Annotated in this window: 91 protein-coding genes, 3 tRNA genes and 1 other annotated feature (1 of these 95 running past the window's edge); of the genes, 39 read left to right on the top strand and 55 right to left on the bottom strand. The window is 41.1% G+C overall.

The genetic code is table 11. The features are described from left to right. Positions 1-110: 110 nt before the first annotated feature. The 3 genes from H6G75_RS14220 to H6G75_RS14230 form a co-directional block, all read right to left on the bottom strand. Complete coding sequence (locus H6G75_RS14220) at positions 111-449, bottom strand: Uma2 family endonuclease (protein WP_242051535.1); 339 nt, start codon at positions 447-449, stop codon at positions 111-113. A 137-nt stretch (positions 450-586) separates the two neighbouring features. Beyond that, on the bottom strand, positions 587-1,318 hold the full coding sequence (locus tag H6G75_RS14225; RefSeq protein WP_190980703.1) for a hypothetical protein: 732 nt from the start codon (positions 1,316-1,318) through the stop codon (positions 587-589). 153 nt (positions 1,319-1,471) lie between these two features. After that, complete coding sequence (locus H6G75_RS14230) at positions 1,472-2,245, bottom strand: ABC transporter permease (RefSeq protein ID WP_190980704.1); 774 nt, start codon at positions 2,243-2,245, stop codon at positions 1,472-1,474. Positions 2,246-2,923: 678 nt separating this feature from the next. Here H6G75_RS14230 and H6G75_RS14235 point away from each other — a divergent pair. Together H6G75_RS14235 and H6G75_RS14240 are read left to right on the top strand one after the other, a co-directional pair. Continuing rightward, on the top strand, positions 2,924-4,639 hold the full coding sequence (locus tag H6G75_RS14235) for a fasciclin domain-containing protein (protein ID WP_190980705.1): 1,716 nt from the start codon (positions 2,924-2,926) through the stop codon (positions 4,637-4,639). Between the two features lie 30 nt (positions 4,640-4,669). Then, entirely contained in the window at positions 4,670-4,822 is a 153-nt protein-coding gene (locus H6G75_RS14240; protein ID WP_190980706.1) for a hypothetical protein, read from the top strand. 334 nt (positions 4,823-5,156) lie between these two features. On the opposite strand, the gene H6G75_RS14245 is transcribed toward H6G75_RS14240, so the two are convergent. The 8 genes from H6G75_RS14245 to H6G75_RS14280 form a co-directional block, all read right to left on the bottom strand. Continuing rightward, positions 5,157-6,548, bottom strand: coding sequence for a UDP-glucose/GDP-mannose dehydrogenase family protein (locus H6G75_RS14245; protein WP_190980707.1), 1,392 nt, complete (start codon positions 6,546-6,548; stop codon positions 5,157-5,159). 166 nt (positions 6,549-6,714) lie between these two features. Further along, on the bottom strand, positions 6,715-7,650 hold the full coding sequence (locus tag H6G75_RS14250) for a UDP-glucuronic acid decarboxylase family protein (RefSeq protein WP_190966230.1): 936 nt from the start codon (positions 7,648-7,650) through the stop codon (positions 6,715-6,717). A gap of 348 nt (positions 7,651-7,998) precedes the next feature. Then, complete coding sequence (locus tag H6G75_RS14255; protein ID WP_190980708.1) at positions 7,999-10,131, bottom strand: cation:proton antiporter; 2,133 nt, start codon at positions 10,129-10,131, stop codon at positions 7,999-8,001. Between the two features lie 146 nt (positions 10,132-10,277). Beyond that, complete coding sequence (locus H6G75_RS14260) at positions 10,278-10,934, bottom strand: HAS-barrel domain-containing protein (RefSeq protein WP_190591932.1); 657 nt, start codon at positions 10,932-10,934, stop codon at positions 10,278-10,280. 89 nt (positions 10,935-11,023) lie between these two features. Beyond that, entirely contained in the window at positions 11,024-11,221 is a 198-nt protein-coding gene (locus tag H6G75_RS14265; RefSeq protein WP_190980709.1) for an NAD(P)H dehydrogenase subunit NdhS, read from the bottom strand. 101 nt (positions 11,222-11,322) lie between these two features. Continuing rightward, positions 11,323-12,639, bottom strand: a complete 1,317-nt coding sequence (gene rodA, locus H6G75_RS14270; protein WP_190980710.1) for a rod shape-determining protein RodA — start codon at positions 12,637-12,639, stop codon at positions 11,323-11,325. Positions 12,640-12,885: 246 nt separating this feature from the next. Further along, entirely contained in the window at positions 12,886-13,959 is a 1,074-nt protein-coding gene (locus H6G75_RS14275; RefSeq protein WP_190591929.1) for an Mrp/NBP35 family ATP-binding protein, read from the bottom strand. A gap of 303 nt (positions 13,960-14,262) precedes the next feature. After that, positions 14,263-14,787 (bottom strand): SRPBCC family protein, encoded by a 525-nt coding sequence (locus H6G75_RS14280; RefSeq protein WP_190980711.1) that lies wholly within the window; start codon positions 14,785-14,787, stop codon positions 14,263-14,265. A gap of 444 nt (positions 14,788-15,231) precedes the next feature. On the opposite strand from H6G75_RS14280, the gene hemF reads away from it, so the two are divergent. Both hemF and H6G75_RS14290 read left to right on the top strand, forming a co-directional pair. Further along, complete coding sequence (gene hemF, locus H6G75_RS14285; RefSeq protein WP_190980712.1) at positions 15,232-16,275, top strand: oxygen-dependent coproporphyrinogen oxidase; 1,044 nt, start codon at positions 15,232-15,234, stop codon at positions 16,273-16,275. 399 nt (positions 16,276-16,674) lie between these two features. Beyond that, entirely contained in the window at positions 16,675-17,043 is a 369-nt protein-coding gene (locus tag H6G75_RS14290; RefSeq protein WP_190980713.1) for an STAS domain-containing protein, read from the top strand. 121 nt (positions 17,044-17,164) lie between these two features. Here H6G75_RS14290 and H6G75_RS14295 read toward each other — a convergent pair whose 3' ends face one another. Continuing rightward, positions 17,165-17,782 carry a chromophore lyase CpcT/CpeT gene (locus tag H6G75_RS14295; RefSeq protein ID WP_190980714.1) on the bottom strand — a complete coding sequence of 206 codons (618 nt, stop codon included), beginning with the start codon at positions 17,780-17,782 and terminating at the stop codon, positions 17,165-17,167. 306 nt (positions 17,783-18,088) lie between these two features. Between H6G75_RS14295 and psb29 the strand changes: the two genes are divergently transcribed. Next, positions 18,089-18,793 carry a photosystem II biogenesis protein Psp29 gene (gene psb29, locus H6G75_RS14300; RefSeq protein ID WP_190980715.1) on the top strand — a complete coding sequence of 235 codons (705 nt, stop codon included), beginning with the start codon at positions 18,089-18,091 and terminating at the stop codon, positions 18,791-18,793. 95 nt (positions 18,794-18,888) lie between these two features. Here the strand turns inward: psb29 and H6G75_RS14305 are convergent, their stop codons facing one another. Further along, positions 18,889-19,674 (bottom strand): hypothetical protein, encoded by a 786-nt coding sequence (locus tag H6G75_RS14305; RefSeq protein ID WP_190980716.1) that lies wholly within the window; start codon positions 19,672-19,674, stop codon positions 18,889-18,891. Between the two features lie 320 nt (positions 19,675-19,994). Further along, the gene (locus tag H6G75_RS14310; RefSeq protein WP_015113334.1) at positions 19,995-20,294 is read right to left on the bottom strand and encodes a 30S ribosomal protein PSRP-3; all 300 of its coding nucleotides are present in this window, start codon (positions 20,292-20,294) and stop codon (positions 19,995-19,997) included. A gap of 189 nt (positions 20,295-20,483) precedes the next feature. On the opposite strand from H6G75_RS14310, the gene H6G75_RS14315 reads away from it, so the two are divergent. Further along, the gene (locus H6G75_RS14315) at positions 20,484-21,275 is read left to right on the top strand and encodes a TIGR01548 family HAD-type hydrolase (RefSeq protein ID WP_190980717.1); all 792 of its coding nucleotides are present in this window, start codon (positions 20,484-20,486) and stop codon (positions 21,273-21,275) included. Positions 21,276-21,378: 103 nt separating this feature from the next. Then, complete coding sequence (locus H6G75_RS14320) at positions 21,379-22,683, top strand: phthiocerol/phthiodiolone dimycocerosyl transferase family protein (protein ID WP_190980718.1); 1,305 nt, start codon at positions 21,379-21,381, stop codon at positions 22,681-22,683. 10 nt (positions 22,684-22,693) lie between these two features. Here the strand turns inward: H6G75_RS14320 and H6G75_RS14325 are convergent, their stop codons facing one another. The 3 genes from H6G75_RS14325 to ruvB all read right to left on the bottom strand — a co-directional run bounded on the left by H6G75_RS14325 (position 22,694) and on the right by ruvB (position 25,918). Further along, positions 22,694-23,500 carry a tetratricopeptide repeat protein gene (locus H6G75_RS14325; protein WP_190980719.1) on the bottom strand — a complete coding sequence of 269 codons (807 nt, stop codon included), beginning with the start codon at positions 23,498-23,500 and terminating at the stop codon, positions 22,694-22,696. A gap of 389 nt (positions 23,501-23,889) precedes the next feature. After that, positions 23,890-24,732, bottom strand: a complete 843-nt coding sequence (locus H6G75_RS14330; protein ID WP_190980720.1) for an Rpn family recombination-promoting nuclease/putative transposase — start codon at positions 24,730-24,732, stop codon at positions 23,890-23,892. A gap of 82 nt (positions 24,733-24,814) precedes the next feature. Beyond that, positions 24,815-25,918 carry a Holliday junction branch migration DNA helicase RuvB gene (gene ruvB / locus H6G75_RS14335; protein WP_190980721.1) on the bottom strand — a complete coding sequence of 368 codons (1,104 nt, stop codon included), beginning with the start codon at positions 25,916-25,918 and terminating at the stop codon, positions 24,815-24,817. Positions 25,919-26,075: 157 nt separating this feature from the next. On the opposite strand from ruvB, the gene hisF reads away from it, so the two are divergent. From hisF to H6G75_RS14350, 3 genes are all read left to right on the top strand, one after another. After that, positions 26,076-26,849 (top strand): imidazole glycerol phosphate synthase subunit HisF, encoded by a 774-nt coding sequence (gene hisF / locus H6G75_RS14340; RefSeq protein WP_190980722.1) that lies wholly within the window; start codon positions 26,076-26,078, stop codon positions 26,847-26,849. A gap of 105 nt (positions 26,850-26,954) precedes the next feature. Then, positions 26,955-27,146: a hypothetical protein gene (locus tag H6G75_RS14345; protein ID WP_190966221.1), complete on the top strand. Its 192-nt coding sequence runs from the start codon at positions 26,955-26,957 to the stop codon at positions 27,144-27,146. Between the two features lie 105 nt (positions 27,147-27,251). Next, a tRNA-Ala gene (locus tag H6G75_RS14350) sits at positions 27,252-27,324 on the top strand. A gap of 191 nt (positions 27,325-27,515) precedes the next feature. On the opposite strand, the gene H6G75_RS14355 is transcribed toward H6G75_RS14350, so the two are convergent. After that, positions 27,516-28,121 (bottom strand): DUF4360 domain-containing protein, encoded by a 606-nt coding sequence (locus H6G75_RS14355; protein WP_190980723.1) that lies wholly within the window; start codon positions 28,119-28,121, stop codon positions 27,516-27,518. Between the two features lie 745 nt (positions 28,122-28,866). Beyond that, on the bottom strand, positions 28,867-30,543 hold the full coding sequence (locus tag H6G75_RS14360) for a DUF1565 domain-containing protein (protein WP_190980724.1): 1,677 nt from the start codon (positions 30,541-30,543) through the stop codon (positions 28,867-28,869). 1,275 nt (positions 30,544-31,818) lie between these two features. Between H6G75_RS14360 and H6G75_RS14365 the strand changes: the two genes are divergently transcribed. Further along, positions 31,819-33,024 (top strand): histidine kinase, encoded by a 1,206-nt coding sequence (locus H6G75_RS14365; protein WP_190980725.1) that lies wholly within the window; start codon positions 31,819-31,821, stop codon positions 33,022-33,024. 126 nt (positions 33,025-33,150) lie between these two features. Here the strand turns inward: H6G75_RS14365 and H6G75_RS14370 are convergent, their stop codons facing one another. Further along, positions 33,151-34,959 carry a serine/threonine-protein kinase gene (locus H6G75_RS14370; RefSeq protein WP_190980726.1) on the bottom strand — a complete coding sequence of 603 codons (1,809 nt, stop codon included), beginning with the start codon at positions 34,957-34,959 and terminating at the stop codon, positions 33,151-33,153. An 863-nt stretch (positions 34,960-35,822) separates the two neighbouring features. On the opposite strand from H6G75_RS14370, the gene H6G75_RS14375 reads away from it, so the two are divergent. Next, entirely contained in the window at positions 35,823-39,296 is a 3,474-nt protein-coding gene (locus H6G75_RS14375) for a CHAT domain-containing tetratricopeptide repeat protein (protein WP_190980727.1), read from the top strand. Between the two features lie 302 nt (positions 39,297-39,598). Here H6G75_RS14375 and H6G75_RS14380 read toward each other — a convergent pair whose 3' ends face one another. The 6 genes from H6G75_RS14380 to rpsT form a co-directional block, all read right to left on the bottom strand. Next, positions 39,599-40,147: a GIY-YIG nuclease family protein gene (locus H6G75_RS14380; RefSeq protein WP_190980728.1), complete on the bottom strand. Its 549-nt coding sequence runs from the start codon at positions 40,145-40,147 to the stop codon at positions 39,599-39,601. A gap of 225 nt (positions 40,148-40,372) precedes the next feature. Then, the gene (locus H6G75_RS33530; protein WP_190980729.1) at positions 40,373-44,434 is read right to left on the bottom strand and encodes a DNA-directed RNA polymerase subunit beta''; all 4,062 of its coding nucleotides are present in this window, start codon (positions 44,432-44,434) and stop codon (positions 40,373-40,375) included. Positions 44,435-44,522: 88 nt separating this feature from the next. Next, positions 44,523-46,400 (bottom strand): DNA-directed RNA polymerase subunit gamma, encoded by a 1,878-nt coding sequence (locus H6G75_RS33535; RefSeq protein ID WP_190968152.1) that lies wholly within the window; start codon positions 46,398-46,400, stop codon positions 44,523-44,525. Positions 46,401-46,514: 114 nt separating this feature from the next. Continuing rightward, the gene (gene rpoB / locus H6G75_RS14395) at positions 46,515-49,814 is read right to left on the bottom strand and encodes a DNA-directed RNA polymerase subunit beta (protein ID WP_190980730.1); all 3,300 of its coding nucleotides are present in this window, start codon (positions 49,812-49,814) and stop codon (positions 46,515-46,517) included. A 737-nt stretch (positions 49,815-50,551) separates the two neighbouring features. Continuing rightward, entirely contained in the window at positions 50,552-51,337 is a 786-nt protein-coding gene (locus H6G75_RS14400; RefSeq protein WP_190980731.1) for a TatD family hydrolase, read from the bottom strand. A gap of 75 nt (positions 51,338-51,412) precedes the next feature. After that, positions 51,413-51,706: a 30S ribosomal protein S20 gene (rpsT, locus tag H6G75_RS14405; RefSeq protein ID WP_190980732.1), complete on the bottom strand. Its 294-nt coding sequence runs from the start codon at positions 51,704-51,706 to the stop codon at positions 51,413-51,415. A 638-nt stretch (positions 51,707-52,344) separates the two neighbouring features. Here rpsT and hisD point away from each other — a divergent pair. The 4 genes from hisD (at position 52,345) to H6G75_RS14425 (ending at position 56,215) form a co-directional block, all read left to right on the top strand. Then, positions 52,345-53,646, top strand: a complete 1,302-nt coding sequence (hisD, locus tag H6G75_RS14410) for a histidinol dehydrogenase (RefSeq protein WP_190980733.1) — start codon at positions 52,345-52,347, stop codon at positions 53,644-53,646. Positions 53,647-53,845: 199 nt separating this feature from the next. Further along, positions 53,846-54,277: a universal stress protein gene (locus tag H6G75_RS14415; RefSeq protein ID WP_190980734.1), complete on the top strand. Its 432-nt coding sequence runs from the start codon at positions 53,846-53,848 to the stop codon at positions 54,275-54,277. Between the two features lie 163 nt (positions 54,278-54,440). Beyond that, complete coding sequence (locus H6G75_RS14420; RefSeq protein WP_190980735.1) at positions 54,441-55,103, top strand: Uma2 family endonuclease; 663 nt, start codon at positions 54,441-54,443, stop codon at positions 55,101-55,103. A 197-nt stretch (positions 55,104-55,300) separates the two neighbouring features. Continuing rightward, positions 55,301-56,215 carry an ankyrin repeat domain-containing protein gene (locus tag H6G75_RS14425; RefSeq protein ID WP_190980736.1) on the top strand — a complete coding sequence of 305 codons (915 nt, stop codon included), beginning with the start codon at positions 55,301-55,303 and terminating at the stop codon, positions 56,213-56,215. 25 nt (positions 56,216-56,240) lie between these two features. Here H6G75_RS14425 and H6G75_RS14430 read toward each other — a convergent pair whose 3' ends face one another. After that, positions 56,241-56,630 carry a hypothetical protein gene (locus H6G75_RS14430; protein WP_190980737.1) on the bottom strand — a complete coding sequence of 130 codons (390 nt, stop codon included), beginning with the start codon at positions 56,628-56,630 and terminating at the stop codon, positions 56,241-56,243. 212 nt (positions 56,631-56,842) lie between these two features. Here H6G75_RS14430 and hslO point away from each other — a divergent pair, with 212 nt between their 5' ends. Beyond that, positions 56,843-57,742 carry an Hsp33 family molecular chaperone HslO gene (gene hslO / locus H6G75_RS14435; RefSeq protein ID WP_190980738.1) on the top strand — a complete coding sequence of 300 codons (900 nt, stop codon included), beginning with the start codon at positions 56,843-56,845 and terminating at the stop codon, positions 57,740-57,742. Positions 57,743-58,054: 312 nt separating this feature from the next. Next, positions 58,055-60,112 (top strand): chromosome segregation ATPase, encoded by a 2,058-nt coding sequence (locus H6G75_RS14440; RefSeq protein WP_190980739.1) that lies wholly within the window; start codon positions 58,055-58,057, stop codon positions 60,110-60,112. 73 nt (positions 60,113-60,185) lie between these two features. Here the strand turns inward: H6G75_RS14440 and H6G75_RS14445 are convergent, their stop codons facing one another. The 3 genes from H6G75_RS14445 to H6G75_RS14455 all read right to left on the bottom strand — a co-directional run bounded on the left by H6G75_RS14445 (position 60,186) and on the right by H6G75_RS14455 (position 63,356). Further along, positions 60,186-61,124, bottom strand: a complete 939-nt coding sequence (locus H6G75_RS14445; protein ID WP_190980740.1) for a hypothetical protein — start codon at positions 61,122-61,124, stop codon at positions 60,186-60,188. A gap of 142 nt (positions 61,125-61,266) precedes the next feature. Next, on the bottom strand, positions 61,267-61,746 hold the full coding sequence (locus H6G75_RS14450) for a DUF2267 domain-containing protein (protein ID WP_190980741.1): 480 nt from the start codon (positions 61,744-61,746) through the stop codon (positions 61,267-61,269). A 197-nt stretch (positions 61,747-61,943) separates the two neighbouring features. Continuing rightward, positions 61,944-63,356 (bottom strand): cell wall metabolism sensor histidine kinase WalK, encoded by a 1,413-nt coding sequence (locus H6G75_RS14455; protein WP_190980742.1) that lies wholly within the window; start codon positions 63,354-63,356, stop codon positions 61,944-61,946. A 505-nt stretch (positions 63,357-63,861) separates the two neighbouring features. Between H6G75_RS14455 and H6G75_RS14460 the strand changes: the two genes are divergently transcribed. The 6 genes from H6G75_RS14460 to H6G75_RS14485 all read left to right on the top strand — a co-directional run bounded on the left by H6G75_RS14460 (position 63,862) and on the right by H6G75_RS14485 (position 73,558). After that, positions 63,862-64,464 (top strand): hypothetical protein, encoded by a 603-nt coding sequence (locus H6G75_RS14460; RefSeq protein ID WP_190980743.1) that lies wholly within the window; start codon positions 63,862-63,864, stop codon positions 64,462-64,464. A 151-nt stretch (positions 64,465-64,615) separates the two neighbouring features. After that, positions 64,616-65,128, top strand: a complete 513-nt coding sequence (locus H6G75_RS14465; RefSeq protein WP_190980744.1) for a hypothetical protein — start codon at positions 64,616-64,618, stop codon at positions 65,126-65,128. 19 nt (positions 65,129-65,147) lie between these two features. Then, a complete protein-coding gene (locus tag H6G75_RS14470) occupies positions 65,148-66,038 on the top strand; it encodes a molecular chaperone (RefSeq protein WP_190980745.1) in 891 nt (296 codons plus the stop codon). 186 nt (positions 66,039-66,224) lie between these two features. After that, the gene (locus H6G75_RS14475; RefSeq protein ID WP_190980746.1) at positions 66,225-70,613 is read left to right on the top strand and encodes a carboxypeptidase regulatory-like domain-containing protein; all 4,389 of its coding nucleotides are present in this window, start codon (positions 66,225-66,227) and stop codon (positions 70,611-70,613) included. A 162-nt stretch (positions 70,614-70,775) separates the two neighbouring features. Then, a complete protein-coding gene (ppk1, locus tag H6G75_RS14480; RefSeq protein ID WP_190980747.1) occupies positions 70,776-72,986 on the top strand; it encodes a polyphosphate kinase 1 in 2,211 nt (736 codons plus the stop codon). Positions 72,987-73,141: 155 nt separating this feature from the next. After that, positions 73,142-73,558, top strand: a complete 417-nt coding sequence (locus H6G75_RS14485) for a response regulator transcription factor (RefSeq protein WP_190980748.1) — start codon at positions 73,142-73,144, stop codon at positions 73,556-73,558. Positions 73,559-73,692: 134 nt separating this feature from the next. On the opposite strand, the gene H6G75_RS14490 is transcribed toward H6G75_RS14485, so the two are convergent. Continuing rightward, positions 73,693-73,875, bottom strand: coding sequence for a hypothetical protein (locus H6G75_RS14490; RefSeq protein ID WP_190589107.1), 183 nt, complete (start codon positions 73,873-73,875; stop codon positions 73,693-73,695). Between the two features lie 157 nt (positions 73,876-74,032). Here H6G75_RS14490 and H6G75_RS14495 point away from each other — a divergent pair, with 157 nt between their 5' ends. Continuing rightward, the gene (locus tag H6G75_RS14495) at positions 74,033-74,578 is read left to right on the top strand and encodes a DUF2854 domain-containing protein (RefSeq protein WP_190980749.1); all 546 of its coding nucleotides are present in this window, start codon (positions 74,033-74,035) and stop codon (positions 74,576-74,578) included. Between the two features lie 50 nt (positions 74,579-74,628). Then, on the top strand, positions 74,629-75,156 hold the full coding sequence (locus H6G75_RS14500; protein ID WP_206757375.1) for an ankyrin repeat domain-containing protein: 528 nt from the start codon (positions 74,629-74,631) through the stop codon (positions 75,154-75,156). 14 nt (positions 75,157-75,170) lie between these two features. Here the strand turns inward: H6G75_RS14500 and H6G75_RS14505 are convergent, their stop codons facing one another. After that, positions 75,171-75,431, bottom strand: a complete 261-nt coding sequence (locus tag H6G75_RS14505) for a chlororespiratory reduction protein 7 (RefSeq protein ID WP_190980751.1) — start codon at positions 75,429-75,431, stop codon at positions 75,171-75,173. Between the two features lie 924 nt (positions 75,432-76,355). On the opposite strand from H6G75_RS14505, the gene H6G75_RS14510 reads away from it, so the two are divergent. Then, complete coding sequence (locus H6G75_RS14510) at positions 76,356-77,378, top strand: PleD family two-component system response regulator (protein ID WP_190980752.1); 1,023 nt, start codon at positions 76,356-76,358, stop codon at positions 77,376-77,378. Positions 77,379-77,578: 200 nt separating this feature from the next. Here H6G75_RS14510 and rplL read toward each other — a convergent pair whose 3' ends face one another. The 8 genes from rplL to rplS all read right to left on the bottom strand — a co-directional run bounded on the left by rplL (position 77,579) and on the right by rplS (position 81,901). Continuing rightward, a complete protein-coding gene (rplL, locus tag H6G75_RS14515; RefSeq protein WP_190980753.1) occupies positions 77,579-77,968 on the bottom strand; it encodes a 50S ribosomal protein L7/L12 in 390 nt (129 codons plus the stop codon). A 179-nt stretch (positions 77,969-78,147) separates the two neighbouring features. Further along, the gene (rplJ, locus tag H6G75_RS14520) at positions 78,148-78,687 is read right to left on the bottom strand and encodes a 50S ribosomal protein L10 (protein WP_190980754.1); all 540 of its coding nucleotides are present in this window, start codon (positions 78,685-78,687) and stop codon (positions 78,148-78,150) included. A 62-nt stretch (positions 78,688-78,749) separates the two neighbouring features. Beyond that, positions 78,750-78,915 (bottom strand) — a sequence feature (ribosomal protein L10 leader region). Positions 78,916-78,978: 63 nt separating this feature from the next. Continuing rightward, entirely contained in the window at positions 78,979-79,695 is a 717-nt protein-coding gene (gene rplA, locus H6G75_RS14525) for a 50S ribosomal protein L1 (protein ID WP_190980755.1), read from the bottom strand. Between the two features lie 141 nt (positions 79,696-79,836). Then, positions 79,837-80,262 (bottom strand): 50S ribosomal protein L11, encoded by a 426-nt coding sequence (gene rplK / locus H6G75_RS14530; RefSeq protein ID WP_062290316.1) that lies wholly within the window; start codon positions 80,260-80,262, stop codon positions 79,837-79,839. Between the two features lie 6 nt (positions 80,263-80,268). Beyond that, positions 80,269-80,901: a transcription termination/antitermination protein NusG gene (gene nusG / locus H6G75_RS14535; RefSeq protein WP_062290313.1), complete on the bottom strand. Its 633-nt coding sequence runs from the start codon at positions 80,899-80,901 to the stop codon at positions 80,269-80,271. Beyond that, on the bottom strand, positions 80,901-81,122 hold the full coding sequence (secE, locus tag H6G75_RS14540; protein ID WP_062290310.1) for a preprotein translocase subunit SecE: 222 nt from the start codon (positions 81,120-81,122) through the stop codon (positions 80,901-80,903). Before secE ends, nusG begins: the two co-directional genes overlap by 1 nt. A 193-nt stretch (positions 81,123-81,315) precedes the next feature. After that, positions 81,316-81,388: transfer RNA gene (locus H6G75_RS14545), tRNA-Trp, on the bottom strand. A 150-nt stretch (positions 81,389-81,538) separates the two neighbouring features. After that, positions 81,539-81,901 (bottom strand): 50S ribosomal protein L19, encoded by a 363-nt coding sequence (gene rplS / locus H6G75_RS14550; RefSeq protein ID WP_190980756.1) that lies wholly within the window; start codon positions 81,899-81,901, stop codon positions 81,539-81,541. Between the two features lie 151 nt (positions 81,902-82,052). Here rplS and H6G75_RS14555 point away from each other — a divergent pair, with 151 nt between their 5' ends. Beyond that, a complete protein-coding gene (locus H6G75_RS14555) occupies positions 82,053-82,991 on the top strand; it encodes a glycosyltransferase family 2 protein (RefSeq protein WP_190980757.1) in 939 nt (312 codons plus the stop codon). Positions 82,992-83,138: 147 nt separating this feature from the next. On the opposite strand, the gene H6G75_RS14560 is transcribed toward H6G75_RS14555, so the two are convergent. Together H6G75_RS14560 and H6G75_RS14565 are read right to left on the bottom strand one after the other, a co-directional pair. Next, complete coding sequence (locus tag H6G75_RS14560) at positions 83,139-86,372, bottom strand: efflux RND transporter permease subunit (RefSeq protein WP_190980758.1); 3,234 nt, start codon at positions 86,370-86,372, stop codon at positions 83,139-83,141. 29 nt (positions 86,373-86,401) lie between these two features. Then, positions 86,402-87,832 carry an efflux RND transporter periplasmic adaptor subunit gene (locus tag H6G75_RS14565; protein WP_190980759.1) on the bottom strand — a complete coding sequence of 477 codons (1,431 nt, stop codon included), beginning with the start codon at positions 87,830-87,832 and terminating at the stop codon, positions 86,402-86,404. A gap of 536 nt (positions 87,833-88,368) precedes the next feature. On the opposite strand from H6G75_RS14565, the gene H6G75_RS14570 reads away from it, so the two are divergent. Continuing rightward, positions 88,369-88,908 carry a phycobiliprotein lyase gene (locus tag H6G75_RS14570; RefSeq protein WP_190980760.1) on the top strand — a complete coding sequence of 180 codons (540 nt, stop codon included), beginning with the start codon at positions 88,369-88,371 and terminating at the stop codon, positions 88,906-88,908. 146 nt (positions 88,909-89,054) lie between these two features. Here the strand turns inward: H6G75_RS14570 and H6G75_RS14575 are convergent, their stop codons facing one another. Continuing rightward, complete coding sequence (locus tag H6G75_RS14575; protein ID WP_062290293.1) at positions 89,055-89,270, bottom strand: DUF2839 domain-containing protein; 216 nt, start codon at positions 89,268-89,270, stop codon at positions 89,055-89,057. Positions 89,271-89,390: 120 nt separating this feature from the next. Then, entirely contained in the window at positions 89,391-90,947 is a 1,557-nt protein-coding gene (locus tag H6G75_RS14580) for a helicase C-terminal domain-containing protein (RefSeq protein WP_190980761.1), read from the bottom strand. A 124-nt stretch (positions 90,948-91,071) separates the two neighbouring features. On the opposite strand from H6G75_RS14580, the gene H6G75_RS14585 reads away from it, so the two are divergent. From H6G75_RS14585 to lysS, 4 genes are all read left to right on the top strand, one after another. Beyond that, on the top strand, positions 91,072-92,034 hold the full coding sequence (locus H6G75_RS14585; RefSeq protein ID WP_190980762.1) for a M48 family metallopeptidase: 963 nt from the start codon (positions 91,072-91,074) through the stop codon (positions 92,032-92,034). Positions 92,035-92,575: 541 nt separating this feature from the next. After that, on the top strand, positions 92,576-93,001 hold the full coding sequence (locus tag H6G75_RS14590; RefSeq protein ID WP_190980763.1) for a hypothetical protein: 426 nt from the start codon (positions 92,576-92,578) through the stop codon (positions 92,999-93,001). A 6-nt stretch (positions 93,002-93,007) separates the two neighbouring features. Then, positions 93,008-93,184, top strand: a complete 177-nt coding sequence (locus tag H6G75_RS14595; protein ID WP_190980764.1) for a hypothetical protein — start codon at positions 93,008-93,010, stop codon at positions 93,182-93,184. Between the two features lie 285 nt (positions 93,185-93,469). Next, positions 93,470-94,996 (top strand): lysine--tRNA ligase, encoded by a 1,527-nt coding sequence (gene lysS / locus H6G75_RS14600; protein WP_190980765.1) that lies wholly within the window; start codon positions 93,470-93,472, stop codon positions 94,994-94,996. Positions 94,997-95,155: 159 nt separating this feature from the next. Here lysS and H6G75_RS14605 read toward each other — a convergent pair whose 3' ends face one another. The 4 genes from H6G75_RS14605 to H6G75_RS14620 form a co-directional block, all read right to left on the bottom strand. After that, on the bottom strand, positions 95,156-95,890 hold the full coding sequence (locus H6G75_RS14605) for a peptidylprolyl isomerase (protein ID WP_190980766.1): 735 nt from the start codon (positions 95,888-95,890) through the stop codon (positions 95,156-95,158). 28 nt (positions 95,891-95,918) lie between these two features. Then, positions 95,919-96,524 (bottom strand): helix-turn-helix domain-containing protein, encoded by a 606-nt coding sequence (locus H6G75_RS14610; protein ID WP_190980767.1) that lies wholly within the window; start codon positions 96,522-96,524, stop codon positions 95,919-95,921. A 619-nt stretch (positions 96,525-97,143) separates the two neighbouring features. Then, a complete protein-coding gene (locus H6G75_RS14615) occupies positions 97,144-97,440 on the bottom strand; it encodes a hypothetical protein (RefSeq protein ID WP_199337879.1) in 297 nt (98 codons plus the stop codon). A gap of 783 nt (positions 97,441-98,223) precedes the next feature. Further along, positions 98,224-98,940: a response regulator transcription factor gene (locus tag H6G75_RS14620; protein ID WP_190980768.1), complete on the bottom strand. Its 717-nt coding sequence runs from the start codon at positions 98,938-98,940 to the stop codon at positions 98,224-98,226. Between the two features lie 523 nt (positions 98,941-99,463). Between H6G75_RS14620 and H6G75_RS14625 the strand changes: the two genes are divergently transcribed. Beyond that, positions 99,464-101,833, top strand: a complete 2,370-nt coding sequence (locus H6G75_RS14625; protein ID WP_190980769.1) for an NACHT domain-containing NTPase — start codon at positions 99,464-99,466, stop codon at positions 101,831-101,833. Between the two features lie 137 nt (positions 101,834-101,970). Continuing rightward, positions 101,971-102,423, top strand: a complete 453-nt coding sequence (locus tag H6G75_RS14630) for a rhodanese-like domain-containing protein (protein WP_190980770.1) — start codon at positions 101,971-101,973, stop codon at positions 102,421-102,423. A gap of 61 nt (positions 102,424-102,484) precedes the next feature. Here the strand turns inward: H6G75_RS14630 and H6G75_RS14635 are convergent, their stop codons facing one another. The 3 genes from H6G75_RS14635 to H6G75_RS14645 all read right to left on the bottom strand — a co-directional run bounded on the left by H6G75_RS14635 (position 102,485) and on the right by H6G75_RS14645 (position 106,232). Next, positions 102,485-103,114 carry a ribonuclease H-like domain-containing protein gene (locus tag H6G75_RS14635; protein ID WP_190980771.1) on the bottom strand — a complete coding sequence of 210 codons (630 nt, stop codon included), beginning with the start codon at positions 103,112-103,114 and terminating at the stop codon, positions 102,485-102,487. A 207-nt stretch (positions 103,115-103,321) separates the two neighbouring features. Then, a complete protein-coding gene (locus H6G75_RS14640) occupies positions 103,322-103,756 on the bottom strand; it encodes a cyclic nucleotide-binding domain-containing protein (protein ID WP_062286916.1) in 435 nt (144 codons plus the stop codon). Positions 103,757-104,042: 286 nt separating this feature from the next. Continuing rightward, positions 104,043-106,232, bottom strand: a complete 2,190-nt coding sequence (locus H6G75_RS14645) for a hypothetical protein (protein WP_190980772.1) — start codon at positions 106,230-106,232, stop codon at positions 104,043-104,045. Positions 106,233-106,662: 430 nt separating this feature from the next. Between H6G75_RS14645 and H6G75_RS14650 the strand changes: the two genes are divergently transcribed. Further along, positions 106,663-107,070 (top strand): peptidoglycan-binding protein, encoded by a 408-nt coding sequence (locus H6G75_RS14650; protein WP_190980773.1) that lies wholly within the window; start codon positions 106,663-106,665, stop codon positions 107,068-107,070. 277 nt (positions 107,071-107,347) lie between these two features. On the opposite strand, the gene H6G75_RS14655 is transcribed toward H6G75_RS14650, so the two are convergent. Then, positions 107,348-109,627 carry an FUSC family protein gene (locus tag H6G75_RS14655; RefSeq protein ID WP_190980774.1) on the bottom strand — a complete coding sequence of 760 codons (2,280 nt, stop codon included), beginning with the start codon at positions 109,625-109,627 and terminating at the stop codon, positions 107,348-107,350. 172 nt (positions 109,628-109,799) lie between these two features. Then, a complete protein-coding gene (locus H6G75_RS14660; protein ID WP_190980775.1) occupies positions 109,800-110,351 on the bottom strand; it encodes a hypothetical protein in 552 nt (183 codons plus the stop codon). Positions 110,352-110,622: 271 nt separating this feature from the next. Here H6G75_RS14660 and H6G75_RS14665 point away from each other — a divergent pair, with 271 nt between their 5' ends. The 3 genes from H6G75_RS14665 to H6G75_RS14675 are packed head-to-tail and all read left to right on the top strand — an operon-like array spanning position 110,623 to position 114,856. After that, on the top strand, positions 110,623-111,633 hold the full coding sequence (locus H6G75_RS14665; protein ID WP_190980776.1) for an AAA family ATPase: 1,011 nt from the start codon (positions 110,623-110,625) through the stop codon (positions 111,631-111,633). After that, the gene (locus tag H6G75_RS14670; RefSeq protein ID WP_190980777.1) at positions 111,630-112,073 is read left to right on the top strand and encodes a hypothetical protein; all 444 of its coding nucleotides are present in this window, start codon (positions 111,630-111,632) and stop codon (positions 112,071-112,073) included. Before H6G75_RS14665 ends, H6G75_RS14670 begins: the two co-directional genes overlap by 4 nt. Continuing rightward, positions 112,070-114,856, top strand: a complete 2,787-nt coding sequence (locus H6G75_RS14675) for an ATP-binding protein (RefSeq protein ID WP_190980778.1) — start codon at positions 112,070-112,072, stop codon at positions 114,854-114,856. Before H6G75_RS14670 ends, H6G75_RS14675 begins: the two co-directional genes overlap by 4 nt. Here H6G75_RS14675 and H6G75_RS14680 read toward each other — a convergent pair. Both H6G75_RS14680 and H6G75_RS14685 read right to left on the bottom strand, forming a co-directional pair. Next, positions 114,830-114,902, bottom strand: a tRNA-Ala gene (locus tag H6G75_RS14680). The genes H6G75_RS14675 and H6G75_RS14680 overlap by 27 nt on opposite strands. Before the next feature lie 86 nt (positions 114,903-114,988). Beyond that, positions 114,989-115,343: the end of an HAD family phosphatase gene (locus tag H6G75_RS14685; protein WP_190980779.1), read on the bottom strand. The gene runs 374 nt beyond the window's last position; the window shows 355 of its 729 coding nt (coding positions 375-729); its start codon lies beyond the right edge, outside the window; the stop codon is at positions 114,989-114,991.

The following is a 115,343-nucleotide window of genomic DNA, read 5'->3' on the forward strand; positions in this document are numbered from 1 at the left end:
TGAAAACTGGTATGAAGTACAAAGAAATTTATCTCTTCAAGTAGCTCGTGACTTTATTTTAGAACACCTAACACAGAATTTGAACTTGGCTGCATAGGATCAATTTTCTGTCAATGCGTAAGTCCTGGTTCAATCACAGCTTCTCGATTCAACATTGCCTCCCACTGCGCGGTTAATAACACCACTACATCTGGAATGCGTGAAGTATCCCAACGTCCCCCGCGTGGCGATCGCACTCCCACAGAGAACTTTTGTGCTGTCCAATTCTTACCCATCTTGGCACTTTCATCATCAAAAGTTCTTTCTAAAAACTTGGAAATACTGCCATGTTTGCCAGTACCAAGACTCATGGGGATAAGTTCTCCATCTACTAATTCATATTGAGTATCTGTACCATCACTATACTTGAGATACTCTGCAAAAGTTAGTTTCTTAGTAGTTGCAGTCATAGCGATGTTTTTAGCTCCTGCCTCCAACTATAGCAGTCATAGTAGAAGTTCCTAAAAATCTAGTATTTACTATCTTTCTTGTCCCGCTTGTCTCCCTTGTCTCCCTTCTCACCCTCACTAAAATTGTCGTCTCACATTCATCCTTGACTTTGTAACTTTTTCATTTCATACTGCACATCTAAAGCAATCTGCAATGCTTCATTTAATAACTTGCCATGTTCAGTAGCTTTTTCTGTGACTTGCATTGTTGCCAAAGCTGCTAAATTATTGGCAAATAACTCCGCATTATGAATAATAAAATTCTTATTTTCGCGCAAAATCCTTTCTGTTTTCAAAGCTCGTACTAAATCGGCTCTGGTAAATTGCAATGCAGCAATGACTTTCTCTCTTTCTTGAATACTAACTTCAGGATTTCCCGCTGCTTCTATTTGGTCATTAATATCTATTGCTTTAATAACTGCGTTATATCTGTCTACATCATTTAAAAGAATTTGCAGAGAACTAGTCATATTCTCTTTTAATATTTTCCGAATATTGCGCCAAAGCAAGTAGAAAATCAATTGTATGCCAGCACTACCAAAAAAACACATCAATAGTAATAATATCCAAGATGGAATGGTTAGCCAATTAGCAAATAACTTAATAATAATATCCAGGATTAAATAAGTAAAAACAAATATAGAAAAGCTAATAAAAACTACTGTAGCGCCTTCAGAGCCTTTCATTTTATATATCAATTGTTTACTAAATTCTTTTAGAGGATTAGTAATTAAAACTAGTTGATATTTGACAGGCAAATTAGTTAGTTGTTGTAATTCTTTTTGACTAATTTCTAAGCCCTGTAAATCATCACGCACAGCTTTCCCCATAATTAGCTACATAGTCATTTAATACAATATAACAATCAAATTTCTAGATTGCTAAATCAAATGGCATTTTGGCAAGAATTTTTTACTTCAAAAAAGCTAGTATAAAAACACTCATTTTACTTACGCGAAAGTACTTAAAACGATAATAAATTACTAAAAATTAGGCTGTCCAGAGAGCAATACAGTTATTATAAAATCCATAATAAAAATTGATACCCAAGTAGTAACAACTGCCGTTGTAGCGGATTCTCCAACTTCCTTGGCACCACCTTTTGTAGTTAGTCCCCAACTACAACCATTAACAGCCACCAGAATTCCAAAAATGAATCCTTTTAACAAAATAATCATTAAATCTGAGGGTTCTAAAAAATTTCTGACTGATTCTAAAAATGCTTCTGGAACAATCTGATAAAACTGAGATGCAGCAAATATACCGCCTAAGAGGCCAATCATCAAAGCAAAAATCATCATTAAAGGCATCATTAAACAGCAGGCGATTACCCTAGGCAGCACTAAATAATCTATCGGATCAGTTCTGAGCATGTAAAGTGCATCAATTTGTTCTGTAACACGCATTGCACCTAACTCAGCAGCAAAAGCAGAACCAACTTGTCCTGCAAGAATACTAGCTGTCAAAATAGGTGCTAATTCTCGGCAAAAAGCCAAAGCAAACGCACCCCCCACAGCACTAACAGCACCAAATTGAACTAATTCTCTGGCGGTTTGAATCGTAAAAATCATCCCCGCAAAACCACTCACCAGTATCACTGGCGCGATAGAACCAGGCCCAGCTGTCACCATGTGTTCTAGAATTTTGCGATAGTATGCCTTTCCCTGAAGCAAATGAAGTGTGACTTGACCAAACAGCAAGAAAGCAGCGCCACAGCGTACAATCCATAATTGTTCGAGATTTTGTTTTGGGGGCAATTTTCCCCTCCTTCAGACTGGGTTTTTGGGAATAAAGTATATTGCAGTCCTGTTTAATATATGAACAAAAGAGACAAGGGAGAAAAAGAAGACAAGGGGGAGCCACTGCGTTGGGCTGCTCTGCCGACTTCCTCAGTGGCGTGACAAGGTAGAGAAATGCACTTTGTTGGTAGAGAAGTGCTTGTCCACACTTTTGCAGTTATACCCTAGTCAAATAGATTTTTTATTTGTTTTAAAATTCAATAAAACAAATAAAAAAATAATTTTGCCTACTGCACTAAATTCTGAAAAGCTGGCAGTTTGATGGTAGTTATATTCTAGTTATAGCAGCGCAATTGCTGTTTTAGGCTGATTTTTTAGCAAAATATCATAAATATGCCAACTATCTAAGGTAAGAGAATTTATTGAAAAAATGTAACCTTTTAGCTAGTTGTTGAAATTTAGTAATTTTTGGAAATATTAACTATAGAGATAGTAGCGATTTGCTACTTCTAATATTACTAAATATCATGCAGCAGGAAGATTACTAAATTACTGAAAAGAAGTATTGTTTTAGCTCATGAACTGAAATGAGCTTCCTAGTATGAGAAAACTGTGTTTTTTCATATTGGGTGAAATTGTCATGTCTGGGAATATTTGAATTCTTCATATTTCTACTTTGTTCTGGAGGAAATTTTCATGCGTAGCTTACTTGGTTGGTCATTAGCACAGACAACTTTGGTGGTTTTAGGAGTAGCAACAGCGGCATTTAACCCCATAGTAGTTTCGGCACAAACAACAGATCCATCGACAACACCTGCACCATCTGTAACACCTTCGCCAACTTCGCCAACAGCTGCTAGTAATTTTTCTGATGTGAGTACAGATTACTGGGCAGCGCCTTTTATTCAAGCGTTAGCAGCCAGAAATGTGATTTCGGGATTTCCTGATGGTTCATTTAGGCCTAACCAAGCTGTAACTCGTGCCGAATTTGCCACGATGATTCAAAAGGCTTTTAATCAAAATCCCGTTCGGCAAATTAGTACGGGTGGATTTACAGATGTACCTGCTGGCTATTGGGCGGCTCCTGCTATTCAAGAAGCTTACGAAACTGGGTTTATGACGGGATATCCTGGTAATGAGTTTCGCCCTAATTTGCAAATTCCGAAAGTTCAGGCGATCGCAGCTTTGTCCAGTGGTTTAAATTTAAATACTAGCGGCAACGCTGCCGATATTCTCAGCACTTACTACACAGATGCTTCGACAGTTCCTAACTATGCAGTTAATACTGTAGCTGCGGCAACTCAAGCTAACATTGTTGTCAACTATCCTGATGTTAAACAACTCAATCCTCAAGTTCCTTTAACTCGTGCTGAAGCTGCAAGTTTGTTATATCAAGCTCTAGTCAGACAAGGACAAGCCCAACCTCTAGCTAGTAATGTGACGGCAGCTAATTATATAGTGGCAGGCAATACTGGTAATTCTCCAACTGGCAGTAATCCAACTGGTAACGATATTGTTTCCATCGCTGCATCTAATAATTCTTTTACTACCTTAACGACTTTATTACGGACAGCAGGTTTAGCTGATACCTTGCAACAACCAGGCCCTTATACAGTGTTTGCGCCTACAGATCAGGCGTTTGCTGCTTTGCCAGCCGGTACTGTTGAACAGCTACAACGGCCAGAAAATAGAGAAGTGTTAGTAAAAATTCTCAGATATCATGTGGTTCCTGGCTCATTAACTTCTAGTCAACTCACACCTGGCGAATTGAGAACGGCTGAGGATCAGTCTGTAAATATCAAGGTGGACAGTGCTAATAATCAAATCGCTGTTAACGATGCGCGAGTCATTCAACCGAATGTTCAAGCTAGTAATGGTGTGATTCACGTTATTAATGAAGTTTTAATTCCACCTAACTTGAATGTGAGTCAACAACCAACAGACAATAATCAAACTACTCCTGGAACTACAACTACTGATATTAATGCTGGTAGGGCTACCCGTGGTGGTTCTAGTTATATTGGTGTTGCTGGTAACATCGGTATACTAGGCGGGGACTCCGCTTTGGGAGCAGGAAACATAGCGGTAATTAGTAAAGTTGGACTGACTAACTATATTTCTGTACGTCCTTCTGCTGTATTTGGTGACAACACCGTAGTTTTAGTACCTGTAACCTTTGACTTTTTACCTCGTTCTGTTAATCCCACAGGTGAGCAACGTTTCCCTGTTTCTCCTTTTGTTGGTGCTGGTGTCGCTATTAATACTGGCAATGATGCTGATGTTGGACTGTTGTTGACTGGTGGTGTGGATATACCTTTAGGCGATCGCTTTACACTGAATGGTACTGCCAATGCTGCTTTTCTAGATCAGACTGATCTTGGTTTGCTGTTCGGTGTTGGTTATAATTTTTAATTCAATACAGTGTATTGAGTTTTAAAACTGATGGCGATCGCGTTTCTTGGCGGAGATGCGATCGCTTTTGCTGTTTTTATGCTTGAGATACTCTACCCATTCCCACAACCTAGAAGTATTGAACTAGGTGCGATCGCCTTATTCCATTTTAAATCAAATATTCTGTATCTCAACCGAGCCTAACAATCCGCAAGAAGACCCTGACAAGAAAACGACACCTTGGGATTGGCGAAAGCTGCTTGAATTTATGAAGGATTTAGGTTCTGTTGTGTCTGTTGTGATCTCCCTACTCAAAATCCTTCAGGATATAGGTCTACTTTAATTTTGGATTGCTTACAACAACTCTTGCTTTTAATCTTCCTCAAAAAAGCTGCCGTGTACACCAATCATTTGATCCCCCTAAATCCCCCTTAAAAAGGGGGACTTTGATTCTAGTTCCCCCCTTTTTAAGGGGGGCTAGGGGGGATCGAAACACCATTATGATTAAGACTTGTGTGTAAATCGTTGACTTGTAGAATTATCTACCGATACCAACGTATTGGAAACCTGCTCTCACCATTGTTTCAGGGTCAAGGAAGTTACGACCATCAATCACGACGGGGTTGTTCATCAGTTGTGCCATTTTGGCATAATCTAACTGGCTGAACTGTTGCCATTCGGTTACGAGAACCAAAGCATCACAACCATCGGCAAGTCTTTCGGCATCAGTTTCAACTAAAACGCCAGACAGACCATGACGCATCCCAGTTTGAGAAATAATTGGGTCGTAAGCTTTAACTTTCGCTCCTAAGCGGTTGAGTTGCTCAATTAAGTTGAGGGCGGGTGCATCGCGCAAGTCATCGGTATCGGGTTTGAAGGTTAAACCGAGTAAGCCGACTGTTTTACCTTTGAGGATTTTCAGGACTTGCTGAAGTTTTTCCAAAGCAATCAAACGCTGGCGTTCGTTAACGCTGACGGCTGATTTGAGTAGTTGAGCTTCGTAACCATAGTCATCAGCAGTGTGAATCAAAGCGGAAACGTCTTTGGGGAAGCAGGAACCACCCCAGCCAATGCCGGCTTGTAAGAATTTGTTACCGATGCGGGAGTCTAAACCGATGCCTTTAGCTACTTGAGTCACGTCAGCACCAACGCGATCGCAAATGTTAGCAACTTCGTTAATAAAACTAATCTTGGTAGCCAAGAAAGCATTAGCAGCGTATTTGATCATCTCTGCTGAACTGAGGTCTGTCACTAGTACAGGTACAGGTGGTAAAGATTGGTCAGCAGCAAATTTGCGCTCCACAATGGGGGCATACAGTTCTTGCATCATAGCAACCGCTTTCGAGCTATTGCCGCCTAAAACAATGCGATCGGGGTTAAAGGTATCATATACAGCTGAACCTTCACGCAAAAACTCTGGGTTGCTGACTACATCAAAATGTGCAGCCAGTTCTGGCAATTTGTCATCACTAGGTACACCACCTGCTGGTACGAGTGATTTTTGGCGTTCTGCAATGCCATCTAAAACAATCATTCTTACCCAGTCACCAGAACCGATGGGTACTGTAGATTTGTTGACAATGACTTTATAACCACCATTAAGATTTGAACCAATTCCACGGGCTACGGCTTCAACATAACGGGTATCACTTTCACCAGTGGGTAGAGGTGGTGTACCCACAGCAATAAACAGAATTTCACCGTGGGCAACTCCAGCCGCAAGATCAGTGGAAAACTGAATATTGCCAGTTTGAATTGCAGATTGCATAATTTCTGAGAGTCCTGGCTCAAAAATTGGTGACTGCCCAGACTTCATCAGTTTGACTTTTTCTTCGTTGTTATCGATGCAAACTACATCATGGCCAATGTGAGCCAAGCAAGCACCTGTAACTAAACCAACGTACCCAGTACCAATTACGCAAACACGCATCTTATTTAACTCCTCGCTTTCTTGGGGTGATTCTTCAAAAATGAAGTTGCCAATACGACATTTACACGCCGTTGATGAACTAATAATTCAAATACAAGCTATGAAGGCAACTCAGCTTGTACTCTGAATTCAGAGCAGTTTGATCCACTGCGGGGAAGCTTAAATCCTAAGTATCGCTTTTTATGCGATCGCGGAAATCCTCTACTGTCAGTTTTAACCCCTCTTGCAGAGGAATGGTAGGTTCCCAATTTAACCAAGTTTTTGCTCTTGTAATATCAGGGCGACGACGGCGAGGATCATCCGAGGGTAGTGGTTCAAATTTAATCTCGGCATCGGGATTCACCAAATTCTGCACAGCCTGGGCTAATTCCAAGATTGTATATTCATCAGGATTACCTAAATTGATGGGGCCAGTAAATTCACAATTCATCAACCGCATCAGTCCTTCTACTAGGTCGGATACGTAACAAAAACTACGAGTTTGTGTACCTTCACCATACACAGTTAAGGGAATACCCCGTAATGCTTGAACTACCAAGTTGCTGACTACCCGACCGTCATTTTCTAACATCCGTGGGCCGTAGGTGTTAAATATCCGGGCTACGCGAATTTCAACTTTATTTTGTCTGTAGTAGTCAAATGCTAAAGTTTCCGCAATTCTTTTACCTTCGTCGTAACAAGAACGCAATCCAATGGGATTAACATTACCTCTATAGTCTTCGGTTTGGGGATGAACTTCTGGATCACCGTAAACTTCACTAGTCGAAGCTAACAAAAATCTAGCTTTTACACGTTTAGCTAACCCCAACATATTCAGCGTTCCCATAACGTTAGTCTTAACGGTTTTCACTGGGTTGTACTGATAATGTACTGGCGAAGCTGGACAAGCTAAATGATAGATTTGGTCAACTTCTAAACGAATTGGCTCAGTAATATCGTGGCGGATCAACTCAAAGTTTGGGTGTCCCATCCATTTGAAGATATTACGTTTAGTACCTGTATAAAAATTATCTAAACAAATTACTTCATGCCCTTGGGGTATTAATCGATCAATGAGATGGGAGCCAATGAACCCAGCGCCGCCCGTCACCAAAATTCTCATAGTTTTCCTGATATTTACAGATACTAGTAGTGGCTGTTTAGCTTGTTTTTAGAGTACCCAGCAGAGATACAAAAATGCAGGGCGAACAGAGCTAAATTTTAGTAATGTATTTTATGAGTGACTAATTTGTTATGTATGCAATTTTGTTACATGAACACTTGGTTGCTGGACGATTCTTCTAGCAAAATAGCAAACATCGCTGAAGGCTTGAGCATTTTTACCGGAGAATTCATGAAATCTTCAACAAAATTCAGCGGCTTGTAAAACCCAAATTATAATCAGCAATAGCTTTTCATCTACCTGAAGTTACAAAATTGCCTACTGTAAGTGCTGGGTTGGGGAAATGGCTTAAATCATATAACTAGTGTTAGCAATAGTTTTAGATATTTTTATAACTTGCGTATTTTCGGCTGCTTTCAGGATGACAATCGAGCAAGTCAGGTGCTTGGCAATTTGAGTTGTTAGATCACTCATCACTAAGCCACCAGGAATCTGATAATTGCGGATAAAAGGTAATACTACCAAATCATATAATCTGGCTGCCTGCAAAATTGCCTGGGCGATATTTTCATGAGCAATCATTTGAATTTCTGGGGGATTTGGCAGGGCTAATTGGGAGACTAAAACTGTCAGTTGCGATCGCCTAGCGGCAATTTTACTGGAACTAACGCGGCGATCGCACACATTTAAAACTGTGACTTGGGCTTGATTAGCCTCTGCTAACATTTGGGCAAACTTGACCGCAGGCAATACAGGCGAAGTTAAATTTTCTAAGGGGACAAGAATGCGCTGAATTTTTTGGGGTGATTCTACCAGACGTGTTACTGCTACAGAACAATGGGATGCCCATAATACACTGTCTGTCACATTACCAAATAAACGCGATCGCAGACCATTCCGTTTACCCCAACCCATAACAATCAAACTGGCTTTCTGCTCCCGTGCGGCTCGGCTAATTCCTGTTCCATAAGCATTATCAATCCGCAGTAGTGGTACTGTTTCAATTTTCCAGCCCAGACTCTGATCAGTTGCTTTAGCTAATAACCGTTCACTTTTTTCCAGAGACACTTCTAGTTGTGCTGCATCCATCCGCGCCGCAGCCGGAGCAATATTTAACGGGATAATTTTGCTTTTTTCAAACCGGGCTAATAATGCCGCCATTTCCATTAAGTAATGCTGCGTATGAGGATTATATATTGGTAAAACTATAGTGAAAATACTAGGTTTTTCTGGACTTTTGGCTTCAGGTAAATTTACTGTGAGTGTTTCTGGCTGGGGTGTAGGCGTTAAAGCCACAGCTAGGCGATCTGTAAGTACAACCCCTAAAGTTGAAGTCATCAGCACTAAGGCCACTATGCTGAAAAATACTTCTGTAGAGAGCCAGCCAGCACGATACCCTAAAAAAGTCCCCACTAAGGTAATACTGACTTGGGGTAAGGATATCGACCACATAGTAAACATTTCTTGCCAGTTATAGCCATAGCAAAGTTTTGCTAACAACGCCGCGACAAATTTACTAACAATTACGCTAACAAAACCTAACAAGATTAACTCTAAAACTGTAATTCGGCTGCTCTCAGTAGGAAAATTAATCAAAATACCAAGGTTAACAAAAAATACCGGAATAAATAAAACACTGCCTACAAATGTAATTTTTTCTTTGGTCGGACTTTCACCAACTACTGTATTCACAACCAAGCCTGCTAAAAATGCTCCGACAATTTTGGCGATTCCCAGTAATTGACAACTCATAAGGGCAATAAATACTGATAGCAAGACAAATAAAAATTTATTGCCTTCATCATCTCCAGAACGACGGAAAAATTCCTGTCCAGCCCAATCAAAACCCACCCAAATAATTGTTGTATAAATAATTAGCCGACCTAAATCTGTGAGGATGTAAGATAAACTGAATGCCTCTGTGGGTTGGCTAGATAAAAAAATCGCTAATATCAAAACAGCACCGATATCAGTTAATACCGTTGCTTTAATCGAAATGCTAATGGCTTGATTATTAATGACTCCCAAACTGCTGAGAAGAGGATATGCCAAAAGGGTATAGGAACTAAATAAGCAGCCGATGAATAGAGATGTATTCGTTCCCCAACCGCAAATCTTCCCGATGAAGATTCCCGTTAGTAGAGGGATCATAAAGCTGAACCCGGCAAACCCCCAAGCTTGTTTTCGACTCTGGTGTAATTGGCGAAAGTCTTGTTCTAAACCTACTAAAAACATCAAATAAATTAAGCCAATATCAGATAGTAGGTTAATGATTGAGAAATCAGTATGAAATAAATTCCAACCGGATGGGCCAAGTACAACTCCAGAACCAACTAAACCAACTAACCCTGGTATTCTGAGGCGCTCAAACAAAATAGGTACAACTAAAATCACCAAAAGTAAAATTGCCAAAGGAACGATTGGTTCCTGACCCAGATGGAAAGTAGGTTCTAGCGCAAGAACTGGTAAGACTGGTTCCATAGGTAGGACTTCAAAAAGCGACGTTAAAATAGCAATCGCCTAACAAGCGATCGCACAATCAAAATAAATCATTATAAAAGCCACCCTGATAAATGACAAAACAGCTTATTTGAGATTACTTAGGTAATTTTTACGAAAAAAACTACCTATGGATGGATTTGACTCAAAATAAACCGTAAGCGGTCATAATCATCTTTCAACAGTACACTCAGCATTCGTCCTGCTTTCACCAGCCATTCTCTGTCAGCTTTGCGTAACTGATAAACATCCCGAATAGCTGCTGCGGTTAAAGACTCAACTGGCGCACCATTTACAGACAATAATGTCCGTAAAAAATCTAATTCTTCTGTAAATTTAATAATTGCTTCCGCTTCGCAGCGATAAACCGCTTGGTGAATTTGCGGTGGGCGGGGTGGTAAATACTGATATATTCGGGGAGTTGCTGCGGAATTTTGGGTAGGCGGTGAAAAACCAACAATCGCCGCCCGAAATTCCGTTTTGAGCATAGCAAATATCTGGGGTTGTTCTTCTCGTAATTCCTGCAATGACAAACCCATCGCCACAGCCCGATGCACAGAATCTATCGGCATAGTTGTGGCATAAGACACCACAGCATAAACTTGATTTCCAGACTCTTCATCTACAGCACAAACCCAACTACCAAAAGGTGGCATAGCCGGAAAGCTCAAATCCTCTGGTTCCAAGCATTGTGCCAGAAATTCAGTAGTATTAGTCTCAATCACCTCCGCAATGTGGCTGGGGTGGCGATCGCTTGTCGCAAATTGTGGTAGAGGAAGACGCATGGTAGTTAATAGTCATTGGTCATTAGTCATTAGTTAATAGTCCTTGCCAAATGACAAATGACAAATGACAAAGGACTATTGACTAAAACCTATTTTCCTTTTTTACGTCCTGCTGTGGTGTCTACAGGTTCCAACTCTGACAGGCGAAAGGTAATTAGTTTATCCCAATTGCCACCTTCAAACAATACAGCTACCTTGCCATCACTTACTCGTTGTACGAGTCCTTCATAGCGATAGTAGGTATCTGCGGGATTTTTAACACGAACAGTTGCTCCAGGCAGAATCATGATGTTTACCCTCGCTGGTTTACTGTTAATAGCTTAATACTTGTCCTTTGTCATTGGTCATTTGTCCTTTGCATTCAAACTATTGACTCATGACCAATGACTCATAAATAATACTTCTGCTTTTGTCGGAAGTTTGCCACCGATTCTACTATTCCTAAAGCGATGAAATTAGTCAGCATTGCAGAACGTCCATAACTCATCCACGGTAGGGGAATCCCGGCGACAGGTGCTAAACCAACGGTCATCCCCACATTCACAATCAGCTGAAACACAATCATCGACAAAACACCAATCGCCAATAAGGAACCAAAGTTATCTTTGGCGGTTTGGGCTACGTGCAGCAACCGGAAGCAAATTAAGCAAAAGACAAACAAAACCACTAAACAACCCACAAACCCAAATTCTTCACCGACGGCAGAGAAAATAAAGTCTGTATGCTGTTCCGGAACGAAATTAAGTTGAGTCATCGGCCCTTTAAACAAGCCCCATCCCCAAATTTCGCCTGCACCAATGGCAATCCGGGATTGAATCAAGTGATAGCCAGCACCGAGAGGATCATGATCGGGGTTAATAAATACGGTGAGGCGGTCTTTTTGATACTCTTTTAAAACATGGTTCCAGGCAAAAACACCGAGTTCACCACCGCAAATATTCAAAATCCAAGAGCCAAGCGCACCCAGACCAAATCTTCGCCAAGGGAGTGTTTGCCAGCCGACAATTGCCATTGCAAATGACCAAACTACCCCTAAAGGCCCTAAAGCTAATTCTTTAAATAAGATGATTGGCTCTGATAACGGCCAATAAATACTAAATAAAATCGCGGAAATAACTGGAGAAATCAACAAGATGAGCCAGCCAGGATTAGCATTAGCCCAGTACAACATCCCCAAAACGATCGCTCCAAATACCAAGGATGTTGCCAAATCTGGTTGTAAAAATATTAATGCCCAAGGAACGGCAGTAATCGCCAAGGCGCGAAAGACGTTATCTAGGGAAGAAGCGGTACGTTTGTGTAATAAGGCGGCGAGGGTAATAATAATACCGATTTTGGCAAATTCTGATGGTTGAACATTAAAACCCGCGACGCTAATCCAGCGTTGTGCGCCTTTCGCACTCGTACCAGCCACCATCACCGCCATTAAACTCAAGTTAGTCAGACCATAAGTAATCCAATGCCACTGGAGTAGATTTTCGTAACGGATACGAGCTAAAAATAACGCGATAAAAGTGCCAATTCCCGCTACTAACCAGTGCCACCACCAATCTGTCACCGGCTGTTTGAGTTCTGTGCTGAGAATCATCAGACCGCCAAACATACTGGCTGCAACAGGCAAACAAAATAATAACCAATCTACTTGTTGCCAAGGTTTAACCCAAGATTTCCAGCGAACTTTGGGAAGCGAACGTTTTAATAACATTGTGCGATTTTAGAATTTAATTTGGAGAGTTAAATTTACTGAGTAAAAGAATTTAGGAAACAGTAAGTAAAATTCAGTATGAGTTTACAAACCTGTGAATTTATGTCTCAAACCAAAATACTTTTTTAGTATATTCCTCATACTTAAACTATGAGAAATACTGACTTTTGAATTTTAACTTCTAAATTCTCAATTCATAATCTGTATTCCTAGGCAATTGCCCAGGAATCAGACAAAATTCAAAATTTATGCTGTCAATGCAGCAACTGATACTTTACCGGCGATAGTGAGGGCGATCGCTTTTAGGGCTTTAGCCGAAGCCGAATCTGGTTGAGACACCACAATCGGCACACCACTGTCACCACCAACTCTCGTGGAAATTTCTAAGGGGACGCAGCCCAATAAAGGCACTCCCAATTCTGTAGCAGTTTTTTCACCACCACCAGAACCGAAAATATCGTACTGTTTATCTGGCATATCCGGGGGAATAAAGTAACTCATGTTTTCTACTATTCCCAAAACAGGGACGTTCATTTGCTGAAACATCCGCAATCCTTTCCGAGCATCTAATAAAGCGACGGTTTGTGGTGTAGTCACAATTACAGATCCCGCCATTGGTACAGCTTGGGCTAAAGTTAACTGAGCATCACCCGTTCCCGGCGGCATATCCACAATTAAATAATCTAGTTCGCCCCATTCCACTTGATAAAGAAATTGGCGAATCACACCATTCAGCATCGGCCCCCGCCAAATCACCGGCTGGTCTTTGTCAATCAAAAAGCCCATTGAGACTAATTTGACTCCATGATTAAAGGCAGGTTCTAACACTTCACCTTTGTCTGTGGAACGGACGGTAATTTGAGCATCACCTAGCCCCAACATGGTGGGATCGTTAGGGCCATAGATATCAGCATCTAGCAAACCAACTTTCGCACCTGTTTGGGCAAGGGCGACGGCGACATTCACCGCCACTGTGCTTTTACCTACACCACCTTTGCCACTGGAAACTGCCAAAATATTTTTGATCCCAGGAACCCCATTGCGATCAGGGACATTTTTTTGCTGTGGTGTTTCGGCTGTGACTTCTACCTTGACTTCCGTCACGCCTGGGAGTTTTTTAACAGCTTTTTCACAATCTTCGACAATAAATTCACGCAAAGGACAGGCTGGTGTGGTCAAAACCAAAGTAAAGCTCACCTTGCCACCGTCAATGTTAACGTTGCGAATCATATTCAGTTCTACCAGACTCTTACGGAGTTCTGGGTCTTGCACAGGCCGCAATACTTCTAAGACAGAACGGGAATCAAGGACATCGTACATAGTGTTTTCAGCATTACCGCCGTAAAAAATTTAAGAAATTTTTATTCTCACCTAATAGAATCTTAACTTTGTTGGGAGTAGCACACTAGAGGCTAGAGGCTAGGGGCTAGGAATTAGAAAGTAGGGATTAAAAAATAATTTAGTCAGGACTTACGCAGAATCATGAAAAAACTAACCGCAAAGGGCGCATAGACGCGGTAGCGGCTTCCCGCAGGGTAGGACACGAAGTTAAGAGGATTCGAGAGGTTTTTGCGTAAGTCCTATTAGTATTTAATTTTGCTTTGAGCCTCTAGCCTCTAGCTTCTAAAAATCAAAACAACCATCCTTCAAAGGTTTTTTCTTACTAGATACCGCTTGCACTGCGGCATTTTCTACGGCTTCAACTAAAGAACGTGCCACCCGATCAGCATAGGGACGAGAAAATGACCAAATCAGGGGAGATAGCCAGCCTTTGAGGGTGACAGAATAAGACAAACAAGTTCCACACACCGTAGATTCCACTTGATAAGTAATTCTTTCTTCCACGCCAGGAATTGCCAGCACTCTCACACTCAAAAGTTCTCTGGGATTAACCCGTTCTACAAAGATGCGGATCGGAAAGGGCGAAAACCGGGTGACGGCTTGGTAAATTAATCCGGGTTTGGGGACTAATCCGTAGGGGACATTCGTACTTTTGAGTAGGGGATGCCAGGATACATCGGTTAAGTCAACTACTTTTTGCCACAGTTCATCTACAGAAGCGTCACTGATCTCTCGATACGTCCTGACTAAAGACGCACAAAAGCGTCGACGTTTGCGGTGGATGAATTTTGATAACCAACCTCGCATTTGCCTTATCCTCCTCGCTACAGACTTGCTGGTAACTCTGGTATGGTGAGCAATCATGTTTGCCCTGACTTAACATTTCTCAATATTGGTTGCGGCATAGCAAGTACCGATTAGTCACAGATGATAACAAGGTTGCTAGGGCTGGAAACCAAGGCTTGCAGGGCATCACCATCATCAGTACGGCATATACTAACTTGCCTGAAGTTGATCTAACACCAGAATGTTCCCATCAAGAAGTACAAAAAAAACTGAGTCAATATACAAGCCTATACGCATTTGAGGGAAAATAACTCTAGTCATACACATCAATCGTTTAAAAGTGTGACAACTAAGACAAAAGTAGTTTGAGTAAGTCGAGCTAAAAAAACAGTTCTTATTGTCTACCAATTTTTAACGGAAATTTTCTGGGTTTTTGGCAATTGTAATTAAGGTTCGGGAATCTCTATGTTGACTAATTCGCACACCCCAACAGTAAAACCAGCCTCATCCAAGTTCTTGCCGCCAACGGATGCGAAGGCGAGGGTGAGTCAGTTTATGAAACAGCTGCAAGACGAAATTACCCAAGCGTTAACCGAGTTAGATGGTGTGGGTAAGTTTCAAGAAGATGCTTGGGAACGTCCAGAGGGTGGTGGTGGGCGATCGCGTGTGCTGCGTGAGGGTAGAATTTTTGAACAAGCAGGTGTAAATTTTTCTGAAGTTTGGGGTTCTCACCTGCCGCCCTCGATTTTAGCCCAACGTCCAGAAGCGGAAGGACACCAATTTTATGCTACAGGTACTTCTTTGGTGTTACATCCACGCAACCCTTATGTCCCAACAGTTCACTTAAACTACCGTTATTTTGAAGCTGGCCCCGTTTGGTGGTTTGGTGGTGGTGCTGACTTAACACCTTATTACCCCTTCGCCGAAGATGCAGCCCATTTCCACAAAACTTTGAAACAGGCTTGTGACGAACACCACGCCGAATATTATCCAGTGTTTAAGCTGTGGTGCGATGAATATTTCTACCTCAAACATCGCAATGAGACACGCGGTGTCGGCGGTTTGTTCTTTGATTATCAAGATGGTCAAGGTACTTTATATCGCGGCCCTAATCCCAAAGGCCCAGCAGCTAATTACAGCGACGAAGTAGGAGTAGTAGGGCAACGGACTTGGGAAGATTTGTTTGCTTTTATCAATAGCAGTGGCAGAGCTTTTTTACCAGCTTACGTGCCAATTGTAGAACGGCGACATGAAATAGAATATGGCGATCGCGAGCGCAACTTCCAACTCTACCGACGCGGCCGCTACGTGGAATTTAACTTGGTTTACGACCGTGGCACCATTTTTGGACTCCAAACCAACGGCCGCACCGAATCGATTCTCATGTCCTTACCGCCCTTAGTACGCTGGGAATATGGTTATCAGCCAGAACCCAATTCCCCCGAAGCCGAATTGTATAATACTTTCCTCAAGCCTCAAGATTGGATCAATTGGAATACAACCCACTAAGATCACATAAAATTTAATCCTCTCAAGTGCAATTTATCTGCCAAGAAAGTTCAGTATTGAGTGCGTTGTATAGGAATATAAAATTTTGCATATTCGTTACTAGGCACTCAGAGCTTTCAACTCAGCACTTTCATTAGTACTCAGCACTTTTTTAGTGAGTTACACTACTAAAGGTAAGCACCTAGTAAATAGGTGACTATTTTAGCTATAACTTGTTTATCTCAAGTGTCAGCACTGGATAGTCCTCTTAAGCGGTGAGTCAACTAATTTACCAAGTTTCTGTAAAGCTTTCGTGCCTACGAAAGTCAGAATTACCAAAAAAGTAAGTTGTTTGACTCACCAATCTCAGGCTCAATCCAGCAATAGTCAATTTGAAAATGAGTGCCACGGGGATTTTTAGTGATACAAATACAACAAACAACCTATACAACCCAGGACGGTAATACCGTCATAGTTTTAACACCAGCTGGTCGTCTGGACATCACCACAGCTTGGCAGTTTCGCTTAAAGTTGCAGGAATGTATTTCTAAGCTCAGTCGCCATGTAGTGGTGAATCTTGGGCAAGTAAATTTTATTGATAGTTCTGGTCTCACATCTTTGGTGGCTGGAATGCGTGATGCGGATAAAGTCAAAGGCAGTTTCCGCATTTGCAACGTACACCCAGAAGCCAAACTCGTGTTTGAAGTAACGATGATGGATACAGTATTTGAAATTTTTGAAACAGAAGAGGAAGCTTTAGAAGGTGTTCCTCGGAGTATCGCCAGCTAAGAGCTAGAGGTTAGAGACTAGAAGTGCTTAGGCTAGTTTTTTTACCCAGCACTTAGCGAGAAGTTGCGTGCGGAGAGAACTTGCGTGCGCGGTTTCCCCGCGTTGAGCAAACTTCGGAGACTCAGCACTTAGCAACATCAAGAGAATACTGTTCCCGTTTGGTGTAGTGATAAGGCCCTAAAATTGCGCCCCAAGTTGCTTTGCCAGTTTCCGAGTCAATACCTTTGTCATAGCTGTAAAATTCTGCTGCTGTGGCGACAAACCCCAAGGAAACTTGTACATTGTTGCCTTGATAATTAAAGCTGCAACGAGTATCGGTTGCTTGAGTAGCGATAAACTTATAGTTTTTGGGAGCCAATTCTTGCTGGGTCAGTGTCAATACACACCCTGGTAATAAATCTAATTGTTCGACTGTGAGTGTCTTGAGTAAAGCAGGATTACGGCCTGCGCCACTTAAGGCACTTGGATCTTTAAGCATATAGTACTGGACTTGCAAAGGTGCATCCCAATTTTTTCCTGCCATTAACCGCATAATTCGCTGGCGATAAGGGCGGTCTAAGTTGACAATATTCGCTTGTTCAGCAAACAACGTAATGCTGTCTTGGGTGAATAAGTTCACAGGCCTTTGCCACATCTGCAAATGGACATACCAAGCAGGTTCGGCTAAAGCTTGTTCTCGATTGTCAAATTCCCCAGCTATATAATTACCTAGAGTAATGAGAAGCGGTGAAAGGCTCATAAGTTGAGATGCACAATTTAAAATATTGGATCAAAAATAATTCGGGAAGCAGAATAAATTCAGTAGGAAACTCAAAGACACCACTGAGTGTATACCGCGAAATAGGCAATTCTGCCCCTGGCTGAAACTGAGTTATTGAGTCGCCAATCTGAAAGAATTTAGTGTGAATTCTGCGTTGATCACGTTGATCCCCACTTATGCTACCAAATTAACCAAACATTCTGATGAGAAAGCCGAACTTGGCAAAGTAGCCTTTAAGGGAGACAATAAAGTAACTTCGCCCTTAACATTCTTAATATTTTTTTTGTGAATAACGTCCGTACTGTCTCTGATACAAAGAGAACTTTCTACTCCTTACATACCCGCCCCATCAACACAATCTATCGTCGGGTAGTAGAAGAGTTGATGGTGGAAATGCACCTGCTATCAGTAAATGTTGATTTTAGTTACAATCCAATTTATGCCTTGGGCGTTGTCACAACCTTTGACCGCTTTATGCAAGGCTATCAACCAGAAAGAGACAAAGAATCAATTTTTCAGGCTATCTGTCAGGCTGTAGAACAAGATCCACAGCGATATAGACAAGATGCTGAAAGGTTGCAAGCTCTGGCAAAAAGTTTAGCAGCCAGTGATTTAATTGGTTGGTTGAGTCAAACTAATCATTTAGACCGTGATCCTGATTTACAATCACAATTGCAAGCGATCGCCAACAATTCTCAGTTTAAGTACAATCGCTTGTTTGCCATTGGTCTATTTTCCTTACTAGAACAGTCAGAACCAGACTTGGTGAAAGATGAAAAGCAACGCACTGACGCAATCAAAACTATTGCGGCTGGGTTGCATTTATCTGAAGACAAACTCAACAAAGATTTGGAGTTATATCGCTCTAATCTAGAGAAAATGTCGCAAGCACTAGCAGTAATGGCAGATATGCTCTTAGCTGACCGCAAAAAACGCGAACAGCGTCAACAATCTACTACACCAGCTACTCCCCCTAGTGCTAACGAATAGCTAACAGTCTATATGCCAGAATTGACTAGGAATTCTGTAAAACTGGACTAGTAAACTTTTCTGAATCTTGAATTCTTGATTCAGACATTTTTTCTTTAATCTTTTGGAGGAAAAGTAATTTTGTTGCCTTCTGGAGTGCTAATTACCTTTCCTCCCAAAGCCTCAATTTCTTTTATTACTCTTTTCCGAGTTTTTTCATCTGTTCCATTACTTAATATCATTGCCCAAGTAGCAATCCTAGCGTACCGACTATCAGGATTATGGCTCAAAAATAAAGCAGTTTGATAAGAATTTTGCGCTATATACTTGCTCTCTGGATCAGAATAGTTATTTGCCCATTGTGCTGCCATACCGAAAGAATGTTGTGCAGCTTGATCATTGCCTAGAAATAATAATTCATCAATACCTTTATAACGCCATATATGATAAGATTTTTCCGGAACTTGAGGAGTTATACTACGTAACCCCTCTTCCATTAATTTAATTGAGCGTTCTGGCATCGCAGCATAAAGAGAAGTGCTAGTAGAAAGCCCGACATAAGCTCCTAAAAATCTTGGGTCATGTTTGATAATAATATCAAAATATTCTGGGCTAAGACTGTAACCTGTTTTCTGTCGCACTTCATCATCACCGAAGTACTGCAAGAAATTGAGATAAACCCAATTAGCCATCAAATTTTTATAACCAAAACTGGGTATCTCTTGCAATAAATTTAACCGGAGATGTTCTGCTTTGATATCTTGTTCTAAAACTGCTAATGAAACACCTTGTTGGTTAGTTAATAGTGATTGTAACCGAGGGAATTGCAGGGCGCTAACTCCTAATACGCTCAAACAGGCTAATAAAGGTGTAATTAAAGCTTGATACGATAAACGCAACATAGATAACTATTTTTTGGGCTTTAGTTACACCATTCTATGCAATCTTCTACGAGAAGGCAGGAGGCAAAAGAATTTTAGATTTTGGATTTTGAATTAGTGGATAGCAAATCTAAAATTTAGAAGATGATGAATTCTGTAACCTGTAAATTAAGTAAAAATGACAAAACCGCCCACACCTTACCTGAAAGAATAGCTAACAAGGCATGGTTGTGGCGGTTTTAAAAATTGCTGTTGGGTAACTGGTAGCGATGCTAAACTATGAAAATTTTGGAAGATTAACACTGTTTAGGTAAAACAGCTAAAGAGTTAAATGTGCAGTATCAAGCACTACCTGTGAAAGCAACTTCTGGAAACTTCAACTGAGCTTCTGCCATTGGACGGTTTCTGCCTTCCTCTTGCCAGTAGTTAATCACTTCTGTTGCTTTGTTAAGCAATTCTACGCGATCTAGCTCAGTAATCCAGTGTTTGGATTCGAGTTCCTTTTTTAACTCTTCCCAAGCATCATTTCTGGGCCAGAAAAAGTACTTTGTTAAAGGACTGGTACCTTTACCTACAACTTGGTCAACTGCTAGGGCAACGTTATCTTCCAACCAAAGAATTTTGAGAATGAACTTGGTCAATCACACCTCCGGGATACATCCGGGCATAGCTTACTAAGTTTGCGATTGCTTATTGTAACTTAATATCTTGCTCAATGACCAAACTTTTCAGGGAGTAGGGAATAGAGAGTGGGGAATAGGGAAGAAGTATTCATTATGGATGCTGATCAATTTAAAATCTGAAAAGTTTAAATTGTGATCCATGCAACCATGACTGCACAAGCTTCAGCACAAGTAATTGTCATTTTTGATATTGATGGCGTTGTGCGCGATGTCGGCGGTTCTTATCGCCGCGCACTTGCCGATACTGTAGAGTATTTTACTAACGCTGCATATCGCCCCACACCGTTAGATATTGACCAACTCAAGTCTGAAGGGGTTTGGAATAACGATTGGGAAGCATCGCAAGAATTAATTTACCGTTATTTTGAGTCTCAAGGTCAGACAAGAGAACAATTAAAGCTAGACTACAACTCTATTGTTGCTTTTTTTCAAGCCCGTTATCGTGGCCCAGACCCGAATAATTTCACGGGATATATTTGTGATGAACCTTTATTGTTAAGCTCAGAATATTTACAGCAGTTGACTCAAGCTAACATTGCTTGGGGATTTTTTAGTGGTGCGACGCGCGGTTCTGCTAATTTCATTTTAGAAAAACGCTTGGGTTTGCGATCGCCAGTTTTGATTGCGATGGAAGATGCACCCGGTAAACCAGATCCGACAGGGTTGTTTACTACTGTTGAGAAGTTGGAAAATCCACAAAGCAACACCACCGTTATTTATGTTGGTGATACTGTGGCTGATATGTACACAGTCACGAAAGCACGAGAATTACAACCGCATCGCCCTTGGGTTGGTGTTGGGGTGTTACCGCCACACGTCCAAGAAACAGCAGCACGCGCTCAAACATACAGCGAAACGCTGCAAAAAGCTGGAGCCGCGATAGTTGTGAGTAATGTTGAAGAGTTAAATCCAGCCAAGATAGCAGAACTATTGGCGTGATGAAATACTAACTAGTTGGTATTGGGAATACTTAAGCTGAGAAAGCGATCGCTTTTTTGCTTTATGCTGCGTTTATTCCCAATAGTTCAAAATCTACTAATTTATGACAGTCAATCGTCAACTTTCTCCTATTGAGGAGGGTTTGGAAATAGTTAATCAGACTGGTGGTTCATTCAATGTAGTGACAATTAGTCGAATTATTGGGTGTTTAGATGAAGAAATTCTCAGACAAGCTCTTGATATTGTTCAGTTGCGTCATCCTCTGTTGAATGCTCGAATTGTTAATTCCCTAAATTCTCTGTGCTTTGAAACAGGAGCAATTCAAATTCCTCTGCGTATTATTAATAGCCTCACGAGTCAGTCTTGGCAAGAGGTTGTGATTGCAGAAATGAACGAAAAAATAGCGAGTGATGCAGGTTTAGCACGATGTGTATTAGTTAAATCACAGAGTGATAATAATATAAATTATTTAATTACAATCTTGCACCACGCTATCTCAGATGGTTTATCTAGCGTCCAACTGCACTCAGAGATATTAACTTATTGTCAAAAAATTATAGATGGGGAATTAATCAATTACGTTGAAAGTTTACCTGTATTACCACCGATTCCAGAACTGCTACCAAAATCAATGCAAGGATGGAGTGGTATCTTCAAAGGCATTTTCTCGTTATTGAATTTGCAATTTAAGCATTTGTGGTATCGACCAAAAGCTTTGAAGTTTGAGCAATGTGTACCGATAGAATTGCGTCGTTGTGGATTGGTTCATCGACAACTAGATCAGGAATTAACTGAAAAATTAGTGGATTTTTGCAGACAGGAAAAGACAACCGTACAAGGCGCATTGTGTTCAGCGTTGATGTTTGCAGCAGCTAATCAAATTTCTGGTTACGAAAGAAAGGATATTTGTTTAAGTTGTTGGTCTTATGTTAACTTGCGTCAAAGGTTGCGATCGCTGGTGAGCGAAAATAATCTGTGTGTGTTGATTTCTTCTATCACTTCATTTCATATTCTCAAAAGCAAAACAACCTTCTGGGATTTAGCGCGGGAAGTCAGACAAAATCTAATCGTAGGGTTGAATTCTGATAATCTCTTCAGCATTATTATGATGTACAAACAGGTGATCAAATTCTTACTGACACAACCTAATCATGCACCTGCAAGTGTGTCTGTAACTAATATTGGCAAGGTCAAAATTCCTAAATTTTACGGTCAATTTGAATTAGAGCAAATCAGCTTTTTGCCAGCACAGGGAGTTTTTGGTGGTGTTGTAAGTTTGGCTGTATCAACTTTTGACAGTAAAATGAATTTAAATTTTACATTTTCTCTGCCAGCAATTAGCCAAAATTCGATGGAAGAATTGGCAGACAATTTAGTTGTCTGCCTGAAAAATGCTTGTGAGTTTTAGACTTCCCTGATTATTCCAGTTTCAAGAACTTATCTAAAGCAGCCACCATACTAGGCGGCCAGCGACGGATATTTTTCACCCAGTTGATATCTTTGTAACGCTGATCCAAGCCATAAGCGGCTACCCAGTTGCTTTCGGCTTCACCTTTTTGTCCGTTTACCCAGTAAGCGGCGGTTAAAGCTGCACGCACATCAGCAAATTTGGGATATTTCCGGGCAATATTTCGCATTTCGCGGATTGCTGGCTCTATTTGACCAGTTTCATATAAAGCGATCGCATAGTTAGCACGGGCAAAGGCAAAATTTGGGGCAACTTCGGTAGATTTTTTATAATCTGCGATCGCATCGTCCCATTTTCCTAAACCTGCTTTGGCATTGCCGCGATTGTTATAGGCCATTGCATCGTTCGGATCTAATTCTAAGACGTGGTTGTAATCTGCGATCGCCTGATCCCATTTTCCCAAACCTTCTAAAGCTGTACCCCGATTTAAATAGGGATCTGTCACATTCGGAGCCAATTCTACAGCTTTGTTGTAGTCTGCTAATGCCTCTTGCAGCTTATTTTGGCTCACCCGCGAATTTCCGCGATTACTCCACGCACCCGCATTGGTGGGAAATTTCTCAATAATCTTTGTCCAGTATTTTTCAGCCGTGGCAAAGTCACCCTTATTTGTCGCTGCAAATGCTTGATTTGCCCACTCATCCCCTTGTTGTATTTCTTCTGGTGTGAAGTTGGGTTGTTGGGATTGTGCCATGACTGGTTGACCCCAGCCAAACACAAGTAACAGACAAAGAACAAAACTAATTAACTTAATCATCTGGGTTTACCTGTGTCTATCTGCGGTGGAGATTCCACAATTTATCATGGCGAAAACTGTCTCAGACAGCAAGTTAGTAAAACAAGGCAAAAGTAAAAGGTCAAAAGGCAAAAGAAAGAATAGTTATACCACGAGCTTTTTAGCAATTACAGATGGTCACTGAGTTTCGGCTTCGCGGTAATCGAGCGAAGCGATGCACTGAGCTTGTCGAAGTGTCGAGATTCAACTACCGCGTAGTCGAAGTGTGGTCTTTTTATTTACATCGACTTGTAAGCATAAAAACAAAAAATTAAGGGTGTACACAAGGGTTTGATGTATCCAACACCCTTACACCCTCACACCCCTAAACCCAATTTCTACAGACAATCTTAGTGCGTCAGTCCTTTAGTTTATTTTCCCACCGCTTCTAACCAAACCTGCACATCCGCGAGGCTGCCAAAGTCTAACAGTGCTTCGCTCAAATCTTCCAGAACAGGTAAAGGTAAACCAGAAATTGACAAACGCATTTCCTCTGATAACTCGCCAAATCGCTTAGTTAAAATTCGGATAATTAAGCTCACAGCTTCTTCTGTTCGTCCTTCTTCCTTAATTTCACGGTAAACTCTTGTTTCTTGGAGCGTTATTCCTAACATCGACTCTACCTCGGCTCTACTTAAGATTTCAAATTTGTACACCATGATCGTCGTAATCATCTCTATTATGGCGCGGCTCGCCTTTTGGGATGTTTCTTGACTGGCTCTGGTTAATAAATACCTAGCTTCTGCTGGTGCTTGTTCTGGCTCTACGGTGGTTAGTACCATCAATGCTACCCATAAAGGTAATTGACGAATATCGCCTAACTCGTCTAAATACACCCGATGGACTTGTTCTCCATTTAGCAGGGTGCGATGAGGATAAATATCACTCTGTTCGATACTGCGTGATGGATAAATAATTACAGCCTGCCAATCACGGAATCTGAGACGATTGCGGTAGAAATATAACGATGATTCCGCAAATACTCTTTCATAAAGCTGTTCATCTCTTTGGAATTGTACCTCGCAGAAATACACAACCCCAACACCTTCATTGTCTGGCGGGAGAAATACGCCATCAATTTCAAATTTCGGTTCTTTAACAGCTACCGAATCAAATCGATAAGATTTCGCATTGTTTGGGACATTTGTCAATAGTTCAAATAATAAACTAGGGGATTGTTGAAATAGTTTGTAAAAAATCGAATCTCGGCGCATGAAGCATTCTATCTGTTTGTTTTAGTCTGCGATCGCATCATCCCACATCCCCTGAAGTATGCTGCGATCGCACTCTCTCCTTTCACAAAAGAGACAACTGCTCATTCGGTGGCGTAAAATTCATGTGCTTATATGCAGCTTTAGTCGCAATCCGACCCCGTGGTGTACGGCTCAAATAACCAATCTGCATCAGATAAGGTTCGTAAACTTCTTCAATGGTTTGCGGATCTTCACCTGTGGCGGCAGCGATAGTTTCTAAACCCACCGGGCCGCCATTAAACTGCTCAATAATCACACTGAGCATTTTCCTATCTGTCCAATCTAAACCGCAGGGGTCAACTTGAAATAGTTCTAGTGCTTCTGCGGCAACACTTTCGGTAACTTCTGCCAGTTTTTTTACTTCCGCAAAATCACGTACTCGTTTGAGTAATCTATTCGCAATACGCGGTGTACCTCGTGAACGACGGGCAATTTCTGTTGCGCCATCGGGTGTAACGTTGGTTTGTAGTAGCTGAGAACTGCGGAGAACGATTTGGCTTAGTTCTTCTACTTCATAAAAGCGTAACTTCTGCACCAAGCCAAAGCGATCGCGTAATGGTGAAGTTAAAGCACCGACGCGGGTTGTTGCTCCTACTAAGGTAAATTTCGCCAAAGGCAAACTTCTAATCCGGGCGCTGGTACCCTTGCCAATGGTAATATCTAAGCGATAATCCTCCATAGCAGGATAGAGAATTTCCTCGGTCATCCGCGAAAGACGGTGAATTTCGTCGATGAAGATGATATCTCCGGGTTTTAGGTTAACCAATAACCCAACAATATCTCTAGGACGTTCTAACGCTGGCGCACTCGTAATCTTATAGTTGACACCCATTTCTGATGCTAAAATCATTGCCATTGTCGTTTTACCCAAACCTGGTGGGCCGTATAACAACAAGTGATCCAGCACTTCCCCCCTTGATTTTGCGGCTTTGATGGCAATTTCTAGCACATCCTTTAAGTCTTTCTGCCCAATATAATCGGCAAATCGCTGCGGTCTGATACTCTCTTCTTGCTTACCTTGCTCGTCAAACGCCGCTTCGGGTTGCAAAATTTTGTCTTGGTCAGATGATGCTTTGACTGATTCTTGTTGCTCCTTGGGTTTTTTATTGGGTTCTGGAGGCTGTTTTTTTGAGGAGATTATCGCCATAATTCAGCTATTAATTTTGACTTGAGGAATGATTGAGTGCCATCAATATCGCAATCCTGGAGAATAAACCTCAGATGCGAAAATTTTGGTTTGGGAATACACGTACCAATTTAAAATTTAAATTCCGGGCAATGAAGGAAGGAGTTGAGAATTTATTATGTTGTCTAAAAGAATCTTACCTTGCTTGGATGTGAAGGCGGGACGGGTTGTAAAAGGAGTTAACTTTGTTGATCTCAAAGATGCCGGTGATCCTGTGGAGTTGGCGAAGGTTTACAACGATGCTGGGGCAGATGAGTTAGTGTTTCTGGATATTACAGCGACTCATGAAGACCGAGATATAATTCTGGATGTTGTTTACCGGACTGCTGAACAGGTCTTTATTCCACTCACTGTAGGCGGTGGCATTCAAACCTTAGAAAATGTTAAAGCTTTGTTACGAGCTGGAGCAGACAAGGTTAGTATTAACTCTGCGGCAGTACGTGACCCAGACTTGATCAATCGGGCAAGCGATCGCTTTGGTAATCAGTGCATAGTTGTTGCCATTGATGCCAGACGCAGAGTAGACCCCCAAAATCCCGGCTGGGATGTGTATGTGCGTGGCGGTAGGGAAAACACGGGTTTAGATGCCCTCAAATGGGCTGTTGAAGTTGAACAACGTGGTGCAGGAGAACTGTTAGTTACAAGTATGGACGCAGATGGAACTCAAGCCGGCTACGACTTAGAGTTAACCAAAGCGATCGCTCAATTAGTACAAATTCCAGTCATTGCCTCCGGTGGAGCAGGCAATTGTGAACATATCTATCAAGCTGTAACAGAAGGTAAAGCCGAAGCTGCATTGTTAGCTTCGTTACTGCACTATGGGCAATTAAGCGTTTCAGAAATTAAACATTATTTGCGCGATCGCTCCATATCAGTACGTTTGTACTCTTAACGCCAAAGATAACATTAAAATCCCGCTGCCTGCCACCGAAATTAACTACACTTCTGAAAATCGATGTTAATATTGATTTATAAGTATTAATAAATATTAAGAAATATGTTGATTCCTATTTTATTATTTGATGTAGCACTGGTGGCATGGTCATTGCATTTAATGGAAAAAGCCTATGAAAACAAAGAATTCTCCCTGATGCTGGCTGGTACATTAGTAGCTCTAGCTGCGGCGGCAATGTTAGTTGTGTACTTTCTGATGGGTCACTGTATGACCTATTTATTAAAAGTCTCGTAAAAATTACGAAATAGTTAGATTAGATTTTTACAACTATTTAATCTAGATAATTAATGAGACTTGACAAAAGGTAAATTTATCAGGCAAAATCAATAATGGCTTTGCGGGGTTATAGCTCAGTTGGTAGAGCGCTGCAATGGCATTGCAGAGGTCAGCGGTTCGAACCCGCTTAGCTCCATGTGTACATTAATTCTATTAATTTCTTGTGAAATGAGGGTGATTTAAAGGCTATGGCACTTATACAGTAAGCTCTTTAACCTCTTATTTGCCCTGGGAATCTTTGATATTGCTTGAGAAGTTTGAATTGCAAATAGAGCAGGGAAACAATGCGATCGCACTGTTACCCTGCTCTATGTTTTCAAACATCCTCTAACGACACTGACGATATTTGATGTGATATACCAATCCGCGGTGAGCTAGGTCGAAGGAGTCAACAGTCGCCATACCTGCTCCATTAGCAGTCATAGCTGCATTGACACGCATATTTACACTATCGCCACAGCGTGACCAAACGTCAGCAACAGTCACTAGCTGATCTCGAACGCTGTAGTCAGTTTCGCCACGAAATGTCCGAGAAAAAACAGGGCCACGCTGACCAGCAAAAAAGTATTCGGCTCTAAGTCTCCCAGTAGTACTAGGAGCTACATAGCCACGATAATCAGCATCGTAGAGAGAAATTTGGAATCCTTGAGGCACTTTAATTGGAATGCTCAAATTACAACTTTTACGCCTTTCTGATGATTTATTTCCTAAAGCAATAAACTGATCGAAGAGAATACTTAACTCTTGACCATCAGGACTTACGTTTACACTAGCAGAACCTTCAGGACAACCATTACCACCATATTCTGCACCTAGAATCTCAACTTTGTCAGCCGCAAAAGCAGGGCCAACAGAAGCTGTAATTAATACTGCACCTGCTAAAAAAGCTTTCACACAGTTGATAGATGTTTTCCTGATATTTTGATTATTCATAACTCACCTAAATTGAGTATTAAATGTTTTCTAGATCCAATTAAGCAATTGCATATTTCTGAAAAGTGTTCTAATAAAATCTATAGTTTTTGTATTGTTTTTTCAGAAATATACGGATGCCAAATTTATGGCAAATTCTCAAAAAATGCCACCTAAAATTGCTAAAAGTATTTACAAAAATACTTTTGCAAGTATTCACAAACTACTATTTATGAGCGGCGTGAATGCCTGTATTGCTTGAATTGCAATACTTATTAGACATTATCTTCACATCTAAAAGCAGTAATTAAAGACTATGAGTTTTACTCTAGTCTCATATCTGCTCTCTCCGCAGAAGACTGTCAATTTAATTTCAGAGTTCCATTTATATGTGGTGATACCAACAACCTAATATTTTTGAATTGGTATCATATTTGGCTTGTCTACATCGACTATATTTTTTTCCTATGAGTTCCCAACAATTTTCATCGCCAGATGACAATTTTCATTACTTAATAATTTGGGATATACTCTACTTATAGAAACAAATGATACGACGTAATTTAGTTTACAAGTTAGACGCTGTGTGTTGTATAATTAACTTAATTAAAATAATACTTTAGAAACAATTACTGATAATAATTGAGTAGCAAAAATTGCATTTTTGCTTGTCCGATTGGTCTTTATTAGTTATAGAATTTACACAATAAAAGGATGTAAGGGTGTACTTATCCAAAACCCTTACACCCAGTTTCAACAAAGAATCTTACTGAGCTGTCACTAAATAAGGTGAGGTTATTGGTTGAGCGCGTCCAGCATTAACGAGGGCTTGGTAGACAAAAGCTGCTACTTCGGCTCTGGTTGCTTGCCGATTAGGATCAAGCTGTTTTACGGTAGGATAGTTAATTACTAATTGGCGGACAGTGGCTGCTGCAACTGGGCCAGTTGCATAATTAGGAATTTGCGCCGCATCATTGTAGAAATTCAGCACGTTTTGATTATTGGCGGTTAAGCCTAAACCATTGGCTAAGGCTACTAGTGCTTGTACTCTGGGAATTTGTTGCTGTGGTTTAAATGTACCATCAGGGTAGCCTGAAACAAATTGGCTTTGATAAGCGGATCTAATTGCAGCGAAAGCCCAGAAATTACTGGGAACATCTTGAAAAGTGATGGCGCTACGTTTAGCGGTAGGATTTAAAGCTTTAGTAATAATTGTGGCAAACTGGGCGCGAGTTACAGGGTCATTTGGTTTAAATGTGCCATCTGGGAACCCAGCAATAATATTTTGTGCGGCTAAAGCTTCAATGTAGCTTTTTGCCCAAAAATTGCTCGGTACATCTTTAAAAGCGACAGCACCGCCTGCTGGTGGTTCGACTGTAGCTGCTACAAAGTCTACTTGACCAAAGATTTTTTTCTGATCAACATCATTACCAACAGCCACAATGGTGTTAGTTTTTGTGGCGTTGTTTACGTCATAACGAGTATTACCACGAATCAAATTACCACCAGGGTTTTCGTTGGTACCTAAGTCTGGTTGAGCCGTGGTAATGGCAACTACACCATCTCGCTTATTATTTTGAATGACATTCTTACGGAGTACAGGTTTAGCGGAGTCGGAAATAAATAGACCGTCTTGGTTTTGAATGATTTGGTTTCCTTCTACTAAAGTTGTGGAAGTTCCACCGATCGCCAAACCAAAACCTGTATCCTGAAATAAGTTATTTCTGACTACGCCCTGAGCTGCTCTGGCAATAGAAACGCCATTACCTTTGTTCTGCACAAAGATATTGCCTTCTATTTTGGGATTTCCTGTACCAGTGACAAACACACCTTCTCTACCATTAGCGGTAAAAGTGCTGTTTTGAATAGTGGGGCTAGTAGATTCTACCCAAATACCTGTACCGCGTTGAGTCGGGTTAGTAACAGTGACACCTGCAATGGTGCTACTGTTGTCAGCTAAGATGGTAATTTCTTGTCTAGCAAATGTGCGGCTGGTGTAATAACCTGCACCAGTAATAATTACTCCTTGACCTTTGGTGGCTTCGTCACCTTGTAACGTCACCCCTGATTTAATTAACAGTGGAAAGGTTTCTCCAGTTTCTTGGTTATAATTTCCTGGCGCAAGTCGAATAATTGTCCCTGGTTGAGCTTGAGTGAGTGCAAAGCTGATAGTTTTGTAAGGTGCTGTTTCTGTTGCACCTGCACTTGCATTGTCTTGACCTGTTGCTGGGTTGACATAAATGACCTTCGCTGTTGCTGGTGCTTGCGCTATCACACTTGACAAAACACCGCCATTTGCTGTCCCCACTAATAATGTAGAACCAGTTGCAGCTAATAATAAGGCTGTCAGTCCAGCTTTTAAGGATAAATTCAATTTCAGGTTTCTTCCAGAAATCAAGTGAATATTTTTTATGGAAGAAAAATGAAAACCTTGATATTTCATTTTTGTGTCTGTAATGTGCTGAATTATAGTTGGCTAAGAAGGGTCAGATGTGACAGCTAGATAACTGTCCATCCCAAGCAAAACTATAACGGATGACTAGCAAATAATCTCCTATGTTTCGCAATCAGACACGTAAATAAACAATTTACAGATTTTAATGTTATCCCATATTCGCCAAAGAAAGTTCGTTCTCTTCGCGGCACAGTGCTAAACTAAGAAATACATCCCGGCTTGGGATCAATGAAAAACAAGAATGTTCAGTCAGGTAGGCATTTCTTCCAGTTCTATCAATAAAAGAGCAAAAAGAAGTACCTTGGCACTACTATCAACAAACTCCTCGCATTTGTGCAAGTAAAAACAACTACCTGTGGGAGTGCGATCGCATAGGGCTATGCTGGTTTTAGCATTTCAGAGAATAACTTGGTAGTAGAAGCAAAGCAAATGCTGTTGTTACAAGTTATGTTGTTTTCTGGTGCTGACTCACTAAATCAAAAGTTTCCAACTCTACATCACTGTTGCAGTTGTGTGGAAAAGAGCAACTTTATATAAGGGTTAAGAACAGCATAAAAATCGCATTGACATTCACAGCAACAATTAGTAGTTTGCCAAAACACTCTCCATTAGGACTTTTGAGAGTGCAATTAGCTTAGTGTTCAGGAATTTTGCCTAAATCCTTACTAAAAGTTGACAAAAAGCAGTAAATTGGTTTCTGTAGCTTAGTAAATTGCTTAAGTGTAAGAGGAAGCTGTTCTGAAAAATTCGGCTTGAGTGCTGCTAGTTAAGCAAAACCTCTAGAGGTTAGCCGAGAGATTTCATTATTCCCAGACAAATAGCTAGTTACTGAGATATGGATTAGTTCATGGAGCGCCGACTGAGTGCAACCCGCCAAATCAATCTATTGCCACATCAGCTAACTTGTTGTGTATAAAAGTTTTCACCAATTAACTCTGATGCTACATTGTGGTAATACTTATATACGCACTTATACTTATACAAAATTGCAAAATGCTTGTGACAGATAGATTGGTGAATAGCTTACCCACCAAACTCTTCTTCCATCCAAAATCCAAAATGGTATAACAAGTAAGTTGTGTATTGAGCAGCAAGTTAGTTAAAAAGAAAGCAAAAATTGAAAAAAGGCGTATCTGACATCAAAAACTTAGGGCGGGTAGGAGTATGAAAAATCTAAAATAGATATTAAATTGAGAAAAACAACGACCATCGACAACCGTTAGTCCATTTTATCTTCTGCAAAGCGTCGCCAGGTTGTTACCAGTGCTGAAACACGATTACATGCAAGTTTCCCAGGATCAGCCTCATTATTTTGAGGCTCCTCTACAGTTATTGCTGTTTGTCGATGGCAGACCCCAGTCCCGACAACAGGTACAGCGGATACGCTCTTACTTAAAAGAGTTGCAGGCAGAGTATCACTTTGAAGTGCAAATTATTGATGTCGGTCAACAACCGTATCTAGCAGAACATTTTAAGTTAGTAGCTACGCCAGCGTTGATTAAAATTCATCCAGAACCCAGACAAGTGCTGGCTGGAAGTAATATTATTGCTCAATTAAAAAACTGGTGGCCGCGTTGGCAAACTGCTGTAGACGCTTATTTAAAATTGCAAGAAGATTTTCAAGAACGTATAGATGAAAATAGTCGGGTGTCACAACCCAAATCGACAATTAATTCTGTTGCTGTTTCCGCAGAACTGATTAGGCTTTCTGATGAAATCTTTCATTTGAAACAAGAAAAGGAAAAACTTCAAGAGCAATTACAGTTCAAAGACCGAGTAATAGCAATGTTGGCTCATGACCTGCGGAATCCTTTAACGGCGGCAGCGATCGCAATTGAAACACTGCAATCTAATTACAATATAGAATCAGGTGCATTTCAACGCTTAAAGCCAGCAATGGCTGCCCATTTGTTAAAACAAGCTCGGACTCAAACCAAGCTAATTGACCGCTTAATTGCTGATTTGTTGCAGGTAGGCAGAGGCAGTGATAAAGAGTTTCCGATTATACCGCAGAAAATTGAACTTGGACAATTGTGTTTAGAAGTATTAGAGGAATTGCGCGATCGCTACACCGCCAAATCCCAAACCTTAGAAACAGACATTCCCTCAGATTTGCCTTGTGTCTATGCAGATCCAGAACGCATTCGCCAAGTCATTGTAAACCTATTAGATAACGCAATTAAATATACACCTGTAAGCGGTAAAATTACTGTTGCTGGCTTGCACCGCACCACCCAAAAAGTACAGTTTAGTGTGGGTGATACTGGCCCAGGTATCCCCGCCGAAAGTCGTGAATTAATTTTTGAGAACCACTTCCGCCTGCAAAGAGATGAAGGTACAGATGGATATGGTATTGGTTTATGTTTGTGCCAGCGAATTATTCGGGCGCACTATGGTCAAATTTGGGTAGATTCCACTCCCCACGGTGGGGCATGGTTCCACTTCACATTGCCAGTTTATCCGTTTTAGGGCTGAGTGTTGAGTGGTATTAGACAAGGTAGAAGGAGTAGACAAAGTAGAGGGGGTAGACAAGGTAGAAAGATTGCTTCCTTGTCTCCCTTGTCCGCCTTGTCTCCCTCGTCCCTTTCCCGAATTTTACGAACATTGTTTAGCATCCCTTGGGTTGCTGATGGGATGTAAGTCGGCTTCCCAGATGCTGATATAAATAAAATCACAATTCTGGCGGACAACTTGTCCTTTCACAGAGCCTAAATTAAAACTGAAATCATCTTTTTGACGCTGCTGGAGTTGTGTGAGTTTTTGCTGAATCTCTGGAGTGACTCGACCGTTGAGCATTCCACTTAAAGTATTTTGCATCACCTCTGGGTCTACTGATTGAGCAAATGCGGCTTCAGTTTGCACCAATCTTCCCGAATTACGGTCGAATAAATAGCCCAAGTCGATTTGATTTGGGACTACTTTGTAAGTGACAGCGCGAGTATCACCCCACAAACCTCTGGAATCCCTTTTTGCCCTTCCGAGAGTTGCTTCTACGGTGCTTCTGTCTGTACCTGTGGGAAATGCGGGAACGCTTTGACGACTGGTTGTACTAACTCTGTTTCGGTTATTTCGTTTTGGTTTTTCTGGTTCTACCGCAGGTGCTTCTGGTGTGGAATTAACTGTAGGTTGAGAATCAGTTGTGGTTGGGGAATTATCTGGTTCTGAATTTACAGGCTGCTTATCGGTGATGACTGGAGATTCTGGAGATTCATTTGGAGAATTGGAGTCTGTTGTACCGTTGTTGGCCGATAAAGTATCTGAATTAATTGGCTGCTGTGGGGGCGTGATAGGTGTCGGAGAAGATGGTAGTGATGGTGACTCGTTGGGTTCTAAAGATGAAATTGGAGATGATGGTGGCTCGGAATTGTTGGCGATGGGGGCTTCTGACTGTTGAGGACGGGTTAAGCGAGCTAGTCCTATCCCAGCCATTAAACCAAAGGTAATTAAGCCACCAAATATCCAAATTGGTTTTTGGGAATTGCGGGGTGGAATTTTTGGCGGAGGAGAAACAGCTTGGGTTTGCTGAGTTGATGCAGGTTCGGTTGGACGAACATTGATAGTAGGGGATGGAGGCAGATTAGCTGTAGAGTTTAAAGCATAAAGCATTTTACTAGCAGTACTGTAGCGATCGCTTGCTTGGGGTTTAATTGCTTGATTCAGCACCATTGCTAGTTGGGGTGACACTGGCGGCGCGTAATTTTGCCAGAGAATTTCCCCAGTTTGTTGATGTGTGGGTAATTCTGAAGGCTGTTTTCCAGTCAAGAGATAAATTGCGGTTAAGCCTAAACTATAAATATCTGTAGCGTAAACAGGCCGCCCAATTGCTTGTTCACTCGGCATATATCCTGGTGTACCAATCACCATTGATTGTGTCGGATATCCGGGTTTAACTGCTACTGTGCGGATGGTTTCTTTAACGGCACCAAAATCAATCAAAACTGGCTTGCTATCAACAGAGCGCAGAATAATATTATCTGGTTTGATATCACGGTGAATAATGCCCTTACTATGCACATAATCCAATATCGATAGCAGACTCAAGAGAATTTCTCTGACTATGATTTCACTTTGGCATCCTTTCGTTTCGACAATATGAGTTAAGGTTTGACCGTGAATCCATTCTTGTACCAGATAAAACAGTCCATTTTCCGAAAAATAAGCATGGAGTCGAGGAATTTGGTCACTACTTTCGCCGAGATACTCTAAAGTAGCGGCTTCCCTTTCAAAACGTTGCTGAATCAAGGCGTAGGTTTGAGGATCATTCGCAATCGGTTTTAATTGCTTAATCACACAGCGACGGCGAGAAGGCATGTGGGTATCTTCTGCCAAAAAGGTTTCCCCAAATCCACCAGCACCGAGTACCTGGATAACTTGATAGCGATTATTCAGCAGAATAGATGTCATGAACAGTTCAATATGTCCGCCATATTTAACTGTACATCACGATGCCAAAGCCGATAATGTTCCCTTGTGAGATTGTGTATTATATGGCGTTCTCTAAGACGTGTCATCATTAGGTAAACTGAGGGTTGAATTGTGGAAGGTGAGATATTTTTTTAACTGGAATTCCCTAAGCGATCGCCCTAATTCTTATCGCGTTAGTATAGCCGCGAGCGAATTCTCTGAGTTGGGTTAAATGTTTCAAAACTCTAACTATCCGCGCCTCCGCGTCTCTGCGTAAGAGAGAAAACTTTGATTAAAAACACAAATCATCAGCTATAAATTACCTAAAAACGCAGACATCGAAATTCTGGTTAAGCAGTTTAACTATCTGTATTAGTAGTTCTTAGTGCTTGTAAAGTTGGCTTAAGCAAAAAATTAAAGGTGAAGAATTAATTTGCTTGACAATAGGCTTCATTTATGCACTTAAGCCTAGAGTCTTAGTAAGTTTGTGAAGTGTAAATGATGAAGCGACAGCAGAATTAATGCAGAAATTTTATACCAAAATCTTAAAACAAAAATTCACTCTTGCGGCAGCCTGGGAGAAGCTCAATTGACATTGTGGCAAGAAGATTATTCTACATCTTATTATGGGGCAGCTTTTATTTTACAAGGTGAGTGGAAGTAATACATAATACAAAGATTTTTGGGAAATAGGTGATAGTATATTCCAGTTTTTGAATTCAAAGCAATTATTCCCTACTTAGAATTACGAGAAATAGTAATGTCATCTATCTATAGTCGGGTTTTTTTATTAAAAATTCTCAGCTTACCAATGCCTAAAAGTATAGTGAAGCAGACACAAATTCTTGTGAACAAATGCTGTTATGACTAAGAGAATCAAACGTCACCAGAAACCAAGAAGATTTTTAGTAGCGTTTACCAGCCACCTTTCCCTTCTCTTAGTCAGCATCACAATGTTTGCTGAACCAGGTGTAGCTGCTAGAGATTATGCCCTCAAAATTACCCAACAAGCACAAATAGATTCGTCAGAGATATACTCTTCTAACGCCGAACAAATATTTAAAGAAGGAGAAGAGTTACTCAAACTAGGAACAGCACAATCTTTCCGGCAAGCGATCGCTAAATTTGAAACTGCTTTAAAACTCTGGCAACAAACTGCAAACATCAAACAACAATCCACCACACTCAACGAGCTTGGGTTTATTTACAATGCTTTAGGTGATAAAGAGCAAGCTTTAATATTTTTTAACCAATCTTTATCTCTTCGAGAGCAATTAAAAGATGTAGCTGGTCAAGCAGTAACTCTCAATAACATCGGTGGAGTCTATGATGCTTTGGGAGAAAAACAAAAAGCATTAAATTACTACAACCAGTCTCTAAGTCTATCACAAGAACTAGGAGATCAACTTTGGCAAGCCATAACTCTCAATAACATTGGTAGTGTCTACAACGCCTTGGGAGAGAAACAGCAAGCACTCAAATACTATAATCAGTCCCTACCCATCTCACGCAAAATGGGCGATAAAGCTCAAGAAGCAATCACTCTCAACAATATCGGCGGTGTTTACGATGCTTTGGGAGAAAAACAGCAAGCTTTGACATACTACAGCAAATCTCTACCTTTATCACAACAAGTCGGAGATAAAGCCGGACAAGCAGCCACTCTTAACAACATTGGTGGAATCTACGATGCGTTAGGAGATAAACAGCAGGCATTAATTTACTATAACCAATCTATGTCGTTAAGACGGCAAGTCGGAGATTCCACCGGCGAGGCCATCACTCTCAACAATATCGCTGGGATCTACGATGCGTTAGGGGATAAACAGCAAGCACTCAACTATTACAACCAGTCCTTAAACTTATCCAGAAAAGTCGGAGATAAAACTGGACAAGCCGTTACTCTCAATAATATTGGCCGTGTCTATGATTCTCTAGCGGACAAACAGCAGGCACTCAAATACTACAATCAATCTTTGCCTTTAAGACGAAAAGTCGGAGATAGAACAGGCGAAGCTACTACTCTCAACAACATTGGTGGAGTCTACGATGGGTTAGGAGACAAACAGCAAGCTCTAGAATTTTATAACCAATCCCTAGCTCTTTCACGAGAAGTAGGGGATAAAGCTGGAGAAGCTACAACTCTCAATAACCTTGGTGGTATTTACTCTGCCTTGGGCGATAAACAGCAAGCTTTAAAATACTACAACCAATCTCTACCCTTGAGGCGGCAAATAGGAGATAAAACAGGCGAAGCTGTTACCCTCAATAACATCGGCCGTGTCTATGACTTATTGGGAGACAAACAGCAAGCACTTAAATACTACAATCAGTCTATGCCCTTGAGGCGGCAAGTCAGAGATAGAACAGGCGAAGCTGTTACCCTCAACAACATCGGCCGTGTTTATGACTCATTAGGCGAAAAACAAGAGGCACTCAAATACTACAACCAATCTTTATTTTTATCACGGCAAGTCAGCGACAAAGCCGGGGAAGCAACAACCTTGAATAACATTGGTGGTATCTACACTGTTCTTGGAAATACACAGCAAGCCTTGGCATACTACAACCAGTCACTGCCTCTCAGACAGCAAATGAAAGATAAAGCTGGGGAAGCCATCACCCTCTACAATATTGCTTATTTAGAACGTAATAGGGGCAACCTCAAAGAATCGCTAGTTCAAGTTGAAGCAGCTATCAAAATTATCGAAAACCTACGGACTAAAATTACCAACGAACAACTACGTACATCTTATTTCGCCTCCCAACAAACTATTTACGAGTTTGCCAATGACTTATTAATGCAGTTGCACAAAAAATATCCCCGCCAAGGCTATGATGCTTTAGCATTACAAAGTAGTGAAAAATATCGTTCTCGCAGTTTGTTGGAACTACTCATAGAAGCTAACGCGGATATTCGCCAAGGTGTCGAACCTAAATTACTAGAAGCAGAACAAAACTTGCAACAACGGCTGAATGCAACAGAGAAACTGCGTTTAGAACTCTATAACAGTGGTCAATACACCCCAGAACAAGCCCAAGCCCTGGAAAACGAATTAACATCGCTTCTCAAAGAATATCAAGAAGTCCAAGCCAAAATCAGATTTACTAGTCCCAAATATGCTGCCCTTACTCAACCCCAACCTCTTTCTCTCAAAGAAATTCAACAGCAAGTACTAGATGACGAAACGCTGTTATTAGAATACGCTTTGGGTGAAGAACGCAGCTATTTATGGGCAGTTAGCAAAACCAGTATTAGTAGTTATGAGTTACCTAAACGTGCTGATATTGAAAAGGTCGTTAAACAATTTAACTATTTATTGAAAATACGTTATTACAGTCTGACAGCCAACATCAAAATAGATGCAAGTTCTGGTTTAGGCACTTTTAGTAGTTACGAAGTACTCGCAAAACTCAATCAAATGCTGTTAGAACCAGTCGCCGAAAAAATCAAAAACAAGCGGCTGGTAATTGTCGGTGATGGTGCTTTACAATATCTGCCATTTTCTGCCTTAGCGCAACCCGGAACATCAGGTAAAAACTTTAAACCTCTGCTAGAAAGCAACGAAATTCTTTATATACCATCAGCTTCTACTCTAGCCGTCATCAGGCGCGAACACAAAGAACGCAAAACACCCCCCAAAACCTTAGCTGTGATTGCAGATGCTGTATTTAGCTATGATGACGATCGCCTGAATAAAATTATCCATCAACCCATACCCAAGCAAAACATTCCTCTGATCAATCCCAATTTCTCTTTTGAGCGTTTACTTTTCACTCGTCAAGAAGCCGAGGGAATTTTAGCTTTAGTCCCAAAATCTCTAACTCTGCAAGCATTAGACTTTGCTGCTAACCGGGCTTTTGTCACTAGTTCTCAACTTAGTGAATACCGGATCATTCATTTTGCTACCCACGGTATTTTAGATACCAAAAATCCGGCTTTATCTGGTGTAGTGCTGTCACTATTTGACGAAAAAGGAATGTTGCAAAATGGCTTTTTGCGTCTGCAAGATATTTTTAATCTCAAACTACCAGCCGAATTAATTGTCCTCAGTGCTTGCGAGACTGGCTTGAGTCAACAAATCAAAGGCGAAGGATTAGTAGGATTAGCCAGAGGATTTATGTATGCTGGTAGTCCGCGTGTGTTAGTCAGTTTATGGAATGTTGATGATGAAGCGACATCCCAATTAATGAAGACATTTTATACCAAAATTCTCAAACAGGGATTAACTCCAGCAGCGGCACTGCGAGAAGCAAGGTTAGAACTGTGGCGAGATGAAAACTATTCTGCACCTTATTACTGGGCTGGTTTTACCTTACAAGGAGAATGGAAATAATCACGTTAGGACTTACGCAAAATCATGAAAAAACGAACCGCAAAGGGCGCAAAGGACACGAAGTTAAGAGGATTTGAGAGGATTTTTGCATAAGTCCTAATAACGTCTCTATAGCAGTCCTAAATCATTTGTAAAATTTCTATATCTTTTTCTTCTTTCTTACCTTTGCGTCCTTGGCGTTCTTGGTGAAGCAGTCCGGTCTTGGGGGTTTCCCCCATGAGGAACTGCTGAACCCGGAGGGCGGTTCGTTTCCATATCTATGTTTATTCACGACTCATTTAGGATTGCTATACAACTTGGTATTAAGACTTCAAATCAAGTAATCCTTCTTCCTTCAATTTAGGATTAAAACGCAGTTGTAATTGCAAACCACGAGATTCTAAAACTTTGAAAATTTCCGCTTCTACCCTTCGCGCCACATTTTTGACAACTTTGATTTGTGCCAACTCATCATTAGCAGGATTGTCATAACTCGCTTGTTCTTCTGCTGTCATTAAATTTTTGACGTTAATGGGTTGTGTCCATTTCTCTTTATTGTCACCATTGCCCGCAGGTATTGTGCCATTTTCAGCAATCCAAGCATTTTCAATATTTTCTAAAACTGTCCGACTAGGACGTTCAATAGTTTGCACCTTCACCCAATAACATTGTTCTGGTTGACGCACTAAATGTTGTTGCAAACTCAAATAAACATCACGAGAATACCCGACAAATTGTAGCAATTGATCATGATTAAAAATTGCATACACACCGATTTTTCCTTGAAATATTTCCGGGAGTTTTCCCTCAGCATCAATGCAAGGAAAATATTCTAAATTTGCTAAAGACGGATTATTTATTTCGTTATTCATATATAAAATATTGTTAATTTAAATTGTCTACAAAAAATTCATCGGCGTTTATCGGCGGTTAATTATTTTCTTTTGTAATTCATGACCATGAAAATTACTATATAACAGTCGAAGCATAGTTTAAGACTATGTTTGTGGATAAAACATAATTTTCTCAAAATCGTCAAAAGAAAAAGGCAAAAGAAACTTTTCTCTTGCCTTTTCTACTAATTATTCACTGAGGATTTACATATCGAAATCATCATCTTCGTCAACTTCCTCATATTCATCCTCTTCGTCATCAGGTATGAGGTCGTGGACTTCATGAACTCCGTCGATAATCAAATCATCTTCATCCAAAATTGATCCTGTGCGTCGGCTACCATAAGTACCTTCAGTCAGGGAAGGCGCATCTAAATTGTAGGCGCGGGCGGTGCGATCGTCTAACACCATATCCAGAGGATCATCAACTTCATCCAAGACACTGGTAGTATCCAAAGTTGAGTAATCATCGATCGCACCAGGTTCGTCATAAGTATTGTACCCAGTACCCGCCGGAATCAAGCGTCCGATAATTACGTTCTCTTTCAGACCCCGCAGCCAGTCAGATTTACCTTCAATTGCTGCTTCCGTCAAAACTCTGGTTGTTTCTTGGAAGGACGCAGCCGAGATAAAGCTGTCTGTATTCAAAGATGCTTTGGTGATCCCTAACAACACTGGTGTGTATTGCGCTCTTGCACCACCAGTAATGGCCATTGCTTCGTTAACTTGTTCAACTTGGCGCAGTTCCACCAACTCACCAGGAAGCATGGTAGTATCACCACCATCATCAATCCGCACTTTGTTGGTCATCTGGCGGACAATTACTTCAATGTGTTTGTCGGCAATATCAATCCCTTGGGACTGATAAACTAACTGCACTTCGTTCACCAAGAAGGTTTGCACTTTCTGTAGCGCATGGCTGGCGCAGGCGTAGACTCCATCCTCAGAACCCAAGCTGAAGAAGATTTCCAGAATTTCGTGGGGGTTGGAGGGGCCATCTGTGATTGGTTGTCCGGCGGCGACATGAGAACCGTCGGGAACAATCAGGTTTTGTCCAGGGCCAAGGGGATAGTCACTGACTACACCATTAGACTCGACAATCTTCACAGCGATCGCTTCATCGCCATCACCATAAACCACCTTGACTTCTCCACCACGGCGTACCAAAATACATGCTTCTTTTGGTTTCCGCGCTTCTAGAAGTTCTTCAATCCGTGGCAAACCTTGAATGATGTCTCCGGTTTTGGCGCGTTCAAAGACCAACAGCACTAAGTTATCGCCGCGCTGTACCAAATCGCCATCTTCTATTTGCAACACCGCGCCAGGACTGACTCGGTAAGGACGGCCAGCACGAATTGTCACCCGATAATTCTGGGTACTGAGGGCTGATTCATCACCAGCAGCTGCGGGAGGCGCACTCTTCACCTCTACAACTTCCCCAGATTCTTCGGCAAATACACCGGGGGCGATTTCTGCACCTTCTACCAGCAAATTGCCGACTTTCACCTTGGGTTGTGCAGCCGTTGTCACGGTGTTCATATCGCTGTGGCGCAATACTAAGCAACGGCGTACCGCTTCTGTGCCTTTTTGGACACCGCGCACAATCCCACCTTCTTTACACAAGATTTGGGTACGTGCAACTACAGCCCCAGGGGCAATTGTGTCGCCATCTTTGACTTCCAAACTAGTTTGGGTACTACCTTGGGTAGCATCTGCTACAATGTCACGGCGAATTACTAATGATTCCAAAATCACTAGCTGCAAGCGTTGGATTTCTGAATCTTCTGCGTCAGGAATCAATTCAATATCGGCAGCTAACGGCGAAGCATTGTGGTCTTGTTCGCCTTCTTGCTCAATTTCCAAAACTAACTGAGTCCGCAGCAGTTCCACACCTTCCACCGATTTGACCCGCTCAGAATCTTTGTAAGGTAGGCGCTGTACGGCACGTAATTGAATTGAACGTCCGGTTTGCTGACTTACAGATGTAGTTGAAGGTACATCTGGGGTATTAGGTACAGCAAATTCCACTACAGGACGGCTTAACAATGCTGGGCCTTCGGGAGATTCTACATACTGGATGTAGCGCAACTCGGTAAAGGTTTGTCCCAACAGTTCTTCTCCTGGTTGGACAAAGGTATTATCTCGGCCAATCACCGCTTCTGGATCATCCACCATCAGCAGTTCGCCGGGTTTAACCACTACTTCCCGCAAAATGTCGTTTTTCTGGGTGACTTCGACGACACCACTGTTTTGACAGAAGATATCTTTGACGACCTCAGAACCAGCTTCGACAAACTGACCATCTTCTACCAACAGCAGCGAGATATCTTTGTTAACTTCGTGGGTTTCTTCGGGAATCCACAGGATGGTACCGCCTTGTACCACTTCATAACCTTGTTTGGCTTTGCCTTTCTTCTGGACTTCTAACCCAGCGAATTTCAAAAAGCCACCAGTGGTTGTGCGATAGCGGTCATCAATTAATTCTGCAACCACTTGACCATTCTGCACTTTTGTGCCTGGGGTGGCTCGGAGGTTAAATTCCTGGTTGTTCCCAGTGGTAATTAAGTAGTTGTTGCGTCCTTGAGAACTGTTAACTGTAACGGCGGCTTGGTCTAGAACCACCGAAGCGGTAATGATTTCAATTTCTCTGGTACTCTTGCCGGGGGTAGCTTCGGGTAAACGCACTACACCACCATGCTGGCTGGTGAGTTTGGTTTCCGCTAACACACCGTTGCTATCGATGCGATCGCCATTATTCACGACCAATTCTGCACCAGGGGGTAAGTTATAAACTTCCCCAGATAAAATCCAAATCAAACCACCTCTAGCGGCTGTGGTTGTGGTGTTACCTTGACGGTCGGTTTTTTGTTCTGCGACCACATCGGCAAATTTCACTTCCCCAGCCAAATCCGAGGCCACATCTTTCACCGCTTTTTCAGTGTTGGTGCGAGTTGTCCGTCCCCCAATGGCGACTTCTGCCAATAACTGACCTTGTTTTACCTGTTGACCATCAGTGATGTATAGTGTGGAACCTTGGGTAACTTGAATTTCTTGGTTAACGGGAGTTTCGCCACCTTCTTTTTTAGGTTCTAAAATTAAGATGCCGTTAGCTTCCACATACAAAGCATCTTCACCGTGGCGGGTACGGTAGGGTCTTGTCCGCAACTTGCGAGGAATCTTGACTGTCCCAGCCATTTTGGAGCGTACTTGTTGAGCAACTTCCCCAGTGAATACCCCACCTGTGTGGAATGTCCGCATGGTCAGCTGCGTGCCGGGTTCACCGATACTTTGCGCCGCAATGATGCCCACAGCTTCGCCCAAGTCTACCATCTTGGCATGTGCCAAACTCCAGCCGTAGCAATGTTGACATACAGAACGGGCGGCTTCGCAGGTAAGAGGCGATCGCACTACCACTTGTGTTACCCCAGCTTTTTGAATGTCTTTCGCCAAGTCATCAGAAACTGGAGTATTGCGGGGTGCGATAATTTCGCCCGTAGTAGGGTGAACTACATCTTCCCCAATTACCCGTCCCATCAAGCGAGTCGCCAGAGGAATCAAGGTTTTGCTACCTTCAGTCATGGCTTTGATCGGAATACCTCTGGTAGTACCGCAATCAAATTCCCGAATAATCACATCTTGAGATACGTCCACAAGACGGCGAGTCAAATACCCAGAGTCAGCCGTCCGCAGCGCCGTATCTACCAAGCCTTTCCGCGCACCGTAAGAAGAAATAATATATTCTGTAACAGTTAAACCTTCCCGGAAGTTAGTTTTAATTGGTAAGTCAATAATTTCCCCTTGGGGATCTGCCATCAACCCCCGCATCCCTACCAACTGACGGACTTGGGAAATATTACCCCGCGCTCCCGAAAACGCCATCATGTACACAGAGTTGAGGGGATTGGTTTTCTTGAAGTGAACCACTACCTCATCTTTGAGAGCTTCACTCGTACCGTTCCAAGTGTCAATTACTTTTTGGAAACGTTCTACTTCTGTGATTTCGCCCCGTTGATAACGAGCTTCTGTCGCCCGAATTTCTTCTTCGGCGGCTTCCAAAAGACTGCGCTTGCTTGGTGGTACCATCAAATCATCCACACTGATGGAAACCCCAGCCCTAGTAGCGTAGCGGAACCCTAAATCTTTGAGTTTGTCCGCCATCACTGCGGTTCGCGCCGTACCGTAGTTGGTAAACGCCCAAGAAATCAAATTTCTCAGTTGACCTTTATCAACTACGCGATTGCGAAAAACTTTTTTTTCGTTAGTCATTAGTCATTCGTCCTTAGTCAATAGAAGTCAAAAGGCAAAAGTAAAAAGGTAAAATTACTTTTTTCTTTTGCTTTTTGCCTTTTTACTTTTAACTTACTAGTGCTTCCTGAATTGCCTTGTTGTAAATAACGCGGCCAGGTGTTGTGCGTATGTACTGAGAAATCAAATTTCCTTGGGAGTCTTCTCGAACTCGGCGGAACTTATACAGTAATGTCCGGGTACCGTCATCGTTATTGGTTACTTCCAAGGGTTCTGTATCAGGTTGATCTGATTCAACCTCACCATCAAACCGCACGTAGATATAGGCGTGTAAGTCTACTTGCTGTTGCTCAAAGGCCATAATCACATCCTCAAGCGAAGCAAAGTATTTACCAGCACCTTTTGTCGCGTGGGGATTTTCTGCGGTCAGGTAGTAAGCACCTAGTACCATATCTTGGCTAGGTGTAATGATCGGTTTACCTGTAGCTGGCGACAGAATATTATTAGAAGCCAACATCAACAACCTTGCTTCCGCCTGACTTTCTAAAGACAGTGGTACGTGTACCGCCATTTGGTCGCCGTCAAAGTCAGCGTTAAACGCCGGACAAACCAAAGGATGTAATTGAATGGCTCGCCCTTCCACCAAAATTGGTTCAAAAGCTTGAATCCCCAGACGGTGTAGTGTGGGTGCGCGGTTGAGCATCACAGGGTGTCCTTCGATCACCTCTTCCAACACATCCCAAACACTTGGATCAGAACGAGAAATCAGCTTTTTCGCTGCTTTAATGTTATTCACCATCCCGCTACGAATTAAGCGGTTAATCACAAACGGTTGAAATAACTCGATCGCCATTTCTCTGGGTAAGCCGCACTGGTGAATATTCAGTTTCGGCCCCACCACAATTACCGAACGTCCAGAGTAGTCGACCCGTTTACCTAACAAGTTTTGCCGGAAACGTCCTTGCTTACCCTCAATAATGTCAGACAAAGATTTTAGTGGTCGGTTATTAGCACCAACTACCGTCCGACCCCGACGACCGTTATCAATCAGTGCGTCTACTGCTTCTTGCAGCATCCGCTTTTCGTTCCGCACAATAATTTCTGGTGCCAAAATCTCTTGTAGGCGTGCCAGACGGTTGTTGCGGTTGATTACACGTCTGTATAAATCATTCAAGTCGCTGGTTGCAAACCGTCCACCATCAAGTTGCACCATTGGGCGCAAGTCCGGCGGAATCACGGGGATGACGGTCATCACCATCCACTCTGGTTTAGAACCAGTCGCAATGAAGTTATCAATTACCCGCAACCGTTTAATTAATTTGGCGCGTTTTTGACCTTTGGCTGTGCTAATCTCTTCCCGCAGGCTTTCTGCTTCTTGTTCTAAATTAATATCAGCTAACAAGCGCAGCAGTGCTTCTGCACCAATGCCCACCTCTACCCCTTGTAAGGTAGAATCTTCGCTGTAAATTTGGTCTTCAATTTCCAACCACTGGTCTTCGCTCAGTAGTTGCTTATAAGTTAAAGTTTCGGCATTACCCGGGCTGAGAACAACATAAGAGTTGAAATACACTATTTGTTCTACATCCCGCAAAGGCATATCCAACAGGATGGCAATATAACTGGGGATGCCTTTGAGATACCAAACGTGAGCTACAGGCGCAGCCAGTTTGATATACCCCATCCGGTGGCGGCGCACTCTAGACTCGGTGACTTCTACCCCACAACGTTCACAAACAATGCCTCTGTGGCGGACTCTCTTGTACTTACCACAGTGACATTCCCAATCTTTTGCGGGGCCAAAGATGCGCTCACAAAATAAGCCATCCATCTCTGGCTTTAAAGTCCGGTAGTTAATCGTTTCTGGTTTGGTGACTTCACCTACTAATTGACCATTGGGTAGGGTGCGTTCGCCCCATTGCCGAATGCGTTCTGGTGATGCCAAACCGATTTTTACGTAGTCAAACTGATTAGTTTGGGCTGCTCTCATACTTAAGTGTTGAGTTATAAGTAAAGTATTCAGTTAAAAGTAATCAAGAAATTTCCTGTTTTGAGTGCCAAATACTGAGATGTGCAATACTCAGCACTCAAAACTCAGCACTCTCTACTCGTCGTCGTCTAACGATTCACGGGAGAGAGATTCGTAAGTTGGACGTGGTGGTGTGCGTCTGGCTGACTGGTCTGCCATTAAATCGACTTCCACATCTAAAGAACTACCATCAGCTTGGGTTTCTACTTTATGAACCGCAATATCTAACCCCAAGGATTGCAATTCTCGCATCAACACCTTAAAGGATTCTGGTGTACCTGGTCGGGGAATTGCCTTACCTTTAACGATCGCATTTAAGGCTTCATTTCGTCCCTGCATATCGTCGGATTTCACTGTCAGCAATTCCTGTAAGGTGTAAGCTGCGCCAAAGGCTTCCAACGCCCACACTTCCATTTCCCCAAACCTCTGACCACCTTGTTGAGCTTTTCCACCCAAGGGTTGCTGTGTAACCAAGGAGTACGGGCCTGTGGAACGAGCGTGAATCTTGTCATCCACCAAATGCACCAGTTTCAGCATATAAGCTACACCAACGGTCACAGGTCGATCAAAGGGTTCGCCGGTACGGCCATCAAACACCATGATTTTGCCGGGGTCATCGGGGTTATATACCCAGTCTTTACCTGTTTCGTCCCTTGCTTCTTGCAATTTGCCATGCACAATGCGGCGCGATGATTCTTCCCCATACATTTCATCAAAGGGAACTATCTTAAAGCGCACACCCAAGGTATGACCAGCCCAACCCAGCAGACACTCAAATACTTGTCCGACGTTCATCCGGCTGGGTACGCCCAAGGGGTTGAGTACGATGTCTACTGGGGAACCATCTGGTAAGTAAGGCATGTCTTCCAGTGGCAAAATCCGCGAAATAATCCCTTTATTACCGTGGCGACCCGCCATTTTATCCCCGACTTGGATTTTCCGCTTCTGAGCGACATATACCCGCACTACCATGTTGGCTCCCGGTGGTAGCTCATCCCCTTGTTCACGAGTGAACAAGCGCACGTCAACTACCCGCCCTTTTTCACCGTTTGGTACGCGCAAGGAATTATCCCGCACATCCCGCGCTTTTTCCCCGAAGATGGCACGTAAGAGTTTTTCTTCTGGTGGTTGGTCAGATTCACCTTTGGGTGTAACTTTACCGACTAAGATATCGCCTGATTCTACCCAAGCCCCAATGCGGATAATGCCTTGTTCATCTAACTGGCGTAAAGCATCTTCCCCGACGTTGGGAATTTCTCTGGTGATTTCTTCTGGGCCTAGTTTGGTTTGGCGAGCCTCAATTTCATATTTTTCAATGTGAATTGAGGTGTAAACGTCATCTTGTACCAACCGTTCCGAAATCAAAATTGCGTCTTCGTAGTTATAGCCTTCCCAAGGCATATAAGCGACGACAATGTTTTGTCCCAGCGCCAATTCACCGCCTTCGGTGGAGGAACCATCTGCTAGTACTTGTCCAGCTACTACCCGTTCCCCAATCCGTACCAAGGGTTTTTGGTTCAAACAGGTATCTTGGTTAGAACGTTGGTATTTAGAAACGGTGTATCTAATTTCCGGTGCGTTTGGTTTGGGACGTACACGAATTTCTGTCGCGTCTACGTAGGTAACATCTCCGTCTGTCCGGGAAACAATCACCATCCCGGAGTCTCTCGCGCCTTGAGCTTCCAAACCAGTTCCCACTAAGGGGCGTTCTGGTTTTAGCAAAGGTACTGCTTGACGTTGCATGTTAGAACCCATCAGCGCCCGGTTCGCGTCGTCATGTTCCAAGAAGGGAATCATACTGGTCGCCACCGAGACAATCTGTACTGGGGAAACCGCTACGTAGTCTACCTGTTCTGGTGTGGTGGTGGAGAATTCTTGGCGGTAACGAACTGGTACTTGTGGCCCAATGATGTAGCCATTTTCATCAACGGGGATGTCTCCTGGTGCGACCCGCAGATCATCTTCTTCATCGGCAGTCATATACACGGGTGCTAGATCAAATCTGACTCGTGCATTTTCTACAGGACGGAATGGTGTTTCTAAAAAGCCGTACTGGTTAACACGGGCATGGGTAGCCAAGGAACCAATCAAACCCGCGTTGGGACCTTCAGGAGTTTCGATGGGACAAATCCGTCCGTAGTGGGAGGGGTGAATATCCCGCACCGCAAACCCTGCCCGTTCTCTGGTCAGACCGCCAGGGCCTAAAGCTGAAAGTCGGCGTTTGTGGGTCAGTTCCGCCAAGGGATTGGTTTGATCCATGAACTGGCTTAATTGGCTGGAACCAAAGAATTCTTTAATGGCTGCTACCAGAGGTTTGGGGTTGACCAGAGATGCTGGTGTCAAAACTTCGGCATCAGATACGGTCATCCGTTCCCGAATAATCCGTTCTAAACGGTTTAAACCTACTCTGACTTGGTTTTGCAGCAATTCGCCCACACTTCTGACGCGGCGATTGCCTAAGTGGTCAATGTCGTCTATACTACCGATGTCGTATTCCAGGTTGATCAGGTAATCGACGGCTGACAAAATATCACCAGGGGTCAGGACACGCATGGTATCGGGAACTGACAACCGGAGTTTTTTGTTGAGTTTATAGCGACCGACTCGACCCAAGTCATAACGTTTGGGGTCGAAGAAGCGAGAATCTAGGAGTTGTTGTCCACCTAAGACGGTGGGTGGTTCACCGGGACGGAGTTTACGATACAACTCCATCAGGGCTTCTTCTTCTGAGAATTGCCCTTCTTTTTCGATGGTTTTTTGGAAATATTCTGGGTGACGTAGGGCATCAAAAATTTCGTTATCTGATAAACCCAAGGCTTTTAGAAGTACTTGCGCTGAGAGTTTCCGGGTTTTATCAATCCGTACCCATACCAAATCGTTTCGGTCAGTTTCAAATTTCAGCCATGCACCCCGGTTAGGAATGAGGCTGGCAGAATATGTCCGCCGACCGTTTTTATCGATTTCCGATTTGTAGTAAACTCCAGGCGATCGCACTATTTGGTTGACAATTACGCGCTCGGCTCCGTTAATAATGAACGTGCCGCGATCGGTCATTAACGGCAAATCACCAATAAATACTTCTTGTTCTTTAATGTCCCCTGTTTCTTTGTTCAACAGGCGTGTGGGAACATACATTTGCACTGCGTAGGTGCTATCCCGCCGTTTTGCTTCTTCTACGCTGTACTTCGGCTCCTTAAGTTTATAATTCTGTCCTAAAAAGTGCAGTTCTAATTTGCCTGTATAGTCTGTAATAGGACTAAATGAGTTTAGTTCTTCTATTAACCCTTCTTCTAAAAACCAGCGAAAGCTTGCTCGCTGAATTTCAATCAAGTCGGGCAACAAAAAGGCGGGTTCCATATATTTGTCTTTATTCATGCCTCTACCTTTGTCAACCTGGTTAAACTTTTAGAGGACACTGCTAGGGGATGGTGCTTGATCCGCGTCAGTGTCCGTAGCTATTGGGGAATTACTCCTTGTGCCACCTGTTATTAATTCATACTGATAACCGCAGCATTTTTTTAATCTGGACAGGGTAACTTTGACAAGGGGGGTAAACGCCCTTGCAAGCTATTAATAGAGGTTATAAACCAGCTATTAACTTGATTTCTCAACGACAGGTTGAGATATTTCTGCCTTTGATTTACTTTCCTCACTTCCCCTCCAAAGCTCGTAAGTAGCTTACGCAGCTCAAAATTTTTGCATCTTAAATCTTTAAAATAAGCAAGCTGATTTTCACGGCAATATCAAAAGATAATGATAATCGGCCGCGCCATGCTGGCTTTGAATCAAAATGGCTCTATTTTGGTGGGCTTTACTCACAAGACAAGTACTTTTAACAATTTTCTATAGTTTTAGATACAAAGCAGGGTATATTTTGCCAAATTTTAGTTCAATTTCGGTTGCTATGGTGATTTAGTGATTCCGAGCATCCGTGTGTGGAGAGTGGAGGATGGTCAAGTTGATAACAATATATTAAGCTTAAAAGTTTGTGGTTTCTTCCTTTATCATTATGACGCAAGCAAAATGTTTTGGAGGCATTAATATTAGCATATTTTTATCCTCCTGAGTTTTTCATTCTTGGTACACACCCAAAAATTGCAGTAGTTAATTACTTAGAGATTCAGTCCAAATAGTTGACAAGCGTTTTGCGTGGTTTGGTGGGCGATCGCTTCTACAGTCTCTCCCCGCAATTCGGCTAATTTTTCTGCTACATAGCGGACATAAGCTGGTTCATTGCGTTTTTCCCCCCGTTTGGGAACAGGAGCCAAAAAAGGACAGTCTGTTTCTATTAATAGGCGATCGCTACTTACCATCGCGGCTGAGGCGTGAATTTCTTTAGCGTTTTTGAATGTTACAGTCCCGCTAAAGCTAATATAAAAACCCAGATCCAAAAACCATTGGGTTTCCTCTGGTGTACCACCCCAGCAGTGCATTACACCCCGCATTCTTCCGCCTGTAATTTCCTGCCATTTTTGCAAAATTTCCCTGACATCACTGGCCGCATCTCGACAGTGAATAATCACGGGCAAATTGAGTGCTGATGCGATCGCTAATTGCTCGGTAAATACCATGCGCTGCTGCTCATAGTTTTCGGCTTTGTAGTAATCCAGCCCCATTTCCCCAATTGCCACTACTTTCGGTTCGGAACTTGCCAAGTGTTTAATTTTCTCGGCTGTGTCACTTTGCCATTGTTCGGCATCCAAAGGATGTAAACCTACAGCAAAACTTAGTTCAGGAAATTGCTGGGCAATTGCTTGAATGCTGGAGAACTCTGATGGTTCTACACAGGAATGTACTAAATGCACTACTCCTGCTGCTTGCCACCGCGATCGTACGGACGCTAAATCTGGCTGGAAGTTATCAAAGTTAAGATGAACGTGGGTGTCAATCAGCTGCATTTTGTCTTTTGTGCTTTGTCATGTGTCATTAGTCTTTGCTGCAACGCATAACTAATGACACATGACTAATGACTACTACTGTGCGGTTGCGAGTGGCTTGAGTTTATGAGCCAATCTCGATTTTTTCCTAGCACCGTTGTTAGGATGCAGAATGCCCCGCTTTACAGCTTTATCGATTTTGCTGTAAGCCTCAGCCAGCCGCACTTCTACCTCTTGTTTGAGTTCGGGTGTAGGATTAGCTGCGTAGGTTTCTACCACAGTAAAGTATTTCTTCATCAGCGTCTTAACAGCTGATTTGTAAGTTTTATTCCGCAGCCGATTGCGTTCTGCGATATTGGCGCGTTTAAGAGCAGACTTTGTATTCGCCACAGTCGATTCCAAAAAGACTATTTAATATGTACACACACTACTAGATTTACTAATATAGCATTCATCTTGCCAATATCAGAATTTCTCAAAAAAATCTTGCTTTGGTTTGAAGGGGGTGGGGGGCGGAATGATGCTCAAAGGTTGTCTGTGAAGAATGGGTGTAAGGGTGTGAGGGTTTAGGGGTGTAAGGATTTTGAACATCTACACCCTTGATTTTTAGTCTGATTGCGTCTGGTAGGTCAATGAAGTTCTGTGCCGAACCCTGGAAATAAGCTAGAATAAAGTACCTGAATAAATAATCAAATAAGTAATAACTATACTCAGACCCTATACTGACTTTTGGATTGGCAAATCAGGATGTATCGACATAAGAAAACCACAGAAAGTAAGGCATAGGGGGAAAAGATAGGTAGAATTACACTCCTGCTTTCTATCCAAAAGCCCACTAGGCAAGTCGAACTGAGGCAATTCGATCATCTAAATTAACTCACCCATGTGCTGGCATCCTGGGGAGTATCAAAAAAATCCAGGTTAAGCTAAAGATGAGAATTAAAGCGAAACTCTTCCCTCTTGGGGGTCAAGAGTCAGACTAATTCTCAAGCGGGAATAATCTAAAATTTTGGCATTTTCCTTACTCCATGCTGCGAATCATTACTCAGCAGGCAGATGTTAAAGCAGAACTACAACGTATCTGCGATCGCACCCATGACGAACAAGTGGTTCATAAAGAAGCCACGGTGCGGGAAGTGTTGCAAGCGGTAAAGCGCCAAGGCGACAAAGCTGTGCTGCACTATACGGCTGAATTTGACCACCAAACCTTAAAGCTGGAAGAACTGCGCGTTACGGGTTCGGAACTAGATACGGCGTATCAGCAAGTCTCTAAAGAATTGCTCCAAGCGATTCAGTTAGCGGCTCGTCAAATTGAAGCATTTCACCGTCAACGTGTCCCCAAAAGCTGGGTCAACTTTGGGGAAGATGATGTAGTCTTGGGCAAACGCTACACCCCAGTAGACCGAGCCGGGATATATGTTCCTGGTGGTCGTGCGGCTTATCCCAGTACGGTGTTAATGAATGCTATTCCAGCGAAGGTGGCTGGTGTACCGCGAATTGTGATGGTGACACCACCAGGGGCGGGGAAAGTAATTAGCCCATCTGTACTAGTGGCGGCCCAAGAAACCGGAATAGAAGAAATTTACCGCGTTGGCGGGGCGCAAGCGATCGCCGCTTTAGCCTATGGGACAGAAACAATTCCGAAAGTTAATGTGATTACCGGGCCAGGCAATATTTACGTCACCTTAGCCAAAAAACTCGTTTATGGTACCGTGGGCATTGATATGCTGGCAGGGCCGAGCGAAGTGTTAATTATTGCCGATGAATTTGCCAATCCGGTGCATGTGGCTGCTGATATGTTAGCCCAAGCCGAACATGATCCAATGGCAGCAGCAATTTTATTAACTACAGATCCGGCTTTGGCGAAAAATGTCCAAGTCGCGGTGGAAAGACAATTAGTTGATCACCCCAGGCGGATTGATACAGAAAAAGCGATCGCTCACTACGGCTTAATTGTGCTGGTAGAATCTTTCGCAGCCGCAGCAGAACTCTCCAATGAATTTGCGCCGGAACATTTGGAGTTGGAAGTCAAAGATCCTTGGGCAATTTTGCCGCAAATCCGCCATGCTGGGGCAATATTTTTAGGCTACTCCACACCAGAAGCTGTTGGTGACTATTTAGCAGGGCCAAACCATACCTTACCTACCTCTGGCGCGGCTCGTTATACTTCAGCTTTAAGTGTAGAAACCTTTCTCAAACACTCTAGTATTATTCAATACTCACCCACAGCCCTGCAAAAAATGGCTGGCGCAATTGACGCACTAGCAACAGCAGAAGGACTACCTTCCCACGCTGATTCAGTCCGGCGGCGGATTCAAAAAGATGAGTAATGGGGAATGCTTAATTTTTTCCAACACTTTTAGTAAAAACTAACCTGGGGCTGCACACTAGAAAATTAAACTGTATTGCGGCAAAGCAATTAGCGATCGCCAAGCATACATAAAATAAGATAAACCTGAGCTTCCATCAGTAATATTATTGGTGTAAGAACTAGAGTTTCAGGGGTCTACTTTTGAGGAGACGAGGGCAGTGCTGAATAATATATTGGTAGCTCTGGATGGTTCGGATATTGCAGAACGTGTTATGCAGGTTTTGGATGAGTTGGTATTATCACCAGAAACCAAAGTCGTTTTGTGTCATGTATTTCCGACACCAGACTCAGAGATGGAACTACCCGCAGATCGTCCTCATCCAGAATCTCCAGCATTATCTTATTTCCAAATAGAAAAACAACTGCAATCTTACAAAGAAAAAATATCGATTCACAGTGCAGTAGAATTAGTCACTGGCGAACCTGCCGATGAAATTATTCGCCTAGCTAATATTTATAAAGCTGATTTAATTATTATTGGAAGTCGCGGATTAACTGGGATGAAACGCATTGTCCAGGGTTCCGTGAGTAGTCAAGTAGTAGAAGAAGCTAATTGTTCTGTATTAGTGGTGAAGCCAAGTAAAAATTAACAATGGTAGTAACAGCAATATGACTACAACTACCCCAAAACTCTCTTTTGCTGATATTTTTTCTCTTTGCACCTTTGTGCCTTTGCGTGAACATAAAATTCTTCGCTAATCTTTCCAAATAACAGGAGTAGGAAACACTATAAATCTCAACTGCGAAGGTATTATGTATAACTATGATCCATTAGAATGTTTACCTTCATCGGCAGAATTGCCAGATTCTGATGATACCCCTGTGGATAACGAACTACAAATTTTAATTCCTAATTTACTATTAGCTATCTTAGCTAATATCTGGCAAAACCGTGATGATTGGTTTTTCGGGATTAATATGGCAATTTATTATGCACCTGCTAAATCTGCCATCGTTCCTGATGGATTTTTGAGTTTAGGTGTAGAACGTTTTGTTGGTGAAAATGGACGTTCTAGCTATGTTTTTTGGGAGGAAGAAGGTATTGCACCTACTCTAGCCTTAGAAGTTGTTTCTCAAACTTATAACGGCGAATATGAACAGAAAAAAATTGATTATGCTGAATTAGGGATTTTATATTACGTGATTTATGCACCAACACGTCTACGTCGTAAGCGGCAACGTTTAGAAGTTTATCGGTTAGTTGAAGGTAAATATATTTTACAACTAGGGGATAAAGTTTGGTTGCCAGAAATTGGTTTAGGTATTGGAAGGGAACAGGGTACTTATCAAGGAAGAACACGAGAATGGTTATTTTGGTATGACGAAAATGGCAACCGATACCAAACCGCAGAAGAACAATTGCAAAATTTATTAACTAAGTTACAACAGCAAGGAATTGACCCAAGCCAACTTTAATTCCTATTTTTTCAATCTAAGAAAATAAACTACGTGTAGGTTGGGTGTAACGAAGTGGAACCCAACAATGCCAAATTATCTGGATTTTGGGTTTCGTGCTTCAATCCAAATTACGCTTATTTATATTGCAGCTATTATACAAAATTACCAGAATATATTTCAGAAAAAATCTCTTCTGCTATTAATATATAATCACAATGTTTTTTGAATTACGCGACCAAAAATTAGCAGAATATACAAAATTACAAAAACATCCGCGAGATGAAGAAGAAAGCCGTCATCAAGCGACATTAGAAGTTTTTAGTAATTTAATAGAAACTGATTTTTTTGATGTGTATGAAACAGATGAAGAGGGAGATACTATATTGATGGATATAGTCTGGGCGGGAAATCTTGACTATGTAAAATTCCTGGTTGAATCTGGACTAGATGTTAATAAAATAGCTAGTGGTTACGATTTTGCTCTATTGGTTGCTGCGCGTCAAGGCTGGACAGAGATATTTAATTATTTATCACCCTTAACTCTTCCTGAATTTAGAGAAATAGCAGAAGAAGTATTACCTGAAGGTATTATTTATAGTCAAAGAAAAAATAATCATGCTGTAGAATTATTTGTAGACGATGCTTTTGATGGAAATATTGATGCTCTTCATCATGCACTTTCTCAAGGTATAAAAATAGATGCCATTAGTTCTAATGGTGAAGCAGCTTTACATAAAGCTATCAGAAATAATCAATTATTAGCCGTCGAGCTTTTATTAAAAGCTGGGGCAAATCCAAATTTAAAAGTAGAAGAAGGCTGGGAATATACACCCTTAATGGTTTCCATAAGTTTAGCTAGTATTGATTATGCTATTTTTCAAGTATTAATTGAAGCTGGAGCTAATTTAAATGGTAGTTCTAGTAGAGGCGAAAGTGTTTTAATGCTGGCAGTTTTAACCTTAAATATAGATGCTGTTCGCCGATTACTGGAACTAGGTGTTGATGTTAATGCCAAAGATATATATGGACATACAGCACTTTACTATGCGATCGCCTGTAGACAAAGAGATGAGATAGTAGTTGAAGAAATAATCCGCCTTCTGAAAGCAGCCAGAGCTAGAAAAGCTTGAGGATTACTACTGAATATCCCAACTCTTACCTTTTTTCTGCCTGAGCTAAAAACTGCCGTAAACTCAATAAACTCAAGGTTTGACCTAAGTTTATGGGTAACATTGAAATGCCTTCTAAGCGGGACTGTACCCAACCTTCGCCCCAGTACCATTCGTGAAAACCGTCAATACCACCACTGAGTAGTAACCGCAGACAATTGGGCTGTACTACATCCACCTGATGATGAATGGAGACAGGGCCAGTCCAGCTTGTAAACTGGAATCCTGGATAAATTTCTTCGGGCATTCCGGGGTTAAAACGTTGCCCTAAGAGCCATTTTTCTAATTGTGCTGGACGTAGCAAGCTATCACCAATGGCGTTAGCTGATGCGGCGATTTCTATCCGTAGTTGGCTTTGTTGAAAATGACCTAGCATTTTTTGCGAATTGTAAAGATGAGGACGACAAAAAAGTATTCAAAAGCGAGAAGCCATAAAATTCTGCATTCTGAATCCTGACTTCTCGATTCTTGAATGAATTGTATTTCTAGTATTGCAAATGCGTCGCCACTGAGCATCCACCCACCTGGATGGTAACTGAGAACTTAGAATAGAAACAGTGAAGTTGTTAAGAAATGTAAGGTTTTTTCATGGCGGATCAGTTAATTCGCGCAACAGCAGCCGAAGGTGGGATTCGTGCAGTGGGTGTCATCACTACGCGCTTGACAGAAGAGGCTCGGCAGCGTCATCAACTTTCTTATGTGGCAACAGCCGCACTAGGACGGACTATGGCAGCAGGTTTATTAATGGCTTCTAGTATGAAGCGTGCTGGTTCGAGGATTAATATCCGGGTGAAAGGCGATGGCCCTTTGGGTGGTATATTGGTAGATGCGGGCTTGGATGGAACAGTGCGGGGTTATGTCAGCAACCCGTCTGTAGAACTGCCACCTAATGCTAAAGGTAAACTTGATGTTGGCGGTGCAGTCGGCAGTGGCTACCTCTATGTAGTTCGAGATATTGGTTATGGTTATCCTTACTCTAGTACGGTGGAACTAGTATCTGGAGAAATTGGCGATGATGTGGCGCATTACCTAGTAAATTCTGAACAAACACCATCAGCTTTAGTATTAGGTGTGTTTGTGGGTGCGACTGGAGTAACTGCGGCTGGAGGATTGTTAGTCCAAGTTTTACCAAAAGCAGCTAGAGATGAAGCTTTAATAGAAACTTTAGAATCAAGGGTGGCTGCCTTATCAGGATTTACCCCATTGTTACAAGCAGGTAAGACCCTACCAGAAATTTTTACTGATTTGTTGGGAGATATGGGTTTGTCGATATTTCCCGAAACTCAGATGTTGCGTTTTCATTGCAGTTGTTCTTTTGATCGGGTATTGAGCGCACTTAAGATTTTAGGAGAAGCGGAATTACAAGACATGATTGCGAAAGATAATGGTGCTGAGGCTACTTGCGATTTTTGTAGCAGAGTTTATCAAGCAAGTAGTGATCACTTAGCACAATTAATTGTTGATTTACAGGCAGAATCTTCTGGTTGAAAATTAAGTATAAAATAACACTGATTTTAGCCAAGGTTAAAGGTATACCAGGAGAAAGTTCGGAAAAACAGTAGCTTTTTCACAATGAGAAAGTTACTATGGCAACAACTGAATTGTTGACCCTGCGAATTTGAGGTTTGGAATTTTGGATTTTAGATTGGTTTTTTGGTTCCAGCTCCGCTACGTTAGGGTAGAACCTATATAAAATTGTTAAACTATATCCCTCTTGTGGGTAAGGTAAATCTAAAATCCAAAATCCAAAATTGTTTGACCTAGAGCCAATAACTATTTAATAAATTTTTGGTGTGAGAGATGACAGAGCGGGATATTCCAGAAGATTGGTCTCCAGCTAGAGCTAGAGAGCCAGATCACACAAACCGAACACCACACTTCGGTGAAACGCAAGCATTTGGCATCCCAGCTACTGGTTCTAACTCTAAGTCAGTGAAACAACAAACAGAAAATAATCCAGAAGGATTACCAATAATAGATCATCATTCCGCCGAAACCATTCCACCTAGTAAACGTTCCAGACCTTTGCCACGCTGGATGAAAAGCTGGGTGTTATGGGCAACAATGTTAGCCTTGATTCCTGGCAGTATCGGGTTTATTGCAATGGCAATGCTGTTAAAGTTGCCTGCTGCTCCTAACTGTCCGTCGATTTTTTGGCCGTTGGCTAGTGCTTCGGTGCGGTTACACTGCGCTCAGTTGGCGGCTTCTAAGCAGACAGTCAATGATTTATTACAAGCGATCGCCTTAGTTAAACAGTTACCAGAAAACCACCCACTGCGGGGAGAAATTGATCGGTTTATTGAGGAGTGGTCGCGGGATATTTTACAGTTAGCAGATCAAAGTTTTCAAGCCGGAGATTTAGAAGAAGCAATTACCACAGCCCAAAAAATTCCCCAAGACTTGCCTGTATATAAGTTAGTAGATGAAAAAATTGCTAAGTGGGAATCAATTTGGGCTAAAGCTGACGAAATTTATCAAGCAGTACAAGAAGAATTGCAGCAAAGACGCTGGCAATCAGCCTCATTATTGGCAGCGAAATTACTGCGGGTAGATAATAAATATTGGTCAAGTACTAAATACGACCAAATCAACCGCTTGATTGTATCGGTGCGGGAAGATGGCGATAAGTTAGATAAAGCTGATAGTTTAGCCAAAACCAAAGTAGTAGATAATTTATTAGAAGCAATCAAAATAGCGGAATCGATTGGCAAAGACAGTTATTTTTATGATAAAGCCCAAGAGTCGATTCCTTTATATGGACGCAAAATGCTGGAATTGGCCCAAGCTAAGATGGATGCCAAAGATGCAGATGCAGCTTTAGAAATTGCACGACAAATTCCGGATATTACTAAATTACAAGCAGATATCGAAGATTTTATTGCTTTAGCAGATGCCCAACGCAGTGCATGGCTAGGTACAGTTTCTAGTTTAGAAACTGCGATCGCCCAAGCGCAAGAAATAGACCCTTCCCGCGCCAACTATAACAAAGCCCAACAATTAATTGCGCGTTGGCAGTTGGAAATAGAAGATGTTGGCCGTCTAGAAAAAGCACGCACATTAGCCAGCCAAGGTACAATTAACGATTTAGCAGCAGCAATTATTGAAGCACAACAAATTCCCTCTAATAATCCGCGAGCTTCCGAAGCTAGGCAAGAAGTTGGGCGTTGGCAAGCTCAAGTGGAAACCATTGAAGACCGTCCCTACTTAGAACGTGCTGAACAAATAGCCTTATTAGAAGATATCAACTCTTTACAAGCTGCGATCGCAGAAGCCAGCCAAATCCGTAAAGGTCGGGCATTATTCCCAGAAGCACGCAGAAGAATTAACAGTTGGACGGCGAAAATAGAACGCATCCAAGACCAACCATACTTAGACCAAGCAAGAGATTTGGCTCAAACTGGAGATTTAAACGCCGCAATTAACGCCGCACAGACAATTGCATCTTCAGGAAGGGCGCTTTCTGGTGAAGCTCAAGCAGCTATTGATGATTGGCGAGGACAAATTCGCGCTAAAGATAACTGGAGCAGAGCCAGACAAGTTGCAGCTGTGGGTACACCAGATGCCTTAGTTGAGGCAATTCGGTTAGCGAATAAAGTCCCCAGCAGTAATATTCTGCGCTTGGATGCAAATGTCGCTATTGACCAATGGAGTCAACAGTTATTAGACTTGGCTCGCTCTCAGAGTAGTTCTAATCTCAGCAAAGCCATTGAAACTGCTCAGTTGGTTCCTAGAGGTACGAGTGCTTACAGTACAGCACAAGAACAAATTAAAAATTGGCAGCAATTGTTAAATCCTCAACCAGTACCACAACCAGAACCGTTGTTACCGTCATCAACTACCGAAGGTACTAATTTGTAAATTATGTAGAGACGTTGTATACAACGTCTCTACATAGCATCAAAAAGATGTCTTCTCCTACTGCCAATCAAAACTAATTCAAGAATACTGAACCGTTTTGTTGAATTCGCATAGCCTTAGTATCTTGGCTTAAGTCAGTTGCTTCATTTAAAGTTACTTCTAACATTCCTGGTTGTGTAGTAGAAGCTTGGGGTATGACTAACAGTAGTCCACCGTCTTCGCGTTGGAATGTGACTGTAACTGGGGCGCTGATACCTTGTAACATGACATTTGACTTACCTTCAAGCGATCGCGCTTCTGTATCGCCAATAACTTGGTAAGTAACTTTAGCGCCAGTATCGTTAATTAATTTCACATCAACTTTACCATTAGCCAGGGCGATCGTTGCGCTGGGTGTTTGTTGTTGGGATGGTGAAGGGGTTTGAGTGGTGGTAGTTTCGCTGGTAGATACCTGGGGATTGACTGGTACACCTTGATTTGATGTTTCTCCTGGAGATGGCAATGTAGTTTGAGGCGTAGTAGTTCCACTTATAGAAGCCTGTGGAGTTACTGGTACACCTTGGCTAGAAATGTTTCCTTGTCCTTGAGAGAAAGCATTAGGTGGGCAACCTTGAGGTACAACATTTCTGCTGTTAAAAGGTTCTTCATAGTAAATCCGCGGACAAGGATTCAGTGTTCCACCAGCTTGCGGTGTTTCACCACCCACACCTAATCCTGTTTGATATGTAGAAGAGGTAGTTGGGGTGCCATTTGCAGGTAAAAGCCCTTGATTAGCTAATCTTTGAGTGAGGGCATTCGGTGGACATCCTTGCGGTACTACAACTCGGTTATTGTGTGGCTCTTCATAAAAAATACTAGGGCAAGGGTTCACCTTAGAAGTAGATTGTTGTGGTGTGACAGTAGGTGATTGTTGGGCTACTGCTGTTTGCGAGATTGCAGGTACACTAATTAATAAACCACCGCAAACAGCACTGAATATTCCAGTCAATTTCCGTAATTTTTGAGAACTCATATTTAGATTTTCCTCCTGAGTAAATTGGGTATTAATAACTATCGAAAAATTTTGTTATTTGTCATTAGGATTTGTGTTGATCAAGAACAAATAACTAATGACAATTCATAATTCAAATATTTCAGTTAGCTAGATTGGAAATCTAAGCTTCTTCCCAAAGTTGACGAACTCTATCTGGAAGCCAACTAGCAATTTCTTGAATTCTTTCTTGTGACAGTTCGTCTTTAGTCGCAGAAAAAACAGCTTTGACAACTTGTTCGCGGTCTACATTCGGTGGCATAGTGCCTTCATTGGCAACGCGGAATAAGAAGCGATCGCTATCAATTTTAAAGATGCCAGGGCCTTGCCAGGGTGGACGTACCCGACTCAAAAAGCTGACAATCGGATTGGTATCATGCCACAGTTCGGCAATTTCAATTTGCAGAGATTTGTCTTCAGTTTCTTCGGCTGGTTTATGTAGTTCACCTTCAACTCGGTCGGCGGCTTCTGTAGTCATCAAGTCACGCATAACTCGAAATACTACTTCTGTAATATCCCTAGCGTCGTAAAGGTCAGCTAAACCACTATTTTGTTTTACCTTCTCTAAAAAGGGTAGATTTTGTTCTGCAATGGGAGTTGGCATTTTATCTCCTCCAATAACCTATTTTTTAGCTGCATGTAAGCAAAATAAATCCGCAGTTTATGGAATACTCATCAGAGTAAACAGTAAACTGTGTTCGCTCAAATTTATGATTTAAAAATGCAAGCTTTACTATCTAAGTTAGTAAGTAATGCCAAATCTATTCATCTGTCACAGGAAACAAAACAATAAACGAAAATTTAAGACTCTAGAGTTACAGGTAGAGTCACAATGAAAGTTGTACCTTTGCCAAGGCTACTTTCAACTTGAATTTGACCTTGGTGATGTTCGACAATAGCTTGAGCGATCGCTAGTCCTAATCCTGAACCTGTAGCACTGTCAGTAGCTGTGCTTTCACTTTTTTTATGAGTACGCGCCGGATCTACCCGATAAAAACGGTCAAACAACCTGGGTAATGCTTCTGTGGGAATACCAACACCAGTATCACTCACTTTAATTTGTAACTGAGCCGTGCTGACACGCATCCTCGATACACGACTGATTCCTTCTTGACGTGTCAACTCGACATTTACCTTACCACCCGCCGGAGTATAGCGCAAAGCATTACTAATTAAGTTTGTCAATAGTCTGACTAGCTGATCCCAATCACCTAAGAGGGTGAACCAATTTTCTAGTAATTCAGGACTCGTTTCCGCTACTGGCGGATCAACTAAGTGTAAATTTAAAGCAATATCTTTTTCACTAGCGAGAAGTTGCTGTTCTTCAATCACTTCCATCAGTAAAGCATCTAAAGGACAAGGTGAAAATGTATCTTTACTGATGCCACTATCTTGTCTTGCTAAAAATAATAAATCATTTACCAGCTTACCTAAGCGTTGTGTCAATCGTTCCACCACCTTTAACTGTTGACGATAGTTAGTAGAACTACTCACTTCGGTTTCAACTAACTCCAATTCACTTAAGGCGACTTGTACATTAGTTTGAATCAATGTAATGGGACTTCTCAATTCATGGGAAGCATCAGCCGTGAATTGCTTGAGTCTTTGATAAGAATCACCCACTGGTTCCATTGCTTTCCCCGACAGAAACCAGCCACTTGCAGCCACTGACAGTAACATTAACCAAATTCCCAATGCTAAATCTAAAATTAGCTGACGGCTGGGTTTAGTAACTTCAAACCACGGATGACTTACACGCAGATATCCTAATACTTGTCGGCCAAATTCTACGCGCTGGGTAACTTGACGTAACGATAGTTCTGAGTCTCCCCACTGGTCTTGTTTAGGAATGCGGACTGTTTCGCCAGTATGATTACCATGAATGGGAATATTTAAAGGTTCTGAGAAAGTTGACCAAAGTAATTTCCCTGTAGGACTAAACCATTCCAAGTCAATGTGGTCATCATCGACATTATTGGCATTGTTGCGAAAACTGGCTTCTACATTAATACGGAGTTTATCAGTTTCGTGATTTACTGGCTCAATGACAAGCGATCGCTCGACAATTTCCACCACATGATTTAAAGTATCGTCAATTCGCTCTACCAACGTACTCCGAACATATAAGTACACACCACTAGCAAACAGCAATAACAACACAGCAGTTACCGCAGTGTACCAAATAGCCAACCGACGACGAGTAGCTTGAAACATACTTGCAACCCAAATCTACTTCAGTAGATTTATTGATAACAATAACTAATAGCTAAGAATATAGTAGATTACAAGGTCTTACACCCCTATACCCCTTTAAACTATCCCAAATCCTTAATTTTTCATCTTACTGCTTAATTCCTGGTTAAACCAAAACCAAATATCTTGATTCTAAATTTATCAACATAGAAGTTAATTTAGTAAAAATTTTACACTAGCATCCTAAATTTAACTTATAAACTGCTTGATAAAAGTCTATATCACTTAGTAGAAAAATAGTATTTTCACTGTGGACATAAAAATATTAACTCAGCTTATATCAAAATACTTAAGAAGAAATTAGCATAGAAAAATTATGGTTTTACAGTAGCTTTATAGAAAATTATCAGCACGGGAAATATATGTAAAATGCGTAGACTTTGGTAAATTCTCTGAGGTGCTATTTTTGCTACAACGGCTACATTGATTTTGTCATCTTTTTCTAAAGAGTAATTATTTAGCCCCCATGAAAAAGAATTTCTTGTTAGCAGCATTTACTCTCGGTGCAACCTCTCTAGCCAGCACCTTGCTATCTGCACCTGTTAGAGCTCAAACATTCGTTAATGTACCAATCAATGTTGTAGTACCAGATACTATCTACATCCAAACTTACAAAAGTCTCACATTTAAACCAAGTAGTACAGAGTTTTTAGGAATTCCCCAAAACATTGACGGTAACTTTACCTCTGACGGTAATGTTGATCAACTTCTTCCTGATCCTGCTAGTATTACAACTACCAAAGGAATAATAAAAACAAACGACATTTTAGTTTATAGAATTTGGGGTACTGGAGGTGCTGGTAGCAAGATTGAACATAGTGTTACCTATACTGGTAATACTCTTTATAAAGATGGCGATACCTCATCTCCAAATACTATTGGTATTAGTGTAGCGTCGCCAGCAGGGGCTATACAATCTGAGGCTCCTGGTCTTGATCCCGCTAATCCTGTAAAACCAATTATTGAAGGAAACGTACAGTTTCAATTTGATTTCAGTTCAGCAAACGCATCTGGTACATACTCTGCTCCTCCTGGAGAAGCTTTGAAAATTACAGCTACAGGTATTTAGACATAGTAGATTTTGGGCTTGAGTTGTATTTAACAAAGAGCCAGAAATTGCAAGTTCTGGCTCAGAGCAAAATTACTATATCCGGTTAATTGCTCTTTCCAGAACTCAATTCTCTCAAGGTCATTTTTTGATTTAGTCGAGTAGACATCTGATGAAACGACTATTATTTGTTGGCACATTTTTGCCTGTATTTCTCTTTTATCAGCCAAAGACTTTCGGGCAAATTAGTTTTCCAAACAATATCCTTAATTTGGCTCCCATTCAATTAGATGAGATTTTTAATGCAGGTTCTAATCAAGTAGGTGATGCCACATTAGAAACAACGTTTATTACTCCTGCATTACCCACACCTGCAATTAAGACTGTAGTGGTAAACCGTACAGAAACAGACCTATGGCGGCTAGAACTTTCAAATCCTCAAGATTTAACTGTTAAGTATGAATTGCTTTCAGGTAACGGCAATCTTAATAGACTCAGTAGCAAAATTAGTAGTGATGAAATTAAAGTTGATATTGATCCTATAGAGCCTAAAGAAATATCCTCTGATCCACAAAAAGGAACTAAGACTGTGCAAGGCGGAGCGACATTTACCTTAGACTTGTCAAAGATCAGAACTTCCGGTTCTTATTCAGGCACATTAAAGGTAACATTTACTGGAATTTGAATATTAATTGACTAAACCAATGAATCAGCAGCAGAAAGTAGTTAGAAGCATCTATCAAATTGGAGCTAGTGCGCTATTAACCCTGAGTACATTAGCTTTAAATTGCCATCACGCCCTAGCAATAGCCATTGGAGTTAGCCCACCTAGATTTGAGTTAAAACTGGACGACAGCAAACCAAAAACTCAGGTTTTTCGTGTTGTTAATATTGACAATCAACCAGCAACCTTTAGGATTTATATAGAAGGTTGGACACTGAATGAACGAAATGAAATTCAACCTGTAAAGTCAACAGAGCAGTCTTTAGATAATTGGATTATCGTCAATCCTGTTACCTTTACACTGCCTCCTGGCAAAACCCAAACAATTCGCTTTTCAGTTCGTCCTCGTGTCAAACCCCAAGCGGGAGAACATCGCGCGTTAATCTTTGTAGAAGAAGTCAACGCTAACCCGCAAAAGAGAAATAGTTCTGCGGTTCAGATTTTGGGTCGTTTTGGTGTTGCTGTGTACGCCTATGTCGGTACTCCAAAAAAAGTTGGTGTTCTCAACTCTATTTCAGTTGATAGCAAGACTAATAATATAAAAGCTAGTTTTGATATTTCTAGTCAAGGTAACGCTTACGTGCGGATGAACGGTCAATATACAATTTGGGCTGCTAACAAATACCCTGGTGCAAATTCCACTAAAAAAATAGCTAACTTGCAAGACCAAACAAATAAGAAACCAGATGGTGTTTTGGATGCTGGAACTTTACCTTCAACACCTGTTTTACCTGGTACTCGTCGTCAACTCATATTGGATATCAGTAAAAAACTACCACCAGGTCAATATGTTTTAGATGTTAATGGTGATTTAAATGGCAGTGTAATTGATAAAGGTATTCCTTTTACAGTTACAGCCAGAAGTAAATAACACACTGTTTAAAAATTTATTTTCTCTCTTCTGGTAATCTTCTAATCTCTCCTCACATTATCTAGATTTTGCCAGTTATCTAACCAAAGTTCTCTAGTTTTTTCAATTAGTTACCTTGTCTGTCTCTGCAATCAACTTCCAGCCTATAACTTTTTTAGGCTGTCATACCAGCATTTGTATACAAGTATGATCTACCAAGCTTCACCACCTTTACCACCAGCAGAAGTTACTACTCTACCCGCGCAAGATACTCCTATTACAGCGCCAGATAAAAATAGTGCAAACCCAGCTTATAAAACTGCGCGACATACAGTAGCTACTCCGCTTCCGCCAGAAACTACACCAGAAGCAGAATTTTCTACCAATGGCGTAGAGGAACAAGAGTCATCTGCTGAAAGTAATTCTGGTGAAGTGCCAGTTCAACGTAGTACAAAAGGTACAATACTATCTGATATTTCGTTTACAAGCGGCATTCCCGAAGTATCGGACACATCAACCCAAGAACTTGATAAATGCACAACACCAACAGTTTCAATTAGTGCAAGTTCAGCAATATCAGAAGAGTCTCTAGATGTATTAACTAAGCAATTAGTTAAATGCAAACCAGTCAAAGCACCTTCTAAAGTTACCACTACTAGCGAAACTTCCAAAAAACCGAGTAACTTGGTGGCTTTGGTTACGGAACAACCAGCACAAGCATCTGTACAACAGAAAGTCAAAGCACCAACTCAAGTTGCTACGACAACTTCTGAGAACTCAGCCACAACAACAAAAGAACCAGCACAAGCTTCGGTACAACAGAAAGTCAAAGCACCAACTCAAGTCGCTACGACAACTTCTGAGAACTCAGCCACAACAACAAAAAAACCAGCACAAGCTTCGGTACAACAGAAAGTCAAAGCACCGACTCAAGTCGCTACGACAACTTCTGAGAACTCAGCCACAACAACAAAAAAACCAGCACAAGCTTCGGTACAACAGAAAGTCAAAGCACCGACTCAAGTTGCAGCCACAACTCCTGAACATTTAACAGAGTCAACAACAAAAAAACCAGCACAAACTTCTGTTCAACGCAAAGTCAAAGCACCGACTCAAGTTGCAGCCACAACTCCTGAACATTTAACAGAGTCAACAACAAAAAAACCAGCACAAACTTCTGTTCAACGCAAAGTCAAAGCACCGACTCAAGTTGCAGCCACAACTCCTGAACATTTAACAGAGTCAACAACAAAAAAACCAGCACAAACTTCTGTTCAACGCAAAGTCAAAGCACCAACTCAAGTTGCTACAACAACACTTGATAACAAAACCAAACCAAAAACATCCGTTCAACGTCGAAGAACTACAGCACCTGTCAAGGATGCTAATAATGACTCAACAAAATTAAAACAACCACCACAACCACACAATACTAAAGTTGAAGTTGCCAGTAATACTGATGCAGCCAAAATACCAGAAGAATTAACTGGTTCTTTAACTAAACAACCGCAACAGCGTCAAAATACAACAGCTTCTGCGTCAGCGACAATTGCAGCTAAAACACCAGAAGACTTAGAAACTTTTGTTCATAAACAAAGATCACAAACAATTACAGCACTCTCCGAGGTAGCTACCAAAGAAACTGATACAAATGTTGATGATTTTGGTACTTTTTTAGCTAAACAAACATCTCAATCACAGTTTCCTGATGTTGCAACAACAGAATCTACCGCAGTAAATAGCGAAACTTCGATAAATTCTCATGACTTAACCGCTTTTTTAACAAAACAACCAGCTAATTCATCAGTTCAACAGAAAATTGCCAATGTACCTGCTGAAATTCCAACTACCAGCCAGACATCAAAAAAATCGGAAGATTTATCAGCATTTTTAACAAAACAACCAGCTCATCAACAGATTCTGCAAAAAACAGCTACTAACACTACTCCTGCACCAAGTTCAGCCACAGAATCAACTCCCCAACCAAACACTAAACCTGCTGAAGTACAGCCGCCAAAACCAGGCGTAGATGTTAGCAAGAATATCTTAAATATAGACGACAACTCACGTATTACTTTTACTCAAACAGCAAGCTCAAATTTAGAGAATTTATTGCTGGGAGTAATTATTAATAGGAGGGAAGTAGGAAGCTTAGATGTTATCCGTCAAGGAAATACCTTGCTATTACCTCTGGAGGATTTTGCTAAACTTGCAGGTTTGACGGTAGAAACCAAAGATAATAATACATATTTAAATACACCTTTAGGCACAATTAATCTTGCAGAGAGTGATATTCAAAATTTTAAAGGTGTTAACTATATTAGTGATGCCTTTGTTAGAGAAAAACTCTCTGCAAACATAGAATTTAATTCTTTGGATTTAGCTTTAATTATTGGCTTGCCTTGGCGTGGTAATGGTACAGCTTATACAAGCCAAGCAGTCAACTTACAACCAGATGTATTTGCACCACTCAATGGTTTTTCTAACTTAAGGCAAGAGTTAAATATTGTTAATAACGCTGGAGATTTTAGCTTACGCAGTTCTACATTACTTGGTGGTAGATTAGCAGGTGGTTTATGGCGTGTACGGGTCAATAATAATTTTGAAAATTCTCCCGATGTCTCGGAATATTTTTACTATAAACGTAATGGAGGATTTCTTTATCAAGTTGGTCGGCAACAAATTGGTATTAACCCCCTAGTAAATAGTCTGAATTTAACCGGATTGCAATTTGGTTATACAAATATACCAACAAATCGCTTTAATCAAACTAACAGTGCAAATGAGTTATTACCCAGACGTTCTAGACCTTTACAAACTTTCCAAGGTGTAGTTCCACCAGCGAGTTTTGTACAACTGAGAGTTTCTGGAGTTGTTGTAGCACAGCAACAGGTTGGGTTTGATGGTAGATACGAATTTGTTGATGTTAATTTACCTGTTGGACAAAATAACCAAATTGAAGTTTTAGTTTTTGACCGGAATAATCTCAATGTTCCCAGTGACATTCGTTCTGTAAGAATCAATGCTTCTGATTTATTACTACCAGCAGGTGGTAATGTTCAATTAGCTGGTGTAGGTTTAACGGGAAATTTAGTCCAAAATTCCTTGTTTGATAATAACAATAGTACTGATGCTGGTCAATTTGCAGGATTTTATCAAATTCGTCAAGGTATTTCTAATAATTTAACTTTTGAAGGTTCTGTACAGGCGATACCTGATACAATTCAAAGCCAAGCTGGGTTAGTTTGGCGAGTAGCTAATCCTGTTGTTTTATCTGCAAGTGTGGGTAATTCTTTTGGTAAGTTAGCTTACAACACAGATTTAGATATTCAATTAGGAAAGTTAGATATTACAGCTAATTCTCAATCTTATCCCAATGGATATCGGAATGGAAAAAATTCTGGGGAGTTCTTTAACCATAGTGCAGAAGTAAGTTATCGATTTAATAATAGTTTTCAGTTAGGGTTTCTAGCACGTAGTCGTAAAAGCGGTAGTGATACAAATGAATATATATCGCCTACTTTTTCTTTACGGCCTTTTGCTCGTTTATCTTTAAGCGGTAGACCTGATATTACCGGACAATATTTATTCAATGCTTATTATCAAGTAAATCGTGCAGCAAGGCTATCTTTTAATACTTATGGAGATAGATACTCTACTGATCTAAGTTATGACTTTAGTCGAAACTATCAACTCTCTTTAGGTACTGATTTTGGTGGTAATTATGCTAATCGCTATACGGCGACACTAAACTATAATCCTCCAAGCATTAGACAACTAAGTTGGCGTATGGGGTTAGCTTACCGTGAGGGTAATTTTGGCCCGATTGTTGGTGCTAGTATGCAGGTACTACCGGGATTGTTCGCTAGGGTTGAATATCAAGGAATTCCCTTTGCGGGGAGAAGAAATGCTTTTGGCGGATTTAATGACGATCGCCTGACAGTATCATTAGTCTCAGACTTGTCATTTGCTGGTGGTCGGGCTGTTCCTAGTAGCTTTAGTTCTCTTGGTAAAGACCGTGGTGCGATCGCGGGACGCATTGCTGTCTCAGGCGAAAATCAAGGTTATGATTTACAAGGCGCTAGTGTCAGAGTCATCAATAACCGCAATAAACCTGTGGGTGGTGCAAAAACAGACTCTAGTGGTAACTTCTTTGTTGGCGGTTTACCAGAAGGTGTTTATCGCGTCGAAGTTGACCCAGAACAATTACCTGTGGAACTCACTGTGCAAAAAACCAGCCGCGTAGCTGAGGTGGGAATGGCAGGTGTAACGAATGTAGACTTTACTGCCAGATTAGAATATGGTTTAGCAGGCAGAATTACTGATGTTGCAGGTCAACCCATGTCTGATGTCCGAGTAGAACTGGTCAATCTTGATGGTACAGAAGTTCTAGCAGCGATGACTGACGAATTTGGGTTGTATCGTGTAGATGGTGTACCTGTCGGTAAGTATACATTACGCATTCCACCCCAAGAGGCGATCGCCAATAGTGATACTCTCCCCAAACGCGATGTCACTATTCACAACGAGTTCGTCTACGACCAAAATCTGCAATTACCAATTTCTACAGCCGCGAAAGAAACTAAAGAAAAGTAACGTTTTTTGTGTTTCACTAGCAAATTAATTCAAAATCCCAAATTTAAAATCCCAATTATCTGACTTTTGTAAAAAAGCAACTTCTCGGCAATTACAAATTTCCACTACTATGTTTATTGTTCTTCAGCCTTGTGGGCTACTTCTGGCTACCCGCAGATCGTCATGCCGAAATCTAAAAAGATTGCCAATCCCATCAATCTCAACGATTCACAATACTATATCAACCGAGAGTTAAGCTGGCTGGAATTTAATAATAGAGTGTTGCATGAAGCCTTTGACTCACGCACACCACTGTTAGAAAGACTGAAGTTTTTAGCTATCTTCAGTTCTAATTTAGATGAATTTTTCATGGTGCGGATTGCCGCCTTAAAGCAACAGGTGGAAGCAAAGGTAACTCAGTTAACACCCGATGGTCGTACCCCGCAACAACAGTTAGATGATATTCGGTTGCATCTTAGCCCGCAAGTAGTCAAACAGCATCAGCATTTTGAAGAAGTCTTGCGTCCGCTATTAGCCAACCACGGTATTCATATCCTGGACTACATTAATTTAAACCAAAAACAACGGACTTATTTAGATAATTATTTTGAAGAACAAATATTTCCCGTTTTAACTCCTTTGGCTGTTGACCCTAGCCATCCATTCCCCTACATTTCCAATCTCAGTTTAAATTTGGCAGTGGTGGTCAAAAACCCAGATACTGAAGAAGAATTTTTTGCCAGGGTCAAAGTCCCAAATGTGTTACCCAGATTTTTGCCTTTACCGCCAGAGTTGGGTATTCGAGAAAATGGGCAAATAGCCAACTGGACAGGTGTACCTTTAGAACAAGCGATCGCTCATAACTTACACACTCTATTTCCAGGGATGAATATTCAAGAATACCATCCCTTCCGCATTACCCGTGATGCTGATTTAGCATTGGAAGAAGATGAAGCCGATGATTTGTTGTTAGCTATTGAACAAGAATTACGCAAACGCCGGATTGGTGGTAGTCCCGTCAGAATCGAAATTCAATCCCAAACCCCAGAACCAATCCGTATCAGGTTATTACAAGATTTAGATTTAACTGACAGCGATGTTTATGAGGTCGATGGTTTATTGGGTTTACGCGATTTGATGTATTTTCTGGCTTTACCTTTGCCAGAACTGAAAGATCCTCCCCGTCAATCTGTTGTTCCTTCCCGTCTTCAAAGGTTGCGCGAACCGAATGTAGATGAAGACGTGTTGGAAATGGAAGAAGGCAAAGATTTTTTTTCGGTGATTAGGGAAAAGGATTTATTTGTCCACCATCCTTATCAATCTTTTTCCGCAACAGTGGTGCGGTTTATCACCCATGCAGCCCATGATCCGAATGTACTCGCCATCAAAATGACCCTTTACCGGACTTCCGGTGATTCGCCAATCGTTAATGCTTTAATTGCGGCAGCTGAAAATGGCAAGCAAGTATCAGTCTTAGTAGAATTAAAAGCCCGATTTGATGAAGAAAATAATATTTACTGGGCAAGACGTTTAGAACGGGTGGGAGTACACGTTGTCTATGGTTTAGTTGGCTTAAAAACCCATTGCAAAACCGTGATGGTAGTGCGGCGCGAAAAAGACAGAATGCGTCGTTATGTGCATATCGGCACAGGAAATTATAACCCTAAAACTGCAAGACTATATACCGATTTAGGATTGTTTAGTTGTCGTGAAGAATTAGGTGCTGATATTACAGATTTGTTTAATTTTTTAACTGGCTATTCCAGGCAAAAATCCTATCGAGAATTATTAGTTGCGCCTGTGAATATGCGCGATCGCTTTTTGTCTTTAATTCAGCGCGAAATCGAAAATGTCAAAAAAGGCTTTTCTGGGCGCATTGTTGCCAAAATGAATTCCCTTGTTGACCCACAAATCATCGCCACTTTATACGAAGCTTCCCGCGCTGGTGTGCAAATTGATTTGATTATTAGGGGCATTTGCTGTTTACGTCCAGGAATCAAAGACATCAGTGAAAACATTCGCATAATCAGCATTGTCGGTCGCTTTTTAGAACACTCTCGCATCTATTATTTCTACAACAATGGTCAAGAAGAAATCTATATTGGCAGTGCCGACTGGATGCGTCGCAACCTAGATCGACGAGTAGAAGTGATTACCCCAATCAAGGATCAAGATATTGCTAAAGACTTGCAAGAAATCTTAGGAATTATGCTGGCAGATAACCGCCAAGCATGGGAATTACAAGCTGATGGTACTTATATCCAACGCCGTCCCGGAGATGATTGTCCCGAAACACATTCACAAATAACTCTGATGAATATGGCACTACGTTCTACAGGCGGAACACCAAATTTGCTAGATGCTCAAAAGAGTCTTTCGTACACTGATAACTAATAAAAATTTGATTTTTTTAGTAAAGTTTAATTTTTCCGTATTTTCTCTATGTAAATTGGTTGATAAAACAGGAGTTATCAACCATAAGATAGAGTAATTATCGGGACTAGCTCTCATACACTATAAACATTGTTGTCACTAATTTTCTCCCTTGAATGTTAATGCTCTCCTGTGAGTCTTCTGTGTTACGCGTTCTCGTGGTTGATGACCATGAATTAACTCGTTTAACCCTACAATTGGCTTTTTCTTGTCAAGAGAATATTCAAGTTGTGGGGTTAGCGAGTAACGGTCAAGAAGCGATCGAAATGGTAAAATGCTGCCAGCCTGATGTGATTGTTTTAGATTTACAAATGCCCATCATGGACGGGTGGAGTGCTTCGAGTCAAATTAAAGCCATTTCTCCCCAGACTCAAATACTTGCTTACTCTTCAGTAGAAGAGGCTAAATCTCCTCGCGCCACAGGAATGGCTAATTTCGATGATTTTTGTAAAAAAGATGTCTCAACTTCTGAACTCATCGCTTTAGTCAGACAATTAGGCAAACGTAGAGGCGACAGTGAAATTATGCGATAAATTTTGCAGATCCATTTATGTCATATTGACTTAGGCTTGGCTCATGGGTGGAGAGCTAGTAATGTTTTGTTATTGAGAAGCGTCGGCATTAACCTGATCCTAATCAGAGATACCGACGCAATTTTTAGTACAAATTAATTATTTCCCGTTTCTGGGATAGTACGTTTATATTCATCAAGTAAGTCATCTAGTTCTTCTAAAGCTTGATTGACATCAATTCTCAAAGTTCCTAAATTTGGCTGTTCTAAAAGACTCAGAAGATAGTCGCGTTTGCTTTGAACTGCCGCAACTCGTTCTTTTATAGTTTGTAAATCCATTGTTTATCTGCCTTTGATTAACTACAGTCCAGTTTAAAGTTAACGCAAAATCAGGCAAAGCTTGAACAACTGGACGAAAGTTATGCGGCTGTCATCATCTGTGACACATAGCCGATGATAATAAAACTAATGTCTTAATAAATATTATCTTCTGCTCATGTTACGCCAAATCTCTTTGGGAACTCTAGGTTTAACAGTTGGTAGCATATTAACCCTTGTTGGCTTCATTGCCTATGCTGCGAATAATGCCACTCTAAATCTTGTGGGGTTTTTTTATGGGTTTCCCTTGTTATTGGGGGGACTAGCACTCAAAGCCAATGAACTTAAACCAATACCCTTCAGCCAAGTCACAGCACCATCAGTATTATCTCTGCGTGAGCAGCAAGCAACTGTCACGCAAAATAAAATCCGCAAAGACATCACTCGATATTGCTATGGTCAAGATGCTCACTTGGATGCAGCACTTTCTTACTTAGGTCTCAGCCCCACCGACGAAGAAAGACCAACTGTGACTGGTTTAAGGGAAGAGGAAACTAATGGTGCTTACACCTTAATTTTAGAATTTGATTCTCCTGATATACCTCTTCATGTTTGGCAACAAAAACAAGAAAAAATGACCAGTTACTTTGGCCCTGGAGTAGAGATCAAAATCACCCAGCCCGATGCAGATCAAATTGAGTTAGCGTTGGTTACTAGTCAATAGTCAATGGTCAATGGTCAATAGCAATAAATATTAATTATTAGCTATTGACTGTGCGATCGCCTAGATTAATGATTATGGACAAAAATATTTTAGACGCATCCGGTCTAGGAAAAAATTTGATCCGTGCTATCAACCAAGATGACTCTAGCGCAGCACTCGATATTTTGCACCGAGTTTCTTTTCCTAAAGGTAGCTATTATTTAACTCTGGCAATGACAAGGGCTACCGTGAAGGGAAACTATGCAGTTTCTGTTGCCTTAACCAACGCTGGATCTGATATTAACGGTGTCAATGATAGTATTCCACTGATTAATGCTGTTTTATCTAGACAGTATGATTTAGTCAGATATTTGCTTGAAAGTGGTGCAGATACAGAACGTCAAGACGAAAACTCCCATACAGCTTTAATGCACGCAGTCTTCAATCAAGACATAGAAGCAATAATGTTATTGATAGAAGCTGGTGCAAGTTGTCAGACTGAAACCTATGATGGTGTAACAGATCAAGATATTGCTGAAAGACAAAATGAGCCTAGCATCTGGGAATATCTCAGACACCATCAAATTCATGACCAATGATGATTGACCAAAAATTACTTTTCTAACCGAACTGCATACCACTGTAAATATTTATCCTTTCCCACATCCAACTCACAACTAGTATCGATGAGATATTGAACTCTAGCTTCCAACGACTCAATATTTTGTAAATCTGGTGGTAAATCTTGAGAATTGATGGTTTGTAAAACTGTTTTCAGCTTTTCAAATAACTCTGATGCTGTGAGAAATTGTTCTGGTTGGTTGGTTTCTAACACCACAAAGTTATCTTGTTGATACATTAAAGAGTCTGGCATAGCTCTAATTGAGTTAATTTAAATTTATTTTTATTAAAGATTTATCGGTAACAAGGTTATTTAAACAATTTTTCTTTAATTGTCCCTTCGTATATTCTAGTCTGTAAATAAAGATGATTTAAAAGCTTATCTATGATTTTTTGTTACCTCCGAATTATTCAGATTGAAATCAGAAATTTTACTTAACTCGAAAGTAAGTTGACCTTTAAAAAATAAAGTTTTTTATACAGCTTGATATTAACACTGTTTAATCTAGGTAATTGCTCATCAATTTAAAGGGCTAAGATTTCCCTAAAGGTATTAATCAAGGACGTTCTAGCGTTTTTCAGATTTAGTTTAGTTGTTTTCTCAGCTATGACAAGGTATAGCTGAGAATCTGCTTATTATTTGTCTAAAGTCACTTGAGAGTTTAATAAGCATAGTGTAGATTTGAAGATTTGCCCAAAATAGTAATTACACTTTATGACTAGGGAAATATAATCATAAGCCTTCTTTGCAAAGCTAGAGCAACCCAAGTAAAAATTGCTTTTCCCTTGTCAGTCAATTGTCTATGAAACCGATTTATCTAAATTTTTCTTTACTAAAGCTGATTAAATATTCTCTTTTCCTAAAAAAATCGATTGTGCAGTCAGACCGGTTGGGTAGAAAATTTCTAGCCATGATAGAACGATTATGCGATCGCACCTTCCATTGTCAGACAGTAGTGCTAACAAGCACTTACTCGACGAGGAAAGTCAAGTGTCCTACACCACATAGACCATTGCAGTACTGCCAGATTTTACTGCGGTCATAAACTTTCAGCCAGTCGCCTTCTAGTAAGATTTACTGTCACAAAATCTTGCTCAATGGCTACTTTTTTGTGTTATTCAGGTTTTCTCTAGCTTACCCTTCGTCGATACTTTCATTTTCTGTGGAACGCAATTCATGTCAGGCTTAAGCCCATTTTCTCTTCCTAAACAACCTCCAGTAATTCTGGTGGCTGATGATGATAAGACCATCCGCTTGCTGTTGCGTGAAGCTATGGAACAAGAAGGCTATCGAGTTGTTGAGGTTGCAGATGGCAAGCAGTGTTTAGATGCCTATGAGACTGTCAAACCAGACATAGTGTTGCTAGATGCAATCATGCCCGTCATGGATGGCTTTACTTGTTGTAAACACCTGCTCCAAATTGCCAGAAATAACCTTATGTCAGCATTGGCAAATTTTGATACTGACTCTGCTACAGGCAATACTGTGATCTCCAAATTATGGGAACGCACACCCATATTAATGATTACTAGTTTGAATGATGCGGAATCTGTAGACCGCGCCTTTGAAGCAGGAGCCTCTGATTATGTTACCAAACCAATTCATTGGGCAGTTTTGCGCCAGCGTTTACGTCGTCTGCTACAACAAGCACAAGTCTACAAACAATTAGAAGCAGCCAACCTGGCTTTACAGCAACTTGCTAATGTTGATGGCTTAACTGGTCTGGCTAATCGCCGTCGTTTTGATGAATATCTAAATACCCAATGGATAAACTTAGTACAGGAAGGATCTCCTCTGTCATTAATTTTATGTGATATTGATTATTTCAAGTTTTATAACGATCAATATGGTCATCCAGCTGGAGATGTTTGCTTGCAGAGGGTAGGTGCTGTTTTGAGCAGAAATGCACAAAAACATCACGATTTAGTAGCTCGTTATGGTGGTGAAGAATTTGCTGTAATTATGCCAAATACTCATGCGGCTGGTGCATTTCATGTAGCTACAGCGATGCAAGCCGGTGTCAACAACCTACAAATTGTTCATGATGCTTCTGCAGTAAATGAGTATGTCACTCTGAGTATCGGTGTGGCTACCCTAATTCCTACATGGGAATCTTCACCTTCTGATTTGATTGTGGCCGCAGATAAAGCACTTTATACTGCCAAGGCTGAAGGGCGTAATCGAATTATTCTAAGATAAAGCATCGGACTGGTAGTAGGTGACAGGCGACAGAATGAAATTCTGTAGAGACTTTGTAGAGAAAGTCTCTACAAGATTTCTATAGTACAGCTTCTCATCGAATTGGTATAACTGCTTTGGCTATGGCTCTAAAAATCATGAAAATACAAAAAAGAAGCCTATTTAGGCTTCTTGATTAAAAACAAGTATTGAAACTGGAACTATTTAACGGTAACTTTACCGCCAGCTTCTTCAATCCGTTTCTTAGCATCTTCAGCGGCTTCTTTAGCAATAGCTTCTTTGATTGGCTTAGGAGCAGCTTCTACCAAGTCTTTAGCTTCTTTCAAGCCTAGACCAGTCAATTCACGTACAATCTTCAGTACGGCAATTTTCTTATCAGCGGGAACAGATTCCAGAATTACGTCAAACTCGGTTTTTTCTTCAACAGGTTCAGCAGCAACAGCGCCAGTACCAGGAGCAGCAATAGCTACGCCAACGGGAGCAGCAGCACTTACGCCAAAAGCTTCTTCAATTTGCTTAACTAATTCAGCAGCTTCTAGCAAGGTCAAGGATTTCAACTGTTCTAAAATGTTATCGGTTGTAGCAGACATTGATGTAACTCCGTAATGTTTGATTAGTTATTAGTGGTTTGTCATTTGTCATTCGTCATTTGTAATTACCACTGACTATTGACTCTTGACTAAAGAAGTCTAAAGAATGAAAAACTCAGTAAATAAACCATTTTTTCATATTTGGCTTATTTCACACTTCATACTTCATACTTCATACTTTATTCAGCCGCGCTTCCTTGTTCTTGTTCAGCCACAGCTTGCAAAGCACGAGCCAAGCCACCAGGAACTTCGTTGATACCCACAGCAATTTTGGTAGCCAATGCGTTGATAGCTCCAGCAATTTGACCCATGAGTTGTTCTTTGGATGGCAAGTCTCCTAAAGCCTTGACATCTGCTTCTTTCAGCAGACGGCCTTCCATGACACCGCCACGCATTTCTGTTTTCTTGGTGGCTTTTTGGAAGTCTTGGTAAGCCTTAATTGCTGAAGAGAAATCTTCTTTGACTAACAAAAAGGCGGAAGAACCTTTCAGCAACTCGGACAGTGGTTGCCATTTTTCTTCTTCTTGAATGGCAATACCCATTAAGGTATTTTTTGTTACCTTACAAGTAGTACCAGTTGGACGCAGCCGCCGCCGTAAATCTGTGATTTCGGCAACTGTTAGCCCTTGGTATTCAATTACTAGTGCTAAAGTTGACTCACTCAAAGATTGTTTGAGGTCAGCTACTATTTCTTGTTTGTTTTCTAACGTTCTACCCATCTTGTTTCACCTCCAAGGGCAAAATCAGCGATTTATCTGCTTGTGTGTTCTAGTTCTGACTAACCAAAAACAATAAACCCCGGCTTTTCAACCGGGGTTTCGCAGCAAAACTCTTGACGCTGTAGCGGCTACACCTTGTAGGTAGTGCTTCAGGCAATTAAAGTTTTTACCTCGGCAGGATATTAAGCTACTTGCACCTGCTGTCTCCGGTTTGAACTATTTAGTTTTGTCATTAGTCATTTGTCCATTGTCCTTTGTTATTTGACTTTACAAATGACTAATGACTAAAAATTATGCAGCTTCGGTCAGTTTTAAATCCCGTAAAGCGGTGATGTCAACTTTAATCGAAGGCCCCATAGTAGCAGATACGTAGAAGGTTCGCCAATAGCGGCCTTTTGCTCCAGAAGGACGGTTACGGTCAATTGTTTCTTGTAACGCCTTCAAGTTTACTAACAAATCTTCGGGGGAGAAAGCTGCCTTACCAAACATAACATGAACAATACCTGTACGGTCAGCCCGGAATTCTAATTTACCAGCTTTGAATTCGGCGATCGCACTTGCAATGTCAAAGGTTACTGTACCACCTTTTGGTGATGGCATCAAACCACGAGGGCCTAGTAATTTACCTAGTTTCGCTACCTGTGGCATAACATCTGGTGTCGCAATTAGCTTGTCGAAATCCATCATTCCTTTTTGGATTTCGTCAATTAGTTCTTCGGAACCAACTATATCAGCACCAGCATTGCTTGCTTCTGTGACTTTCTCACCTCTAGCGATAACTGCTACCCGGACTATTTGTCCTGTACCTTTAGGTAGTGCTACCGTTGTCCGCAATTGTTGGTCTGTATATTTGGGGTCAATTCCCAACCGAATATGTGCTTCGGCTGCTTCGGGAAATTTAGCTGTTGCTGTTTCTTTTAGTAGTGTTAAAGCGTCTAGGGGTGCGTATTCCCTATCCTCGATTTTTCCTTGCAGTTCTCGCAAGCGACGCGATACTTTTTTTGTCATTTTTTTCTCCTGGGGTCAGTGACGAAGCTTGGCTTCTCCCCCGATAGTTTTTTAAGTGCTGAGTTGAAAGTGCTGAGTGCTGAGTGCGAAGTTACAATGTTTTCCTTCTGCCTCCTGCCCTCTGCCTCCTGCCTTCTTTTACTATTCAGTAATCGTAACGCCCATATTTCTAGCAGTTCCAGCCACAATGTTCATTGCCGCATCAATGTCGTTGGCGTTGAGGTCGGGTAACTTGGTTTGAGCAATTTCTCGCAATTGCGCTTTAGTAATGGAACCAACTTTCTTTTTGTTGGGTTCGTTGGAACCTCTTTCGATTTTCGCGGCTTTGCGAATCAATACTGATGCTGGTGGGGTTTTGAGTACAAATGTAAAACTCCGGTCTTCATAAACGGAGATTTCTACAGGGATAACCATACCAGCTTGGTCTGCTGTTTTGGCGTTGTACTCTTTGCAGAACATCATGATGTTCACACCATGTTGACCCAATGCGGGGCCAACTGGTGGTGCTGGGTTGGCTTTTCCAGCATTCAGGGCCAGTTTAATGACCGCTACTACTTTTTTCGCCATTTGTATTTAGCTCTGTTTTTCTACCTGATTGAATTCCAATTCAACGGGTGTATCTCGGCCAAAAATCGAGAGCAAGGCTTTGAGTTTACTACGCTCTGGACTGACTTCAATCACCTCGCCTTCAAAGTCCTTAAATGGGCCAGAAAGCACGACAATTTTATCACCTGTAGCCATGTCAATTTTGACGACTGGCTCTTGCTCGGTGGTTTGTTTGAATATCCGTTCTACTTCTGAGTAACTCAGAGGTACTGGTTTAACGTGGCCACGACCTTTGGCACTGCCACGTTTTTGCTCTGCGCCTACAAAGTTGATCACATGAGAGGTGTTACGTACTACCTGCCATGTATCATCATTCAAGACCATCCGCACTAACACATAGCCAGGAAAAACTTTTTCTTCTGTATGCTGGCGACTGCCATCTTTCCGAATTTTTACTGCTGGCGTATGTGGAATTTCGACCTGAATGATTTTGTCGGCAACGTCAAAGGTTTGGATGCGTTGTTCCAAGTTGGTTTTGACGCGTTTTTCACAGCCGGAGGCTACTTGTACTGCATACCACCGCGCTTCTTTGAGCGCCGCTTCTGCTGTTTCCTCTGACTGCAAATTTGAGTTAAGTGGGTCGTCTGTTGCAAAAGTCATCAGAACACCTGTTTTGCTGCCCAAGCAAACAATCCATCCACCAAATAAATCAAAGATGCGGAGAGTGTCACCATTAACAGCACGGCTGCTGATTCGCTCACTAGCTGTCTGCGACTTGGCCAAACTACTTTTTCAAGTTCTTCTTTTGTGCCTTGAAAAAAGTTTTGGATGTTTAGCCCGCCAGTGTTTTCGGGCATTTCAGCTTCATTTTTTTTCGCCACTGTTGTTTATCCCCCCGTTTCTTGTACAGCTATATCCTGCTTGGTTGAATCTCAGGTTTACAGCTTTGATTCCAGCCTGCTGACTTGCAGCAAAAATTCTCTAAAGTATAAAACAATTATACCCGAAATGGTAAACACTAACTACGTTATGGGTAGAAGTGCTACTGTTTCGGGTTTTGTTTTTGCTTGCGAGCGCGCCCTGGAGGACTTGAACCCCCGACATCAGGTTTTGGAGACCTGCGTTCTACCAACTGAACTAAGAGCGCACAGGTTGGTTTGGATTCGGTGATTGCGCTGAACTTTTATTTAGTTTAACGCAATTGCGATTCTGATTGTACATGATTTTTGTCGGGGAAGCAACTTAGCGGCAAAAGCCGCTTGTTAATTGAGATTTCTCTCATACCCTGAGCAAAAAATTACAAAGGACGGTCGAAGCGTTGCTTGATCCGAGTTGCTTTACCAACGCGATCGCGCAGGTAGTAAAGTTTAGCACGACGTACTTTACCACGACGTAAAACTTTAATGCTGTCGATGCGTGGAGAATGTAATAAAAATACGCGCTCTACGCCTACCCCTTGAAATACACGGCGAACGGTAATAGTCTCGTTAATACCGCCGTTGCGTTTAGCAATCACAACACCTTCGTAGGGTTGGACGCGGTATTTTTCGCCTTCTTTGATTTTCACACCGACTTTGACTGTATCGCCCACATAAATATTGGGCAAGTTAGATTTTAGTTGTTCCGCTTCAATGGAGCGGATAATCTCTTGAGCGTTCATAGCTTATCTGCTGAAAAACCCACAATCATCCATAATAAATCGAGAATCTGCTTTCAGTCTAGTGATATGTAAGATTTATAATTTTCCCCGATCCGACGTATCCCAAAATGAAAGCTATATTGCATAAAGCTTTGCTACAGGTGTGATGTTTATGAAATTTAGCATTGTGATCACTACCTATAACCGCGTCAGCTTACTGCGTCGAGCCGTTGATTCTGCTATCAACCAGACAATTCCTTGCGAAGTAATAGTAGCTGATGATTGTTCCACTGATGACACACAAGCCTACGTAGAAAGCTTAGGTGATAAAGTAATTTATCATCGCAATGAGGTCAATAAAGGTCATGCAGCGACGGTAAATGCAGGAGTGAAACAAGCCAGTGGAGACTGGATTAAGTTTTTAGATGATGATGACTATCTAGCTAGTAACTGCATCGAAGAGATGGCAAAGGCGATCGCTCTTTGTCCGAGTGCAGTGATTTGCTCTTGTGTGGCGGCTCAAGTGAATGAACATGAACTAGAACTCAGCCGCACTCCTCAGCTTGGCCCTGGTTTAGCTTTTTCCGTTCCTCAAGCCGATATTCACTACGGAATGCTGTTGGAATTATTGCCTTTTGGTACACCTGTGCAAGTTGCTTGTAGCCGTGACGCTTTTTTTAAAACAGGTGGTTGGGATTCTCAACTGGATGCTAATTGTGATGATATAGATTCTTGGCTAAGAATTGCCCAATTTGGTGATGCGATTTTTCTGAATCAATGTTTAGCTTATCGCACCATTTGGCAGGGTGCTTATAATCACAAATTTGCTGTCTCGAAAAGATTAGATACAAATATTTTAATTAAAGAGAAAATTTACGCTTTAGTTCATAAAAATCATTATAGTCAGCTTCCCCAAATGGTGGATATCAAAAAATATCTCATATTACATTGGGCTTTTGTCGCACTCAAACAGAAAAACTTTGCAGTTTTTTTGAGGATGTTTTATCAATCTGCCTTTTCGCTGATGGTATGGAAAATCCTATTAACTATTGTTTTCTTCCGCAATTTACATTTTCAAAATAAACTGATTCAAAAAGTTGTTTTATATTAGAAGTTATTCTATTTCTGGATGAAGAGATTTATTTGTTTTAGCAGAGACGTTGTATATCTCTGCTAATGTGAATGGAAATTGTTCAAAAACCTTAGACTCTGCCTCCTGTTCTGAATAAATAAACTTTCATTTTGGCTGATGGCAAAATTAGTAATATTTTTTCTTCCACTTATCAAACTTGATGAGTATTGGTTTTATCCAACCAAAATCTAAGATATCGTGCAGCAGTGTGTAAAAACACGGAATAATAAACAGTGTCAATACAGTTGCTAAGGATAAACCAGAAAACACAACTACACCCAAGGGTTGTAAAAATTCTGATCCTTCACCAATGCCTAATGCTAAAGGAAACATACCTAAAACTGTGGTAATGGTAGTCATGAGTACAGGTCTTAAGCGTTGAGGCGCAGCTTGTAAAATTGCTGTTTTGCGATCTATATTGTCTCTTTCTCGCAGTTGGTTGGCTAACTCAACCATGATGATGGCATTGTTCACTACAATACCGACTAGTAAGACCGCACCGACAATGACGGTAGCACCAATAGCGGTTTTAGTAATATAAAGACCGAAAATTCCCCCAGCTAATGCTAAGGGAATGGTAAACATAATTACTAAAGGGTCGATGAGGGAATTGTACTGCACTGCCATGACGACAAATACCAGAAATGTTGCTAATCCACCTAATAGTTGAAGTGAACTTTGTAGTTGTTGATTTGATTCGGCGGCGGCGCTAGGTAAGACACTTACACCTTCTGGTAAATCAAGATTATTAATTACATCCCTCACCTGTTCTATAGCTTGGCTTAAACTTGCACCTTCGGTTAAATTCCCAGCTAAGATGACAACTTGACGCTGGTTGATGCGCTGAATTTCTCCGGGTGCTTGTCCTTCTACAATTCTGGCAACATCACTTAAGCGGACTTGGTGATTATTATCGACAAACAACGGTAATCTTTCTAATTGAGATGGGGCTTGCACATCTGTTTCATTTAACTTGACACGCACATCAACTAAGCGGTTGCCGCGTTGTAACTGGGTGGGAATGCTACCTTCTAAGGCAGTTTGAATGGTATCGCCAATGTCTGTAGTAGTTAAACCCAAGGCAGCAACTCGCTCCCAGTCGGGTAGAATCTGAATTTCTGGTTGGCGCTCATCAGCATCGGGACGAAATCTAGCGAGGGTGGCTTGCTCTTCTAAGGCGGCTAAAACTTGACGACCGGCTTGTTGTAAAGTCTCAGCGTTATTGCCTTGCAAAATCACGTCAACGTCCGCACCGCGCACAGGGGAGTTATTGAGAATCAAACCCCGCACTTGTCCGGGGGAAAGGCGTAGGCGAATTCCGGCTAAGTTTAATTTGTCAAGTTCTTGGGTGACTCTTTCCACGTAAGCTTCGACATCTGTACCAGCTTTGAGGGTAATATTGCTGGTTCCGCGTAAAGGGTTGGCGTTGGTGGTATTACCAAATAAAGCACCGCCAGCCGTCGAAAAGATATACTCTGTTTCTGGTTGGTTGCGAAGAATTTCATCTACCGCATTCATGACTTTGAGGTTGGTTTCCAAGGGTGTACCCGGAGGAAACTGAGCATTTAAGTTAGCTTGTCCGGTATTAATTCTGGGGAGGATTTCTTGGGGAATTTGGGGAGCCATCCACAAACTACTGCCACCAAATAAGAGGAGGGCGATCGCAACTGTTAATACCCGCCAGCGTAATATCATACTTAAAAAGCCGCCATATCCTCTGGTGGCAGCATCAAAGCGACGGTTAAATTCTTTGAGTAACCAAAATTCACTCAAACGGCTCGAAAATTTCCACCCCAGCATCCGCGATGCCATCATCGGCACAACGGTAACAGCAATTACAATCGAAGCTGCGACGGAAAAGCTAATTGTCAAAATTAATTCGTTAAATAACAGGGCGATAAATCCACCAATCAGTAGGAATGGCAATACTGCGACTAAGTTTGTACTAGTGGAAGCTACTAAGGCTGATTCGACTTCACGGCTACTTTGTTCTGATTGATTGATTAATTGTTGTTGATTTAATTTACTTCTGGCACTTTTGCCTGGTGTCATACCCACACCTTCGGCAATGTTCTCTAACATGACGATGGAGTTATCCACCACAATACCCACACCCAAAGCCAAACCACCCAAACTAAAAACGTTAATGGATAAGCCAAATAATCCCATCAAAATAATTGCGGCGAGGGTGGCTAAAGGAATAGCGAGGACAATGATCAAAGTTTGTCTGATGGAACCGAGGAATAGGAGAACTGCGATCGCTGCTAGTAATGTCCCAATTAACCCAGAACTTGTAACATTAGATATAGAATTACGGATAAACCGTGATTCATCCAAAGTCGCAGTAATCACGGTTCCTTCAGGAATCACACCAGACTGGCGCAGTTCTTCTACACGTTTTTTCACACCATCAACAACGTTGATAGTATTAGCATCTGGTTGTTTTTGAATACTGACTTTAACTGCTGGTTCTCCATTCAAAGAAACGAAAACCCTTTGTAATTCTGAGCCGTCTATAACTTCGGCAAAGTCTCGCAGATAAACGCGGCGACGCGGAACTGTTGACTGAGTATTGCTCGTATTAGCCGCAGATACTTCAAAGGATAAATCACGCAATTCTTCTGCACTGCGAAACCTGCCCACAGTCCGAGTTAAAGGTTCAGAATTCTGCCCTAAAATTCGACCACCGGAAATATCTTGGTTGCGGTCTCTTAATTCATCTAAAACATCTGTTAAACCTACACCCAAAGCTTGCAGACGGTTTAAATCTATATTGACTCTGACTTCTTCGGGTACTCCTCCTGATACATCTACCCCAGCTACCCCAGGAACAACACCCAGTTCACGGGCGAGTTCTTCTTCGGCAAAAACGCGCAAATCGACACCTTGCAAAGTTGGTGAAGTTAATGCCATTTCGTAAACAGGTAACTGGGAAGGATCTACTTTAAATAAACGTGGTTCTTCTAAGGTGTCTGGTAAAGTTCCCCTGGCGCGGTTAAAGGCTGCTGTCGCATCGTTTAAAGCTTGGTCAATATTGCCTCCCGGTTGAAAGTACAAATCTAAACTAACTTGCCCTTCACGGGTTTGGGAAAAGACTTGTAATACACCTTCGGTTGCGGAAAAGGCTTCTTCTAAAGGTTTGGTGACTTCATCAATTGCTACTTCTGGCGAAATTCCTGGCGCTTGTATCCGCACTCCAATCCGAGGATAGGTGATTGATGGTAGTAAATCTACGGGTAATTTCACGATAAAAAATACACCCATAACGATTACCGCTAGGGTAAGCATCAGTGTACCGATATGTTGGCGGATAGAGATGGCGCTGATACTAAACCCACCACTTTTCTGGACTTGCTGCATGGTTATGATTGCACTCCAAATCTAAATTCTTAATTTCTGGTTTGGCGCGGTGTAGAATTCGCTTCACCTGTTTCGGAGAGAATTGAAAGACGTACAGAATTGCCATCTTTTAACGGTCTACCACTGCGAGTTACGTAGCGTTCTCCTGGTTGTAAACCTGATAAAATTTCGACTTTGCTGTCGGCTTGTTTGCCCAAGGTAACGGTACGCGCTTTGACTGTTGGCTTGCCTTGGGTATCTGTAACTACAAATATGGTGCCATCTGTCTGGTTTTCCGCAGGTTGTTTGGCTGTGGCTGGTTTTTGAATTGCGGTTTGGGGAATGACAACTCGTGGTTGGGTTAAGGTAGCAAAATTCACTCGCGCTAACAGTCCGCTACCAATATTACCGTTACTGTTGGGAACTTCCACTTCTACGGGAATGAGCCTTGCTGTCGCATCGGCGGCGGGAGATATGCGGATGACTCTACCCGTTAAGGTTGTTTGGGGAAAGGCATCTAACCGTACTTGTACAGATTGCCCAAGTTTAATTTTTGCCAGTTCTAACTCGGAGACTTGAACAACAACTTTAACGCGGCTGAAGTCGCCAATTTGTAAAACTTCACCACCTGCTTGCAACAGGTTGCCTGGTTCTGTAACTTTGCCTGTAACTACGCCACTGATGGGGGAAACTAGTCGGGAGTAAGAACGGCGTTCTTTGGCTTGTGCCACTACTGCTTGTTGTGCCAAGACTCTTCCTTGGGCGGCGGCGACGGCTTGCTGTTCTGTACGGACTTGCTCTGTGGCAGCTCGTAAGGCTTGGGCGGCTGTTTGGGCTTGAGTACCTGCTTGTTCAGCAGTTTGCTCGGCGATCGCACCTTCTCTGTATAATTTTTGTTGTCTTTCGGAGTCGGCTTGGGCTTGCACAAGTTGTAACCGCAATCTTTCCACTTCGGCACGGGCGTTACTTACCTGGGTTACAGCTCTCGCTACTTCCGATTTTTGGGCGGCGAGTTCGGCTTCGGCTTGTTTTAAATCTGTAAGCAGCAAAGTATCGTCTAACTGGCCAATATTCTGCCCTTTGCTGATTCGATCACCGACATCTACATTTAAGGATAATAGTCGCGCTTCTACCTGCGATCGCAACGATACGGTACGAAAGGGGATAGTTGTACCTGGATACTCTAAGGGCTTTTCTAGTGTATCTGTACGGGCGATCGCTACATCTACAGGTGTCGCACCACCTCGTTCTCCTCCTCGACGTTGTTGTGATTGCGCTTCGGCTGTGTCTTTCGGTAAAGAAGCACAACTAGCTGACAACAATCCTGTGCTGAATAAACACACAAATAATGATGTGACTTTCCATATTTGCTTGTGGGGAAACATCCGCTGGTTGATTAAGTTTCCTGAGTGAATTTTGGTGGTTAAATCTAACTGGCTATTCATCACTTGGATTGGAGCTATGTAGGTTTGCTGTTTCATCAATTTTTGCGGTTTTCCGTTGCAAATGATTTATTTTGCTTATATAAAGAATTTCCCCGAAAATAGCAGCCTGTTATACCCAAACCATTTTGAATATATGTCTTTAGATAGAAGAATTGAGAATAAATTAATGTTGAGAAAAATATTCTTGTGTCAATTTTTACTAATTTTGCCAAATAAAAGTTAGCAAAATCTTCCTATATATCTTATGCAGAGATACATAGCTTATATCTTGAATAACATCAAGATACCGGTATGTTTTCCTCGTATCTTAAGCATAAAGCTTAGACATGATAATTATAGAAAACCTAATTTGGCGCTAATGCTAGAGATAATTTTTGCATTAGTATTAAGCCAATAATGATATTTAGTTTTACTAATTATACCTAATATATACTAGCAAAGCTGCTAAGAAAGCAATCAGCCAGTCTCAGTATTTATGAGAGATATTAAAAAATCTAAACCGTAATTGTCTTTTGTCACCATGTAGTATATGAACAAACGCTATTTTGTAAGATAGGCGAGGGCAATACCGCGTGACATCACCGCTAAGACTGACTCAACCCGCTCAGGAAGCAGAAATTACAGAATTTTTCCAAAAATCAGCTGGTCAGTGGCGCTCAGAAAGACGCTACTATACTCTGCCAGAGGGCGAAACCAAAGAAATGGTAAGTATGATTACCATTCGGTTTTTAGAACCAGGATGTGCTGAATTACAAAAACTGGCACAACTGCACGACTTACCTGATACAGTCAATTTGATGTGTGGTGCAGAAGTAATTTGGCAAAGTACAGATAAACTCAAAGGTAGACAAGAATCACAAGGTTCGACATTATTTGGTGTATTAGGAAATATTTTGTACCGCGATCGCGGTTTTGCCACATCCAAACCCATCACCGCCGAATATCATTTCCCTAATTCTGAAACGCTGTGCTTGCGAACTGAGTACAATGGCTCAGTGTTTGAGGAAGAATTAAAGTTAATTGGTAATAAATATCGCACCAGACAAACAATCATCTCTCGCGCTGGTGAACAGTTAATGATTGGTCAGTACTTAGAAAAGCGAATTGATTAATCCCCAGGGGATAATACAGAGTAGATATCGTAGTCATCAATCATTAGTGAACCAAAAGATACCCGACTTCTTAAAGAAGTCGGGTATCTGAGCCTCTCGATTTTCACAAATCAAATAAGATTGCTAAGTCTAATTCCTGAATTTGTTTAATCTACAACTTGCCACCAACCGAAGGCGGGGCCGATAAAACGGATAGTTACCCAAGCAGCAACCATTGTACCAATACCAATCCAGGCTCCGCGAGTCGTCCAAGCCACAAATAATTCGGATTGTTTTTTGGTGATGGGAACCCAAGACAATATACGCTCATCTTGACCGTATTGTTCTCCCAATGTTTCTTTGCGACGTTTTGCTTCACCCATAATCAGTAATTCAAAATTTCAATTAGTGTGTGTTATTGAAAATCTGCGAACAAGCTGATAATAGCGTTTGCTCAGATGCGATCGCTATCCGTTGACAAAATGTAAATAGTTATTCGTCATTTAAGCTGAATCTTCTTCATCTGGGTTAGAGAATAAACTGGGGTCAAGATAGTTGATGCGTGCTAGAGGGCTAAGTGCTGCGAGGATTTGGGAACCATAGCTACGGTTAATCACTCGACTATCGAGCAATGCTACTACACCTTGATTTTCGCGTACAGGAGCGATCGCTCGTTGTAGTTCATTCAATGCTGCCGGGAGTAAGTATACGCGAAACCAATCTTGGTGCGATCGCTTGTAATAAGCTACTCTGCCAGCCACCAGGGGATTTTCTAGAGATGGTAGCGGTAAAGTCGCAATAATTAACAAATGTGGCGCTGGCAAAACTTGTTGATGTTCTCGCCAATATTCCCAACCACTAATTAAAATACCATTTTCATCTAAACAGGTTTTTTCTACCTGTACCCGCGAACCAAACTCTGAAGCTAAAATTGCGCCGACTTGCGCCTTGAGGGGGACATCTCCCACCAACACAACAGTTAACCCTGGTGCTGTTGCACTTAAACACAACAAGGTGCGGACTTTGTGAATAAAGGACGGCTGAAATTCTGGTGTATTCGGTAAAGGTAACTGATGGGGGACATACAGTTGAATGGCTTGGGCTTGACTGTCGGAGGAGAACTTGAGACAAGTAACATCATCCAAGCCCAAACGCTGTCGAAATACAGGCGCTTCGGTTTCTGGTTCTAAAGCACTACCAATTAACACCACTGGCTGTCTTTGCCAAATCGGCGAGAGTATTTCAGCTAATTCAATTGGCGTGTAATGCAAAGAAAATAAACCTTGGCGACGGGCGATAGTAGTCCAAAAAAGATAGGGTGGCTGATTTAGTGGTGTATTTTCATGGATGTATTGAAATTGCTGCCAGAAATTTTGCCAAACATCAGGAATAGTTGCTAATTCTAATTCAGCAAACAAATTATGCAGAATTTCTGCTTCTGGTTGGGAAACAAGATAACACTCATAAGGGTTGGCTGGGTGTTGAAATACTTCTTTGGTGAGTTGTGTTCTCGCAGAAAGAATAGCTTCCCTTTGCTGCGGACAAGCTAACATCAACTCTTCCCAGTCTTGGGGTTTTACATCTTGAATAAGTTGATGACGTACCCAATCTTCTAAATCATCAACACCATCAATAATTGTGGGAATCCCTGGCGGAAAAGTATCAGAAGAAGTTAATTGCCCTTTTAACCAAGCTTCTGGAGAAGTTAGAAGTAGTCCTTGAAACTCAGAATTCGGCCAAGCATTACCTGTGCGGATGGGCTTCTGCACTTGTAACCACTGTTGTAAGCGAGGAATTTCTACTTGCAACAGACGCTGCTGCACTGTTTCTGGCGCAACAATAATTACAGGGCCATGCCACATTAATGCTGATGCGACAAAGCTGGTGCGATATCGTCCTTGATAACCACAAGCCGCCCCGACTTGAATTAAAGCACTACGTCCTAGACGCAAGGCGCGGGCTACCAACCTTGCCATCGTCAAATGATGAGGCCAGGAAGGGAACCCCGCCTGCGATCGCAGGAAGTTATGTAGTGATAAATGAACTTCTGCCTCAATCACACGCTTTTAATCCCATAAAAAGTGATTTTTCCATTAGCCCCATCTCTCTGATTCAGTTATCAGTTATTAGACTGATAACTTAGACTGTTCACTGTTCACTGATAACTGTTTACTGAATTAAATTATGCCAACTTACACAGGAATTTCCAGCGATGCTTTCCGCCATCCACTTGATCGCCAAGCTGAACAAGCTTTACGAAATTTACCGGGATTTGAGTTAGTTGCCCGCAAATTCATGGAATTTGTCTATGAACGCCCGCAGTTAGTCTATCTAATGGGTAACACCATCCAAGTAGGGCCTAGGCAATATTCCACTATTTACCAGATATTTCGGGAATGTGTGCGGGATTTGGACGTTTACCCAGAACCTGCACTGTTTGTCTCACAAGATCCCCAAGCAAATAGCTATGCTTTAGGGCAAGAAAATCCTTTCATTGTCATAAACACAGGCATTCTAGACTTGTTGGAAGAAGTCGAAATTAGGGCAGTGTTAGCCCATGAACTGGGGCATATTAAATGTGGTCATACTATTTTAATTCAAATGGCGATGTGGGCGATGAGTGCTGCTTCTGCCCTAGGTGAATTGACCTTTGGTATTGGTAATTTCGTTACCCAAGCCTTAATCTATGCCTTTTTTGAATGGCGGCGAAAAGCAGAATTAACAGCAGATCGGGCGGCATTGTTAGTGCTTGATGACTTAAATCCGGTAATGTCTTCGATGATGAAGATATCTGGCGGCAGTAGCAAATATGCCCATGAATGTAGTTTACAAGAATTTATCCGTCAGTCAGAAAATTATCAAGCATTGGATGAAGATGGACTGAATCAAATTTATAAATTCTTGAATTACAATGGCGCTCAGGGCATGATGTTAAGCCATCCCTTTGCTGTGGAAAGGATACATTACTTACGGGAGTGGGCAGTATCAGAAGAATATCAGCAAATCCGCCGAGGTCATTATCAGCGATCGCCCTCCGAAGGTGCAGTAAATGTTGCCTCAGAAACTTCCGCAAGCGAAGCCGACAATTTACGCCAACAAATTGAAGAATTACAACAAGAAATTAACAGAATGAAAAGGTCTCAGTAGTTTATACGGTGGGCATAATTATGCTCACCAAACAATGGTTTATTTTGCTTGATTGTCAATAGCTGAGTTGCCTAAAATACATAAAATTCTCTTATGTTAATTTTATTAAATTTGTAACCATTATGCTGGTTCAGATACTCGACTTTTTTGAACAGTTGTGTATCTGATTGTGTAATGGAAATTTTAGAGATAACACTTTTTAATGCTTACCTAAACATAAATTTTCTGTAGCGTGATTTATTTTTTGAGTTTACCAAATCTCAGATAATAGTTTTTAGGGGTGCTTGGCAGAGATAGATATTCAGTAAATCTAAATCCTATTTTCTGTATTTTACTTTACGCCTTCTAGACAGAGGCAGCAAAATCATCTAAGCTACCATCTGGTTGTGAATTTTTCCACAGTTTTAGATTTGAGATTGGCTATTTTATATTCACAAATATTGAGAGTATAAAATTTTTCTAAACTGGTTTTGTATCTAAAATGCCAACTCAATCATCTAAAACTGGCAGACTATGAAATTTCGTTTATGTGTTTCTCAAAATGGTAATTAACTTTCCCAAATGGCTGTCTTTGTTAGCTAATATTCTTGTCCTTGTCATCTTGATACCGGGAATTGCGTTAGCTACACCTCTACAAAATCATGCTAACTCTAGTGTGATTATTGCCCAATCTCTACCCAGTACAAGCAACTTTATTGCATATTCGGAAGCAGATTTTACCCCTCAAGAACGCCAACAGATGCAAGCATTACGTCAACGCCGCAACAAAGAAATTAATACTATCTTAAATTTATCGCAACGCGAAAAGTTGAAAGAACAATTGCAAGCTGGTAATAATCTGTATCAAGCTTTAGAGAGTTTAGAGTTACATCCTGATCAGCAAAGTATGATTAAAGCTGTGATTCAGTTGACTAACTTAAAGATGAAGGCTATTTTATCTCGCTATTCCTTAGCAATGGAAAAGTAAGAGATTGTGTTCATCACTATTTCAATCAAAAGCGATCGCTCTTGGTTTTGTGCAGGCGATCGCTTTTTATTTTATTTGTTTAACCAATTGCTAATGGCAGATAAACTATACAGTCTTGATATTCACTATCTTCTGAAGCTAAAGCAGCTAATCATTAATTCTCTAGAGTTTTACTACTCATAAATTTGACAATACTCTTATCAAATATTTGGAAATTCACATCTGAGATTTATTATAAGTGAATGGATTTTGTGGAGCGCCGAAACCAAGAGCAAAGCTAATGCAACAACTGAGGCAACCACCCCCAAACACCACAGAGGGAAACTACAGGCGTTGTTGGTTGCGAAAGACGTGCAATTTACTTTTATGTCAAATTTAGCTCAATAGTTGCAGCGAACTTAGTTATTTTGTCAGCGCCCATCTGATCGCAGCATCTATAATTAATCTTGCCCTATTTAGTTCGTTACCATGTCGGAAGAAGATATCCGTGCCGCGAGGCTGGAAAAAGTAGACCAGATTAAGCAGTTAGGGACTAATCCCTACGCCTATCGTTGGGAATCCACCCATAACGCCGCCCAATTGCAAGAAAAATTTGCTGATTTAGCTAGTGGTGAAGAAGTTGATTTAGAAGTTGCGATCGCAGGGCGCATCATGGCGCGGCGTGTTTTCGGTAAACTAGCATTTTTCACCTTGCAAGACGAAACCGGCAGCATACAGCTTTATCTGGAGAAAAATCGCATCCAAGAAAGCATGGCAGAAATTGATGCTGAAGCTTTCAACCACCTGAAACAACTCACAGATGCAGGCGATATTCTGGGAGTTAAAGGCACGATTAAACGGACTGAAAAGGGCGAGTTATCAGTCTACGTCAAACAATACACTATCCTGACTAAATCCCTTCTGCCTCTACCCGACAAGTGGCATGGATTAACAGATGTTGCCAAACGCTACCGTCAGCGATATGTTGACTTGATTGTTAACCCCGAAGTCCGCCAAACTTTTCGCCGTCGCGCCCAAATTACCGCAGGTATTCGCCGCTATTTAGAACAGCGCGATTTTCTCGAAATTGAAACGCCTGTTTTGCAAAGTGAAGCTGGTGGTGCAGATGCACGTCCTTTCATCACCTACCACAACACTTTAGAAATGGAACTGTATCTGCGAATTGCCACAGAACTCCATCTCAAGCGGTTGATTGTTGGTGGGTTTGAAAAAGTGTTTGAAATGGGACGGATTTTCCGCAATGAAGGAATTTCCACCAGACACAACCCTGAATTTACCTCAATTGAAATTTACCAAGCTTACGCCGACTACAACGATATGATGGCGCTGATGGAAGGCATTATTACTACCGTCGCCCAAGAAGTTCTCGGCACATTGCAAATTACCTACCAAGGTGAAACTGTAGATTTAACACCACCTTGGCGACGGGTGACAATGCACGACTTAGTTAAAGAAGTCACAGGCCTAGACTTTAATTCCTTCCAAAGTTTGTCAGATGCCAAAGCCGCAGCTAAAAATGCGGGGATTCCTGGTACAGATGAAGCCCAATCAATTGGTAAGTTACTCAATTTAGCTTTTGAAGAAAAGGTAGAAACAAATTTAATTCAACCTACCTTTGTCATTGACTATCCTGTAGAAATTTCGCCACTCGCAAAACCGCACCGTTCTCAACCGGGTTTGGTAGAACGATTTGAGTTATTTATTGTGGGACGCGAAACTGCTAACAGCTTCTCAGAATTAACAGACCCCATCGACCAAAGAGAACGTTTAGAAGCCCAAGCCGCCCGCAAAGCTGCTGGTGACTTAGAAGCCCAAGGTGTAGATGAAGACTTTCTCACCGCCCTGGAATATGGAATGCCACCTACAGGCGGTTTAGGTATTGGCATTGATCGGTTAGTCATGTTATTAACTGACTCTGCAAGCATTCGGGATGTCATCGCTTTCCCCTTACTCAAGCCGGAAAAATCAGAAGCATCCGCAGAAGCAGCAAGTTAAAAAACCTGTAGGAACGTGAAAATTGACGTTCCTACAGGTTTTTATTGACTATCATCAAATTAACTTTTGAATAAAGCATTTGAAGTATAAATGAGGAAATTGAAAAAGCCCGAATACTAGGCATACTAATAATTTTACCTCCTGCCTTCTGTTATGAGATTAAATTTGCACCACAATTCTCATTTCCTCCAGTTTTTGCTGCAACCAACTAGCAAACAAATCTCTAAGAATTTTGCAGCGTAATTCTTCATCTAAATGAGGCTGAATAATTTCTTCAACCCAAATCAGATGAACTCCTTTATGTGTGAGAATGGGCTTAAGAATCTGTGGCGGATGAGCAGTAAAAACATAATTAGCAATCTCTGGCATCACATCACTACGATATCTGATTCCACAATATCCACCTACACGACGTAATTCTGGTTCTTGGATGTATTGTTGAGCAAGATTTTGGAAAGATATATGATTTTCTTGCAGGTCATAAAATAGCTTCCAAGCTAAGTCTTCGTCATCTAAAACAACTTCATAAGTGACAGACTTAGCATAATCAAGTTGATGTGCAGCAAAGAAAGGTTCGACTTGTTCGGCAAAAAGATAATCAGCTAACTTGGCAGAAAGTAAAGAAACTTGAACTAATTCTTTGAACTCATTGAGAGACAGATAATGTTTTTCTAGCCATAATGCAGTATCTTTAGCTTTGATAAGTTTTTTAGCCAAACGTATTTTATCTGCTGTCTGCTGAAGCTCTCCTGCTTGAATATTGATATCTGCTTGATGAGCAGCATTAGTAATGATCTTGCGAGTTGCGATCGCCGCAATTATATCTGGAAGTTGGCAGGAAAGCTTGAGTTGATACAATATATCTTCAGAAGAGATAGTGTAAAAATCATTCATTAATTTATTCCTGTTTGAAAAATACCCTTTATTGAGGAGTATTCACAAAATTGAATAATTCTTCTAAACTGTTAGGCTCAGAAATTAATTGCAAATCACATATTACAATTTCGGCATCTTGAATATTGTGAGTTTCTTGTTGCGGTATGTTATTTTTTTGTTTTGTTGACAGTCCCATTTTTTTAAGTAAACGACTAATGTGACGTTCGGTAATTTTAATTCCCATTTCATTCGCTAAATGTTTGCTTAACCATTGTGCCGTCCAGTTTCTAAATGGGTAGCCATATTCACAAGGGCTATGAGTGACTAATTCTCTTAAGCGGTCGAGATATTGCTCATTAATACTCTTTGGCCGTCCTATTTTTTGTTCTTGCCATTGGTGAGCTAACCCAGCTTTAGCAACACTAGTCCAATATCTTGCCATGTGGTAGGAACAGCCTAATATTTGACAAATTTTGCTTGGAGATTTACCTTGATCTGCCAGCAACATAATTTCGATGCGACGATGATATTCAGGTTGTAAATTTGTTTGCAGACTTTTCAGCAATACTTTTTTTTGAAAAGGGGTTAAAAACTTACTAACATTAACGTTATAAACTTCTAAATGTGGAAATTGATTAATTTCATGTGGCATAGCTTTCAAAACCTTATCACAAGAGAAAAACTGTCTAAATTGCTCTTTTTTATTAAAGTAAATTTCTAGGCTAAATAGTTAAATATCTGATAGGTTGATTAGCTTCAATGTTAGTTAAACACTTTTGTCAGTCACAGCCATAAATAGGAGTAAATTAAATAGCTGATGTGTGACATAATTTCTGTCCCTGGAAAGATTTAAATTAATATTGAATGACTTACAGAACTTACACAAGAACACGCTAAAATCCTCTTAACTTCGTGTTCTATTCTTCAAGACACAGAACGGAGAATAGGAAGCTGTTTGCGAGTCTAAATTTTTTCATGATTTTGCGTAATACCAATTCACGAAATTACTGATACAAATCAATTCCTTTACTTGTGCATTTGTATTATTTTTAAATTTGAACGGTAAAAGTTTTAACTAATATCGTATTTAGCTGAGGGAAACTCATAACAAAAAAATCCTTAGCCTAAGATCAGAACTTAAAGCTAAGGACATTGATTAAAGGCTAACAATCATCAATAAAGCTGATTAATTAGAGCAGGATCAAGAAATTATGAACTTCATCCTACTCATGAGTTTATGAAACTAAAATTCAGCGGTTGATTGCTGAATTCTACTCAGTAGTACCGCCGCCAGCACCACCACCATTACCAGTACCACCGCCGCCACCAGCAGCGCCTCCGTTACCAAGACCGCCACCACCAACAGCCGCACTAAATGTCTTAGCAATGGAAACAATATTATTTAGTGCATACACATTGATACCAAATTCCAGTAATTTCTCGATGCCAGGGCCATATCCTCCCTGCAAGTTCATAGAATCTGTATCAGCAAGGTCTTGCAGAAAACTTTCAGAATCTATGAACAATTCAGAACCAGTAGGATTCAAGGTATGCTTCTTGATATTCATGATGATTTTTCCTCCAATTATCTGTGGAACAAAAAGCTAGTTTTTTGTAATTAAGCTTTATTGGCTTAACCTTACATTTGCATTATTAGCCTTCAAACTTCGATTTACAAGCAGAAAAACGAGATTGATTCGACACAATTTGACTAATTATGTCGAGGTAAATATTGAGTAGATATGGTTGAAATTGATATTCCAATTTTGAAGGGCGCATAATTATGCGCCCTTCAAATATATCTATATATAGCAGGGTATTAATGAACGATTAATTATCAAGATTATGAGAAATTATCGACAATTCAGAAGGATTTTTCCCAAAAATTTTCTTAGTACAATGTTCAATCTTGCTCTGCCAATTCTTCTTTGTAGAATCAGCACTAGTTTGTAGTTTTGAGAAAAATGTATAAATTGCCAATCAATTGCCGAGACATAATTAGTAAAGTTTTGTCTTTAAAAGGGAGAAATAACCGTGATGTAACTCATTGAAACACCTCATATAGATTTAGCCAAGATATCAGGATATTTGGCAAATATGAATGATTTGTTATAGACATACTCAACTTATTAAGGGACTTCCAGAAAATAAATTATCTAATAATGAAGAGTAAAGACAATGAGCAGATTCATTCTCCCTCCGCTCACGCCAGTTGCTACAACGGAGGGAACCTCAACGGACAGTTTGCTCAAGTCGGGAAACCCGTCCACGCAGATGTCCTCCGCAACGCACTGGCTCCCCTGCTCCCTCTGCTCACCACAACAACTGTATATTTTTTTAGTTGTAAGTCCCTAAGCACTGGTTGCTTCCGGCAATTCAAATTTATAACCATAGCCTCGAACTGTCTTAATAAATTCAGGTACATTTTGATCAACTTCTAGTTTCTTGCGTAGTTGACCAATATGTACGTCAACAACACGTCCATCACCCACATAGTCGCAACCCCAAATTTTTTGAATAAGTTGTGGACGACTCCAAGCTTGTCCAGGGTGACTTGCCAAAAAATGTAAAATATTAAACTCTAGAGCTGTTAAATTTAGGGGTTTATCATTGAGTGTAACTTCTCTACCTTCTGGGTTAATTGCTAATTGCTTAAATACCAAGCGTTGTACAGGTGATGGGTTGATAGAACGGATACGTCTTAAAAGTGCTTGTACTCTGACTTCTACCTCCGCCAGACTAAATGGTTTAGTCAAAAAGTCATCAGCACCAGCCGAAAGAATTTTAATTTTATCTTCTTCCGCATTTCTACTGGTTAGTATCATTACTAGGACGTTCGTGCGACTCTGCATTTCTTCGCACAAATTGTAGCCACTAATATCTGGTAAATTCCAATCTAAGATGACTAAAGCTGGATTGAATTGCTCGAACAACGATAAAGCCGTTTTGCCATCTGCCGCAGACTCTATTTGATATTTACGGCCGAGAAAACGATAGATAAGATTACGGACACCAAAGTCGTCATCTACAACAAGAATTTTGGGGTTTGTAGCAGGAAGCATGACCATAAAGTTCTAGCCTATTATTCATTGGGCAACTCGTAGTTGATATAGGTTTTTTGGCATACGAGAAGCCACTGCGGAAAAGTTTCTATGACAAAGATTTTTTAGATTGTTTTGACATTTACCTAAGTTAAGTACTTAGACATAAAACAGTTTTTGCCAGACATGGACACTATTCTACTGAGATACACTTAATTTTCTATTAAATTTTGGAAAACTTCAGCTATCATATTGCATACCAAATGTATAAGTTTTGTATGATTTTTGTATGTTTTAGAAAATAACAGTATAATTAAGCACTATTCTCTTTCCAAGAAATTCAATTGATTGAGAATTTTTGAAGAACAAATACCCTGCAAACAAAAAGTTAGTGGCGCATCCAGCCAGCTTCAACTGAAATCTGGTAAAATATTTCACTCTCAATTTTCCAAAGTCAATGGTTTTGGAAAAGTCAGGCCATCTGTCCAGGGTGCGTCTACGTACAGCTAAATTCCTAATTGTAACCAAAAACACTTAAAAAGCTGATTGTATGACCAGCCAAGGACTCAGAGCTTCTTCAGAAGGTATTAGAGCTGCAAAAACAGCTTTAACTGACAAAACTTTAAGCCAACACAAATTAGCAATAGCTTTAGGTATTACGCGTCAACCAGTATCTAAGTTTTTTGCAGGGGAACCAGTTTCTCGCAGTTGCTTTGTACAAATTTGTCAACATTTAGGGTTATCTTGGCAAAAAATTGCTGGGTTGCCGGAAGATATAATTTCAGACACGAGTGCTAAATCACAAACTAATCATAAAGATTTAAATATATTGGTGCAGGAAATACGTCAAAAGCGCCAAGACAAAATTCAAGACAAGTGCGGTAGTTTACAAATGATGGATATTGCTCGAACAATTCCATTGCTTGATATATATACACCTATATATGTATTAGACAAAATTACAAGTCAAAGATGGCTGGAAATTGATGATTTAGTAAAAGAATGTGTTTCTGAATCAGGCTTTAACCAAAAAAAATTACTAGGTTCAGAAGTAGCATCACTTTACTCGAAGTTGATGGTAATGAGTAAACCATGCACAGGTAAAACTACATTCTTAAAATATTTAGCGATTGAGTGTAATCAAGGCGAATTCCAACCAAATTATGTAGCTATTTTTATTAGCCTCAAAGACTTTGCTGAAGACTTTAAAGATAATAATAATTTTAGTTTGTTGAAGTATATTAGCCAAGAATTTGTGAGTTGTGGGATTGACACAGAATCAACGCAAAATATCTTAACTGAAGGTAAAGCGTTGATTTTATTAGATGGGTTAGATGAGATACCTACGGGAGATATAAATCGAGTTAATCAAGAGATTCGGCGATGTTCTCAGACTTATTACAAAAATCGATTTGTAATTAGCTGTCGCATCGGGGTGCAGAAGTATAAGTTTCCTGGATTTACTGAGGTTGAAATTGCTGATTTTGATATGCAGCAAGTCGAAACTTTTGTGAAGCAATGGTTCTTAGCAGTTGCCAATGAGTCTAAAGAAGATGGGGAATCTATAGGAAATTTATTCATTCATCAATTGCATTTGCCTGAAAATAAGCAATTACGAGAATTAGCGATCGCACCAATATTATTACATCTGGTTTGTTTATTCTTTCACACAAAATCTGAATTTACATTTAAATTAGCTAAGTTATATGAAGCTGCCTTGAATATTTTGCTTGGTAGATGGGATGAAGTGAGAGGGGTTCACAGGCAGTCAATTACAGAGAATTTCAAATTATTGAATCCGAAAAAGTTCTTGGCGCAAATAGCTGCTATTACTTTTGAATCGGGAGAGAATTTTTTTGAGCAGGAACAAATACAATCTTTAATATATCAATATTTATGTAAATATCATTACTGTAGTGCCACTAACTTAGAATTAGTAAATCGGCAGTGGCAAGATAGTGAAACATTGTTAAAAAAAATGGAGGTAGAGTATGGTTTATTGGTGCAGCGATCGCACGGTATTTACTCTTTCTCTCATTTGGCTTTACAAGAGTATTTAACTGCGAAACATTTTGTCATCAATTACCAAGAACAGTCTGTGAATCAGCTAGTTAATCACATTGCCGAAAAACGCTGGCAAAATGTTTTCTTGCTGACTGTAAGTATGTTACCCAATGCGTCAGAAATGCTGCGGTTAATGAAACAAAAAATAGATAATTTAGTGACTGATGACCAGAAGATTCAAGATTTCCTGTTTTGGCTCAATCAAAAGTCAAATTCAGTGGCTACTCAATATAAAGCGGGTGCAATTCGGGCTTTTTATTTAGTTTGTGTTGGTCGCGTGTTAGAACTGTGTTCGCCAGCAAGTAATTGTCCTCAACAGCAAGTATTTGGTAATTCATCTAGTTATGGTCTGGAGCGTGCTATTTTAGGTAATTTAGCATTCAACCCAGAACTGGCAATTGATGAGTTTCTAACTAGTACTTTTGCTTGTGCGGCTGAACTGGAATTTGCCTGTCATTATATTTTGAATGATGCTATTGTTTTTGACTACGCCCATGCGTTAAATATTGCCTTTGATAAAGCACTGAATTTAGTTGTTGAATCTAAATTTAAACAATTTCTCTACAACCTCAAAAAACAATTACCAAATGCTCAAAATTATCCACATAAATTTCGTAAGTGGTGGATAGAACATGGTAAATTCTGGAGTGGAAAATTTAGGGAACTTCTAATTGAATACCGTAATATTTGTCATGACTGGCAGTTGAGTAAACAGCAAATTGAATTAATTCAGCAATATTATGGTGCTAATAAATTACTGATAAACTGCCTGAATGCTGCCCAGAAGATTACACCTGCAATTCGAGAAGAAATAGAAGAGACTTTATTGTTAGGAATTGCAGAAACAAAAAACTGAAATATATAGGTATTAATTGTCAAAAACTAGCGAATATACCATAAGAAAGACTTTTAGAACATTCATACCAGAGAAAGAGCAATCAAATAGCTTTATCTCGTTAAATTGCTGTTAGCAAAGTCAGTTAAGGATATTTTATGAATAAATTAGTGGACGGTATTATTCCTCAACAGCCACCAATTGAGCCTGTATCAGATGCTCATGTGCTTAAGTCTCGTTTGGAATGGGGCGAACCAGCTTTTACAATTTTAGATGTGCGCGATCGCAAGACTTATAACGATGGCCATATTCTGGGAGCAATGCCTATGCCCATTGATGAGTTAGCCGAGCGGGCTGTACCATCTTTAGATAAAAGCCGTGATATCTATGTTTACGGTGGTAATGATGAAGAATCTGCTCAAGCGGCACAAGTTCTACGTTCTGCTGGTTTTGAGCATGTTTCTCAACTCAAGGGTGGTTTAGCTGCTTGGAAGGCGATTGGCGGCCCCACAGAAGGCATTGTTGAATCTAGAACTCCCGCAGGTGCAGATGACTATAATGTTGTTTCTCGTCTGAAAAATCATACAGAAAATCAGCAAAAAGAAGTCTAGATTTTTTGGGAAATAGTCAATAGTCAATATTAATCATGATTTATTGACTATTGACTATCAATCAATGTTCAAATAAATCTTTGAACTGTAATAAATCTAATGCAACGATTGTTGGTAATACTTGAAAGCATTCTTGTGCGAGTTGCCAACGTTCTTCTCGTTTGAGCATTTCACTCAGCTTGTGCTGAACACTAATTAAATAACGCACATCATTGGCAGCATAGCTTAATTGTGCATCTGTTAAATTAGCCGCATTTCCCCAGTCAGAACTTTGGGCGCTTTTATCAAGTTCTACTTGTTCTAACTCGTGTACTACATCTTTGAGTCCGTGACGGTTGGTATAAGTACGGGCTAACTTACTGGCAATTTTGGTGCAAAAAACAGGCTGGACGTAAATTCCTAAGTTGTGGCGTAAAGTAGCAACATCAAACCGCGCAAAGTGAAATATCTTCAGTACATTCTTGGCTTCGAGAAGCTGTTTTAAATGGGGAGATTCTGTTTGTCCTCTAGCGATGCGAATGGCTGTAACTTTACCTTCTGAGTTGCACAACTGCACAAGACACAAGCGATCGCGCTGTGGTAATAATCCCATAGTTTCTGTATCCACAGCGATCGCTTCGGCTTTTAAGTACTCAGTAAGGGTAGAGTCATTAATGTCGCGATCGCAAACCTGAAAATCTGGTAATGTCATGAACTACTCAACCATAAATGCAGTGTCTTCCACAAAAGAATACCCTTAGACTCGTACCTTTATCTCCGGCAACAGGCATTGTAACAATAATAAGATATCTGGTATGTGCGGCAATTGCTTTAACACTGACGCAGCCATACAAAAAATTCAGGGTTTGCGGTAGGGTGTAGTGGTAATTCAGTTTAATTTTAAAAATGTCTGTGCAGTCTAAGAATGAGTAACTTCAACACTCTCATTCAATCTACGGATGAGCCGTGATAATTCACGAATAATGTTAACGGCAATTTCGGGAGTTTCTTCAATTGCGTCATAAAGTTGTTCTTGTGTGAGTTCTAAACATTCACAAGGTTCAATGGTGGTAGCAGTGGCAGAACGGGGTTGTGTATCAAATACTGCCATTTCGCCAAAGTATTTTCCCTGTTCTACTTCTGCGAGGAATTTATTGCCAATGTGGACTTTAACTCTACCTGATACCACTATATAAAGCGATCGCCCTTCTTCACCTTGTCTAAAAATTGTGTAATTTGCCGGAAATGACAACTCGTGCATCACTGAAGTCAGCCGCACAATAAAATCATCCCGCAATTCTTTAAAAATCGGGACTCGGCGCACAAATAATAATCGGTCAACACTACTCAGCATAATTAAGAGTTAAGATACACCCACGAAGCATATCAGGCAGTTTTGAGATTTTTGAATATGCGATCGCCATATTAACCGATAAAAATTGTAACTATAGCAGAAGACAGCCCCAATGAGATAAATTTCATCGCCAAGCATGAAAGAGGGGCTAGAGGCTGATATTCTATGTAATTTATCAGTAGAGGCGTTGTATAAACGTCTTTACCAGAATTGTAAGTCAAGCTGAGACAAAACCCTGACACCAAGTCTCTACAAAGAAACTTGGTGAGTCAGTTATGTTACAGCTTTAATAAGGTGTGCCGTAGTAAATTCCCTTACCGTTAGTGCCAATAAAGACTAATCCGAATTTTTGATTGCTGGCTTCCATCACATTTGGTTCGTTACCAATGGGATTTAGGGGGTCAGAGATGTTTTTCCATGTTTTTCCCATATCCAAAGAACGGAAAATGCCATCACCCATGTAGCTAATTTTGCCATATAGATATAGTGCCGGAATTTTACTGCCTTGTTGTGGCTTACCGAAGGCAAATAAATAAGCTCTTTCTACCCCAGGTATTTTGGCAAACTTTGTCCCACCATCGGTTGAACGGTAAAGTCCTTGCCAATTGAGACTGACCCAAACTTCGCTGTTCACCCCTGGAACTGTTTTCACCGTAGACCATCCTTCCGAGGGAAGGGATGAGTTGACCAGATTGAACGATGCGCCACCATTAATACTGCGATAGAATTTACCACTCTGATAGTAGTAAAAAGAGTAGCCATTCACTTTGTCTGCGGCTAGTGGTTGACCCCAATACCACGGCGCTTTCGGCCCGTTGGGTAAACCTACGACTCCACTCCAAGAAACTCCGCCGTTAGTTGTGCGTATGGGTTGTCCCTCGCTGGTAATTGTCACAAATAGGCTGGGATAAATTGCCGACATTGCCACCCGTAAAGGTATGGTATTTCGCGGAAAGGAGGCAAATTGTTTCCAGGTTTGTCCGCCATCTGTAGAAGTTACGCCTGTATAGGTATTGTTCCAGCGATTACCACCAACTCTGACCATACGTAAGGGGTCACTTTCACTGTAAGCAATGCTATATGTATCCTGAAACCAAGGCCCTATCTTGCCACCCAATCGACCCTCAGGATAAGCGTTTAAATTCTGACTATGGTTAAATCCATCAACGTCAGCAACACCGCTTAGTAATTGTGAGCCTTTTGGTGGTGAGGCGAGGGCAAAGCTCACTACTTGCTCATGTCCTGTTTCATAATTAGACCAAACAGGCTCTTGAGCATTAATATTCATGGTTTGCCAGATGCCGTACCAGTCCGTTAACCAAACTCTGCCCGACACTTTTGGGTCAAATTCAATTGCGGAAGTTGCAGCGCCAAAATAGCTGGTTGACCACCAAGGTACTTGTGAGTTTAAAATATGTCTTTTTGGTTGCCATGTCAGGCCACCGTTAGTAGATTCCAGGACTTTGGCACCATTATTGGACTGACTGGCTTGCTCGTAACTAATTAAAATGTGGTTCGAGTCTTTAGGGTTGATGGAAATTGCGTTAAAGGCTATGGTTGTGGTCTTGTTGGGCGTAATATTACTCCAAGTTCCATTGACATATTTACTCACTCCTAAAGTATGAGTGACATATAATCCGCCTTTCTTATCGAGAACCATTCGATTAGCTTGTGATGGGCTACCGGCGATTCTGCTCCATGTCTGACCTGCATCTATAGATGTATAAATCCCATCGCCGTAAGCATTGGCATACATCAAACCCGACTTTTGAGTACTAAACAAAATTCCGGCAATTCCAACGTTGGCGCTGGGTTTTCCGGGAAAAGAACGAACTTTATTCCAGGTTTCGCCACCATTTACAGATTTCCATAACCCATCCACACGCGAACCAAAGAATATGGTTTGAGTATCAAATGGATTAACTGCGAGTCTTTCACCGATGGAACGCTTAATCTCGTTACCACCCATCAGCAAATCTATATTTAATTTGCGCCAGGTTTTACCTTTATCGGTGGATTTCAAAATGGTTCCTAAGCCAGCCCAACCACCGCTATATTTTCCTACGGCAATATAAAGAACTTTGGCATTCTTCGGATCAACTGCCAAGGCTTCTCCGCCATAGTAGTTACTTTTATTCAATCCAAAGAAGTCGGTTAAGGGAATCCATCTCTTGGTTGAGAAGTCCCAGCGATAAAAACCACCGATATCGGTTCTAATGTAGGCTAAATCTTGCTCGGTGGGATGGGGATAAATACCTGTAACATAACCACCTCCACCAATGGAAACATTTTTCCATATATATCCAGATGTATTGACGGTAGTAGAGGGAGAAACAGTTTGGGCAATGGTTTTATGGACAGGGTAGGTAGTTAAAGCTAGGGTAGCCAAAGCGAGCAGAGAAAAACTGGCTCTTCTTGCTCCAAAAAGAGAGAAACTGCGATCGCTCATAAATTGTGATGTTAAAGTAGAATGCACCTGATAAACAGAGTATAAATTGAAACTTATTTATTTATTAATCAGCATTTATACTGAAATTAAATATAAGTATTTAGTGTTTTTCAGCATCGCCTCAATGCAAATTAACTGCGATCGCTTATACTCAGCGATATAGCTTTTCTCACCCTCGATCTGAGAATGCAGCTTCATAAAATAGTACTAATTGTGAAAAAATTCTATCTAAACTCTTAACCATCTCCAGCCCGGCTTTAGGCTACACAATCATTAATATACAGTTCATAGTTTTGTCATAATTTTGCAATAATTCTGTCAATCAGGTATGTGATGCTAAAGCTCTGGAAAGATATTCCAGTTACTAATAAGAGTTTAATCAGGGCTTGCAACTGATTTAATTGACTCTGCAAATCAAAATTGCTAAATGCTTCATCATTTAAGTAGGAAAAAAACTATGAATTGGAAAGTAATTGCATTAGTCCCAGCTTTAGCTTTAGCTACTACTTTACCTGCATATTCTGTAACTAAAGATAAAACAACTAATTCCACAACCACTACTCACGTAACACAGCCTCATACTCAACCAAATATTACTGCGAAAAAAGCTAACCCTGCCCCAAAAGCTACTGCTAAAAGCAAACCAGCTAATGTAGCCAAGCGGAGTAATATACTGACCATTGGTAGCAGAGGAGAAGCTGTGAAAAATGTTCAGAATTTGTTAAAACAACAAGGTTTCTATACAGCCGATGTTAACGGTGTATTTGACAAAAATACACGCGCAGCAGTAATTAAATTTCAAAAATCTAAAAAATTAAGAGCAGATGGCATCATTGGTAGTAGAACTTTAGCTGCATTGCAATAATTAGCTAATATAGCAGAAGGCAGGAGGCAGAAGGAAAAGCCTTACTATTTCTGTCACTCAAGCTTTGAAATTATCCTAATATCTCTGACTACCGCTATAGCTAATAATTCGTTTCAGCCAAATTTATAGAGACGTTGCACGCAACGTCTCTATTTTGTATGGGATACAAAGATGCACTACACAAATATTGGTGTGTACACTAGTCCTTGTCTCCCTTGTCTCTCATATTCAGATATCAAATAGGACTGCTATATCAGCAATAAATCGTGAATTAGATTCAACATCGCCAACGAGAAATTACACAGTGAATGACTTTAATTTCATTAATAATGCGTTCTAGTTCTGTAGATAAGGTAGTTTGTTCTCGCACTGCTTGTAATGTGGGAGTTAAAGTGTGAGAATATCTAGGAATTTCTGATAAACGAGCAGTATGTAACTGCTCAATTTGATTGTGAATAACTTCGAGATAATTATCCAATGGTGGTAATGGCTGGGGTGACTGTTTTTGTTGGAGACTATCTGCTAGGTCTTCTAAAATCTGCACAATAGTATCTGTAATTTGTGGGAGTTCTGTAAATTGATACTGCCCGCTAAATTCACGCAGATGTTCGGCTAAAGTTGTCACTGAACTAAAAAAGCTACGAATGTATAAAATCACGGTCATGACAGGTTCAATTTCACCTTGGACGTGACGAGGTTCGCTAAATAATCTTTGGGCTGCGGCGGTGGCGTTGGCGTTTTCTAGTGCTGCTTGATGGCGTAAGTTATTAATGGAAGTCAATATATTTTGTTCTGGATAAAGGTAGTTAGCAATCACTTGTTGAAAGTAGGCAAGATTAGCACGAATAGTTTTTTCTAATTGTGTGGGAAGTTGTTGGCGTTCCCAACTGGGAAATAGTAAATAGCTGCCAACCAAGGCTAAAACACCGCCAAATATACTATCAATAATTCGCAAAACTCCTACTTGCCAGCCACCTGCACTAATTAAATTAAGTAATAAGATAATGGCAGGAGTCAGCAATATGGTAAATAGGCTGTAGCTTAAAGGTCGTACTGACATAGCAATAAATACCAACAGCAGTAAACAAACTGCGATCGCATATTGGTTCTGAACTAATAAAATCAGCACAATCCCCATCATTCCGCCTAAAATTGTACCGATGACTCTCTGCACTGTGGTTTCTGAGGTTCCGCCAAAGTTGGGTTTAAGTGCCACTAAAGCTGTTAAAGTAATCCAGTAACCTCTGGGTAGTTGTAAGATTGCAGCCAGAAATTCGGCAAATGTTGTAATTAGTGCTAAACGTAAGGCATGGCGAAAGGTGATGGAATCAAAGGTGAAATTATTACGTAATGTATCAATAATTACACCAAAATTTGATTCAGGCAGCGCAGAAATATCTGCTTGCGGAATCAGACGCTGTTTTCCTTGGTTGTAATCTGCCACAATTTCGGCATCAGTTTGGATTTGTTGGGCAAGATTCATCAAACTGCTGGTAATGTGCCGCAGATGAACTAAATCGCCATAGTCATCTGTGTGGGGGTGAGTTGTGGAGAGGATTTGAGAACGGAGAACTTGCCATTGGTGTTGTAGTGCTTCAATGGTACGATGTAAATCCCCTAAATGAACTGAGTTTTTGCCTTTAGCGATCGCTTTTGCTAACATTTCTAGAGCAATTACCAATTGTGCGATCGCTTGTTGAATCTCGTTCTGTAACTGAGAAAATAAATGATGTGCAGATGCGATCGCTAAGAGTTCATTGAGTGCCACAATCCCATTCAGAATTTGATTGACATCTTCAATCAACACCAATAAATTATTTCCCTGCTGATTAGCACCTTTCTGCACAGTCCATTTCGCTGTCCATAAACTCCGCGCCGCAGTTAAATTCTGAATTACAGCATCCTGCGCTGGTAAAAATTTTTCTGTCCACGCCTGAGTATCTTGATAATCAAAGACTCTCTCCTTCACTAAGTCCACAAATTGACTCAACGAGAGATAACAATTAGCCACAGCTTGCCTGACAAGATCATGAGGTTGCACCGCCCAAAAGCCTAATGACAGTAAAATTGTCCATGTTCCCCCAGCTAGACATAGCAGACAGTGTAAAATCAGAGTCGAAAAATTGGTAAATGTCGCAAATCTAGCCAAGGCAATTACAAACATAATGGAAGTCACCAAGCTAACAGATGCAGCGACATTGCCATACAAACCCGCTAAACCGGCGATAAAAATCACAACAAACGTCGTCGGGATAGCTAACCACAGATGACCACTAACCAGACTAGCAATCAGAAATACTAGCGTCACTGCAACAGTAGCTGCAATCATAGCCTGTAATTGCTGGCGGTAAGTACCATCAACATTTACCATCCCCACAAACCAAGCCGCCATAGTCGCAACTGCACTTGCAGCAGCATTTCCTGTCACAATTCCTAACCCAATGGGAACACCCAAAATCAACAGACTCCGAACACCAGAGAAAATAGCGGGTTTTCCTGGCTTAAGTTGAAACTGTTGCAACAACCAACGAAAAGGACGTTTATTTGTGGATGGCATTATGCTGATGACGGCTAGAAAAATCCAGTTTGATTACTGACCTATTGTGCAGAAATCAGCGCCACCAGGGAATATCTCTCAGGGATTAAAACTGCGATCGCTAAAAAATAGTAGTGTGAACACAAGATGAGAGCGATCGTATAACTGCCTATTAATCACGATATTATTTTGATTAATTGCCCGCATCTAAGTTCAGGTAAAAGCTTTTATCAACAACTCTATAACTGCCGTCCGTTTTAATTAGAGGAATCATCACTCTGTGTTGCCCTTGTGAGATTTTCCATGATTGTTGAAAATTGCTGATATTATGACAACCAGTATTAATTGGAAAACTGCTAGGAGTTGACAGCACATTTTGGTAACTTTCAATGCCATTTTGAAATAAAACTGCTTTTGCTTCTAATCGGTTGATTTTTACTGCCAGGGGTATGCAATAACTTAAATTTAATAGTTTTAGTTTATCTCCTGCGCTTAAAGGCAACCGTTCACCATATTTAATTTGTTGTGGTTCATTACTATTAATCTGCAAAACGAGATGAGAAACACATACTTGATCGGCAATAGTTTGATGGCATTGGAGAATATTCGCGGTTGATGAATTAGCAGGCGTGGGATTATTAAAATTATTGGTTTGAGAGCTTGTTTTATTAATTAATGCAACGCCTAAAGTTGCACAGGCACTAATGATAGCAACTAATACAGAACTAGAAAGTTTTAGTTTCATATTTAAATAACTCCAGATTTTTTATCGCTTACTTATTAAGTTATCTGGATGGCTCTCATTTAGCAGTATGTGGGCGTAGGAATAATTACTAAGGTTATTTTTTAAAGTAGGTAGGTCAAAGTAGGTTCAAGTAGGATAAGATGCCCGACTTCTTAAATAAGTCGGGCATCTTTGACATCACGATTGATTGAGGATTGGCTAAGATTTATTGTGTAAAAATATCCTCAGTTTTGGTGTAATATGATTAATTACCAGTCATTTTCTGCAACTAATGAACGGAGAAGACGCATTTTATTTTATTGAACAACTGCTTGCTTCTCAAGGAGAGGCTGGTTTTAAAGATTCTGAAAGGGATGTGTTTCTGGGAATCTGGGAAGGTAAGACTTATCCTGTTATTGCTGGAGAAATAAACTATAATTATCAATCTGTCAAAGAAATAGGAGTGAGGCTATTTAATAAAATTTCTAAACTTTCTCAAGAACAAATCAAAGTTCAGAAAGATAACTTTAAATCTTCAGTAGAGAAAATATATAAACAGCAATCTACACAAATTCCCACTATTACGCCATTAACGTTAGAATCAACTAATCCTTTTATTCCCCAACAAGGGAGAGTAGAAGACTCACAACTATTTTTTGGCAGAAAGCAGGAAATACAACGGATATTTGAATTGTTTAACAGTGGTAGTAGTGTAGTTATAGTAGGTGAAGAAGGAATTGGGAAATCTTCTTTGTTATGGGCGATTTGTCAACAGGCAGAAAATCAGCTTCAGCGTCAGTCAGCATTTTTAGATTTGAATTGGGTTAATGATGAAGAAGAATTTTATCAAGCTTTGTGCCATGAGATAGGTATCCCTGAAAGTAAGGGTTATATGCTAACTCGCAATTTACGAGATAAACGAGTACTGCTGGCTATAGATAATGTAGGTAAGTTGAGATGGAAAGGGTTTACTCGTCAGGTGCGAGATTATTTGCGGGGTTTAGCTGAAGGTAGTAATCTGCGGTTGGCTTTAGCTGCAACTGAACCTTTAGATCAGCTATTTAAAGATAGTCAAAATTATGGTAAAACATCGCCATTAGCAGGTATTTGCCAACAGGAAAATATCAAACCTTGGGATGAAATCAGCATCCGCGATTTGATTAGCAGCCGTCTAGCTAGAACTCCGGTGAAGTTTACTGAGGAAGAAATCATCCAACTGATTCAAGAAAGTGGTGGACATCCTCGAAAATTGATGCAGTTGTGTTATCAAACTTACTCGCGGTATTTGGCAGGTGCGAGATGAAAGGTAGTATTTTGACCTCTCCCCCTACTTCTCTTCTTCAAGATCATGGTTGGGTCATTCTAGATTTAGATCCCCCCGCCTACGGCGACCCCCTTTTTAAGGGGGTGAGTGGAAAAATAGCCCCGCTTTCTAATAATCAGCAAGAAGTTATAACGGTACAAGCCCCCCTTTTTAAGGGGGGTTGGGGGGATCAACAAGAACTTATCACGCTAAACGGAAAAATAGCTCCGTTTTCTAACAGTGATCATAGGAACCTCAAAATAATGGTCATTGCGAGGCTTCCGAAGCAATCCCAAACCCTTGCGATTGCTTCATTCCGCTTCGCTCCATTCGCAATGACAAATGTATATTTAATTTTGTATGACTACTTAAATGGGAACCTCAATACGATATTTGGGTACTGCAAGCATAACGAAGTAAAGGCAAAGGGTAAATCATGACATCTCCTGTACCTCGCCTCAACTTAGCACCAAAATTGAAGCGCCCCCTTTCACTGTGGAACCCCTTAGATTATTTGCGCCTGTTGTACTGGGTGTTTTTCTTTCCCCAGGCTGTGCGGTGGTATATTGATGCCTTTGGTGGTGGATATATTTCTCCGAAGGAAATAAATTGGCAACAAGGATGGAAAGTTTTGCGCCAGCATCCTATCCAGCGTCGGTTGCTTTTCCAGGGATTGGTATTGACAATTCTGACTCCAGTGGTTTTGGGGCTAATTTTGCAGGCTCTTGACTTTCGCATTGACTGGTCTGGTGTAATGCGAGGTGTAGCGATAGGTATGGCGGGAGGCGTAGCGATAGGTATGGCGGGAGGTGTGGCGGGAGGTGTGGCGGGAGGTGTGGCGGGAGGTGTGGCGGGAGGTGTGGCGGTAGTCTTGGCGGTAGGCTTGGTGTTTGGTGTGGCGAAAGGCGTGGCGATAGGCGTGGCGAAAGACTTGGCGAAAGACTTGGCGCTAGACATGGCGGTAGGTGTGGCGGTAGGCGTGATGTTCGGTGTGGTGGTAGGCGTGACGTTTGGTGTGGCGGTAGGCTTGGTGTTTGGTGTGGCGGTAGGCGTGACGTTCGGCGTGGTGTTCGGTGTGGTGGTAGGCGTGACGTTCGGTGTGGCGGTAGGCGTGACATTCGGCGTGGTGTTCGGTGTGGCGGGAGGCATAGCGATAGGCATGACGGGAGGTGTCGCAGCAGGCGTGACACTCTGCGTGACGTTCTGCATGGCGGTAGGTGTGTCGATGATGCGTCCAGAGAATTGGCTCATTGGCTCACTATTACACCTGCAAAGCTTCCAAAGTAGTTACTTACTCCCACGTATCAGCCCAATTCCTCTGCTGAATCTGAATAGGCACTTGCAAAATTGGCTGCAACAAGATTGGGAAGCAGGTTTGCATAACACAAATGAATTTTTAGCGTATACTCTGCAATTTATCCCTGTTGTGCAAGCAGTTAATCAGGTGCTTGCCAAAACTCCATCCGAGCAAATTATTTGGCGTGTTTCTCGGTTGGCTGCAAATCCCTTTGATTGGAAAATAGTCGGTTTTGCTTCAGCATCTTTATCAGCACAAATCAAGCAGCAACTTATTAAAGGCTTTTTATTTTTTCGTTATCTTAAAGAGCCAAGTTCTCCTTTTACAATTGCTCCTCGTATAGACACCCCTGCTCGTGCTGCTGCTGCTGGTTTTTGGTATCTCCATAAAAAACAACCGACAAAAGCACAACAAGCTTTTGCTGTAATACGTTCTCTGCTTTATGGTGAGGAAATGTACATTCTTGCCCAAACTTTAGTAGCATTTCAATATACAAAAAAAATATCTACTATACTTACTCTGCAAATACCGACTTTTCCCCAAGAACCTCTTTTACGCCCTAGCACTTGGAAAGCTCTTAAAAGTTTAGGTCGCGTAATTGAAGATATCCAGTTTGTTAACAAAAGTGTGTCACGTTCCGCACGGTCTTTCGCTCTTAACCGTGCTTTAGGTGAACTGACAAGTATTCTAAATACAGCCGATAACTTGCCACAAGCTGAACGCGATTTAATTATAGACATTACCCAAGCTTGGCAAAAAAGCTTATTACAAATCGCTGGCGAAATTGGGGAAATTTCCATTACCAAGCCTGTAAATAATCCATATACTATAGGCGACCCAGTGCGAGGTAATCTCTTTGTTGGGCGAGAAGATATCATCAGACAACTAGAAGAACTCTGGGTGATGGGTAATCAACTCCAGTCTGTAGTCCTCTACGGTCACAGGCGTATGGGTAAAACTTCAATTTTGCTGAATGCGTCTCCATGTTTAGGTTCAGGCATACAGTTATCTTATGTAAACCTGCTGCGGTTGGGAAATGTACCCCAAGGTGTGGGTGAGGTGTTAATAGCAATTAGTGATGAAATTGCTCAAACAGTGAAACTTCCGCCACCAAATGACGCAAATTTATTAAATCTTCCTTATAGAACTTTTGAACGTTATTTAAAACAGGTAGAAACAAATTTAGAAACTGGCTTAATTATTGCCTTAGACGAATTTGAAAAAATTGAAGAACTCATCGAAGCCGGAAAAATCCCTCCAGATTTTATGGGTTATTTGCGGGGGTTGGTACAAATGAGTTCTAAAATTGCTTTTGCTTTTGCTGGGTTGCATACTTTAGAAGAAATGACCTCAGATTACTTTCAACCTTTTTTCGCCAGCATTATTCCTATTCATGTCAATTTTCAAGAACGTGCAGCTACTCGCCAAATTTTAGCTAACCCAGATGAAGATTTTCTCCTTGACTACACCCCAGAAGCTTTAGACGAGATTTATACTTTAACTCATGGTCAACCATATTTAGTGCAACTAGTAGGATTTTATTTAGTGCGGCGCTACAATGACCAAGTATTTGAGCAAGGTAGACCCCGCGACCCTGTTTTTACAATTGAAGATGTAGAAGCTGTGATTAATGATCCTGAGTTTTTCCAGCGCGGACGCTACTATTTTGATGGGGTTTGGGGTCAAGCAGCGCAAGGTGCAAAGGGTCAGCAAGAAATATTAAAGCTACTTGCACCTCAGATAGAAGGGTTAAGTTTTGATGCGTTAGCTGAGTCTACTGGCATGAAAAGTGATAGTTTACAGGCAGCTTTAGCTACTTTAAAGCGTCATGATGTAGTTGCAGAAATTGAGGGACGCTGGCGAATTATAGTAGAACTATTTCGTCGTTCTGTTGTGCGATGGAGAATAGGAGACTCGAACCCCTGACCTCTGCGGTGCGATCGCAGCACTCTACCAACTGAGCTAATTCCCCTTAAAATAGTGCTGAGTGCTGAGTTGTGAGTGCTGAGTTAAGAAGAATATCAGCAATTTAATCAACGCTCTGCCACCAAAAACATTCTAACATTCACTTACCCTTGGCTGTGGTTCTTTGCCAGAAAACACGTTCTGCACTCGTTCGAGTTCTAAATCAGTCAAATAATCTACCGTCCAGTTACAGCAACGCTGAAGCATGTGGAAAGGATAGGTGTTGGCTACACCCACAACTTTCATGTTGGCTAGTTTTGTTGCTTGGATACCTGCGGGGGTGTCTTCAATGGCGATACATTCTTGCGGTTGCAAATTTAATTCGGGATATTTTTGGTTGAAGCGTTCAACTGCTAACAGATAACCGTCTGGCTGGGGTTTACTGGTGGTGATGTCGTCTCCTGCAACAATAACTGTAAAGTAGTCTGCGAGTTTGGCGCGGTTGAGT

Source organism: Nostoc sp. FACHB-280, from assembly GCF_014697615.1.
GTDB lineage: Bacteria > Cyanobacteriota > Cyanobacteriia > Cyanobacteriales > Nostocaceae > Nostoc_B.

Coding starts and splice junctions, on each gene's coding strand:
- H6G75_RS14590 (WP_190980763.1), top strand. CDS start 92,576: ATGGTAATTAACTTTCCCAAATGGCTGTCTTTGTTAGCTAATATTCTT.
- H6G75_RS14555 (WP_190980757.1), top strand. CDS start 82,053: ATGAAATTTAGCATTGTGATCACTACCTATAACCGCGTCAGCTTACTG.
- H6G75_RS14460 (WP_190980743.1), top strand. CDS start 63,862: ATGAAAAAGAATTTCTTGTTAGCAGCATTTACTCTCGGTGCAACCTCT.
- H6G75_RS14320 (WP_190980718.1), top strand. CDS start 21,379: ATGACAGTCAATCGTCAACTTTCTCCTATTGAGGAGGGTTTGGAAATA.
- H6G75_RS14675 (WP_190980778.1), top strand. CDS start 112,070: ATGACATCTCCTGTACCTCGCCTCAACTTAGCACCAAAATTGAAGCGC.
- H6G75_RS14665 (WP_190980776.1), top strand. CDS start 110,623: ATGAACGGAGAAGACGCATTTTATTTTATTGAACAACTGCTTGCTTCT.
- H6G75_RS14635 (WP_190980771.1), bottom strand. CDS start 103,114: ATGACATTACCAGATTTTCAGGTTTGCGATCGCGACATTAATGACTCT.
- H6G75_RS14235 (WP_190980705.1), top strand. CDS start 2,924: ATGCGTAGCTTACTTGGTTGGTCATTAGCACAGACAACTTTGGTGGTT.
- H6G75_RS14245 (WP_190980707.1), bottom strand. CDS start 6,548: ATGCGTGTTTGCGTAATTGGTACTGGGTACGTTGGTTTAGTTACAGGT.
- lysS (WP_190980765.1), top strand. CDS start 93,470: ATGTCGGAAGAAGATATCCGTGCCGCGAGGCTGGAAAAAGTAGACCAG.
- H6G75_RS14375 (WP_190980727.1), top strand. CDS start 35,823: ATGACTAAGAGAATCAAACGTCACCAGAAACCAAGAAGATTTTTAGTA.
- H6G75_RS14315 (WP_190980717.1), top strand. CDS start 20,484: ATGACTGCACAAGCTTCAGCACAAGTAATTGTCATTTTTGATATTGAT.
- H6G75_RS14225 (WP_190980703.1), bottom strand. CDS start 1,318: ATGGGGAAAGCTGTGCGTGATGATTTACAGGGCTTAGAAATTAGTCAA.
- rplL (WP_190980753.1), bottom strand. CDS start 77,968: ATGTCTGCTACAACCGATAACATTTTAGAACAGTTGAAATCCTTGACC.
- H6G75_RS33535 (WP_190968152.1), bottom strand. CDS start 46,400: ATGAGAGCAGCCCAAACTAATCAGTTTGACTACGTAAAAATCGGTTTG.
- H6G75_RS14655 (WP_190980774.1), bottom strand. CDS start 109,627: ATGCCATCCACAAATAAACGTCCTTTTCGTTGGTTGTTGCAACAGTTT.
- rplK (WP_062290316.1), bottom strand. CDS start 80,262: ATGGCGAAAAAAGTAGTAGCGGTCATTAAACTGGCCCTGAATGCTGGA.
- H6G75_RS14465 (WP_190980744.1), top strand. CDS start 64,616: ATGAAACGACTATTATTTGTTGGCACATTTTTGCCTGTATTTCTCTTT.
- H6G75_RS14295 (WP_190980714.1), bottom strand. CDS start 17,782: ATGAGCCTTTCACCGCTTCTCATTACTCTAGGTAATTATATAGCTGGG.
- H6G75_RS14575 (WP_062290293.1), bottom strand. CDS start 89,270: ATGGGTGAAGCAAAACGTCGCAAAGAAACATTGGGAGAACAATACGGT.
- rplS (WP_190980756.1), bottom strand. CDS start 81,901: ATGAACGCTCAAGAGATTATCCGCTCCATTGAAGCGGAACAACTAAAA.
- H6G75_RS14650 (WP_190980773.1), top strand. CDS start 106,663: ATGAATTGGAAAGTAATTGCATTAGTCCCAGCTTTAGCTTTAGCTACT.
- H6G75_RS14345 (WP_190966221.1), top strand. CDS start 26,955: ATGTTGATTCCTATTTTATTATTTGATGTAGCACTGGTGGCATGGTCA.
- H6G75_RS14495 (WP_190980749.1), top strand. CDS start 74,033: ATGTTACGCCAAATCTCTTTGGGAACTCTAGGTTTAACAGTTGGTAGC.
- H6G75_RS33530 (WP_190980729.1), bottom strand. CDS start 44,434: ATGACTAACGAAAAAAAAGTTTTTCGCAATCGCGTAGTTGATAAAGGT.
- H6G75_RS14455 (WP_190980742.1), bottom strand. CDS start 63,356: ATGTTTCAAGCTACTCGTCGTCGGTTGGCTATTTGGTACACTGCGGTA.
- ppk1 (WP_190980747.1), top strand. CDS start 70,776: ATGCCGAAATCTAAAAAGATTGCCAATCCCATCAATCTCAACGATTCA.
- H6G75_RS14660 (WP_190980775.1), bottom strand. CDS start 110,351: ATGAAACTAAAACTTTCTAGTTCTGTATTAGTTGCTATCATTAGTGCC.
- H6G75_RS14605 (WP_190980766.1), bottom strand. CDS start 95,890: ATGAATGATTTTTACACTATCTCTTCTGAAGATATATTGTATCAACTC.
- H6G75_RS14280 (WP_190980711.1), bottom strand. CDS start 14,787: ATGCGAGGTTGGTTATCAAAATTCATCCACCGCAAACGTCGACGCTTT.
- H6G75_RS14565 (WP_190980759.1), bottom strand. CDS start 87,832: ATGAAACAGCAAACCTACATAGCTCCAATCCAAGTGATGAATAGCCAG.
- H6G75_RS14425 (WP_190980736.1), top strand. CDS start 55,301: ATGTTTTTTGAATTACGCGACCAAAAATTAGCAGAATATACAAAATTA.
- hemF (WP_190980712.1), top strand. CDS start 15,232: ATGTTGACTAATTCGCACACCCCAACAGTAAAACCAGCCTCATCCAAG.
- H6G75_RS14400 (WP_190980731.1), bottom strand. CDS start 51,337: ATGCAGCTGATTGACACCCACGTTCATCTTAACTTTGATAACTTCCAG.
- H6G75_RS14330 (WP_190980720.1), bottom strand. CDS start 24,732: ATGCGCCGAGATTCGATTTTTTACAAACTATTTCAACAATCCCCTAGT.
- rplA (WP_190980755.1), bottom strand. CDS start 79,695: ATGACAAAAAAAGTATCGCGTCGCTTGCGAGAACTGCAAGGAAAAATC.
- H6G75_RS14255 (WP_190980708.1), bottom strand. CDS start 10,131: ATGGAACCAGTCTTACCAGTTCTTGCGCTAGAACCTACTTTCCATCTG.
- hslO (WP_190980738.1), top strand. CDS start 56,843: ATGGCGGATCAGTTAATTCGCGCAACAGCAGCCGAAGGTGGGATTCGT.
- H6G75_RS14510 (WP_190980752.1), top strand. CDS start 76,356: ATGTCAGGCTTAAGCCCATTTTCTCTTCCTAAACAACCTCCAGTAATT.
- H6G75_RS14355 (WP_190980723.1), bottom strand. CDS start 28,121: ATGAATAATCAAAATATCAGGAAAACATCTATCAACTGTGTGAAAGCT.
- H6G75_RS14325 (WP_190980719.1), bottom strand. CDS start 23,500: ATGATTAAGTTAATTAGTTTTGTTCTTTGTCTGTTACTTGTGTTTGGC.
- ruvB (WP_190980721.1), bottom strand. CDS start 25,918: ATGGCGATAATCTCCTCAAAAAAACAGCCTCCAGAACCCAATAAAAAA.
- H6G75_RS14370 (WP_190980726.1), bottom strand. CDS start 34,959: ATGACATCTATTCTGCTGAATAATCGCTATCAAGTTATCCAGGTACTC.
- H6G75_RS14420 (WP_190980735.1), top strand. CDS start 54,441: ATGTATAACTATGATCCATTAGAATGTTTACCTTCATCGGCAGAATTG.
- hisD (WP_190980733.1), top strand. CDS start 52,345: ATGCTGCGAATCATTACTCAGCAGGCAGATGTTAAAGCAGAACTACAA.
- H6G75_RS14505 (WP_190980751.1), bottom strand. CDS start 75,431: ATGCCAGACTCTTTAATGTATCAACAAGATAACTTTGTGGTGTTAGAA.
- nusG (WP_062290313.1), bottom strand. CDS start 80,901: ATGACTTTTGCAACAGACGACCCACTTAACTCAAATTTGCAGTCAGAG.
- hisF (WP_190980722.1), top strand. CDS start 26,076: ATGTTGTCTAAAAGAATCTTACCTTGCTTGGATGTGAAGGCGGGACGG.
- H6G75_RS14440 (WP_190980739.1), top strand. CDS start 58,055: ATGACAGAGCGGGATATTCCAGAAGATTGGTCTCCAGCTAGAGCTAGA.
- H6G75_RS14625 (WP_190980769.1), top strand. CDS start 99,464: ATGACCAGCCAAGGACTCAGAGCTTCTTCAGAAGGTATTAGAGCTGCA.
- H6G75_RS14640 (WP_062286916.1), bottom strand. CDS start 103,756: ATGCTGAGTAGTGTTGACCGATTATTATTTGTGCGCCGAGTCCCGATT.
- H6G75_RS14450 (WP_190980741.1), bottom strand. CDS start 61,746: ATGCCAACTCCCATTGCAGAACAAAATCTACCCTTTTTAGAGAAGGTA.
- H6G75_RS14620 (WP_190980768.1), bottom strand. CDS start 98,940: ATGGTCATGCTTCCTGCTACAAACCCCAAAATTCTTGTTGTAGATGAC.
- H6G75_RS14610 (WP_190980767.1), bottom strand. CDS start 96,524: ATGCCACATGAAATTAATCAATTTCCACATTTAGAAGTTTATAACGTT.
- H6G75_RS14275 (WP_190591929.1), bottom strand. CDS start 13,959: ATGTACGATGTCCTTGATTCCCGTTCTGTCTTAGAAGTATTGCGGCCT.
- H6G75_RS14260 (WP_190591932.1), bottom strand. CDS start 10,934: ATGCGTCTTCCTCTACCACAATTTGCGACAAGCGATCGCCACCCCAGC.
- rplJ (WP_190980754.1), bottom strand. CDS start 78,687: ATGGGTAGAACGTTAGAAAACAAACAAGAAATAGTAGCTGACCTCAAA.
- H6G75_RS14265 (WP_190980709.1), bottom strand. CDS start 11,221: ATGATTCTGCCTGGAGCAACTGTTCGTGTTAAAAATCCCGCAGATACC.
- H6G75_RS14630 (WP_190980770.1), top strand. CDS start 101,971: ATGAATAAATTAGTGGACGGTATTATTCCTCAACAGCCACCAATTGAG.
- rodA (WP_190980710.1), bottom strand. CDS start 12,639: ATGTTATTAAAACGTTCGCTTCCCAAAGTTCGCTGGAAATCTTGGGTT.
- H6G75_RS14240 (WP_190980706.1), top strand. CDS start 4,670: ATGGCGATCGCGTTTCTTGGCGGAGATGCGATCGCTTTTGCTGTTTTT.
- H6G75_RS14445 (WP_190980740.1), bottom strand. CDS start 61,124: ATGAGTTCTCAAAAATTACGGAAATTGACTGGAATATTCAGTGCTGTT.
- H6G75_RS14220 (WP_242051535.1), bottom strand. CDS start 449: ATGACTGCAACTACTAAGAAACTAACTTTTGCAGAGTATCTCAAGTAT.
- H6G75_RS14490 (WP_190589107.1), bottom strand. CDS start 73,875: ATGGATTTACAAACTATAAAAGAACGAGTTGCGGCAGTTCAAAGCAAA.
- H6G75_RS14305 (WP_190980716.1), bottom strand. CDS start 19,674: ATGTTGCGTTTATCGTATCAAGCTTTAATTACACCTTTATTAGCCTGT.
- H6G75_RS14430 (WP_190980737.1), bottom strand. CDS start 56,630: ATGCTAGGTCATTTTCAACAAAGCCAACTACGGATAGAAATCGCCGCA.
- H6G75_RS14485 (WP_190980748.1), top strand. CDS start 73,142: ATGTTAATGCTCTCCTGTGAGTCTTCTGTGTTACGCGTTCTCGTGGTT.
- H6G75_RS14250 (WP_190966230.1), bottom strand. CDS start 7,650: ATGAGAATTTTGGTGACGGGCGGCGCTGGGTTCATTGGCTCCCATCTC.
- rpoB (WP_190980730.1), bottom strand. CDS start 49,814: ATGAATAAAGACAAATATATGGAACCCGCCTTTTTGTTGCCCGACTTG.
- H6G75_RS14615 (WP_199337879.1), bottom strand. CDS start 97,440: ATGAATATCAAGAAGCATACCTTGAATCCTACTGGTTCTGAATTGTTC.
- H6G75_RS14360 (WP_190980724.1), bottom strand. CDS start 30,543: ATGAAATATCAAGGTTTTCATTTTTCTTCCATAAAAAATATTCACTTG.
- H6G75_RS14670 (WP_190980777.1), top strand. CDS start 111,630: ATGAAAGGTAGTATTTTGACCTCTCCCCCTACTTCTCTTCTTCAAGAT.
- H6G75_RS14470 (WP_190980745.1), top strand. CDS start 65,148: ATGAATCAGCAGCAGAAAGTAGTTAGAAGCATCTATCAAATTGGAGCT.
- H6G75_RS14475 (WP_190980746.1), top strand. CDS start 66,225: ATGATCTACCAAGCTTCACCACCTTTACCACCAGCAGAAGTTACTACT.
- H6G75_RS14560 (WP_190980758.1), bottom strand. CDS start 86,372: ATGCAGCAAGTCCAGAAAAGTGGTGGGTTTAGTATCAGCGCCATCTCT.
- H6G75_RS14380 (WP_190980728.1), bottom strand. CDS start 40,147: ATGAATAACGAAATAAATAATCCGTCTTTAGCAAATTTAGAATATTTT.
- H6G75_RS14585 (WP_190980762.1), top strand. CDS start 91,072: ATGCCAACTTACACAGGAATTTCCAGCGATGCTTTCCGCCATCCACTT.